Here is a 115,343-nt window from a genome sequence, read left to right on the forward strand (position 1 = left end):
GAAAATTCAGGAAGTAGCCGAAATGGTCGGTTACGGTACAGCGACAAATTTCACTCGCTCCTTCCGCAAGGCTCAGTCGATGACACCACAAGAATACCGATCATCATTCATGCTTAAGTAAACAGCTGATTCAAAGGTAAAGACATGAATATTGTTTCCCTCTCGCCGGACAACTACCATTAGAGATATAGGGGCCCTACTAAAAATAAACATTCCAGGGAGGTTCATATGAAAAATAGAAATAAAGTGAAATCGACAGCAATTGGTGTTATGGCTGCGATGATGATGCTCTCTGCTTGCAGCTCCGGTGGTTCGAATAATGAGAACAATGCAACTGACAAACCTGATAATAGCACAGCTACAGCAGCACCAAATTCCGCTGAACCGGCTGTTGATCCAATGGCGAAATATGATCCTCCTATTGATATTACAGCTTGGCGTTATACGGAATCCACGTATCAGTACGAGAATGGAGATACGATTGAGAATAACATTTACACGAAAGCTTATGAAAGTGATCTAGGGATTAAGCTGAAATACCAGTGGACGGTTCCGGTTGAACAATTTGATCAAAAGCTGAATGTGTCCATTGCATCTGGTGATCTGCCTGATATTATGTGGCTGAAGAACAAGCAGCTGACCGATCTTGCTGAGAACGATATGCTGTATGATTTGACAGATTTGTTCGAGAAGTATGCTTCTCCGATTACGAAGAAAATAATGCTGCAGGATGAAGCCAGCTTTAATACAGCGAAAATCGGCGGCAAATTGATGGCCATTCCAAGTACGGCATCAGCTGTGGATGGCTTGCCAATCCTTTATCTTCGGACCGATTGGTTGAACAAGCTTAATCTTCCGGAGCCAAAAACGATGGATGATGTGATTAAAATTGCGGAAGCGTTTACAAAGAATGACCCCGACGGCAACGGAAAACCGGATACGTTTGGTCTTGGTTTGACAAAGACCTTTATGACAGATGGCCAGTTTGGCGGCTCCGGCTTCTTCTCCGGTTACCACGCTGCTCCGGAAAAATGGGTGAAGGATGCCTCTGGCCAGCTTGCATACGGCAGTATTCAACCTGAAATGAAAGCTGCTTTGCAGCAGCTTCAAGATATGTATAAGCAAGGTCTGCTGGATAAAGAATTTGGTGTTAAGGACCGTGCGAAGGTAACGGAATCAATCGTTGGCGGCAAGCTTGGCATGTTCTACGGTACGATGTCAGCTCCACTCTCGGTTATCCAAGAGAATGTTAATAGCGATCCAAAAGCAGAATGGAAGTCCTTCCCTCTAGTATCGTTTGATGATCAGAAAGCTACACCGATTGGTAAAATGCCGATCCAACGATACTTTGCAGTCAGCAAAGACAGCAAGCATCCGGAAGCGATTATTAAGCTCTTGAACTTCAGCATGGAAGGTTTTGAAGAGGACGCGGTTGATAATGGATTTGGTTACAGCAAGAACAACATTCCGGTATACCTGTACAGCTTGATTAGTGCAGAGCCTGCCAAGAAAAACCTGAATGCCCATCTGAATGCGATAGCAGCGCTGGAATCTAAAGATCCATCCAAATTATCGACAGAAGAGAAAGGCTATTATGACAAAATCGTAGACTTCCGTGGCGGCAATCGTGAGAACTGGGGGACAGAGCGCGTATTTGGCTCCCCAAGCAGCTTCGACGTCATTAACCAATATGTGAATGACAACAACTATACGTTTGATGCCTTCTATGGCGCATTGACTCCTACTATGGTGGAAAAGCTTTCTTCTCTGCAAAAGATGGAGGAAGAAGTGATTACTAAGATTATTATGGGTCAATCTATCGACACATTTGATAAATTTGTAGAAGACTGGAAGAAGCTCGGCGGCGATCAAATTACGAAAGAAGCTAACGAGTGGGCAGCAAAAAATAAATAAGATGGTGAAGGAGAAGTGGGAAGAGGGGTTACATCCGCTTTCCACTTCTTTGTCCATATAACGGAGGTTTCACAGTATGCAATTAAAGAAAAAGCTCCAGGAATGGCCTCTGCATCTCATGTTGCTGCCCGGCATTCTATTGACACTATTATTCAGCTACGTGCCTATTATGGGCATTGTTATTGCTTTCCAGAAATTCTCACCAGCCAAAGGGATTTTTCATTCCAAGTGGATTGGCCTTGATAACTTCCGCTATATGCTGGAGCTGCCGAACTTCACGAGTATATTGTGGAATACCGTTTTTATTGCTGTGTTAAAAATTATTGCTGGTATGATCGTGCCAATCGTGTTCGCGCTTCTTCTTAACGAGATTGCGGGAGCCTTCTTCAAACGTACGATTCAAACGATAATTTATTTCCCTTACTTTTTGTCCTGGGTTATCCTAGGCGGCATTCTGATCGATATTTTATCCCCGTCCGGTGGTATTGTGAATCAAATGCTGGGGATATTCGGAATCGAACCAATCTTCTTCTTGGGTAATGAGAAGTGGTTCCCTTACACACTGGTGTTAACGGATACGTGGAAGCATTTCGGATATGGGACTATCGTCTATTTGGCGGCATTGACTGCTATTGATCAAAGCTTATATGAAGCTGCAACGATGGATGGCGCTAACCGATGGAAGCAGACGCTGCATGTGACCCTGCCTGGTATGATGCCAATCGTGGTCCTTATGGGCGTGCTGAGCCTCGGTAATGTACTGAATGCAGGCTTTGAGCAGGTCTTTAATCTTTATAGCCCTATGGTCTACAGCACGGGCGATATTCTGGACACCTTTGTTTACCGGATTGGTTTATTGGACGCACAGTATGGGGTAGCTACAGCCGTTGGTCTGTTTAAATCGGTTATTTCCTTTGTGCTTATCGTCATATCCAATAAGCTCGCCGGACGTTATGCCGGCTATCGGATCTTTTAAGGAGGGCACATCATGCATAAGCTTACACTCAGTAGAAAAAGCTTTCTCATCTTCAACTATATCTTGCTTGGTTTAACGGCCTTTGTATGTATATTGCCGCTGATCAACGTGCTCGCGATATCCTTTAGCTCCAGTACGGCAGCCGCTGCCGGTTTCGTCAAGCTTCTCCCGGTTGATTTTACTTTATCTTCGTATAAATACGCGCTCCAGAAGCATGAGTTTGTTGACGGATTTTTTGTATCGTTAAAAAGGGTTGGTTTAGGTTATGCGATCAACATGCTGCTGTCCATCTTAGTTGCCTATCCACTTTCCAAGGAAAAGAAAGCACTCTCTCTGCGTAACTTTTACGCATGGTTTTTTATAATAACCATGCTGTTCAGCGGTGGTCTGATTCCAACTTACATGACGATCAAGTCGGTTCATATGCTTGATACGATCTGGGCATTGGTGCTTCCAGGGGCAGTACCGGTATTTAATGTCATCTTGCTTATGAACTTTTTCCGTGGATTGCCAAAGGAAATTGAAGAAGCTGCTTATATAGACGGGGCAGGTCACTGGCGTGTGCTGTGGAAAATATATGTTCCGCTCTCGATGCCGGCGATCGCTACGATTACGCTGTTTACGATTGTAACCCATTGGAACTCCTGGTTTGACGGCTTGATTTATATGAATCAGCCCATCCATTATCCGCTTCAAAGCTATTTACAGACAATTATTATTACAACGGATCCAAGCTTAATGTCTTCGAATGAGCTGCTTAATACAGGTGATGTCAGTGACCGGACTTACAAAGCGGCGCAAGTGTTTCTCGCAGCTTTCCCGGTATTACTGGTCTATCCCTTCCTGCAGAAATATTTTATGAAAGGCCTTGTTATGGGCAGTGTGAAGGGCTAAACAACCAGCCCTCAGAAGGGGAGAGTTTTGACTTTCATTGGTTCCGATATAAGCCCGAAACTTACTAACTGACAAAAGAGGCGAATGACCTTGCTATTAGAAAAACTTCGTGCAATTGACCTCGAGAATAAAGTTGGACAGATAGCTAAAAAGTCTGATGAACAAATAATTGCTGACTGGCAGAGTACCGGGGTTAAGTTCGCTGCTTCTTCAGAGCGGCTTCAGAATGTATATTATGCGGGCATTCGTAAGCTTCTTGACTGCATTGTACCTAATCATGAGAATCATCCCGTGCTTCAGGAGGGAGGAGCGTACGCAGGCTGCTGGCTGGAGAGCACAGGTACCATTAACGCGGAGCTGCTGTCTCGTTTTCTCCCTCGTGTATCCCATTCCACTTATCTCTTATTTGCCGAGTTTCAGAGAGAGGACGGCTTGATTCCCTATAAAGTTACCGCTGCAGGACCCGCATACCGGCAAATTCAGATGGTGACGCCGCTTGCTAGAAGCATCTGGAATCATTATTTGATGAATGGTCGTGATTCTTCGTTCTTACGGAGAATGTACCAGGCGATGTCCCGGTTTGATGATTGGCTTGTCCGATACCGGAATACTCGGAGAACCGGCTGTGTGGAAGCCTTTTGTACTTTTGATACCGGACATGATTTGTCGCCGCGCTTCTGGCATGTTCCAGATACGGCTCATTTGAACGATGTGCGTTTATACAGCCCGGAATCGCCAATCCTGCCGTTTCTGGCCCCTGATTTAACCGCAAATGTATACTGTCAGCGCAAGTATTTGGCGCTTATCGCAACAGAGCTTGGCGAGCCAGATGCTGATCAAGTGCGTTGGAACGAGAAAACAGAACAAAGCTTAAATAGCCTCTATCAATATTGTTATGACGAGGCGGATGAATTGTTCTATGACCGGGATCGGAACGGGGAATTTGTCCGTGTGCAGTCCGATGTATTGCTGCGCGTATTGGCCTGCGAAGTAGGAGATCGAAGTCGATTTGATACTGCGTTGAAGCGTTATTTGCTGAATACGAGCAAGTTTTTCGCCAAGTATCCGCTCACTTCCGTTGCGATGGACGATCCACGTTTTGATCCCTCTTCGGCTTACAACAGCTGGGGAGGACCGGTTAACTTCCTGACGATTATCCGTACGGCACATGCGTTTGAATACCACGGACGCTATGTGGAGCTGACATGGATCATGTTCCCAATCATAAGCGCGATGGCAAGGATGACTCGTTTCTCGCAGACGTTAAACCCATGGACCGGTGAAGAAGGTTATACGGATACCTATTCTCCGGCTATATTAGGTGTGCTGGATTATATAGAACGTTTATGTGGCATCTTGCCTACTCCAGACGGGGAACTATGGTTTACTGGGCTTGTCCCTTATCCGATGGACCATGGCGAAGAGGTGGCGGAGGAGACCGCTTATTCCCGAAAGGTAGACGGGGTTGAATTTGAACTGGTTAATACACGCCAGCGTTCAACGGTATACCGTAATGGTGAGGTGTTCATGCGGCTTCCATATGGAGTTCGTGCGGTCACGAATCGCAAAGGGGAGTTTATCGCTATCATCGGAATGCTTGCAAGCGAGGTGGAAGGAACGATTCAGCTGCTAGGGAAAGACTACGAGATTACGATCAAAGGCAATGAGCGGAAAGTGCTTGTTGGGGAAAGCTTTGCAACGATGTCGGACATCGGGCTGGTTGCGCCAGCTTATAGATAGACAAAAGGGTTCAAAATAAGCACATGGCTTATTTGAACCCTTTTTTTAATAATGCGCTTAATGGATTGTTTTTACCAAGCGGCAGGGAAGGGATAGAAGGCGAAGAGGGAGCCGTTTTTTTCGCTGCTGCAGGTGCTGTAGCCGTTGCTTTACCTTTGCTTTTGCTAATACTGTTGCTATTGCCTTTGTTGCTGCCCTTACTTTTCCCATTCATGCCCTTGACGTTCTTACTGCCATTGCCGCTATTAGTGTTTTTACCGCCATTGCCATTAGCTTGCTCTTCGGTTTCTCTACCTGTTTGTTCCATATCCTGCTCTGATGTTGTCGAGCCATTACCTGATCCAACCGAGATAGATTCCGGGGCGATCTGTTTCACAAATCCAAAATGAATGATACCACTATTATTTACGACAACAACCTTACCGATCCAGCAAAACATGTAAGACTCGCATCCCCTCATAGCGGTGGCTTATCTCATAGTTTATGGACAAAATGCTGGACCCGAATGGGTGTTTCGATAGGGAATAGAGCCTTTTTAAGGTTCAAGCATAGTCAGGTTTCACTGAGGAGAACACCGATAGTTCATCTTCTAGTAGCTGTATACTTTGAATCCACATTTCTAGAAATGCCTTCCCATCAATTAAACGGACATTGACCTCATCTGCATATTTGATGGCAAGATCACTGTAAGAGCATGTCGCAATGATTGCTGCTTTTTGTACCTGTTGTTTAATCATTTGACTATGTAATATCGCGACAGGCTCAAAATTAAGCTTCACATTAGGCTCGTAGCATTTTACTTGAATAAGCTCAACGCCATCATTCGTGTCATGCAATATGTCTATCCCTCCATCATTGCTGGAGGGTGTCACTGTACATTTCCCCTTATATACAACTTCTAAGGTTCTTGCGACAAAACGTTCGAAGTCATAAGGTGTATCTTCTGTCTTTCCTTCTTCTTTTTTGAATCTTTGATACATTCCGGCTAATAGAATTTTATGTACATCTTCTTTTGATTTAAGGAATTCACTAAGTTTGTTTTGCTGTAATCGAATCTGGCTGTCTTTTAGAGAATAAAGGTGAAAAGCATAATAACCAAGAGCAAATAACGTTAATACTAGCAATGTTTCAGGAACCAAAACGAATCATCTCCTTTTATGCAATCTAGTATTAACAGAACAAGAGGTATTCATAATGGAGATAAATAAATGAAAGGGGCACATTGGAATGTGCCCCTTTCATTTATTTATTGAGCTGCAAAGCGAGTTGCTGTGAAGGGGATTCCGGTTCCTTAACTAACGGTTTTACTTCAAATTTATCCCATTGAATGAAATTCTCTAAAATAATGACTAGCAAGACACCAATAATGAGGCCGTTAGAGAGAATTGGCGTTAAGAGCGGAGGGAACTCCGCGAAGGCTGAAGCGGGAATGTTCATAATACTGATCCCCGTTAATACGGGAAGCGCAACACGATAGATCGTTTTGGCGTTAAACGTTGTTCCTTGGAAGGAGCGAATCGCAGTGCCAAACATCTGCAGATAAGCAACAAATAATACCGCGTTCCCGACGGATAAAGGCAGTTGTGCCAGCCATCCACCTAGTGCGGGGAAGATCCCGACGATAATAAACATGGCAGAGCCTGCAATGAGTGCGGCACGGCGTAATACCTTTGTATTTTCAAGAAAACCAATAGATGATGCAAATGTTCCAAATGGAATAAGACCAAGACAGCCAGCCAGGATGGAGAAGCTGTTTGTGAATAGAATCGATCGTACAAACTGCTTATCTGATGCTTCTCTTTTGAAGAGTCTGCCTGCAGCCGTTAAGCTGGTCAACGTATTCGTCATGTTCACAAGACCGGCTAGAAGACCAACCATCATAATTCCAGGTTCAAATCCAGGTGTTCCCCAGGGCAGCCAATGCCAAATGCCGTTGCTGCTTCCAGTTGCTGCACCCATTCTGCTTTCGCTTCCGAACAATAAGGCATAAGCAATCCATCCGACGATGATACCGCCAAGCAGCGAGAACTGTCCCCATTTGCCCTTGCCTTTCAAATGAATGAGCGCTACAACCACGATAATAAACAAGGACAAGCCAGCTAATTGCAAATCCCATTTGCCGCCTTGATCATAACCAATCATCCCTTTGAAGAATGTATTGGCGAGCTGGAATGTAAGAAGCAGCAGGAAGACACCCATTACCATTGGGGTAAAGATCCGCTTCAGTACTTTCAGAAAACCGCATAAGGCGAGTACAATAACGACTGCACTGGACAAAATAAATCCAGTACTTAGGCTGGCAGCAACCGTGCCGATATCCATGCCCATTGCAGGGGCAGAAGCGCAGATACTAAGCACAAGCCCCCACCATACGCCAGCCGGACCATCCATTAGTGCATATCGATGCCCCCAGATTGCCTGAACGATACAGAGCAGACCGGTCAATATAAAGGAGCGCTGCATGGAAGAAGCGATATCTTCCGGCGCTAGTCCCAGTGCATGTCCGATTGAGAGCGGCACCATCACCGTATTAGTAAATATAAAGAAAAGCCACTGCATGCCCGCAAGCAGTACAGTAAATGAATCTTTTGTTTTTAACATGTTATTTCCCAGCTTTCCACATAATATCCGTACGTTTCGAGCTTTGATTTTCTCCCGAATGCTCCGTATATGGTATCATGGGCATAACTATATTAAAAATATTAAATAAATTGCGAAAGCATATGAAAATCATATAGCTGGTTTGCAGATCGGATCGGAACTGAAGATGGACATCAAACAATTACGTTATTTTATTGCCTTGGCAGAAGAGCTTCAAGTAACTTCAGCTGCGTATCGCCTACATATGTCTCAGCCTCCGCTTAGTCAGCAGTTAAAGCTGATGGAGGAGGAGCTTGGCGTGTCGTTATTTATTCGAAGCGGACGTCATCTCGAATTAACCGCCCCAGGCAGAACGTTGTATGAGCATGCTCTTACCATTACACGGCTGTTGGAGGAAGCGAAGGAAGAAGTAAAAGAATCCGGGCTTGGAGTAAGAGGGAAGCTGTCCATTGGCATCAATACGTTGTCAGACGAGCGGCTTCCCGGCGTACTCAGCGCTTTCCGCATGTTATACCCGAAGGTTACTTTCAAAATCCAGCAGAATGAGACGATCACCTTAACCAGACTTATCAAGGATAAAGCACTGGATTTGGCAATTGTCCGCCTTCCGATTAACCTTGAGGAATTTGATCATGTCATTCTTGGTGCTGAGCCATTGTTTTTTGTAACGGGAAGGGGAAGCGAGAACGAGGAGCACGAAGCGATAACCTATGATTACATAGCTGAGCATCCGTTAGTCCTCCCGAGTACAGAAGGTCTTGGTCTTTATCATTTGATTCTGGATCAATTTCATTCACGAGGATTGTCGCCGTCCATTATTGGGGAGTGCTCCGATATCGGTATGCTTGTGGAGCTTGTAGCTTCCGGGTTTGGCGCTTCCATTCTGCCGCGGACCTCAGTTAACCGGTATCAGAATCACCGCATTCGCGTATTCCCGATTGAAGGACCAGATGTCACCTCAAGCTCGGCAATTATTTGGTTAAAGCAGCATTATTTAAGCAAAGCCGCGCAAAAGCTCATTGAATTGATAGCGGAGCGTCCGATTACTTAAGGGGCAGGCGGCTACTTTCTGCCAAAATGCCGTGTCCTATCTATTTGAGTCTGAATTTATTAATAGGAAGGGAAGGTAAATACAGACTCGAAGGAGGGGATGTCATGCAAGGAAGAACCAAAGGTAACGCCCAAGGCATTGACGTATCCCATTACCAAGGAGACATTGATTGGCAGAAAGTAGCGGGTGCTGGCATTTCGTTTGCTTTTGTCAAAGCAACGGAGGGTGAGACCTACAAGGATCCAACATTCATGCGTAATGCCTCCGAAGCGGCAGCAGCAGGGCTTCTGGTCGGTGCTTATCATTTTCTGCGGGCAACATCTGCGGCAGCTGCCAAAAGAGAAGCGCAGTATTTTTATCAAACCGCTTCACAAGCCAACAAGCTGCTGCTGCCTCCCGTGATGGATTACGAGACGAATTCGGGTAACCTTAGCGACGCAAGCATGAGTGCTGTAGCAAAAGCTTTTCTGGAGGAGACGGAACGGCTATTTGGGGCCAAGCCAATCTTTTATACCGGTAACGCTTTTGCGAACCATTTTGATACCTCACTTAGCAGCTACCCGCTATGGATCGCCAGATATAATGCTTCAACACCACCTGACGATGCAAAGGCATGGGGAAGATGGACCTTTTGGCAATACAGCGATGGAAGCTCTGGAGGTACATTGCCAAACGGAAGCCGGAAAGTAGCGGGTATTAGCGGGAATGTCGATTTGAACGAATATGCAGGCACGGAAGAGGACTTGCTGAAAGCATATGGGCCAGAGGAGGATCAGCCAATGACAGATGCAGAAAGACAACAAATGGAGGAGCTTTCAGAGCGGATCGCCGCTCTTGAGAAGCATGTTAATTTGTCGGGTGACCAAACGCCGCCGAGCTGGACGAAGACGTCGACTTCAGCTGCTATGAAGGCAGGTATTATCACCTCGGTAAACGATAAAGGGATGCCGGAGTTTATTACGATTCAAATGCTGTATAACGCAGGCTTATGTAATGCGGAATTAATCAAATTTTTCAAATTATTTAGTGCCAATACTCGCAAGGCGATCGAAGATCTGCTGAAGTAAGATGTAAAAAAATCCCCTCCGGTCTTGCCGTGAGGGGATTTACCTGTATTAACCTAAAGTTTTGATTAGCTCATTGCCATGAATATCAAAAAGAGAATAAGCTTTATCGACCATGGCTTTATCTTTCTCGAATAAATGAAGGGCTTTATCGCGGATTCCACTTGTTGTGGACACATGATTAAGCTGCTGCACCATAAATTCAGAGTTACATAAGGCAATGACCTTCTTGCTGTATATCGTTAGCTTTTGTTGAAACTCCACGGCTGCTTCTATTATTTCTGGAGAATAAACGACAACTTCACCATCTGCAGCCTTCATGTTGCGATGGTCGACTAATATATTTAACTCATCTCTGCCATATGCTGAGCAGATGCCTAATATGGTCGATGTTAAATAATCGACATCTTGCTTACCGCCAAACAAGCCATTAACCTGGAAGGCTAATATTTTCTTATCATGGTCCAGATGATAGCTGAATCTTTCTTTAAAAGGTACTGTAAAATCACTGGGTTGATAGGCAAGATTAGACGAGAATCTCTCACTTGAGAAAAGATATTGAATGGATACTCGAAGAGCGGCTGCGATCTTTTCAATATTAACCAAACTAAGATTGCGTTCTCCTCGTTCAACACCACTTATGTACGTTCTGTCGAGCCCGGAATGATAGGCCAGCATTTCTTGCGACATCCCGCTGCGGGCACGTAATTCCCTGACGATTTGTCCAAATTCGGAACGAATGTCCATGAAGATAGTCCTCCAGATCTGCGTTAGTAGCAATTGGAATACTTAATAGAAGAGAAAGCTTCGTTCATTCTATTGGAATAGGATGGAGGTGTCAATAACATGGAATGAAGTTTTCCCCTTAAAGCTGTTGTTGTTTTGCGGGGCATTCACGAAGTATAGTAAAAGTGGTGATCGCCCTTGAAGGATATTCCATTGTATAAACAAATTCAAGAAGCTATTAAAAATCAAATATCACTTGGAAACCTGCGGCCAGGTGACAGAATTCCATCAGAGATCGACTTGGCTGCCCAGTTTCATGTAAGCCTAATGACAACAAAAAATGCCTTGGCCGGCCTAGCAGAAGAGGGGATTGTTGTCCGCTCCAAGGGCAGGGGGACTTTTGTTGCCGGACAGGCTCCTTACAAGCTGTTTTTTTCGGAGGAGGAAAGCAGCGGGAAGAAGCTGCAGATGCCGATGAAGCATCAATTAATTGGCATGATTATTCCATCTATGCGTACGAAAGTCGAGCAGCGGCTGCTTGACGCTATTGAGAAGGCTGTTGACGGATTCGGCTATACGCTGGTGATTCGTGTGTCGAGAGGCAGTGCCGTGAAGGAACTGCAGTCGCTTGAAGATCTTGGTGCACTTGGTATCAGCGGACTCATCTTATTCTCGATTGGGGCTCAGAATGAGCGCCGGACGGTAGTGAGGGCAGAGGAACTAGAGTGCCCGGTTGTTCTGATTGACCGTTACTATACGGACATACCGCTAGTAAGCGTCAGTTCGAATAATCAAGCTGGAGCACGACAGGCTGTTTCTTATCTGGTAAGTAGAGGACATCATCGTATTGCGTTACTTACGCCGCCAATTGAACATAGTGTTATAGCGGATAGGCTTAGCGGATTCGACAATGCGGTAATCGAATACGGGATTGAGGAATCTTCTATTCTACGTTATACCGTTCCATATGAAGTATTTAATGTTTCGAGGAAAGAAGGGGCGGAGCGGATAGAGCATTGGATGCGGGAGCGGCATGCCGAATTTTCCGGACTAATAGCTACTGATGTAGAGCTAGCCAGGCTAGCTTATCATGCTTTAAAGCGGATGTATCTGATGTCTGGTAAACAACTGGTCACCTTCGATGATCCGGAAATCCAGGAGGTCGCTTATATTCGTCAGAATGAATCGGCAATCGGTGGGAGAGCGGTGACGCTGCTAATGAACCGTATCCTTCGCGGGGAGAAGCTGCAAGGCAGACATGTTGTTCCAACACGGCTCATATTCCCTTCATAAAAAAGAAGAAGGCGGACCTCGTCAGGGGTCTGCCTTCTTCGCACTTATGGATTGACCTTGAAGTTATCGAATCGTGTATGGTTGTTCATTGTACGCAATCCTACCTTACCGTGAGTAAATGGGTTGCTGCTGTTGTCCGTATAGGTGATCTTTGGTGTGGTCATATCGTTCACATATACTTTGATCGTTGTGCCGGAGGTTGTAACCTTCATATGATGCCAGGTCCCCGCTGCCAGCGAGATCGGCGAAGAGCCAACAGCCGCGTAATTATAATTCGTCTTGCCTAAGTAAACCCCGTTGGACTTGATAAAGGCATAATAACCTTGGAGATAATCTGGATTATTGACCAGCACAGTACCATTTGACGGATTATTCACTCGGACCAGCATGCCGGCATCGCCGGTAGTGTCCACAAGCTTAATATCTGACTCAACGGTATAGTCCGCCCAGCGCTCATTACCAATCGTCGTTTTGCCAAATACGCCTGCTCCTGCAGAATCCAGCTCACCCGAGTTAACAGACCAGTTGCCTTCAAACCTTGTCCATCCGTTGTCATTTCCGTCATTAAAGTCGTCAGTCAGGCTGGTGACAGCATCGCCGCGGGAGAAGGTCATCCCGGAGAAATCAAATTCCCCTTTAACAAACTCGAACCGGAGCTCGTGATAACCGGCTGTTAGATAAAGCCCTTTTTTACTCGCCGTTGTCCAGCTTTCCCAATCACCAGAGCTTGGTACATTTACAATGCCGGTCAGATCGGTTGACCCGTCCCATACGCGGAAGCTCGCATCCGTGTAGGTAGTAGCAAGACGAGTATCCAGATCGTAGTAGCCGGTCTCAGCAACATTTACTCGGTATTTCAGCCATTCACCGGTTTGATTCCAGCCTACGACATTTTTGCCCTCCGCTGCTGAGCTGCGGATATCTACCGAACCTGTACGGTAGGCTCCGCCAGTGTTGCCTGCGGTCAAGTCATAGTAGGCTGTTCCCTCAGCCCCATTCATATAATGAACAGCTTCAATTTTGCCTGGAAGAGGTTTGTACGCATTCCATGCGCTGCTTCCGTTCACTTTGTTGCTAAAAGCGGTGTAGCCAAAGTCGGCATGAGCATCCGTTGTGGTATACCCGATCTTGCCGCCTGCGATTCCACTTACGGTACGAGTCTGTTTTTTCATTCCATCCACATAAACAGTAAAGCTGGTACCTTCTTTCTCCACGCGGATCTGATGCCATTTGGTATAGTCGTATCCTGATGGAAGAGCTGCATATTGCCATCCTTGGCTAACGCCGCCAACAACATAATTCGTCTCTAGTCGGTTCAAGCTTCGGTTCAATACCGCTGTACCGTAGTTGTTCTCATCCGTGTAGGAAAATACAGCGCCATATACCGGGTTGCTAGTTGTACCCTGTTTGATCTGCTTCCCGTTGAACTCCGCTGTATAATCGCTTGCGGTGCTGGTACTGGTCACTTGGCGGTAAGTAGCTGCGCTGCCAATCGTGTCCTGCCACATCAGCTCCTGATTATAGATCCCCCATGTTCCGCCGCCGATATTCGTCCAGCCGGTTCCGATCGATGCCCGGTTGAAGCGATCTTCAAAATCCGCCAGCTCGGGATTTTGCTGGGAAGCCGTTGTTGGACCAAGCACAAGCATCTTGTCGCCGTTCCAGACAACGCGGTCCAAATTCATTTTACGGCCGGGATAGACCAAATTGCCTCCTGAAGCATGACTGTGATACACCATGAAGTCGGAATCAAGGTCAGGTCCTTTGATCATACTGTTATGTCCAAGACCGACATTCGATCCTTCCGTATCAATCAGAACGGGATTTTGGCTGTCTGCCGATGCGAAGCTGGTGGTAGGGCTTGTACTTGTTGCATAGTTAACTCGATATGCTGTGCTCCACACATGATTACCCGTATAGGTCATATAATATTTGCCGTTACGCTTGAAGGTAGTAGACCCTTCTGTCCAGCCAGCCATCGATAATCCAGTGCCAACAGCTGTACCAAAGGCTGTAGGGCTCGTCATTGAACGTGCATTAATCGTATTGGAGCCGGTCGAGTAGAAGTACCATTTGCCGTCATCATCGATAAAGACATTACCGTCAATGCCCATGCCGAGATTGCCTGTTGCTACGGTGAAAGGCCCGGTTGGACTGGTGCTTTGGAGTACATAATGTCCGCCGCCGCCCGGGGAAGTGTACATGTAGAACATGCCGTTCCAATAGACGACTTCAGGTGCATAAGCAGCCTTCGTGACCGCTTCTGTCGTGCACAATCCGCGGTAGGACCAATCTACGAGATTAGTAGAGGACCATACTTTGACGCCGCTCTGATCATCAACGGTGCTGACATAAAGGTAATAGGTGCCGTTAAATTTTAAAATATACGGATCGCCTTCACCATAGAAATCATTGTTTGCCCAATGCCAGGAATCTGAAATAGTAATCGGATTGCTGTACGCACTCACCTGGAGCGGCATCAGCATAACAGAAGCTGCGGCGCCAAGGAGCAGGGTTTTCCATTTCTTCATCAATGATCATCTCCTCAAATAGTGGAATAGACGCTTTAGTAAGCGTTTTCAAAACGTAGTATAACAGGCGACCGCCTTGAGGACTTATATCTAATTAGATATAAAAACAAGTACTTGGCGTGATTTTAAAGAAATATCCGGGCGACGAAATAGTCAGGCTTGAAAAGCCTTATTTATTATATTTGTAATAAATGATATATTTGTAGAAAGCGCTTACCTTATTAATTCATTAGGGAGGAACGACGATGAACAATCTTTATATGCGCAAAGAGGGTATCTCGAGAAGAAGCTCAAGCTGGGATCAAACCGGAGGAAATACGGACCACATTATAATAGGCCCGGGAGATACCAGCATTATTGCAGATCTAGCCGGTTCAGGTGTCATCCAGCATATTTGGATTACGATCGCTTCCTCTGACCGTCATTATTTCCGCAAAATCGTCATGCGTATGTACTGGGACGGCGAGCAAGAGCCAAGCGTGGAGGCACCTATCGGCGATTTCTTTGGCGTTGGTCACGGTGTGGCAAGCCATTACGTCTCTCTGCCGCTTAATATGATTACAACACAAGGGATGGTCGAGGATAAAGCGGCGATGAACTGCTTTTTCGAGATGCCTTTCGGCAATGGCGCGAGAATTGAAATCGAGAATGAATGCGAGAAGGAAATCGTCTTTTATTATTATGTAGACTATGTGGAGAAGCCGGTACCGGAGGACGCGTTCCGATTCCATGCCCAGTTCCGGCGGGAAATGCCAACGAAGGGTCTTATTCACCTTGAGGGATTGAAAGCGGAGCATGGCAAGTATGATCATCCTTTTTATGCGAATGACATTGTCAATGCTGTTAAAAATCTCGACGGGGCTGAAAATTATATATTGCTTGAGGCCGAAGGCGAAGGACATTATGTAGGCTGCAATTTGAGCATTGACCATATTGATCCGATTCCCGGAAACAGCTGGTTTGGTGAAGGCGATGATATGTTCTTCATCGATGGGGAGCCATGGCCTCCGCGTCTTCATGGGACGGGGACAGAGGATTATTTTTGCGCGGCCTGGTGTTATCCATCAGGAAAATATGACGGTCCTTATCACGGCATCTCGCTGGCTGCGCCAATACGTGCGAATGGTCATGCCTGGACGGAGAAAACACTCATTCCTACGGAGATGGATTACTCCGGCAAATGGACAACGTATCGGTTCCATATCGTAGATCCGATTATTTTCCGGAAGTCGATACGCTTTGGCATTGAGCATGGCCATGGCAATTGCCAATCCAATGATTACAGCTCGGTTGCATACTGGTACCAAAGGGAGCCTCATAAGGCATTTCCTCAAATTCTGCCAGTGGAGCAACGGCTTCCGCTGTCGGAGCGGGCAAGTATGAGCCATTTTCTGAAGAGCTTCTAGTCATCAACAGCATAGGGAGGAATTTCATGAATACGGTACTTCATCCTCTAAAGCAAACTCCCTTTGAGGAATTGCCACTAGGATCCATCCGGCCGATTGGCTGGCTCAAAGATCAACTTCAGATTCAAGCGGAAGGGATGACAGGGCATCTGGATGAGTTCTGGAGCCATGTCGGTCCAAACAGTGGATGGCTGGGCGGCACGGGAGAAAGCTGGGAAAGAGGACCTTATTATTTAGATGGACTTGTTCCACTGGCCTATCTTCTGGAAGATGAGAGATTAATAGCGAAGGTAAAGCCATGGATCGAATGGACGCTTGCAAGCGCTCGGGAAGACGGACAGTTCGGCCCATCCTCGAATGATGATTGGTGGAGCCGGATGGTTATGCTGAAGGTGCTCATTCAGCATGCTGAATATACCGGCGACGAACGGATCATTCCTTTTATGACCAACTACTTCAAATACCAGCTGAAGCATCTTCCGAATCGTCCGCTTGCCGAATGGGCGAAGGCGAGGGGCGGGGAAAACCTGATCAGCGTGTATTGGCTGTACAACCGTACCAGTGAGCCGTTTCTGCTGGAGCTGGCACAAATAATCAGTGAACAAACCGAGGACTGGAGGGGGTTATACGAGCAGTTCCCGTATTGGAACCGTCAAACCTCCTTCGATCACCGTGTTCATGTCGTTAATGTAGCAATGTCATTCAAGCAGTCAGCGCTCCGTTATTTGCAGACGGGGAATGATCTGGATAAAGCGGCTGTATATAAAGGCATTCGAAGTGTCATGACTTACCATGGCCAAGTAAATGGCATGTTCTCTGGTGATGAGTGGCTGGCCGGAACACATCCAAGTCAAGGGACGGAGTTATGTGCTGTTGTTGAATATATGTACTCCCTGGAGCATCTAATTCGGATAACCGGGGATGGTTATTTCGGGGATATTCTGGAGAAGATCGCGTATAACGCGCTGCCTGCTGCGATCAGCTCGGACTGGAAGGTTCACCAGTATGATCAGCAGGCGAATCAGATCATGTGTACACATGCCAAGCGGAATTGGACGGAAAATAATAATGAGGCCAATCTGTTTGGCATCGAACCGCATTTTGGCTGCTGCACGGCCAATATGCATCAAGGCTGGCCGAAATACTCGGCTAGGCTTTGGATGGCAGCTGAGAAAGGTGGACTTGCTGCCATCTCCTATGCACCTTGCCGGGTAACCGCGCAAGTTGGTGCGGAGAAGCGGACTTCGGCTGTTGTACAGGTTGAGACCTCGTATCCGTTCCGGGATACGGTCAACATAAAGGTTGAGCTAAGCTCGCCGGAGACATTTACCATGAAGCTCAGAATTCCGGAATGGTGCAAGGCGCCGGTACTGCTGATTAATGGCGAGCCTTATCCTTTGCAAGCTGTTCAAGGGTTCGCCTCGGTTCACCGATTATGGAGGGAGCAGGATGAGCTCTTGATTACGCTTCCCAAGCAGGCGAGGCTGGTTCCACGTGCAAATGGTGCAGTTGGCGTTCAATATGGTCCAATTATGCTGGCTATTCCAGTCAAGGAGCAATGGCAGAAGCATCGTACCTATCCCCCTTTTCATGATTGGGAGCTTTATCCGAGCTCCCCATGGAATTATGGTGTAGAGCTTAATGAGCAGTCTGTTTCGGATAAAGCTAGAATAATAGAGGATGAAGTCCAGAAGCAGCCATTTGCTGCAGAAAATTGTCCGATCCGTATGAGTGTTCAGGCACGCAGACTTCCTCAGTGGACAATGGAGATGAATTCCGCAGGCACACCACCGGTCAGTCCAGTTATTAGTAAGGAGCCGCTAGAAGAAATCGAGCTTGTTCCGTATGGCTGTGCGAGGCTGAGAGTTGCGGAGTTTCCGGTTCTTCGCGAGCTCTCATAATAGTTCTATCTTAAAGTCGGCCAAATGCCCTTCCTAGCGGGGGCTTTTGGCCATTTTTTTGTGCAAGCAGTCAGAGATTAGACTTTAAAGATTTGAATCCGTTTATATTCCTTCATGATCTCGTCATGCAGTGCATGCTCCTCTGGTATGCCCATATGTCTTCGAATGACATGATCTGCCCCTTTTTGGCCGATAGCAAGTTGCAGAATTTCGGCCTCCGGATCGGCATGGTAATCAAAATGCAGCGCTGAAGCAATAGAGGACGCCAGATTAGTTACGCCGTGACCCAGATTGTAAGCTTGAATGGCTGGCCTCACAAATCTCTCTGCTTCAGACAACTTACGCAGGGGAGAACGGCCGACACGGGTGATCGAATCGGTAAGCGCCGAATTGGAGAAACGACGCAGCGTTTGATCTACGTATTGCTGCTGCTCCTGTTCGTCGAAGCCGTGCTTATCAACGAGCAGCTTAGAGGTTTCCTCCAATGTCTGCTCTACCTGGCCTCGGATCTGATCATCCTGCATCGCTTCCTGGATCGTTGAGATTCCCTTCAAATAACCATGATAAGCGGCGCTGCTATGGCCCGTATTAACGGTGAACAGCTTGCGTTCAATATAGGGCTCAAGGGAATGGACATATTTGACGCCATGGATGCCTGGGAAACTATCTAGCAGCGCCTCTTGATGTATAACCCATTCACTGAAGGGTTCTACCACAACGCTAAGTGGATCTTTATTTTTCTGATGAGGAACGATACGGTCCACGGCTGTATTAGGGAAAGAAAGGAGACGGTTCGCTGCTTCATGAAGCTCGGCTGGAAGCAGCGCATATACCCATTTTTTTAATTGCGTGCTGGCTTTTAAGGCGTTCTCACAAGCCATGATGTGCAGCGGCTTGCTTTCGTTAAGAAGCCTAAGCTCGATTCCGGGTGCAATTTGCGCCGCCACATTTCTTAAGGAGGCTGCACCAACAGCCGTTGTTATTAGGTCAGCATCCGCGACTCGAGCTTTTACTTCTCGAAGTTCGTTTACATGAAGAGCCGTTACATGGTTTACCCGCCATTGTTCCTTTGTTTCGCCCGCCATCGTGACAACATACGACTGCTGCTGGCGTAATGCGGTGACCTGTTTATAGTTTCTCGTTACAAAACATATCTCGTAGCCGGATCTTGCAAGCATCAACCCGATAAAACCCCGTCCGATGTTACCTGCTCCAAAGTGTACGGCTTTCATGTCTATCACCTCTTTATTATTTGAATATTCAGATAATTAAGATGAGCTAAAGCCTGTGCCTCGTCTCAATGATAAGGCAAAGACTTAGGTAATTCATTAGACGGCTGGCTTTGCTAAAAAGCCGGATGGATCATTAATTAAATGCTCGAAGCTAATGTCGGCGAGTGATTGGCCATGCTGCGTAATATTGCCGAAATCTAGATGCTGCGTAATTTTATTAGGGAGAACGACACAATGGAGTCCTGCTGCAATGGCGGCTTTGGCGCCATTAGGAGAATCTTCGATCGCAATGGCATCTCCAGCTTGAATGCCAAGAATCGAAATCGTTTGAAGATAGAGGGAGGGATCAGGCTTTACCAGCTTGACATGATCAGCGGTTTGAATACATTCGAAATACGAGGTTAGCTCCAGCTTGTCGAGATAAGGTGTAATCCAGTCCAGCCTGGAACTAGAAGCAAGACCGATACGAAGGCCAGCAGCCTTTGCGGATTCCAGGAAGCTGATCACTCCAGGTCTCACCGTCTCCTGCTTCATCAGCTCAGCATGCTTCTCGTGTACTCTCGAACGGAATACATCCCGGTCGATGGCAATTCCACAATCGGTGATCAAATATTCATAAGGATTAAACAAATGAAGACTAGTTCCTATACATTGCGAATATTGCTCCAAGGTAAGCTCGACTTTATGCTCTGCATAGAGTGCTCGGAATGCCTCGTACCAGGGTGTCTCCGTATCTAGAATCGTTCCGTCGAAATCGAAAATTAACGCCTTTGCCAATTGCATCTCCTCCTTGCGCTTTCAGCGCTACGTAGTCGCTTTTGGGCGGTAAAAAGCAAAAAGACCCTGTGTACACAGGGCCTTGCTTGAGTAAGCAATAAATGATTGCAAGACCCTACCTGGTAAAGAATTACCAGCGATTAAGCGTAATTCAATCCTACTGGAAGGGGGTGGAAGTGTCAATGAATGCAATCGCTTACTCAGAAAATTGATTTATGATAAATTTTTAATGCACATTTTTCGGGCTAATTAGCTCTGCTGCGGTCTTTATAAAACACATGCACGACAATATCCTGCTTATAGTTGCCAAATTGCTTGCCAAACAAGCTGATACCACCGCAGTGGCGGGCTGTCTCCAGTGAGGCGAGCCTAAAGCGGAAGTCTTCCCCTAGTTTGATGCCCACATCATTCACAGTAACCTCAGATAGCTTGACACCATCCAGGTAAGTACCTGTTTCCTGAATCGTTAAGGTTTTGAGTAGACCGTTCTGCGTACCAAGCTGCCACCAGGCAGGTGTAAGAGCGCCGCGTTTGCTGCCGAAGTCGCCTGGACATGTCCAAACCCCAACTTCGATATCGTTAATAAAGAAGCTGATATCTGACGGCCAATTCTCGTCATAAGAAGGGGCCTCCGAGCAAAGCTCCAAGGAAATCTCAACTTGCTGAGCCGTTTGAGCAGCATGTAGATAATTGGGGATTCGGTATTCAACATAACCGCTGCCGAACCAAATATGCGCCGCATTCATCCGCTCCGGATCGGAGAAGTATCTCGGATCATCAACTAGACCTAATATCTTCGTGTCGGAAGCGAGTCCGCAGGTTGGTTTTACGGCATAATTCGAGTATTGCCCGATTGGAATTTCTATAGTGTATTTCGACTCTTTCTCTATTTCATTGTCCATAGAAGAAGTTCGAAGCTGCAGGGTAAGCGAATCAATGGCAAGGGAGCACATCTTTGGGCTTCCTCGAGTACCGGACAAGCTTTCTGTCTTAATCAGACCGCCGTCCTCCATCTTCTGAATATGTTTGGTCACGATAGCGGATGACAAGCCAAGTGTCTCTGCTAACTCTTTAATACTCATCGACCGGTCACTAAGGAGCTCGATCATTTTCACTCGCGTTTCAGATGAAAAGCATTCGAGCATTTCCATATATTTGGTACTAATTTGAATATGCACGTTATTTCCTCGCTTTCTTTCTACTCGGCTATTATATAACCATTAAGTTAATAAAACAACTTTTTAGTTGACGTTAATTCGGTCAGGAGATAAAATAAGCTCCAGAATCATATTTATTTGTTAATATAACAACTTATTGGTTAACTAACGGAGGCGTACAAGATGACAAACTTGCCAAGAGCAGAATATCCTAGACCCCAGTTCAATCGTGATGCATGGGTATGTTTGAATGGAGAATGGGAATTTGATTTTGATGATGCACGTGTTGGTAATGAAGAAGGCTGGCATAACGGGAATAAAGACTTTTCCAAGCGGATTGAGGTTCCATTCAGCTTCGAAAGTAAATTAAGCGGCATCGGCGATCCAACATTCCATGATGTGGTATGGTACCGCAGACAGCTTGAAATTCCGAAATCGTTCCAAGGAAAAAGAGTCGTGCTGCATTTTGGTGCAGTAGACTATGAGGCTTCGGTTTGGTTAAACGGACAGCTCGTTGCAACGCATGAAGGTGGACATACACCATTCCATGCCGACATAACAGACTCACTGCAGGCAAATGGCGACAACATGCTGGTTGTCAAAGCGGTTGATCATGGTACGGATGTATTCCTGCCTCGCGGTAAACAGTTCTGGGAAGAGAAATCCCGTGCGATCTGGTACACACGTACAACGGGGATCTGGCAGTCCGTATGGATGGAAGCGGTAGCACCGGTTCACCTTCTGAAGGTGAAATATGTAGCGGATATCGATATGAATGAAATTCAAATCCGCTCGTTTGTAGGCGGTTTTGTACAAGGGACGAAGAACGTAAGCCTTTCGGTCAAGATTTCTTTCGCAGGAGAGATTGTGTCGGAAGACACGTATCAAGTGCGAGCAGGCGAAGAGAGCCGAAAAATTAAGCTCAGCGGCTTAAACGATCATGGAATGGACCGGTACTGGTGGCCGGAGCGTCCAAATCTGTATGACGTGGAATACGTAGTGTCGGTTGACGGAGCAGAGGTTGACCGGGTGACAAGTTACTTCGGTATGCGGAAAATCTCGATCGAGAACGGCAAATTCAACCTGAATAACCGTCCTTACTTTATGAAGCTTGTACTTGATCAAGGCTACTTCCCTGACGGCAACCTGACTCCACCAACCGATGAAGCGATTAAGCTGGACGTAGAGCTGATGAAGGAAATGGGCTTTAACGGTGCGCGTAAGCATCAGAAGGTTGAAGATCCTCGCTTCCTGTATTGGTGCGACAAGCTGGGCCTTATCGTATGGGGCGAGATGGCGAATGCCTATGACTACTCCGAGGAGTATGTCCGCCGGATTACGAAGGAGTGGCAGGAAGCGATGGACCGTGACTTCAACCATCCTTGTATTGCCGTATGGGTTCCGCTAAATGAAAGCTGGGGTGTACCAAATATCCAGATCGACGAGCGTCAGCAGCAGCATGCGATGGCTATGTACCACCTGACCAAATCGCTTGACCCGACTCGTCCTGTCATCTCGAATGACGGCTGGGAAATGGTTGCTACTGATCTGTACAACATCCATGACTACGAGTGGAGACGCGAGGTGCTCGAGGATCGTTATGGCAGTGTGGACAAAGCAGTGTCGGCTATGCCAGCGAACCGCCGCCTTAGCGTAGGTGGTCACGAATATGATGGACAACCGATTCTGATTACTGAATTCGGCGGAATCGCCTACAAGAAAAGCGACTGGGAAGGCTGGGGTTACTCCGGTGCTTCGAACGATGAAGACTTCGTTGAACGTCTTCGTAATGTGATTCAACCGCTTATCTTCTCAGGCGTTGTTCAAGGCTACTGCTACACGCAGTTAACTGACGTCGAGCAGGAGATCAACGGACTTCTCACATACGACCGCAAGCCGAAAATACCGCTCGAGCTGATCAAAGCGATCAACGAAGGCAAGTAAGGAAGCGGAGATCACCACATTTCAGCGGAAATGGCTATTTTGATAGGCTTAACGATGCCGCACATCGTTAAGCGCATGAAAAAGTAGAGTTATGGCGTGCTTGACGATGCGACGCATCGTTAAGGTAACAGCCAGTATTTTAGGAGCAATAAATCAGCAGAAGCCCAGACAGCCGAGAATAAACTCCCCGCTGTCTGGGCTTCTGCTGGAAGCGAGCTTTCAAATGCATCTATAAATATGTCCATTCCTTCTAAAAAAGCGACATGGGCGTGCTATCCCCCGAAAGCTAGAATGAGAAACAGAAAGAGCAGCAAACACATTCTAGGGGGAAGCAAAATGAAAAAAACGACTAAGCTCTTAGGTACTTCGTTAATCGCACTTAGCCTGGTTGCAGCAGCGGGCTGCGGCAGCAATAATAACGGCGGGAATAATACCGATAGTAACAATCAAGGCAGCACGAATGCAGCAGCAGGCAACAGCACAAACGCTAAAGCCGAGAAAGCAGATATCCTGTTCTGGACGCCATTCTCCGGCGCTGACGGCGAGTTCATGAAGAAGATCGTTGAGAAGTATAACTCTTCCCAAGACACCTACAAAGTGAAACTCGTTATTCAGCCAAATGGTGAATATTATAAGCTGCTTGACGTGGCGATGAGTGCAGGCAAAGATCGTCCTGACCTGGCGATCATGCACGTAGACCAAATTCCTACCTATGTAAACAAAGGTCAGCTTCAGCCGATGGACGATCTGGCAGCAGCTTCTGCCATTAACAAAACAGATTATGTAGAAGCACCAGTAAATTACGAGACAATCGACAGCAAATGGTATGGTATTCCGCTCGATATTCACCCGCTCGTTATGTACTACAACAAAGACTTGTTCGAGCAAGCGGGAATTACAGCTCCACCAACAAACCGTGCGGAATTCGAAGCAGATGTCGAGAAGCTGACGAACAAAGATAAAGGCACATACGGCTATGTTGTTCCAACGCTTTGGCCGCAGCAGTTCATTTTCCCAACACTTGTATGGCAAAATGGCGGCGATCTCTGGAACGGAACAGACGTTGCTTACAACTCACCAGAAGCAGTAGAGATGGTGCAGTGGATGCGCAGCCTCGTAGACAAAGGTGTATCCCCGGGCAACGTACAGCAAGACGGCGAGAACACGTTGTTCCTGCAAGGTAAAAACGCGATCCAATTTAACGGTCCTTGGATGAAAGGACAGTTCGACGAAGCGGGTATCAATTACGGCGTAGCGCCAGTTCCACAAATTGGTAAAGCCAAGCAAGCGGTATATGCAGGCTCCCATAACTTCGTATTGCCTAAAGGTGTAACAGACGCAAATGTTGTAAAAGGCATCGGCGATTTCGTGAAATATGTATCGACCAACTCGATGGACTGGGCGGCTTCCGGCCAAGCGCTGGCATCCAAGCCAATGCTTGAAAGCGAAGAGTTCAAAGCTCTTGATATGCAAAGCAACGTAGCGAAAGCATTTGAATATGTTCAATTCGCGCCTAACGTACTGAACTGGGCAACGATCTCAGATCCGATCTGGGGCGAACTGAGCAATGCGCTGCTTGGCAAGAAGGACGCTCAAAAAGCGATGGATGATGCAGTAGCGAAGTCCAGACAAGCGATGAAAAAATAACCGTCACCTTTATACAATATGATCATTATGGGAGGACGAGGAGGCGAATAAAATCGCTTCTTCGTTCTCTACTTTTATCCTTAACCGGAAATGGAGGAGCTGCACTTGGTTAAGAGCACTTTGCAATCACGCTTAACGTCAACTTTGTTTGTACTGCCTTATTTGCTCAGCTTCTGCGCTTTTCTGCTGATCCCGATTTTGTACGGGCTGTATATTTCATTCCATGATTTCGAGCTTCTGTCGGATGATCATAAGTTTGTTGGCCTCGATAATTACATCAAAATATTTACACCTGGTTCCTATTTATTCGAGCAATTTACGACAGGTTTATGGAATACGGTCCAGTTCGTACTGTACTCCGTCCCGCTGCTTGTTGTTCTCGGTCTAGCGCTCGCCTTGCTGCTGAATCAGCTGCCGAAGCGAATTCGCGGGATGTTCCGCACTTTTTATTTCATGCCTTATGCGATTTCCGGTTCGGTAATGGCCGTTATTTGGCTAATGATGTTTGATACGAATGCGGGTTTCCTGAACGGACTCTTGGCTAAGCTTCATATTGATCCGGTGGCTTGGCTGACGGATATGCCGTGGGTCTGGGTATCTTTGGTCATGACTACGCTTTGGTGGACAATCGGCTTTAATATGATTATTTTCACCAATGCGCTGAATGAAGTGCCGGAGGATTATTATGAGGCGGCTTCGATTGACGGTGCGAATGCATGGAGGAAGTTCGTCAGCATTACACTTCCATCGATTCGTCCAGTTATGTTGTTTATCATCATTACTTCTACCATTGCTTCGTTTAACGTTTATGCGCAGCCGTTCCTGCTTACACGTGGAGGACCTGGCGACAGTACAAAGGTTCTGCTCATGAACGTGCTGGATGAAGCATTCAAAGGCAAGCAGGTTGGTTCAGCTTCCGCAATGGCAATTATGATGGCGATCATTATCATTATTGTCTCGGCTGTCCAATACCGGATTGCTTACGGAAGGAAGGAGTAGGCGGCATGAAAAAAACATTACTTGTTCTTGTTGCAGTCATAATCGCAGTTATTTTCCTGCTGCCACTTATTTGGATGATGTCCACTTCCTTCAAGAATGATTTTGAAGCGCTGGCAGGACAGTTGAGTCTTATTCCGAAGAAGCCAACATTCGAGAACTATCTTGACGGTTTAAAAGGAAACCTGATGAATGTTCCAATTACTCGCTGGATTACGAACTCCTTATTCGTAGGCGCTGCGGGTACAGCTATTGTGCTTCTATTCTCGTCGATGGCAGCGTTCGCGCTGGCTCGTCTGCAGGATTTGCCGCTTCGCAAGCTGATGTTCCCGATGTTCATTGGCTCAATGATGATTCCAGGCGTATTGACCTTCCTGCCGATGTACATGGAGTTTAACGCACTTGGCTGGATTAATACGTATGCAGCCCTCATTTTCCCTTATTCGAGCGGTGCATTTGGCGTATTTCTACTCTTTCAATTTTTCACGGCGTTTCCGAAGGAAATCGAAGAGGCTGCTAGGATTGATGGTGCAAACAAATGGCAGATCTACTCACGTATTCTGCTGCCAGCTTCGGTATCCATTATGGTGACGCTTGCGATCTTTACCTTTATGGGTATTTACAATGATTTCGTTTGGCCGCTTTATTCGACGACTTCGCCGGAGATGCGCACGATTACAGCCGGTATTGCGATGATGGCACAAGGCAGCTATACCCAAGCTTACGGCAAGCTGATGTCGATGACAGTTATTGCAACGCTTCCGGTGTTCATTATTTTTATCGTTGGCCAACGTTCATTCGTTAAAGCGATTACGCAAGCAGGAGTCAAATAGGCTTACGAAGTAAGAATCGCCACATATGGCTAGTTACTAGCCAAAGAGTGGCCATTCTTTTTAGGAGGTAGTCGAAAGTTGAACTCAAAACGATGGTCTGTTATAACAGCAGCTGTGCTGATACTTATAGCAGCTGGAATAGGGGTGTGGACAATGAAAGATCAAGGGCAGGAAGTACAGGAAAACACAGCCGTTTACAACGGACATGGCGGTACGTTCAAGAACACGCTCGCAGAGATCGATACGCCTGACCCAGCCGTTGTCTATAAGGATGGTTATTATTACATGACCTTCACCCACAACGGTGCCGATGTAATGGTCATGAAATCTAGAACAATCGACTTCAAGCAGGCAGAGCGGAAGACGGTCTGGTACCCGGATATGGGGACGAATTATTCGGCTGAGCTGTGGGCTCCCGAGATTCAATTTATTCAGGGGAAATGGTATATCTACTTCGCTGCTGACGACGGACTTAATGAGAATCACCGGATGTTCGTCTTAGAAGCTGATACGGATGATCCGATGGGAAGCTATACCTTCAAAGGCCAGGTAAAGGACGACTCTAACAAATGGGCTATTGATGGCCTTGCGATGGAGCTCGACAATAAGCTTTATTTCGTTTGGTCCGGCTGGGAAGGCGACATCAATGTACAGCAAAATACGTACATCGCGCCGATGAGTGATCCACTGACCATCAGTGGACCACGTGTCTTATTATCCGAGCCAGATCTCGAATGGGAGAAAGCCGGCGGCCCTCCTTATATTAATGAAGGGCATTCCATTCTCCATCATAACGGTCAAGTTCATATCGTCTATTCAGGCGCAGGCAGCTGGACGCCGTTCTATTCACTTGGCATGCTATCGCTGAAAGAAGGAACCGACCCACTTGTTGCCTCGAACTGGACCAAAGCAGAGCAGCCGATTCTCAAAATGGACGAAGAAGCAGGCGTATACGGTCCAGGACATAACTCCTTTGTTTCGTCGCCTGATGGCATAGAGCAATGGATTGTCTATCATGCGACAACAGCGTCGACGGATGGCTGGGGTAACCGCAAAGCACGTGCCCAGAAGCTGACTTGGGATGCGGAAGGCAATCTGCAAATCGGTAAGCCACTCTCGCTCGATACTGCTATTGAAGTTCCTTCGGGAATGGGAGTATTTAAGGCGGTACCGGCAGCAACGGATGTCACATTTAATCTGATTCCGTCCAACGTTCATACAACGGCTCCACTACTGATTCATTATCAGAATGAAACAGGTGAGATGCTTCTAGCTAAAGTAAGCGTGAACGGCGAGCAAGCATCAGAGGTTACACTTCCGAAGAGCAGCGGAGTGGGTTATGCCTATACCGATATCCCTCTTGCGGCAGGCATGAACAAAATCAGTATTGCAATTGATGGCGGGCAAGGAACAATTGAAGCGATTGAGCTTCCAAGATATGAAGCGGAATTTGCCTCGACAGGCCCGCAAGGAACGGCTGAAGAGAATCTGTTTGCCTCGGGTACAGGTAAAGTCGTTATTGCCGCAGGAGAAGGTGAAGCGGTACGTTTCGAGAACATTCTGGTTCCTGTTAGCGGCAAATATGAGATCCGCGTAGCCGCCGCGAATTCATCTGGTAATGATGCAGAGCTGCATATCCGAGTGGAGGATGGCAAAGGAAAAGGCGAAAGGGTTATTTTCCCATCCGGTAAGCGCAACAATTACCAGACACAATCTGTCACAATACAATTGAAGGCTGGCAAGAACGCCCTTATACTTGAGAATGCGACAGAAGAAGTACACGTCGATTATATCGACATCATGAGAAGTTCTACACTTACGAAGTAAGAATTGTTAGCAATTCTTCTGAGCTTATGCTTTCGAAGCAGGAATTGCTCCACAATTCTTTTTAGGAGGCGCTGGTCATGAGAGGCTTGTCCTTTCGAACAATCATTCTAACTGTAATTGGGGCAAGCCTTGCCTTGACTGGCTGCAGCCAAAAAGATAGTAAAGAGCCGGTATCCGCTGAAACTAAGGCGCCGGCTATTCAACTTAATTATTGGACCCCCTTCAGCGGGGGCGATAATTTATTTATGACCGAAATGGTAGATCAATTTAATCAAGAGCATGATGATATTCAGGTCGTCCAGATGAATTCACGTCTGGACGATTATTATTCACGGCTGAGAACAGCCATTTTATCGGGCAATGCCCCAGATGTTGCTATTATCCATGCGAGTTCGTTGCCCCAATTTGTGCAAAACGATTACGTTGAAGATTTATCTGAGCCTGCCGAAGAGGCGGGTCTTGATTGGAATGTATATAACAAATCGGTTATGAAAGCCGCTTTATTCCAGGGTAAACCTTATGCAGTGCCGCTGGATACCCATGTGCTTGTCATGTATTACAATAAAACCTTTCTAGAGCAGGCTGGCGTGCTTGATGATCAGGGTAAACCGGTGATCGAAGGCGGAGAAACAGGTTTTACGAAGTTTCTGACAACGATTAAGCAAGCTGTGCCAAGTGATATCGCACCACTCGCCCAGCCAAGCACACGAATTGATTCTGTCTGGCTGTGGTGGAGTTTGTACAACCAGATTCAAGGCGGAGGCAAGTTTTATAACGAAGACAGTACAAAAGCAGTGTTTAATAATCCGGCAGCGCTGAAAGCTTTAAGCTATGTGGAAGGGCTTTATAAAAGCAAGCTCATTCCGCCGAATATTCCTGATGCATTTAAGCTCTTTAATGAAGGGAAAGCAGCCGTTCTGATTAGTGGTGTATGGGCGACTGGTGCGCTTGAAAAAAATGATCAGTTGAACTTCGGCGTTGTTCCGCTGCCAACCATATACGATAAGCCGGCCGCATGGGCAGATTCGCATACATTAACGATTCCTGCTCAGCACGAGATGACACCTGAGAAGCGCGAAGCCGCGATGACCTTTATGAAATGGCTGGCCGAGCACGGTGCCAAATGGGCAGAGGCAGGCCATGTACCAAGCGTAAGTGCGATACTGGACACAGATGCTTTTCAAGCGCTTGACTACAGAAGTGATTATGCGGAAGCGGCGAACGCTGTAGCCTTCTGGCCGAAGCATACGAAGCAGCATAGCTTGATTGAAGTTATCATCCGACAGTTCGAGCGAATGATTTATGGTCAGCAGACACCAGAGCAGGCGCTTCAAGCAACTGAGGCGCAGATTAATCTCGAGTTGTCGAAGTGAGGGTGATAGGATGAATCTTCTTAAGCGTCCACAACAATGGTTCAAAAACCTGGCACTCGCACGCAAGCTCATCCTTATTAATGTACTGCTGATCGTTGTCCCGCTTGGGGTAATTGGAGCTTGGTCTTTCTCGATCTTCGCTTCCAAAATGGAAGAGCAGGTAGGTAAATATCAGCTTCAGATGCTGAAGCAAGTGACGCTGAATATTGATACCTATATGAATGAACTTAATCGGCTGTCGCTCATGCCGTATCAATACCAGGAGATTTTAGATTTTCTCGCTACCTCCCGAGATCCTGGGGAAGCGTTGACCTTGCAAGAGATCGATGAGCTGAACAACTTTGTCTCAAAAGTATTCCTGAACGGACGCGTCGATATTATGGGCATTTCGTTATTTGGTGAACATGGCGCCTCTTATGTCGTACTGCCGGAAAGCCAATATATGACGACCTATCAGCTTGGCGGTAATCCGGAATGGCTCGATAAAGCAAAGGGAAGATTCGGCCAGCCAACCTTCATCACGACACATGATGTGAAGTCGACAAGCGGAACGGTGTACAAGGTGTTCTCCATCGCCCGTGAGCTCCGCAGCTTTGACAGCGGAGATACACTTGGCTATATCGTTATCGATATTGATCCTGCGGCGGTCCGTAAACTGCTGTCACAGGTAAGCCTTGGAAGCAAGGAATCTCTGTACATGACTGACAGTGTGGGGGATCTGGTGCTGCGTAAGGAAAAAACAGCGATTTATCCTGTTATAGAAGGACTTACGCAGGAAGGGGTCTCGCATCATAAAGTAGATGGGAAAAGCCTGCTGGTTGCTCATGTCAATTCGGAAGTGACGGGCTGGACAACCGTTGGTGTCGTTCCTATATCAGAGCTTATGAAGGACAGTCTTGTTGTCCGCAACTCCATTTTACTCATTGGCGGAATCTGTATCAGCTTAGCTGTACTGTTGTCCGTCGTGATCGCCTTCCGGATTACGAGTCCACTTCGGATGCTGCGTACGTTGATGCGCAAGGTGGAGCGGGGCGATCTGAAGGTATCTTTCCCAGTTAAGCAATGGGATGAGGTTGGTCAGCTGGGCAACGCTTTTAACATGATGGTATCGCATTTGAGCGAGCTGGGTTACCGGTTGTATGAAACGGAGATTCGGGAAAAGGATGCCGAAATTGCAGCGCTGCAAAGCAAGATCAACCCGCATTTTCTATACAATACGCTTGGCTCAATCTCCATGTATGCCGAGGTGGAAGGCAACCAGGAGGTTGTTAAGATGACGAATAATTTAAGCCGTCTGCTCCGCTACTCGTTAAGCGGCCGCAAGGACACGGTGACACTGCGCGATGAGATGGATCATGTTCAAGGCTATATGACAATTCAAAAAATGCGCTACGAGGAACGAATTGATTTCCGTGTGGAGGTTGATGAAGCCCTGTACAGCTGCCCGGTTATTCCTCTTATGATTCAACCGATTGTGGAGAACGCCATTAATCATGGGCTGGACAAAGGGATCGGAGATGGCCTTATCCGGCTTTCCTGTTATCAGGAGCAAGGGGTATTGACCATCGTCATTGAGGATGATGGAATTGGCATGACCAGCGAGCAGCTGAGCACGATTCGTTATAGGCTGGAGAAAATTCATGATCTTGGCGGCACAACCGGAAACGGTCTCATGAACGTGCACCGCAGAATCAGGCTGCATTATGGGGAGCAATACGGACTTCAGCTGGAAAGTATGCCGTTCCAAGGTCTTAAAGTCATTATAAATATGCCTATCGCTTATTCCATGACAGGTTAGGGAGGACAAGCCAATGCCTACCATTCTTATAGTTGATGATGAGGCTATTTTTCGTAAGGGTCTTCGTAAAATCGTCGAGTCCTCTTCGGGCAGCTGGCAGGTTGCAGGGGAAGCAAGGGATGGGTATGAAGCACTTGAAATGGTAGAAAGCTTACAACCCGACGTACTTCTGACCGATATCCGCATGCCCCGGATGGATGGACTGCAATTGATTCAAATTACGAAGAAGCGGTTCCCCAATCTGCTCGTCATTGTGCTCAGCGGCTTTGATGAGTTTACGTACCTGCAGCAGTCGCTGCGCCATGGGGTTCGGGATTACTTGATGAAGCCGGTGGAGCGGGAAGAGCTGTTCAAGACGCTAGATCGACTCGAAAGTGAGCTGGCGAAGGTTCAGACGACATCAGAGGTTTATGCAGCGGAGCCTGCAGATGCACGGATGATCCGTCAGCATGTGAGCGAGCATCTGGTTGCCGGGCTTCTGAAGGGCTATGTGAATGAAGGGGATTTGGCGCTTCTAGCAAGAATCGGCCTAACCTTTACGGAGCCCAACTTTGCCTGCATGCTTATCAAGCTGGACAAGGATACCCTGGATCAAGAACGATATGATAAAGCAGATCCAAGCTTATTCCAGCTGTATATTCAACAGATCGTTCAGGAATTACTCGACCAGCGTGCCAAAGGTTTTTCGTTTATTTTATCGGAGACAGAAGTCGTTGCTCTTGTGAATGTGGCCAGTCAGCCTGAGGCAGGAAGTCCACTCTTTGAGCTGTCGGAGACTATTCGCAGGCGGATGATTTCGTTATCGAGATTGACGGTCACGATTGGCTTAGGTCGAACAGTTAGTGGGATCAAGGAGATCCCACGCTCGTTTCAGGAAGCGAAGATCGCGCAGCTGCATCGGTTAATTGTAGGTGGAGACCGTGTAATCAGTTATGAACGGATGAATGGAGCTAATGAAGAACTAGCGTGGAACTCAACAAGAGAGCATGCGCTCGAGCAGCTGGAGTCGTCCATTCACGAAGGGAAACCTGAGCAGACGATCCAGCATGTTGTCACCTTCATCACGAGTCTTTGTTCACAAGCGAAGAGTCCTGAGATCATTCATCAGCAGATCTGCAAGCTGCTTATTCATGGATACGAGGAAGCGGAGAAGCTTGGGCTTACAAAAAGCTGGCTCGGCGAACGAACCATTCAAGCTGTGCTGCTGGAGATTTGCTCGCTTAACTCACGCGCTGAGCTTATTGAATGCTGCCGTTCTTATCTTGGCAGACTGTCGGAGTGTATTGCGTACGGGCAGAGGCATTCCGATCATGATCCGATTGAAAAGGTCATTCGATTTGTCAATCAGCATTACCAGGAGCCGCTCTCACTGAAGCATGTGGCGGAGCATGTTTTCCTGAATCCTGCTTATTTGTCTACCTTATTCAAGCAGCGTACAGGAACATCTCTAGTGGAATATTGGACTGATCTGAGAGTGAACGATGCGAAGAAACGTCTTGTTACCTCGAATGAGAAAGTGACAGTTATTGCAGAGAGCACTGGCTTCGGGAATATCCGGCATTTCAACCGTGTGTTCAAAAGCGTCACAGGCTTTGCGCCTAACGATTATCGTGAGCAGGCTCGGTCAATTAAGGTATAAGTATTTTCGGTTAAAATCCAAACTACAGATAGCCATTCAGGTTTTATCACTGAACGGCTATTTTTTTATTTTAAGAATAGATGATTGAGAAACCTTCATTAATTGTTGACCACAGTTAATGGGCAGATTAATTTTAATAATGAGTCTAGCATCTTTCCTGAGATTAGGATATTATTGGAAGAATTACTTTGAGGAGAGATGCAGATGTCGGACATACAGGCAATTGTATTAGACCTGGATGGAACATTGCTCGGCAGCGACAAATCCATATCGCCAAGAAATTACGAGGCTGTTAAACGGTGTTATGATTCCGGAATCCATATTATCGTCGCCACGGCGCGACCACCCAGAGCGGCCAATCAATTTGTAAAGAATATTCCTTTTGTAGACTATTTTGTTTATTACAATGGTGCTCAAACAATATGCAGGTCTAAGCAAACTCTGCGGCACATTAGTATCCCTATGGAGATTAGCCACCAGATCAACAATTTCATTGAGTTACATGCACCTCAATCGATAATTAATTACGAGGTCAATGACTCATGCTACACGTGTACACCAGTTCCTGACGCGCAACTTAGTCATTTCGGTATCCGTTCAAATGATCCTAAACCCCTGGTTGTTGATAAGGGTTTTATTAGTTCACTATCCCCAACCAAAATATTGGTTCATGGTTACAGCACATGGCTGGATGTTATCGAGAATTTCGGTGATTATGTGAACGTAATTGCAACTGATGGAGGAGTATTGGTTCAAATCATGCAAAAATCAGCGTCAAAGGAAAAAGCAGTACGATGGGTACTGGACGAGATCGGGGTGAAGCCAGAAAATGCAATGGTGTTTGGGGATGATTTTAACGATTTGGGATTATTCCAATTGTGTGGATTCCCGATCGCCATGGGGAACGCGATTATTGAACTTAAAAATTGCGCAGCCCACGTAACCGATTCAAATGATAACGATGGTGTTGCTATTACTCTAGAGAGATTGGTGGGTGTAATCAGTTAGATCAACAATGCAACGGCAGTCTAATACTTTATTTTCTTTCAACAATAAGCACGTTTCTAACTTTTACTTTTATTAAGCTAAAGGGAAACTACAGTTGAATAGCCAAACAGATGAAGCTGCCGGCCACGATAGGCAGCTTTGTTGTGTTAAAGGGCAGATATCAAGGACAATCTCTTGTTCATCGATGCTTTCGGAAAATATTGACTAGGTGCTTACTTATGGTGTTCAGCGTAATGGGGCTATCAGCGATAATGCAAAAGCGTGAGTGACACGTATGCTATAAAAAAATTAACTTCAATTGTAACGAACTATTAATTTATTGGATATATAGTCGAAGGGAGTGAGGAAGTGGCGGAGGATATAGAAAAAATCTATAAAGATTATGCAAAAAGTGTCTACCGATATTTACTTAGCCTTACTCATGATGAAGATTTGGCTGAGGAATTAACAGAGGAAACATTTTACCGCGCTGTATACTCGATTCATACCTACAACGGCTCCTGCAAAATAAGTGTTTGGCTTTGCCAGATCGCTAAGCACGTGTGGTATCAGGAACTTGGGAAAAGAAAAAGGCATCTAAACCAAGAGTTACACGAAGAGATCCCTTCTCCGAATATGTCGCCGGAAGAAGTCACCTTGTTCCAAAGTAACAAAATGGACTTGTATCGAGCTATTCACAAATTGAGTGAACCTATGCGAGAAATTGTACATATGCGTATATCCGGTGAATTTTCCTTCGCAGAAATAGGTGAAATACTGGGCAAAAGTGAAAATTGGGCACGTGTCACTTTCTACCGAGCAAAACAAAAAATTATGGAGGTGTTATAAATGATCAAATGCCATATTGTCCAAGACCTTTTGCCAAGTTATATAGACGGCTTGCTCAGTGCGGAAACTGAACATGACATCCAGCAACACTTACAGGAATGCGAAGCATGCCGTGTGCTTCATGCTAAACTGTCCACTTCGATAGACAACGCCAATTTACATGTAAATAAGAAGGAAATTGATTTTCTAAAGAAGGTACGAAAAATAACAACGAAGAAAGTGGTAACGGGATTAGTAATACTCCTGTTGATTTTTGCCCTGTTAACTTACTTTTTCGCCATAGGCTCACCTGTCTCCAAGGCAGATCTCATCTATACAACCAACGTTGAGGGGGACATGTGGCAAATAAATATGAAGCTTACTAACGGCAAAGCCCTGCTTGTGAAAACAGAAACGATTTATGGCGAAAAAGACAGCAATGGTATCAAGCCTGTTATTGGTGTGCTTGTAAAACCTCGCGAATTGCTGCCTTCACCAATCCTGGAAAGCGACAATACCTCCTTTATGTTTGGCAGCACGACTGACAGCTTCAACAAGCTTGATTATAAAGTCATTCTCCGGCTAGGAGACGGTGACATTGTTTTTACATCAGATAACTATGACAAGTAACGGGACACGATAGCTTAATTAGGATAGCGCAGCAGCCGGTCAATAATGACCGACGCTGAAAATGATGAGATTTGTTATGTGTCTCTTATTGGCACGGATCCAGAGCCTGCTAATTGAATCGCATCAACTGGAATGACATAATTCCGGTAACTCAAGACTTTGTTGTTTATTCAGAATGGGAAGCGATTGATGTTGAAAGCGGAGACTTTGTTAAAAGTATACCTGATGAAAAAATACAGATTCTTCGTGAACAGGGTTTAGCCTAGCTATATCAAACTAATGAAGAACGCCAACACGACAGCAGCCAAAGTAATCGGCTGCTGTTTTGCTGAAGTAAGGGCAGGATTGCTAAATCACTGCACGAATACCTTAGATATGACTGATATTACTATGTTTGTAAAAAATAACTTTTGGAGTGATTAAATTGAAGCAAGGATTAATAGTTTTTCTAAATGGAACTTCAAGTTCCGGAAAGACATCCATATCGACAGAACTATTAAATCAAAATGAAATCTCATTTCATCATTTATCAATCGATGATTTTTTTCATGGATTGTTTCATGACTACATTGATTTTATTAACACTAAATGTTCAAAATCAGCCGATGGAGAAGATGTGGAAGTTTCAGTTCAAATAATTATTGATTCATTAGTTACTTTATTTTATTCAACAGTTAGTTTTATGTCGGCAAAGGGGATTAATGTAGTTGTAGATACAGTAAATGATAATGACGAGAGGTTTAATATATGTCTAGGTTCATTAATCGATCATCCTGTACTATTTGTAGGAGTAACTTGCTCCAAAGAGGAACTTATTAGAAGAGAAGAACTTAGGGGAGATAGAGAGGGTGGATTAGCAATCTCTCAATATGATAAAGTTTATTGCTTTAATGAGTATGACATTGAACTAAATACTGAAACCTTGAGACCAAATGAATGCGCAAATTTGATATTGAGTTTTATTAGATCAAATCGTGAATGCTCTGCTTTTAAGAAGTTAAATAAAAGAAGTGTTGGTGTTTCATAGAAGCCGTATCCTTCAGAGAACACCAAGTTCACGCTTCGGAAGCCTGACAATGGAGGGTACAACAATGTATTACAATGCGACGAGAAAGATTTTGTATGTAATGATTCTTGCAGGAATTTTTTTAATTATTCTTGGAATAACGTAATGATAGACATGTACTTTCTGCGCAAAATGAAGCCACCTAAGGATCGGGTGGCTTCATTTTTTGTTCCAACTTGCATTTAATATACGTATGCGATATATTGCATATATGAAAACGAAGAAGTAAGGATGATAACAATGCCAGTACCTAAAGGATTTATCTCGCCTGCACGGATGTCCGCTAAAGAAAGGGCCTTCTCCCAAATTCAACGCTGGATTATCGATGGCACGTTGCAACCTGGTGAAAAACTTATCGATGCTGAATTGGCTGAGTCGCTTGGCGTAAGCCGCACACCTATTCGGGAAGCATTTCAGCTACTTGAAGTACAGGGGCTCGTTTCCATGCATCCTGGAAAAGAAACCAAAGTAACGGAAATCGAGAAGGACGACATCTTTAAAATGTATTCTACGATGGCAGTTCTTCAGGCTTTAGCAGCAGAAACTGCCGCAAAAGTGGTAGTTCCTGAGCAGATCGAGCAACTGCGCGCGATTAATTTAGAATTTGCTAATGCTATTAAGAGTGGTCAAGCTTACCAAGCCATGGAGGTGGATGAACAGTTTCATAATTTCATTGTGGAGCTTTCCGATAATTCTTACGTTGCTTCATTCAGCGCATCGCTTCAGATTCATAAACGACGCTTTAAATACGTGTTCCTAAAACAGCCGGTTACTGCGACACAAGCTTCAGTTGACGAGCATGCTTTGATTATTACAGCTTTCGAAAAGAATGATAGTGACCTCGCTCAAGCCATTATGAAGCAAAATTTCATTCGTCCGATGCAGGAACTATACGGACTACTATAAACAGAAAGGGGCAAACAAAGATGGCGAACAAAAAAGATCTTCGTATTCGTAGCAAGGTAATCAGTGAGGGTGTCAATCGGGTACCAAATAGAGCGATGCTCCGAGCAGTTGGTTTTACTGATGAGGATTTCAAAAGGCCGATGATTGGCGTTGCTAGTACTTGGAGTGAGGTAACCCCATGTAATATGCACATAAATGAATTAGCGATTCAAGCCAAGCAAGGGGCGCGTGATCATGGTGGCGCTCCGCTGATTTTCAATACGATTACCGTTTCTGATGGCATATCAATGGGGCATGGAGGCATGCTGTTCTCGTTACCAAGTAGGGAAGCCATTGCGGATTCTATTGAGATTGTAACAGGAGCCGAACGCTTTGACGGTCTCGTGGCGATCGGTGGATGCGATAAAAACACGCCTGCCTGTTTGATGGCAATCGGGCGGATGAATATTCCTTCCGTTTACGTATACGGCGGAACGATTCAACCCGGCAATCTCGACGGTAAAAACGTTGATATCGTTACGGCTTTTGAAGCAGTTGGCCTATATCATGATGGAAAAATGTCAGATGAACAGCTCCATAAGGTGGAATGCAGCGTTTGTCCGGGTCCGGGCTCCTGTGGTGGCATGTATACCGCCAATACAATGGCCGCAGCGGCAGAAGCCTTGGGCATGTGCCTTCCCGGTTCCTCCTCTACGCCAGCGATCTCGCCTGACAAAGCGGCAGAATGTGCTGCGGCAGGCAGACAAGTCATATCGCTGCTGGAACGTGATATCTACCCCAAAGATATCATGACGAAAAAAGCGTTTGAGAATGCGATTACTGTGGTTATGGCTCTAGGCGGTTCAACAAATGCGTTTCTGCATCTGCTCGCCATTGCACATTCGGTAGGCGTTGATTTGACATTAGATGATTTTGAGCGAATCCGCCTGCGTGTTCCCCACCTGGCTGACCTGAAGCCAAGTGGCCGATATGCCATGCAGGATTTAAATGATGTTGGTGGCATACCGGGAGTAATGAAGTTGTTGCTCGCTGAGGGGCTTCTTCACGGTGATTGCTTGACGGTCACTGGTAAAACTTTAGCAGAGAATCTAGCCGAGGCTGCTCCACTACGAAACGACCAGGAGATTATTCGCCCAGTAGATAAGCCACTGAAACCGAATGGACCATTGGTTGTACTCAAAGGTAATCTAGCACCAGAAGGTGCCGTTGCCAAAATGTCAGGTATGAAAAAGCTGCGATTTGTCGGACCGGCAAAGGTGTATGACAGCGAGGACGAAGCAACGGAAGCCATTTTGAGAAATGAAATCCATAAAGGGGATGTATTGGTCATTCGCTATTGCGGCCCTAAAGGTGGGCCAGGAATGCCGGAGATGCTATCTGTTACGGCACTAATTGTAGGTAAAGGTCTTGGTGGAGAAGTAGCCCTTATTACGGATGGCAGGTTCTCTGGCGGCTCGCATGGATTTGTGGTTGGTCATGTATCGCCTGAAGCACAAGTAGGTGGACCAATCGCGTTGCTGAGAAACGGGGATACTATTACCATCGACAGTGAGACGCAGCAGATCACATTTGATGTCACTGACGAGGAGTTAGCTGATCGGGCGCAAGTATGGGTACAGCCTCCGCTTAAAGTAAATTCAGGTGTACTAGTAAAGTATGCAAGACTAGTGTCTTCTGCATCTAAAGGTGCAGTAACTGATATCTTAGAATAAGGTGTAAAATCGCTTTGTTCCTGTGATGGGTATGCTCCCTCGACGAGGAACGTTAGTTCCATAGGAATACCGTGGCAGCCGGCCAGATCGGCTGCTTTTTTGCGACTTGGATTAGTAGCAGCTAAAATTTTGTGAAGAGCTACTATTTCGAAAAGGTATCGAAAGCAAAGCCATCGAAGATAGTATTGACTATTTTAAAAGTATTTGTATGACAAGCCTCAAACTAGCATGCTAGGAGGAATAATCGTATTATGACCGATAAGAAGAACCATTTGGTGATTTCAGATGATGAGCTGGACAGGAGTATCATTGAACAATTTAAACAAGGTGTTAGCGGTAACGACCCGGAAGCTGTAGAGCGATTACTGCAACTTCATCCGTTGCTGGCTGTTCAAATTGATGAACCTTGGTTTGCTTTTGATACGCCTGCGATTGTAAGTGCCGCACATAGGGGAGACCGTAAGATGGTTGACGTACTGCTGGAGTACGGGGCGAATATCAATACCAAGAGCATCTGGTGGGTGGGAGGCTTCGGCGTTCTGCATCATGATCATTACGACTTATCCCGTTATCTTATCGAAAGGGGAGCCACCGTGGATCCGCATGCTGCGGCTGCACTGGGAATGCTGGATGCTCTTCGAAAAATGGTGGAAGAGGAGCCGGACATCGTCAATCTGCGTGGGCCGGATGGGCAGGTTCCTTTGCATTATGCTGGTTCCCAGGAGATCATCGATTTCCTGCTGAATCACGGTGCTGATATTGATAGGCGAGATTTAGACCACAATGGTACTCCTGCTCAATATGCTGTGAACAACCTGGAGCGGTGCAGGCATCTCGTGCAACGTGGTGCGCAAACGGATATTTTTATGGCTTGTAAGCTAGGGGACATCGAGCTTGTCCGCCGTATGTTGAAGGAAGATCCGAACTCGTTACAGGAACAGGTTGGAAAAGGGGACTTCACCGCTCCAGGAGGACATATTTATGAATACAATATTGGCGGAGCTATGAGACCACTCTTTTTCGCGGAGCGGCTAGGTCATGAAGAAATCACAGATCTTATGCTGTCGTATAGTTCAGTTGAGCAGAGATTGCTGCTTGCCTGTATGCGGGCAGATCGAAGAGCCGTCGATAGCCTATTAAAGGAATATCCGGGCATTGTTCAATCTCTTCAACCGGAAGAGCAGAGCATCATTGCGGATGCGGCATGGAATAATCAAACGGATGCCGTTCAACTCATGCTCGAAGTTGGTTTTCATGTCGATGCTCGCCGAAAAGAACGTTCTGCGACCGCCCTTCATCATGCCGCGGGACAAGGTAATGTTAAAATCGTCCAGCTGCTTATAGACCATGGTGCCTCTGTGGAGGTTTTAAATGAATTCGGGGGGACTCCATTGAACAGTTGTATCTGGGGATCGCTTCATACTCTAAATCCTGACGGGAATTATGCCGAGGTAGCGGAAAGCCTCGTTCAAGCAGGGGCTAAACTTCCAAATCAAGCAGCAGGTAGCGAGCATGTGAAACAGGTTCTTTTTCGGCATGGAGTATCGTATTAAAGCAAAGTAGTAAATATAGAATTGAAAAACAACCTTATCAGATTGGGAAGTTTATAGACAAAAATCTTAAGAGGCGGTCTGGGATATACTGAAACAAAATTGGCTGATTGTTCCATGATTTTAATTAGCAAATGAATTTATTTCAAGGAGGTATAACAGTGGATTTTAGATGGATTAATGAAAGCGCAATTACTGAAATAGATGGTAGAATAGAAATATATGCTACAGAGAAAAGTGACTTTTTCTGTAACCACGGAGCAGATTCAGATGAAGGAATTACACCGAAAACACTGTGTAATGCACCTTTTTACTATACCCAAGTATCCGGGGATTTCGTTATGCGAGTGAAAGTATCGCATGATTTTAAAGATACTTACGATTCTGCTTCCATCATGGTAATGAAGGATATGACCCATTGGGCAAAAGCTTGTTTTGAACTAACTGATTTTGATACTCATGCAGTAGTTAGTGTTGTTACGAAGGAAGAATCAGATGATGCAAACGGCTGCAATATTGATAATAATACGGTATGGCTCCAAATGTGCAGAAGTGGAGAATCATTTGCTTTCCACTATTCTACGGATGGAGAAAACTTTTATATGATGAGATATTTCACCTTACCTGTGGATGAGAATACTGTCAAAGTGGGGTTATTGGCACAGGCACCGCTAGGAAACGGCGGCAATAGAATTTATGAAAATCTGATTATTGAAAGAAAAACAGTCAAGAATATTCGTATGGGTAAATAATGATATCCTGTCGTGCTGAGCTTGCATAAGAGAGATAAGTAGAATAGAAGATTCTAATCAGTTATTCGAGAAATCATCCTAATTAAGTATCTATTAAGAAAAGCATACTAAGAATGTTCAGACTGTCGAGAATGTCTCGGCAGTCTTTGTTTTTGTCCAGTTTGTTTACCAAAGTCACCGTCGTCGTTATTGAAGTTTAATATATATATATATATATATATGCAACGACCGATGTTATCTCAAGGCATCTGACTGACTTGATAATCAGTTGCCTATTTTCATTGAAGTAAAGGGCAGGATACTTCCAATATCTGTAGAATATGACTTTAGTCTAAATCAAACTGAAATGTGGTGAATTGGGTTTAAACATTTTAAGTGAAGTGTTAGATGCATTGAGCGGAGGAGACTTGATAGATGGTCTTATTCATAAAATACTGGGAACAATAGGACTCGTACTTGTATGCCTTTTTGGATATAGAATAGTTAAATTAGTCATGCGAGAAAAATAATTGAATACTACAGTTAAGTAAGTTTTATTACGTTAACGAGGAACTTTAGTTCAGTGATCTAAGGGGCCGTTTATTTTCGAGGTGAAGAGACTACATGTGGGGGCGCATATAGAATAGCGATTGAAGATCAAAAGAGATTAAGAGAGAAATTGAGTCCTAAGAGTGATAGTAGACGAAAGACAGATTGAAGGTACTCAATGAAGGCGAGACCGTCCTATAACACCATATTCACGCTTCGGGCTGACGCCCTCGATCCGGCTGAGTGATTTCGGGGAAGCGTGGCAGCCGGACAACCCTGCGAGGCTAAGTCTGACGTCCCGTTCCCTACGGTCACTTAAGCCTCTCGGGCTCTGTGAATACCAGAACGTTAGCCGAAAGGAGTTCTTAATTTAGGAGGAGTCTATATGATATTAGAAAAAGTTATAAATACAATTGTAATACAAAGTGAATATAAGGAGTTTGTTGATAAGTATATAGATAATATACTTACTGAATTTAAAGGTAAGATTCATAGCATTTATATGTGTGGCTCGATTCCAAAAGGAACTGCTATACCTTTTAAGTCAGATGCAGACTTTACTATTGTATGTGTAAATCCCAAAGATATTGATTACGAAAGATTGACAAATATTAAAGATAGGCTTTTGGAAGAATATCCAGTAGTAACTAAGATTGATACGATAATTTGCTCGATTGACGAAGTATTAAGTAAACCAAATGAGTGGGGTTTTTGGGTTAAGATAATTTGTGTTTGCGTATATGGTCATGACGCTGGTGAAAAAGTACCACCCATAATTATTTCTCCAGAGTTCATTTTAGCCTTAAATACAGAGACCAAGGAGGAAGTAGATCGTATACAAAGTTTACTTTCTAATGCTAGTGATAACACAATGAAAACTAGATATATTAAAGGTTACTCTAAGAGATTAATTCGTGCATTATACTCTTTGGTTTTAGAAGATACAGGTGTATGGCAAGATGACATTATTAAGATGAAGAATGCCATATTAAACTATTGTGAGATTGACTCCGCTTTGGTTGATTATCTATATGCTTGTTACTTAGATAGTAATGTACTTGTTGAAGAGTTTCTGGGAATTGCAGATGAAGTATTTTGCTATTTTGAGAAGGCCTTAAATGCAATGGCTACTTCCAGAACTTCCTTCGGCTAACACCATATTGACGCTCAGGGTCACTCTGAGAAGCGAGTGACCACATCCAGCCCCTAAAGACAACTGATACACGAAACAATCGGATAAATCACGGTGAACCGTACCATAGATGACAGGTGAAGTCATTACGCTAACGGTGAACTTTAGTTCAATAATCCAGAAGCAGATTGCCGTCGCGGCAGCTGCTTCTTTTCATTTGACTAAAGGGCAGGATAGTGGAATAAAAAGGAAGGAATTGTCCGAACGCTATCGAATTTACCAATCAAGACTAGAACTAATAAGTAGGCGGTGGTTATATTGGATGAGTCTGTTTTAGATTTTTATGATGTGATGACCTAGCTGAAGATTACCATCTTATTTTCGTTGATTGGCAGCATGCCACTTCTTGGCAAGGTGAAGTTTTAAGCAAATTCATTCATTCAAAACTCCCTAGTCTTAGTAATGAGAAGGAAGATTCTCTTCAACGAGGAATAATGCATACAAGCTGCTTTGCCTCCTGAAGCGTCATAAAGTTAAATTTTTTTTACTTCTAATGTGTATGTATAGACGTTAATATTTATTAATAAAACAATTAACTTTTCATTTAAATGGAAAATTTTGGAGGTTGGAATGAAGAAAACAGTTTTAGTAGGTTTAATGAGTGCTGCTTTAATGGTTGGTCCATTGAGTTCTTATGCTGCAAATGATGATGTCGCTACTATAAGTCTAAAGGGTATCCTTTCCGAGGGGAGATTATATGCTCCTCTCCGTACAACAGGAGAGAACCTTGGCGCAAAATTAAGTTGGAATCGGGAAACTAAAACTGCTTCATTAACTAAAGATGGAAAAACTTTTACTGCTACTGTGGGTAATGGAGCATTGTTGATCAGTGGAAAGGTGCATGTTCAATTTAAAGCTTTGAATAACTTCTTCTATCCGAACGATCATATTGAATGGAATAAATCTACTATGACAGGAACTTCTGAGCACATTGAAGTTCGGGCTTATCCATTAACAGACGAACAAGCAATAAAGTTTGCTACAAATGCCCTGGACGAGATGCATGGGGACCAAAAGAGACAATGGAATAAATTTCTTATAAATCTACACGGTCTCATTGATAAAGAGATTCAGTGGAATAGAAGTTATACTCAATATACAGCGTCTTTTTATGATTCATGGGGTGGATATAGAAACGAAATTATAACTGAGATGACTAAGAAGGGGAATGAATGGACTATGACTTCATTCAAATCCTCAGTAAGATAGATATCTAAATAAGGAAACCTTCTCCTGACATTTTAGGTTATGGCGTTGAACGGGCTGCTAAATTTGTCCAACAATACCAATCGTTAAATCCTTTAATATTGGACTCAATTCAAGCTTATGCTGCTGATGTAAGAGATCAACGTTTTCCTGAAGAGAAACACTCTTTTACCATGAAACAAGAGGAATTAAAATGTTCTTTATGGAAGTAACAATAAATAGTGTAATCTTGAATTAAGCAAACGGGAGACTTTAGTTCAATAAACAGCGGCAGTTTTGGACTTAATATCTGAGTCCAAGGCTACCGCTGTTTCTATTTTTAAGCAGTCTAATCGATATTACTCGAGCATATCCCGCGACGATATGTTTCCTCAAACAGCGCATGTGGAGTGTGTGGTAAGGATATATAGGGATTGAAGAAAATGGAATATGATAATGATTAATAGAGCCGTTATTAACACTGGAAACTATGAAGTTGTATTTGAAGATGATCAATTAAAAGCAACTAATCTGAAAACGGGTGAAGAGTTTGGTCGCGTACCGGAGGACCTTTCGCTCGTTGGAATCGATGACAGCAGTCTCGCCGCGACGACCTACGAGGTTCCGCTGACTTCCGTCAAGTATCCAAGGCAAAAACTCGACAAAAAAGCCGCCGAGTTTTTGTTGAATATGATTCAAACCGATAGTCCGGAAAATGAGGGATTATTATACAGACTGTAATTGATAGCGCTTACATAGACAGCGGCACCAAGTGATAATGAAGCAGGTATAGACCAAAGCTCTATGTTACTGTCGTGTGTTTAGCAGCATCAGACCGGAGATTTTCTTTGTAAATAGAAGGAGACCCTTCCGGTTGGATATTGTCCAGCCGGAAGGGTCCGCATTTTTCTGTTTACGCTTTTACTTAGCCAAATATTCGACGAACCTTACAAAGATAGTGGCTACTTCGGCGCGGGTGCCGGTGGCTTTGGGGTCAAAGAGGTTGTCCGGCTTGCCTAATACAATGCCGATGCCCCGCAGCGACTGAACGGCCTCCAACGCCCATGAGCTGATCTCACTTTCGTCCGCGAAGGACTTAGATTGGCTTTCAAGTATCTTATAGCCCTTGTACTTCATATAGTTGTACAGTATCACCAGCATCTGCTCGCGCGTCATCGGTGAATTGGGGTCAAACAGGTCTGCGTTTATACCGTTGACTATGCCGCTTTCGGCCGCCCACTCGACTGCCGCCGTGTACCACTCCCCGTCCGTCACGTCACTAAAGCGGGAACTCGTGTAGCCGGAGCGGTTTACGTTCTCAAGATTGGCCAGTACCTGCACGAACATCGCGCGCGTCATTGAGGTGCCCGGTGAGAACGTCGTGGACGTCGTGCCGTTGAAAAGACCGTATGTGTAGGCGAAGTTTACGTAGCTGTAGAACCAGTCGTCCATGTTGACATCCCTGAAAGGATTGCCCGACTTCACGAGGAAGCCCAGCGGGGTGTCGTTATCGAACACAAGCTCCGTACCCTCATGGATGTTCAGCGACATGCCGTTGACTAAGCCGATACTCGCGCCGCCCGGTCCTACCACAACCGCGCCGCCGCTCTGTATCTTCGAGCCGCCGTGGATATCCACCTGGTTACCGTTCGGCAGGTTCACATGCGCGTCTCCGCCGCCCACTGTGACCGTACCGTCGCCCGCTATCGTCGAGCCGCCCGGAATGGTCACTGTGCTGTTGCTGCCGGGTAGTGCCACTTCGGCGCTCTTGCCCGCCGGAATGGTCACCTTATCGTTTGAGTCTATAGTTGTGCCTTCGGGTACCTTAATCTTCGTCCCACCCTTGGTCGCAATCTCGCCGCCGCCGGGTAGGGGGGTGTTGCCGTTTTTGTCTGTGACCGCGGGCTTATCCTTAGGTGTATTCACTGTGTAGTTCGACTTCGACAATCCAGCGTTTGTCCCGGTGCCCGTATTGCCGCTGTTGCTAGGAACGGGCACAACAGGAGTCGTCGTCGGCTTCGTCGGTGTAGCCGTTGCACTGATCTCCGCGCCTTCGCCCTTCGCATTTACCGCAACGATCTTGAAGGTGTAGGCTTGGTCGTTTGTCAGGCCAGTGAAGGTATATTTGGTCTCCGCCGCACCCAGTGTGACTAGCGTCACGCTGCCGTACCAGACCTTGTAACCCGATATCGCGCTGCCACCGTCGTCAGCCGGAGCAGTCCAGCTCAATGTGACCTGACCGTCGCCCGCCGTTGCCTTGAAGCCGCCCGGAGCACCGGGCCCGTCCGTTTTTCTCTGCGCGAACATCCAATCAAAGACGTTGGTGTAGTCATTGTTCCAAGCCGGCAATTTAGAGGACTGCGCCGTGGGAGCTATGCTCCAAGTCCCCATCGTTATCTGGTTGTAAAGAACCGCAGCTTCAACCTCGTGCGCTATATAATCAGGCAGGGCAGGTGTGTTGTCCGGATTCGGCCTCTGACTCGGCTGATCAAATTGATTGTAGGGCCATGTAAGAGCCTCATTGCTCTCAAAGCGGGAAGCTCTCGCGTTGGTCATTTTCGGCATATTGGTGTTTATGAAGGTAGCGAGGTTAGTCTGGTATATTCCAACGTTATTCGCATTGATAAACATCCAATAGGCCAGTTTGGCGTGAGCGTCGTTGGTGCTCGCGTTCGGTGATCCGTTTACCGGAGACATAGGTGCGGCGGCCGCGAAGAAGCCGGGGTAGTCGTTAACTAAGCTGTTCGTATACAGGCCGCCCCACGAGAAGCCCGCCACGTAAATACGGTTAGGGTCTACTGCGCCGCTGGCAACCAGGTCGTCTATAACCTTCTTAACATTGGCTGTAGAGGGAGTAGATGTGCCATTATAGGAAATATTCAGTATATGGCTGGCGTATTTCTCGGGATATTCCTCCATTTTTTTCATTAGAGCGACCGAGCCGTTGGCGGATTTCATGGCTGCTTTTTGGTCTGTTTCTGCGTTTGTGCCGCCGCGTGACCTGCCGTGAGTATAGACATACAGCGGCAATCGTTGCACCACTTTACCGTTTTCATCCTTGTGAAGGTAGAGCGCGCGATTGACCGAATCGCCCGTAGGTGTTGTAAACTTGTCAAGGATCGGATTCACAACTTTGTCCTGTTCAAAAACCACGTTGCGAAGCGAACTCCCATCTGTTAGTTGGATCTCGTCGTTCTGGACGATGTTGTAAACTTGCTTTGTCGAGTTACTGTTGCCGTCCAGTGTTATATTGCCGCCGCTCTCTGAATAAAACTCAAACTCAACTACGATGTAACGGCCGCTTGCCAGTCCTTCCTGATAATCCGGTGAATGGCTTACCGTCCCCAGATAGCCGCGTACCTTTGGTTCGTTGTTGGCGTATACCCTTGTGATCTTGCGCGTCCCTTCAAAGGTCACCGAGTCGCCATTCAGGGTCGTGTTCCTAGCCGAGACGGTAAACAAGCCCGGATTAAGCTCGGAGCCTAACGCCGCCTTCCCATCGCCTAAGTCAATGATGACAGCCGTCGTGTACTCACCACGGGCAAAGTTGTCATTCCATACGATAAAGGGAAGCTGCTTTGCGTCCGGATCGTTTTTGAATGTCACGTGAATTGTATGGTCAGCCGCAACATTTAGAAAGGTATAAGTGCCAGCAGCAGATAGAGTCACGGCCTTGCCGTCTACCGTTACGGTATCCACAATTTTGCCGTGATTGGGGGTAAACGTAAATTCTTTGCTTGAGCCCTTAGCTAATCTCAGAACATCGCCGGGTGGGTTCGGCGTTATTGTACCGCCCGATCCCGCCGTGGCGGTGATTGAGAATCTGGTGTCCACTTCATTGGCTGAAGAGAGCTGCAGGCTGTCTGTAAATGAAGCATCGCTGGAATAACCCGCGTCCGGAACTCCGAAAGAGGAAACGACTTCATAGCGATCACCGCCCTTGTCCGTCGAGTTATTGATATAGACCTCAAAGGTAAGCTTGCCTTCCTGTAAGGTCAAGGTTCCTTTGGGTATTCTCATCTCCACGATATATCCTGTATCCGTGATCTGGGTCCACGCAGCTCTGCCAGGAGCGGACTGCCCTGAAAACACGCCCGTCGCGCTGACACGCCATTGGTTTGAGCCTCCGGATCCGTTGCCGACATAAAACTCCAGGCTGTCGTACTGGTAATCTCCGCCGGCTCCCTTATATAGATTGCTGTCCTTCACAACTACGCGGGCATACAGGTAGTCGTGGTCCCACAGGATTCTGGCTGTGCCCGTGGCATGGGGTCTGGGGTCGCCGGGCACAGTGCTTTTGTTGATGAGATGCTCCATTGTCAAGGCCCACAGTGGGTCGTCTGACCCGAGTTCGGGAGTTCCGAAAATGGCGGTCGGCGTTTCATTCGCCTGCAAGCTTGTAAGAGTTGTAGAACTGAGGTCGCTATCAAGTGCTTCTGCGTACTCGATGTTGTCAGTGGCGGCGGCAAAGCTGGCAGGCATTAGCGACGCCACCATTACCAAGCAACAGAGGAACGCGAGCATTCTGCCAAATCGTTTTGACATAAATGAAAATCCTCCTTATTTTTCGATGTGGTGCGCCCACGGCTTACCCGCATCGTATTCGGACACATTGTCAATTTGACAAACGCCCAACTAATATGATGTTGTATATTTACCAGGTTTTCAACCTGTCAAAATATAGAATCTATGGAAACGCTTGCTCCGGGAAATCTTTAACAATAATCATGATTCAATTCAAATAAATGCTGATGTTAAAGTGGCTTATTTACCTCAGATTCAAGGCGAAATGCTAAAGGATTCTAATACAATACTTGAAGAATTCAACGATGCTGGGTTTAAAACTTATGAAGAGATTAGATCATATATTTCAAAGTATTGCTTTAAAGGTTGAAGAAGAAATTGTTAATCAAAAGATAGAATCTTTATCTTGCGGAAAAAAATATGCTTCAATTGGCTAAAGTTTCTGCCAGTAAAGCAAACGTATTGCTTCTTGACGAACCGACAAGTCATTTAGACACCTATACACAAATGTACATATGACGCAACGTGGGCAAATTTGCGTTCTAAAAACATGGGATTACTGGACCAATTGGATATTAAGCTAACTGGGAACGTTAGCCAATACAACAAAACGGCAACTGGCCTGATGATGGTCAGTTGCCGCTTTCATTCAAGTAACAAACAGGATATCGCAACTTTCAATCGCAACTTGCGTTTTAAATGGAAATATCTCAGGGAGGAAAAATAAAATACTAGGATTTATTATCTTGGGAATGATTATTGCTTACGTTTTAATTTTACCGGGTGAGATTGGTTTAGTATTGCTTGGAGGAGCTACTTTTGGGCTGCTTTTGTACATTGCAATTGCTATTACAAATTTGCATAAATCACAAACCTCTTCTACCAGTAGCGACAAGGAAATGTAAATGTTCCTCTACTACTTAATTTAGTTAAACTCCCTCGGTACGATAGCAGTTCTTGTTGTGGCTCCTTTTTGATTTATAGAAGTAAACGCGCAAGATAACGCAACAAAAAGCAGTGTATGAAGTGGAATTAAATGCAAGCTGACTAGATTGGCGTCATGTGCTACAATGACCATCGTCAATTTGATCAGAAAGGAAGTATACTTTGCCAAAGCACATAAAGATCTACGCCCTACTACTTATCATTATCATATTAATAGATGTTGCAGTGTACAGACATATGGAAAACCAGTCATCTGACAAGTACAACAGCCTCAATTCGCTTTATCGCCTGAAGAACGATTCGGGGTTTGCTTATTTAATAAAGCACGCATCGTCTACGATCCCTCTTGCTGACACACTGATGGAAATCAGCGAGTCGAAGGAAAACGAAGATCCTGCAAAGATTCAGAAATTGATTAATAGGGCTAAGATACAAGCGGATGAAATTAATGAACAGCTGTTAACACTCATTGAATTTAGTGATATCTACAGTAACAATGCTGCCCCTAAACTTTCAATTAATAATACGTCAATGACAACAGATGAGCAGCAGGACACGTTTATTCTTGCTTTTCAAGCGAATGTATGGCTTCCGTTATACAGTATAAGCTACTCGTATTGGAAGTCTAATCCTAAAACGATAGACACCAGGACCAGAGAAACTTTGCGCTCACTGGCGACGGAGCTTCGTGCATTAGACAATACTATTACGTCATTAAAAGAAACCGCAGATCAGGCAATTTACCATGAGAATTTGGAACCTGTAAAAGCGGATATGTTGCGGCAATTGAAACCACATCTTGAAAAATTGAAAAAGATCTATGGTGAATTTTCAGGACAGAAATAAACCTTGAGTCAAAAGGCTGCAGCAGATCGGAGGATCTGCTGCAGCCTTTGTTGAAGTAAAGGGAGTTTAGTTCCAATATGTGGTAGTATTATAGGTTTGCTCGGTATAAGTCCTCATATAATCAATAGAGTTGTAGAGGGAAATGTAACCAGTTGTTTTGGGCTCTACACTTTGTTTGTGTGGAATCATAGTTTAATCTCATCGCGAATATTTCAACAATAATATTTGTTAATAAAAGTTGGGGGATAACGAATGTATTCAAAAATATTTTTTTTAATAGGTACTTTATTTATTATTTGTAGTGGAATAATGTACTCGGTTGAAAGATTTGGTAGGCAAATAATGTTTGGTGAAATTCAGAATGGTTTTGCAACTCATGATGGTTCTATTGCTACAGATGTTGTAACCATAAAACTTGATGATAATGTAATGGTTGTTCCTTTTCTTATCGTAGGAATTGCTTTAATCCTAATTAGCTTTTCACTCATTATTATGTATCATTTTAAATACCAAAAAAAATAATCAGACTATAGAATACAGAATCATTCTTAACCAGGGCTACTTTAAAGTAACTAAAGTAAAATATTGATTAATATATGCGTTATGAATTGCGCTAAACTGGGAACGATAGCTTAAGTAAAAAACACACCTCCGTTAACTTTGAATCCGGCACTTACTCAATTAGGCAGGGTAGCTTCAGAAACTCTAAGAAAAAAAAATTACTTCAATCACTTCTTTGTCTTGAGGAAATATCGTAAGGATAATATTGGAAAGAGCAAGCTTAAAAGACCTCCGACAAAGAGGTCTTTTGTTTTATATTTTAGAGAAATATCGTTAGTCAGCTGTCATGGAGGCAAGAAGCTTGTAACGATTAGTAGTACCCTTTACCTGTGCCTACACCACCAACTTGTGGGCCGTAACCGCCGCCCCAGCCGCCAACAAAGCCACATCCGCAGACGATAATCACCAGCAAGATGAACAGTACAAGAATTCCGCCAACTTGATTTCCATGGCCAAACCCTGACATAATTCACAACACCTCCTCACGTCTGGATTATTCTTTATAATATGTATGGGGAAGTATGATGCTTGGGTATTTGCCTCAAAGGCATTTATCTAATTCCATTTGCCTCTCCGTTATGAAGGTCATGGAAGGTTGAATGTCCGGGGGAATGCAACCCTATGTTCCTAAGGATTAAACTAACTGGAAACAATAAATGAAAACAAGGAGCAGTTTGCCCGCCGGTATCTGCTCCTTTCTTTACTATAAAAGGGGTGTTAAGTGCAACATATGGAATTTTACAGCGTATAAACAACGATTCCATATTAAGGGTTATTAAAGGGGTGGAGATATCATTGAATATTTGCAAACATTGAAGAGGGCTATATTTGATAACGTAGAAAGAAGGGATTTAAAATATATGTTGGTTTTCAGCGTAGGGCTGCTTTTCATGTTTTTTGGTGTCACCATTGTTGAAAGTATCTTATAGCATGGACAAATCCTTAGAAGTAAACTGCACAAGGGGGCTTTATGAGAAGAATTTACGTTATGGTTATATGTCTAGCTGTTACATTTCTATTTGGTTTAGTGGGTTGCGGTAATTCTGTAAAGGAAGATTCAATTGATAAGACCTTGGGGTTAACTATCGAAGAAAAACTTGACAGTATTACTAATCCAAAGGATTTTAAAGTATCACTATCCTCTAGTCCATATACATATATTGAGGGAGCAGATAGTAACAAGGACTACAATTTCATTGTTTCACAAGGAGAACCTGCTTTAAAATATATGCTCAGTAAATTTGCTAATAGTGACAATGATGGATTGAAGGAATATATTATGGCACTCGCCTGTTCTGAAATTCTTAAAGAGAATCCAGCCTCTAAAAACTGGGCTTCTGGTAGGGAATGGTATAGACAATGGCAGGAAAACAAGACAGCAGGGCTAAATACAGAAGTGTCCATGAATAACTCGGTTGGTCAAGACAAAGATGCTGAAATAACTATGGAAAAAGCAATTCCAACACGTTTGGCTCCAGGAGCTATCTTAAAGTATGATGATCATAAAAAGCCAGCCATTACATATGATATCAAAGCTATAATAACATCACCTGATGCTGAACCAGTACCATCCGCTTCAGATGATAAACAGGAGAAACCTACACAATCAGAAGCTACAAAAGAAGATAATGAAGATAGAGCCAAAGAAGATGCATTTTTTGATTCTGTTAAAGAAGAAGCTAAGAGCTTACCCGTATTTAATCTAGGTTATGACCTTCCAGACCCAGAACCAGGGCTTGTGGTGATATATGGATCTGATGGATACATAAACAGATACTATAATGAAAATGATTATAAAGAAAATAGCTCTTCTTCAAAATAAAACTGCGGATAAATTGTTAGTAGAGGTTTATAAGTTTTTATAATGGTTAGACTATAAAAATAACTATCGATTGTGTTTAACTGATATTCATGACTAAACTGTGTAAGTCGGACCGTCTGAAGGTGCTGACAAAGGATATACATTAGATCAACGATAAATTAACCGCCAAGGCATTGTGCCCTGGCGGTTTTTCTTATTCAGCGGATTCTCCCCAAGAGATCCGCCACCATTAAAGTAAAGGGCGGTTTAACGCAACATCTCCGTTGTTATTTTTAAGAAATATATCCTTGCAGGGGGATCAGAAAAGATCTCAGATACTAACGGAAAGAATGTGAATAGATGGGTAAAAGGATTGCTTGTACTCATTGCTATCTGTATTTATTTCTTTGTTTTGGATACAACGGATTACAGCACAATTAAATGGTTTGGTTATATTCTAACCGACAATATCACTTAAAATAAGTAGATTCTAATCACTCTTAGTTTATTCTAATTGGCATAACGCGCTTGAATTGTCTATCATAGGTACATAACCTTTTTTTCTGCTCCTCTAAAGCTGCCGGGTAACCGCAGTTGAGGAGCTTTTTTTTGTATATGCACCCGTGTCGGACGACGACTAACCTAATCATTCAACTATCGGTGTACGTTTGACCTACTCCAGCAGAAGCTGTTCCATCTTGGAAACCGTTTGTGCATCAGCCGGCATATTAACCGTGACGGTATAGTGGGGAGCATCTGATACCAGAAAAGTAAGCTGGTTAAAAATCAGCAGCCCGGCTGTTGGATGGTAGTTAATCTTCATCCCTTCGGGTCCGTTCAGCACATCGTGCTGCGGCCACCATTCCCTAAATTCTTCACTAGCCAGATTAAGCTCGCTGATCATCTCCATCCACCAAGGATCTCCGGGGAATTTGCCGTAACCGGCACGGAATTGGGCAAGGCGGTGGCGAGCATGCTTTTCCCAGTTATGTTGGAGTACTTGACTAACATACGGCGACATGAAGGTACGCCATACTGAATTGCGCTCTCGATCCGACATTTCTTCATATCGGCCATAGACACAGCTAGCGGCTTTGTTCCAGGCAATGATATCTAATCGATCATTCGTTATAAAAGCAGGGCTTGTTCCTTGCCCGTTAAGGAAGCTCTGCAAATCATCGCTGACTATATTTTCTTCAGGGTTCAGCTCTGCCGGCAGCTGCTGGAGTGCCAGCAAGTACATATGCTTCCGTTCAGTAGCATCCAATTGGAGAGCATGCCCGATGTTATCCAGCACCTGTGACGATACTTGTATATTACGACCTTGCTCCAGCCACGTATACCAGTCGACGCTGACGCCTGACAGCTGTGCGACTTCTCCTCGTCTAAGCCCAGGTGTCCGGCGGCGTCCGCTGCTTGGCAATCCAGCCTGTTCGGGAGAAAGGCGTGCCCTTCGCGTCCGCAGAAACTGCGCAAGCTCACTTAATCTTACGGAATCATCCATGATCCGATACCTTCCTCTCCTTGTCTAATTCCTATCGTAGGAGAACGACTCCTAGGATAAACCCTCATCTTAATCTTGTATAGGGATCATTATACACTTTAAGAGAATTCGACAGGAATAGAATGAGAGGGGAATTACATTGAATAAACAAAGCTTCTCCAGCCGCAGCTTGTTGCTGCTGGGATTATCGCTTGGCTATTTTATGGTGCTGCTTGATATGACGGTTGTTAGTGTCGCACTTCCAGCCATCCATGCTGATTTAGGTGGAGGAATATCCGATCTTCAATGGGTCGTTAATGCCTATACGATTGTGTTTGCTGGATTACTGTTATCAATGGGCGTATTTGCTGACAAGCTGGGAGCAAAACGTTTATATATCGGGGGGCTGGTTCTGTTTCTTATCGCCTCGGCTGCTTCGGCAGTTGTCTCATCCATCAGCCTACTAATCGTGCTGCGTGCCGTCCTTGGAATAGGAGGAGCGGCTTTACTGCCAGCCTCACTGACGCTTATGGTTCATATGTATCCCGAACCTGCTGAACGCGCCAAAGCGCTGGGGATATGGACGGCGATTACCGGAGTGGCTATGGCGGCCGGGCCGGTAATCGGTGGAGTATTGGCTGATTCAACTGGATGGCGAAGTATATTCCTTCTTCAAGTTCCTGTTGCTGTGGTGAGCCTGCTGCTGACAGGTTTTCTTGTCAGAGAAACTCCTCGGTCGCAGCAGAAAAGCTTTGATATAGGGGGACAGGTGACCGCTATTGGGGCCATCGCCGCCTTATCTTTTAGTCTGATGGAAGGACAAAAATTTGGCTGGCAGTCTTTTCAGATAATAGGCTCGTTTGTTCTAGCATTGCTCTGTATCCTCTTGTTTGTCTATCTTGAAGCAAAAGGAAAAGCACCACTTTTCCCGCTGAAGCTATTCAGGAACAGAACCGTATCGGCAGGCCTGCTTGGCGGTTTGTCTATTAACTTAGGTCTGTCAGGGATTTTATTTGTTTTTCCTTTGTTTTTTCAGCAAGTTCAAGGTCTGTCAGCCCATTCAGCGGGGCTTTCACTTCTTCCGTTGATGCTTCCTCTGGCCTTTAATCCGATACTGACTGGACGGCTCGTCGGCAAGGTTGGCGCACGTATTCCAATGACAGCTGGGTTCTGTCTCGGGGCGGCTGGGTCATTTCTGCAAATATGGACGAATGAGAATACGAGTTATGTTTGGACGTTTATCGGATTGTTATTAATCGGTTTTGGGGTTTCTTTAACCATTCCTTCGCTTATGTCAGCAGTTATGTCCTCTGTTCTAAAAGAACAATCCGGTGCTGTTTCCGGTGCCTTGAATTCCAGCCGCCAGCTTGGATCGGTATTAGGGGTCGCGCTCATTGGCTCCATTCTCAGCGGCAGCCAATCATTTATGACTGGCATGCATGCCGCTTTTATCCTCATCACAGTTGTTCTGCTTGCAGGTATACTTCTCTCCCTCTCGATGGCAGGGAAGAAGAATTGAAGAAGCAGTCCATTTGTATGTAAGGAACTTAATATAACACCTAATATTCCCAATAATACACCTCGTCCTGTACCCCCTCACCCTCTAAGATGAGAGATGCAACTATCCTTGAACAAGACCGAGGGGGAGTACGGATGGCACGAAGTAAGGTGATGCTGTCTGCTTTGATGGCGCTGCTGCTGTTATTTACAGCGTTTCCGGTATATGCAGCAGATGATGAAGCGGCCAGTACGGTTAGCAGCGGATCAGACAGTTATGTACGGATTAAGAACAAATGGAAGAGCAATTATTTGTATGAAGGTTCTGATGGCGTAGTACGCTACGGATTTACTGCAATAGACAACGAGAATTCACATTGGCAAATAGAAGAGAGCAATGGCATAACTAGAATTAAAAACCGTGCAACCGGCCATTACATCACAATGGAAGAAACGAATCAGCGCCGTGATCCTTTATACAGCCGCAGTATTACGGAGAACACGGAGGATGATCAGTGGATTATAACCGACTCGAGCCGTGCTGGTTATGTCATCATTAAGAATGCCAGCGATCCTTCAGCGAATCTGGTCATCCATCAAGAGGATCAGCTCGGATTTGCAGAGGTAAGCGGTGATATTAATATTACTTTCGAAAGCCCACAATGGGCACTTGAACCGGTTGATCCTGCGGGTATTCCTGTTCGTATCGTGAACCAATACAAGGCAGGACAATATCTGTATGAAGATGAAGAAGGCTTCGTCAAATTTGGCGTTGCTGGCGGGATTACCGACCAGAGTACTCATTGGTATTTCGAGACGGTGGTAACGAAGGAAGACGGTACATCGGTCATTCGTTTGAAAAACCGTGCAACCGGCCATTACATCACCCAAGGTGCAGAAGGCTGGATGCAGCTTAAGGCAACAGCTCAGGATGAGACAAAAAGCGAATGGACGATGGGTCCAGCGGCTAGTGTGGGCTACCTTACTTTTACAAGTGTGTTTGCAACTGAAGGTGAAACACCTCTCAACTATGTGTTAAATACCCAGTTCCCGGATGATACCAATGTGCGGGCGAATGACTGGGCGCAGCCTTCTTGGGGAAGTGCCCAGTGGCGTCTTGATAGGGCAACGGATGTTCAACCAATTCGAATTGCAAGTTATTCCGATGACCCTGCAGGAGCTGCGTACTTATATGAAGACAACGGTGTTGTAAAATATGGCGTTCTAGACAACTCAAATGCAGGCGTGTATCAGTGGATTTTAGAGGATTATGATGGTAAGACACTAATCCGCAATCTGGGGACTGGTCATTATATTCATAACGGTGTTTCAGAGCCAACCGATCCTTTGACAGCGGAGGATGCCTCGGACATCGATTCTTCTTATCAATGGACCATCGTATCTTCGAATATTTATGACGATTACAAGACGATTAAGAATGACAGCGGAACGAATGTTTATCTGCATAACGCAGGTGCAATCGGAGCTGCACAAGCAGGTACCGTTGATCCTGATACAAACCCGGCACAATGGCTTTTCGCCGACCCGTCTGTATCAACTGATGGCACCCCGCAGTTTGTACGCATTATGAATGAGTGGCAGTCTATGTATTTATATGAAGATATGCAGGGCAATTTGAAATACGGCAATCTAAGAACCGATGATGAGCGGGATCAATGGGTGGTCGAACGCTTTCAAGGCCGCAAACGGATTAAAAACCGCGAAACGAATCATTATATCAATCTGCAAAATGTAACGGACGGCCATATTAAAGTAACTGACGTCGAGGACGATTGGCGAAGTGCGGTATGGGTAATTGAGGATATGGGCGGCGGATCACGGCTGATTCATAGCGTACTTGATGCGAATGATGAGGCAGGTGCCCAAAAGTATATTAACTTGCAAAACCTGACCAAATACGGTGAATACGGCATTATTAATCCAAACTGGGGAAGTCCGCGCTGGCGTTTCGTTAATGTTCCTGCAGAAGCGCCAAGCAACATCCGGATCAAGAGCAAGCTGACAGGTGGTTACTTGTATGAAGTAACAGATGCGAGCTCGGAAGATCTAGGTAAGGTTAAGTTTGAAGGCCTTGCGGAATCGGATACCTCGTCCGTCTGGTTCCCTGAAGATACGGGGGATGGTGTAGGGTCTGTCCGACTGAAAAACCTTGCAACCGGCCATTATTTGTCCATGGAAGGGGTAGGTGGTGCAGTTGAGCAGGATACGCCTGATTTCAAGCTGGCATCTGAACAAATCTATCCGCAATGGGGCAGCGCCAAATGGTATTTGCAAGATAGTGCAAGTACGGGCTATATCAACATCAAGAGCGCTTGGGCTGGCCACTATGTCTATGAGGCAGCCGGTGATAAAGCCGGGTACGCGCTTGTCAGCAAGCTTGTCGCTGGCAATGATGAAGGACAATTCGCGGTGGAAGAAGTTGAAGTGCCTGAAGCCCCTCTGCCAGCTGTTCCAGTCCGAATCAAAAATGCGGCAACCGGCCAATTCCTATATGAGAACCATGGAGGAGTCGTGCTGTATGGCAATGTGGACTTAGAGAACGGATATTCACATTGGCTGCTTAGCGGTGATAACGGATCTTATCGCGTTACGAACCGTGTAACTGGACATTACATCGCCGTAGATGACAACTATCGGTATATTATTAGCGGAGAAGGGGAGGCCGTTGCCACAAGAGCAAACTGGTCTATAGAGCCGCAAGGTTCGAGCTATCTAATCCGCAGCTTATACGACAGTTTTGATGATGAGTATATCAATGTGCAAAATAGTGCGGGTTACGCGGAACGCGGCTTATTCCCAGCCTCTTTCGGAACGTTACAGTGGAGCTTTGAGAACGCAACGGAGAGATTCACAACGCAAGTGTTGGGCGAAGAGCGTAACGAAGTGACTAGCACACCTATATTTGATGACACCAACTATGTCACGATTACATTAGACGGCAAGTCACTTGCAGCATCTAATGGTGCTGCGGTTGTTACGGCAAGTTCTGGTACGGGTAATCCAAGTGCCGAATGGCTGCTGCAGGATTACAATGGGCGCAAGCTAATTAAGAACCGGGCAACAGGGAAGCTTTTATCGCTCGATCTTTCACTCGTAGACAGAAGTGTAATAACGGATACTGAGCAGTGGGTCGTGGAAGAACATCTTGGACGCCTCGTGATTACGAATGCGGCTGAGAAGACCGGAGCGCTCTATTTGGAAGACGATCAGCTTCAATATGGTGAAGAAGGCCTTACAACATCTGCCGCATGGAACTTGACTCCAGTCAGCGGTAAAGTGATTTATGAAGCAGAGAATGCTTTCCATAGTCAAAGTTTATCGACAGCTTCTTTATCCAATGGTCATACAGGCACTGGCTATTTGGAAGGAATGACGAAGGAAGCTGATCTCATTCGTTTTGTTGTTAATGCGAAGGACGCAGGCTCTTATGGGGCTTCGGTCCGCTATCTAACAGGCCAGTCTGGTAAACTTAAGCTGACTGTAAACGGCAGTCCAATGGATTCAGTTACAGTCGAAGCAGCTGGAAGCTGGAGAAATGCAGCTGTAACGCTTGACCTCCGGGCAGGCATTAATACCGTAACGGTACAGAAGGATTCGGCGGGAAGCGGAAGCCTTTCCATCGACTCTTTCACGGTAGATAATGAGGTTAACCTTGACTATCGCGGTGCGACAGTACCATACGTTACTTATGAAGCTGAGCATGCGGCCACGAATGGTTCATTCATAGGGCCTTCGAGAGTGTATCGCGAGATGGCATCCGAGGCTTCCGGCAGACAGGCGGTTGAACTGGATGAGACAGGCGATTATGTCGAGTTTACTTTAGCGGAAGCGGCAAACTCTATTGTGTTACGTTACGCCATCCCAGACAGCGCCGATGGCAGCGGACTGCAAGAAAGCTTAGGCTTGTATATCAATGGTGAGTTCAAACAGAAATTACACTTAACTTCCAAATATGCATGGGAATACGGCAGCTACCCTTGGTCAAATGATCCAACGCAAGGCAGTGCGCACCGCTTTTTTGATGAAATTCATGCGATGATTGGCGATGTTCCTGCTGGTGCGACAATTAGGCTGGAGAAGGATGCAGACAGCGCGGCTGATTATTATGTCATCGATCTGGCCGACATGGAGCAGGTTGCAGATTCGTTTGTGATGCCAGACGGTTTCCTCTCGGTGGCGGACTATGGCGCGGCGGCAAATGATGGAGCGGACGATACGGCTGCTTTTAATGCCGCAATGACAGCAGCAAAGGCATCTGGCAAAGATGTCTGGTTCCCGGCAGGAACGTTCGAGCTTCGTGAAAGCTTGCTGCATGTAACTGATGTGACAATCCGTGGTGCTGGCATGTGGTATACGACTCTGCTTGGTGCACGGTTTATCGGGGATGGCGGCAACATTCAAGTATATGATCTTCTTGTCGATGGCGATTTGAACATCCGGGATGACGAAGCAAGCACACATGGCTTTGAAGGTGAGTTTGGTCCAGGCTCCGTTATTCAAAATGTATGGATCGAGCATTCCAAGACAGGCCTCTGGCTGACGCGCCTCAAAGGCAGTACAGGATTTACCGACAGCCTTCATATGATTGGCCTGCGGATGCGTAATTTGATGGCGGACGGCATTAACTTCTGTGTAGGAACGAGCAACAGTATGCTGGAGCAAAGCGATATCCGTTACCCAGGTGATGACGGTATTGCCATGTGGTCGGCAGAAGGTGTAGCCAGCGTTAACAATACGGCTCGCTTTAATACGGTATCTCTTCCTTGGCTGGCGGATAACATGGTTATTTTCGGCGGCAAGGACAACAAGATGACGGATAATATTGCAAAAGACACCATTACAAATGGTGCAGGCTTAGCGGTATCGACTCGGTTTAATCCGGTTCCGTTCAGCGGTACTACTGTGGTGGAACGTAATACGCTGATCCGCACTGGCAGCTTTGATTCCGGTTATGGAATCAATCTAGGTGCGATCTGGGTATTCGCAAGCGAAAAAGATTTGAACGGTACGGTCAACATCCGCAATAATACAGCCATTGACAGCACATATGCCGGATTGATTGTTCATGGCGAGTTCCAAGTAAATGGCGTAACGATCGAGAATACCGTTATTGATGGAGCGGGAACGAATGGTGTGGATGTCACGCCAAATGTAAAAGGCTCAGTCACAATTGATAATGTGATTGTCCGTGGAGAACGGATCTCCGTAGTCAATGATACGAATCCGAATTTTGCCTTCCAGGAGCAGAACGAAGGATTTGCTAATCTTCAACCATTCCAGTTCAGCTTAGGTGAACTGAGCAGAGGACCATTCGTTCTTGAGAAAGGCGCTGCTGAGAATGTACATGTATATAGCCGCAACGGGGAAGAGGTTACGAATGATGCGGTGATTACCGTAGATAACACCAATATCGCTAATCTGGAAAGCGGTGTATTGAAAGCAGTCCGGCCGGGTAATGTGAAATTAACGGTTGTTTACAATGGAAAAACCCGAGTATTTACCCTGCAGATTAATGGGAAGGAAGAAGGCAGCACAGGAACGAATCCAGGTTCGGGCAGCTCAGGCACTGAAGGATCGAAGGCAGTTGCTGCTTCAGCGAAGCCGGAAGATAACGACAAGGCTTTAAGGGATGAAGTGAAAGCTGGCCAGCATGTCATTACATTTGATATCAGTGGATCTGCAATCTCCGGAAAAGCGGCATTTACCGTAAAAACGCTGTTGGAGCTGGCTGCATCTAATTCGGATCTGACTGTGTTGATCCAGAATCAACAGGCAAGCTATACATTCCCGTTGAAGCTGCTAGCACAGGTTCTTCAAGCGAATGGCATTACGGATACAGCAAACGCGGTTTGGATGTTCTCTATTCAATCGCCTGCTGTTGATGCTTCATCAAAGCTGAACAATGATGCAGCCATTCAAGGCATCATGCCCGTTGGCAATGCCATTGATTTCAGCATATCGGTTCAATCCGGCAGCCAGACGATTGTCATTACAAACTTCGGCGGTTCGTACATCGAGCGGACAATAACGGTTGATGGAGCTCAAGATACCGGAAAATTAACAGTACTCGTTTATGATCCGGTCACAGGAACATTCAGCTCCGTACCCGCCGTCATTTCGGTGAAGGATGGCAAAACCGTAATTACGATTAAAAGTATGGGTAACAGCATCTACACAGCTGCCGAGATCACTCGCACTTTCTCGGATACAGCCAACCACTGGTCAAAAGTAGATATTGCATTGCTCGCAGGTAAGGGAATCCTTAATGGTACATCTGCTGGTAAGTTCGAGCCGGAACGCGCCGTAACACGTGCGGAATTTGCCGCCATGCTGGTTCGTGCGCTTGGTATTCGTGAAATGGGTGAACCACGTACCTTCAAAGATATCACAAGCGGCAGTTGGTATGCGGATGTCATAAAACTTGCTTCTGGCGCAGGTATCATTAACGGCTACGACGACGGTACCTTCCGTCCGAATAACCAGGTTACCCGTGAAGAGATGGCTGTTATGTCTGTAAAAGCTCTGGAACTAGCAACAGGCATCAAGCTGGTTGCAGTGGATTTGAGCTATAAGGATTCGGGCAGTATCTCAAATTGGGCATCTAATGCCGTTGGCAAAGCAACAGGCGCAGGTTTATTAAAAGGCAAACCAGACGGCTCCTTTGCACCTTCAGGCAGCGTGACTCGTGCCGAAGCAGCAACTCTATTAAAAAGACTTCTTGTTTCCTCTGAACTAATCAGTGAGTAAACGCCAAACAAAAGAGGTTGTCCCAAGCTATTGGGGCAGCCTCTTTTTCATGCTCTAGCCTCTGCTTGCACAACCTCTAACGAATCCTCATCATGCTATTCGTGCTATATGGATGGTCTAGAAAATGTAACGAATCCTCCTATCACTATTTCCCTCTCAAGTGCTCTGTTTTGCTTCCAACTAACCTAATAGCATTATCAGGATTCGTTAGAATCCTGGTGTTTCTATTTATCAACAAATAAGCATCTGACGCTTCGTTACACGAATTATTCTATCTTTTAGTTGAAGACACTCCTTTCTAATTAGGAGTGTCTTTTTTGTTAAAAATAGGTTAAATGCAAACGGAGCATTTCAAATGATTCTGGAGAAACGATAGTGTTCGCTTTTGTGAGGGGATTCCAATCCTATTGGAATAGTTCAAGGAATCCCCGAGCAATGGCGATCGGAAGAACATTTGAATGCGTAGTTTGATTTTACCTCAAAGGAAGAAGTCAATTCTAACAAGAAAAAAGTAAAAATAACGGTATAGGTTGCGCTCTAGCATTCCCTATAATAAACACAACCACTACTATTCTAAGAAATTCGAGGTGCTTAATATGGAGACTTCACCACAAGTAATGGGAAAGCTGGAGAAGCCGAAAAAAGTACGCTCGCTGCAAAGCGGAGAAACGCTTGCCGGTTTGCTGTTCGTGAGCCCGATGCTCATAGGCGTATTTGTTCTCGTCCTGCTCCCCATCATAGCAACAATTGTACTTAGCTTTGCGGATTGGAATTTTGTTCAAGGCTGGAAAGGGATTGACTGGGTAGGCTTCGGCAACTTCAAAAAGCTGTTCCATGATGATCAATTCTTGCGTTCCGTACGCAATAACTTTGTCTTCCTGCTGGCTGTACCGGTCTATATGCTAATCTCCATGGTGCTCGCCGTTCTCATCGACCGCCATGTCTATTTGAAAAGCTACTTCAAGGTTGCTTACTTCATGCCTTATATCTCGAGCATCGTTGCTGTTGCTGTCGTATGGCAAGTCTTGTTCCAACCATCTTATGGACCCATTAACCAGGTGCTGCACACCTTAGGCTTCAGCAACCCGCCGAAATGGATTGCCGATCCGCATTACGCGCTTATTTCTATCATGATGATCGTGGTTTGGACTTCCATCGGCTTCAATATGATTATCTACACGGCTGGGCTGCAGTCGATTCCGAAGGACCTTTATGAAGCGGCTGATATCGACGGAGCGAACGGGTGGGTCAAATTTGCAAGAATTACATTCCCGCTGCTGTCGCCAACATCGTTCTTCCTTCTTGTAACCGGTGTCATCGCAACCTTTAAAGTGTTTGATATTATTGCCGTAATGACGCAAGGTGGTCCGATTGGGTCTACCTCGCTGATGGTCTGGTATTTGTACGATACGGCATTCGTTAATCTTAAAGTTGGTTATGCCTCGTCAATTGCGGTCATGCTGTTCGTCTTCGTTCTTCTTATTACATTTGGACAATGGATCGCACAGAAGAAATGGGTTAATTATTAATCGCGGAAGGAGCGGTACTTCATGCCAACAACAAACACAGGCTTCAACTGGCGCAAAGGCGTTATTACAGTCATTATGTTCGCAATAAGCATCATTTTCCTGATGCCATTTATATGGATGCTGATTACCTCTTTTAAATTGGAAAAGGATGTATTCGTTTATCCCATTGAGTGGATTCCGAAACATTGGCATGCTATAGAGAACTATAAGGAAGTATGGGTGGGAGATTATCCCTTCTGGAAATACTATCTTAATTCGATTAAAGTAGGCGTTACGACTACGTTTATCTCGGCTCTGCTTTCATCGTTTGCTGCTTACGGTTTCTCCAAGATTAAGTTTAAAGGAAGCAACTTCTTGTTCCTGATTGTACTCGCTACGTACATGGTGCCAAGCCAAGCGATTCTGATCCCGCAATTTATTTTGTACCGTCAGATCGGCTTGTTCGACAGCTTGTGGGGTCTTATTCTTCTTAGCAGTTTCAGCGTACTCGGGACCTTTATGCTTCGCCAATTCTTTATGGGCGTCCATCAGGAATTTATTGAGTCAGCTAAAATTGATGGGGCGAATCATTTCCGGACTTTCTGGAGCATTGGCCTTCCGCTTGTGAAGCCTGCCGTTGCAACCTATGCGATTTTGCGCTTTATCTGGACATGGAATGACTATCAGAACCCGCTTATTTTCCTGCGAAGCGACAATCTGTTTACTATTCCACTGGCCATGCAAAAGTTCACCTCGCTCAGCGGCGAATTCTACTCGCTAATTATGGCGGCTGCGGTATCTGCGATCCTGCCGCTCCTGATTGTATTTATCATTGGTCAGAAGAGTGTTATCGAAGGTATTGCACTTGGCGGCGTAAAAGGGTAATGAAAGCGTTAGCAGAAAGTCGAATTTGTTGCATTTTAGGTAAAGATAGTTTCATCCTTACCTGACATCTGCTCACTATAATGAAAACTATCAACATCCTATTTAGCATTTCAGAGAGGGGCAAAAGAAATGAAAAAGAGATGGGCTTCAGGATTAGCGATTAGTTTACTGCTTACAGGAGTACTTGCAGGATGCGGAAATTCTAACAATGACACAAACAACAAGAATGCTAATGCATCGGCTAATGCGAATGCTACGGCAAGTGCAGACGCTGGTTCGAACAACACAGCAAGTGGAGATCCGGTAAAACTGCGCCTGTACACTTACGGCACAGAGCAGGCGTATAACTGGAAAGCAACACTTGATGCTTACCATGAGAAAAATCCGAATATAACGGTAGAGCTTGTACAGCTGAGTGAAAAAGGCGATACGCAGGAAGCGATGAAAAAGCTCGACCTCGGAGTTGCATCCGGTGAGCAAATTGACGTCTTGATGTTTAGTGATGCTGCCGGCTATGCACAACGTGTAGCACTTGGCATGGCTGCTCCACTTGATGACTTCCTGGCTAAAGACGGCTACAAGGTGGAAGAGGACTATAAAGTAGATACGCATCTGAACGGCAAAGTATATGCACTGCCAGGCAAATTCAACCCTTGGTACGTTCTTCTGAACAAGGACAATCTGGACGAAGCAGGACTTGCTGTTCCGACGGACTGGACTTGGGATGAGTACGCGGACTACGCGAAAAAGCTGACAAAAGGCGAAGGTGCTACCAAACGTTATGGCACCTATTTCCATGGTCCGCAAAACGGCGGCTGGATGGAATACTTGAAGCTGATGATGGAGAACCAGCCAACAGGCTCGGAGTTCTTGAAAGCAGACGGCACATCTAACCTGGATGATCCTAACTTCAAGAAAACACTTGAGCTTCGTGTGAAAATGGAAAAAGAGGACAAATCCTCCGTTCCTTATTCGGATATGATCTCGCAAAAGCTGGCTTATCGTAACCAATTCTTTAACCAATCCGCAAGCATGCTGACAATTGGTTCTTGGATGAACACGGAAATTGGCGGTACAGATACACTTCCGCTGACCTTCCATGTAGCAGTTGCTCCATTCCCGAAAAACGCGGCTGGTGACCAATCCGGCATCACACCTGTAACAACAGACTATGTAGCCGTATCGGAAAGCTCCAAAAACAAAGATGAAGCTTATAAATTCGTTCGCTGGTATACAACCGAAGGTCAAGTTGTTCAAGGAAAAAACATTCCAGCATGGAATGGTGTAAGCAACGATCAAGTGGCCGGTATTATCGATACAATCCTAAGCGGTACTAAAAACCCTGAGCTTGTCGATAAACAAAGCTTGGTAAATACACTTGTTAATTCGAAAGCAACTGAAATTATCGCACCAGCATCTTATCAAGCAGAAGTGTACAAAGCAATCAACGAAGAGTATGAAAAACTCATTCTTGGCAACCAGGATATCGACACAACCGTTGCGAACTCCAAGAAACGCGTTGACGAAATTATTGCAGCCAACAAAAAATAATAATCAGGTATAATAAGTTTCAAAGGGGACGGGTATTACGTCCCCCTTTTCTATCTAAGGGGGACATCATGGATGTACCGCATCAGATCCTACTTTCATTCCGTACGAGGGAAGCTTTCATTAGTCGCTGTGCTTTGTATTCTCATACCAGCCGTATTAACGATGCTCATCTATAATTCCCTAACGAGAGAGGCTGTTGAACAGCAAGCGAAAGAAAATGCAACCGATTCCATGCAGCTGGTCAATGGATCCGTAAAAAACGTGTTCCAAGGGATGCTGAATACGGCCAATTACTTTCAAGCAAATACGGATATGAAATCAAGCTTTATTAAAATGATAAATACGGATCAAATTGATCCCTACGATAAATTTATGGCCACGAACCGGATTATGCAGCAGCTTGAGACACTGACTTATATCGGGGAAAAGAGCTATATCACGATTATATTGACCAATGGTGAAACGTTTACGAACTATTCCAAGGATGAAATGGATCCGCTGCGCTTTCAGAAGGAACCTTGGTTCGAGAATTTGAAGCAGTTAACTGGATTGCAATCCTACTGGGTAAGTACAGCACCAACGATGTTTCCTTATGACAAGATCAGCAGTCCTTATCAAATTTCGGTAGCAAGGACGTTGAGGTTCGATAGTACCCGGATTTACGGGTACGTCATTGTGACGATGATGGAAAACAAGATCAGCCGTATCTTAGGCAGCTTGACGGGCAGCCAGGAAGTGCTTCTAGTGGACGGCGATGGACGGATTTTGTCTTCACCACGTCAGGAGCAGATTAATCAGACGTTCCAATACAGCAGGCAGATGCTGGAGAGTGACCCTCAGTCAGCGTCGTCCATTATTAAAGATGAGAATCAGAAGATTTTGCTGACAACTGCTGATCTTTCATTTATTGACTGGCATTTGGTGGCGACGGAACCCTATCAGGATGCAATCGTAAATATCAGCTCGATTTTTAACCGGGTATTTTTATTCCAGGTTATTTCTTTTATTATCTTTCTCGTTCTGCTGCTGGTGTTGATGAGACAACTGACGAAACCGCTAATCCGGCTAGGTAAGGTTGCCTCAAGTGTACAACGGGGTAATCTGGAAGTCCGCTCGAGTATTCGTGGAGCTGATGAGATCGGAAGATTAGGCTTTTTGTTCGACCAAATGCTTGACCGTATCAAAGAGATGCTTGCAGAGGTTTCGCTGACTCAAGCGCGGAAGCGTAAGGCAGAGCTTGCGATGCTGCAGGCTCAGATCAATCCGCATTTTCTGTTTAATGTACTCAATTCCATACGGATGAAAGTCATGCGTGGCGGTGATCAGGACAGTGCGAAGATGATTGCTTCCTTATCTAAGCTGCTGCGAATGACGATCAGCCGGGATGAGGACGCGATTATGCTGCATGAAGAGATTGAGCTGCTGACGCATTATGTGGAGTTAATGAACCTCAGGCAGAAGGAAGAGGCGCGGCTGGTTGTGGATGTTGAAGTGACATCCTTTGATATCAAGGTACCGCGGTTTATTTTGCAGCCACTGGTTGAGAATGCGCTTATTCATGGCCTTAATCAAAGTGCAGGAACGATCCGCATTACGGCAGTCAGAAATGATCATTTTCTGGAGCTGGCCATAGAGGATAACGGGAATGGAATAGATCCTGAGGCGCTGCAAAGTTTGAGGGAGCGCCTGACGACAGCAGCCATAGAGCCCGGCCAAGAGACAAGGCGTACGAAAACACCTGGCATGTCCGGAATTGGCGTGGCGAATGTAGCAGAGCGAATGCGGATTATGTTCGGCGATGCCTTTCATATAACCGTGGATAGTGGGAAAGGAACCCGTGTTATTATGCATATCCCTATTCGAGAGGAGGGTCGTCCTCATGTATAAAGTGATGCTCGTAGATGATGATTATCCGGTCATTGAGCTGTTGTCGGAAGTGGTAGATTGGGAAAAGCTTGGCCTCGTCTTGTGCGGAAAGCATGAGAACGGGCTTGCAGCATGGGAACATATGCAGGAGGAAATGCCGGATATATTGGTAACAGATATCGGGATGCCGAAGATGGATGGACTCGCACTGGTCACTAAAGTCAAGCAGATGAACCCTAAAGTTCGAATCGTCATCTTATCCTGTCATAGCGAATTCCAATATGCCCAGCAGGCGATGCGGCTTGATGTACAGGATTATTTGCTGAAGGATCAGCTTGATCCGGAGGATTTAGTAGGGCTGCTGCAGAAGTTTAAGGATGGTTTTGACGGCGAGAGCCAAAGGCTGAATGAACAAAACCAAATGCAGCGAATGGTCAGTGAGACGCAGGAACTGCGGAAAGAAAAGTTGTTCCGGGAGTTCGTTCAGCAGCCATTAATCTCTCCGAAGCAATGGCAGCGTGACTTTAGCTCCTACGGCTTATTCCAGAACGGAGAGTTATGTCTTCCTGTAGCCGGCTTTATTGAAAGCTACAATGTCATCAAGAACCGGTTTGATTCGGATCAAACCTTGCATTTTGCCATTAGCAATGTCATGGAGGAACTGCTCACGAATCTTCCGCTTCGAGTTGTGCATATCGGCTACAGCAGCAGGCAATCGTTATTGCTTTTTGCGTTTAAGCCAGGACTAAAGCAAAATGTGTTCGATCAAGTACAGACTAGTCTTCAAACGATCCAAAGAACGCTTGGTCAAGTGCTTAAGGTGAAAATGGCTTTTCTGATCGGAACGAGCTGTGACAGTCCGCAGCTGCTCAAGATGGCATTATGTAATCTGCTGAAGGCTGATGAACAGCGGTTCTATTTATCTCAAGCGGAAATCACCAAATGGCAGAAGGACTTGGAGCAGGCATCGGGTCTCCTTGCAAAGTACGATCAGGCTGGAGCTGAAATCCGTGAAGCACTGATGGCGAAAGATGGAGAGAAAATCAATTCCTTGGCGGGCAAATGGGAAGCGCATATTCGTGGAGAACGGTATTCTTCTGAAGAAGTCAGAGACTGGGTGCTTAAGCTGCTCATTGATATGCGGTTAAAGCTTCATGCTATGCTGTTTGCTTCGCCGGCTTTAACAGCCGAAAAGCTGCATAAGGAGATCGTTAATTTTGACTCGTTATGGGGCTTATTCCAATGGTTTAATACGCAGTTGTTATCCTACATTGCGGCTAGAGAAGATGCATTGCCAGTTAGCAAAAGGCGTGAGGTATCAGAAGCATACAAATATGTGTCGATGAATCTGGGCAAAAGGATTACACTGGAGGAAGTAGCTGCTCATTTGCATATGAATCCCAGCTATTTCAGTCGTTTCTTTAAGAAGGAGACGGGCCTTACCTTCATTGAATATGTAACGGATCAGAAGATTGATCGGGCCAAAGAGCTGCTCGACCAGACGAATTATTATGTGAGCGAGATTTGTGAAATGCTTGGCTACGATAATCAGAGCTATTTCATTAAGACCTTCAAAGCGCAGACAGGCTTAACACCAACCGAATATCGCGGTTAGTAGGAGGGAATATGCGAATCATCTATGAATGGGAACCAGAAACATTAGCACAATGGCTCGCTGATCAGCCTGAAGTGGAGGATAATATCTATTCTCTCACCGGGAACCGGATCAATTGGCAGGAAATGAACGATTCTTCTCTTTATGCAAGCATGATCAAGGAGATAAGAGAGGAAGGAGAACGCCTGCTTGAGCGTTCTATCCCAGTTCTGACCGAAGAGATTTACAAGTTGTTTGAGACTAATGGTAACCGGCTTATTTATGAAGGACTTTATTTCGAACGGCGCCGTCGTCTTACCTCATTTGCCTTTCTGCATTGTCTTTTTCCTGATGAGGACCGGTATCGTCAGGCTTTAATAGAGATCATAGAGGCGATTCTCGAAGAGAAAACCTGGTGTCTGCCTGCCCATATGAGAGGACAGCAGAGTAATCGCCATATTGATTTATTTGCTTCGGAGACTGGCTTTGCACTTGCTGAAATTATAACGATTACTGGGCAGTCCTTGCCTACGGCACTTCGTGAAGCAATGATGGAGAAAGTGGAGCGGAGATTGTTTACCCCTTATCTGGATGATCAATTCCCACCTTATCATTGGGAGAGTGCAGACCATAACTGGGCTGCCGTTTGTGCAGGCTCGATTGGATCGGCAGCTTTGCTGCTGGAACGTGATCCTGTTCGGAAATCCGCAATTATTCATCGGGCAATCGGGACAATGAACCATTATTTATCCGGCTTTGGTGATGATGGTGCTTGTGCGGAAGGTCCGGGTTATTGGAATTATGGCTTTGGTTACTTTGTTTATTTTGCTGATCTACTGAAGCGCGCGTCGAATGGGAACGCTGATTTATTCGTCTCAGAGCTGGTACAGACGATCGCTAGGTTCCAGCAAAAGGCTTACCTGGTGCAAAATCGTCCGGCCAACTTCTCAGACGCTTCCTCTCATGTAAGCGTAAACATCGGATTGTCCGATTATCTTGCTGCTCAGATCGAGGGAGTCGAGTATGCGCCGTTATCGATTAGAGCGGGCTTTACGGATGACCACTGCAGTCGTTTTGCACATGCGTTACGCAATCTGGTTTGGTTCCGTCCCGACGCTCCAAGGCATACAGATTGGGCAAGCGGAAGCTGGTACTTGCCTGATGCCCAGTGGTTCATTTCGCGAAGCACAGGGAAGACGGGCAGCTTTGGCTTTGCAGCCAAGGGGGGCCATAATAATGAGCCACATAATCATATCGACGTAGGTCATTTTATTTTGCTTGCGGATGATGATCCGGCGTTTGCCGTTGATCTTGGCAGCGGTGAATATACAGCGCAATACTTTGGCGATGGCCGTTATGAATATGATTGCACAGGAGCGCAGGGGCATTCTTTGCCGATTATCAAAGGACGTTATCAGGAGGTAGGCGCGAAGAGCGCAGCTAAAGTGTTGCAGCTTGAGCAAGGGGAAACCGAAGATCGGTTTACACTTGAGCTTGCAGCTTGTTACCAGGACAGCGGGCTTGATTTTTATACTAGACAGTTTGTTTGGCATAAAACCGACCTTCCGGAGCTCGTATTAACGGATACATTCCGGTTTGAGCAGCAAGGTGGAGCCATTACAGAAGTAATCGTTAGCAAATGCGCACCAGTTGTCCTTCACGATGGGCAAATTCAACTGAAGGGTAATCGACATACGGTACTTTTGGATTTTGAACCTCTTCATCTGGATGTCTCAATTGTTGAGCGCGTTTATTCGAATCATTCCGGTCAGGAAGAAAGCTATTATCGGATTTATCTCATATCCAAAGATGAGGTATCCCTTGAAAAGACGTTTAAACTTACATTCAAATTTCAAGAATAGGTGGAATCAGAGGATGAATACAATTTCTGAGGCGAATCGCATTGAAACGGCTCCATGGGTGAATGAAGCTTGGGAACAAACCATTAATAAAGTAAAACGGACAAGTGCACGTATTGGTGCCGAGTTCCCGCATGCAAGTCAAGGTGGTACTTATGTACTTGAATCTCCACACTGGTGGACAGCTGGTTTTTGGCCAGGACTGCTTTGGCTTCTTCATGAGGGGGAAGGTAGTAGGGATACAACGTTCCGTCCTATTGCGGAAGAGTGTGAACTTAGACTAGATGAAGTGCTCGACGGCTATGATCGATTGGATCATGACATCGGTTTTATGTGGACGTTAACGAGCGTGATTAACTATAAGCTATATGGAAGTGAATTATCCCGAAGAAGAGCGCTGAAGGCGGCTAACTATTTGATGGGCCGCTTTAATTTGAAGGGTAATTTCATCCGCGCATGGAACCCTTGGAGTGAAGGAGAAGACAACAGCGGGTGGGCGATTATTGATTGTGCGATGAACGTACCGCTGCTGCACTTTGCAACGCGTGAAACAGGAGATCTAAGATACAGTCATGTTGCCGAAGCGCATATGGGGACGGTTCTTAAACACTTCATTCGTAAGGATGGATCGGTCCGCCATATTGTTCGGTTTGACCCGCAGTCCGGCGAAGTAGCCGAATATATCGGCGGTCAAGGTTTTGGACCTGAGTCGGCGTGGTCCCGTGGAACGGCGTGGGCGGTATACGGTCTTGCACTTGCTGCCAAGCATACAGGTAGACAAGAATATATCGATGCGGCGAAGCATGTTTCTCACTTCTTCCTGTCGCAGCTGCCGGAAGACAGCGTACCAGTATGGGATTTCCGAGCACCGGAGGAAACCAAAGTACTTCGTGATTCATCAGCAGGAGCTTGTGCAGCCTGCGGGCTGCTGCTGCTCTCCGAGCTTGTGCCGGATTCGGAAGCTTCCAGCTACCGGAATGCAGGGGAACGTATTCTGAAGTCTCTGTACCAGAACTATGGTGCCTTTGATCAGGATGAAGAAGAAGGACTTATTTTACATGGTACAAGCCATTATCCGGAACGTAAAAACATGGATGTACCACTTATTTATGGCGACTACTTCTTCGTGGAAGGTCTTGCGCGGCTTAGAGGAGGCGCGACGATTCCATGGGAATAAAGCCAATTGCAGCTAATCCTCTGCAAAGTAAAAGGGATCTGGAGCAGGCATTCCGTGAGCTGGCGGAGCCGCTTCTTCCCTTTTATTCTACTGGTGGAGCACGTTTGGAGCTGGACGGTTCTGGTGCGGGCCAAACGGTCGACGTTGCCGGCATGGAGGGCTTCTCCCGTATTATCTGGGGCTTGGCTCCTCTTGCTGCAGGAGGCGGCACAATTGATGAAGATTTGCTGCAGGTTATACTTAAAGGAATAACGAACGGAACGAATCCCGAGCATGAAGAATATTGGGGAGCGGTGTCCGATTATGACCAGCGACTGGTTGAGATGGCATCTCTCGGATTAGCGTTAGCGATCGCACCTAATCGTCTTTGGGAACCTCTCAGCCAAGCAACAAAGCAGCATTTCTATAACTGGTTAAATCAAATCAATGAACGCAAGGTTCATGACTGCAACTGGCTATTTTTCCATGTACTCGTTAACGTCGGCTTCTATAAGCTAGGACTTCCGTATGCAAAGGATCAACTCGGAGCGAATCTTGACCGTCTTGAACAGTTCTATTTGGAAGAAGGCTGGTACGAAGACGGTACTTCGGGTCACTGTGATTATTATGTACCACTTGCGTTCCATTATTGCGGATTAATCTATTCCGCCCTTATGAAGGAAGAAGATCCGGAGAGGGCGAAGCGTTTCGAGGAACGAGCTATATTATTCGCTCAGCAATTTGTACATTGGTTCTCGGAGGATGGCCGCGCGATTCCATATGGCAGAAGCTTAACTTATCGGTTTGCGCAGGGCGCTTTATGGGGGGCCTTTGCTTTCGCAGACGTCCAGCCATTTGAGCTAGGTGTGATTAAAGGTCTGTATATGCGCCATTTGCGCTGGTGGTTCCAGCAGCCGATTATTGCTTCAAACGGAGTGTTAACAGTTGGCTACGGCTACCCGAATCTCATTATGGCGGAAAACTATAATGCTCCGGGTTCGGTCTATTGGGGACTGAAAGCCTTCTTGCCGCTGGCATTGCCAGATAACCATTGGTTCTGGCAGGTTGAGGAGCTGCCGCTTCCTGAACTTCCAGCTGTATCGGTTCAGCAAGCTCCTCATTTAGTCATCTGTCGAGATAGTGATCGAGATCATATTGCCGCCTTTAATACCGGTCATTTAACTTCTAATGAGCATACCCATACGTCTGCAAAATATGAGAAGTTCGTTTACTCCGCTTCCTTTGGCTTCAGTGTACCGCGGGCGGAATGGGGATTATCGCAAGGAGCCTTTGACTCTATGCTCGCCTTAAGTGAAGGCGATAATCTTTACCGGGTCCGTAGACGGAATGAACAAACATCCATCGACGGTGATCTGCTTACTTCGGTATGGAAGCCCTGGCGGGATGTTACAATCACGACCTATTTGACTGCAGGTTTACCGTGGCATTTACGAATTCATCGAATCGAGACGGCTAGGGAGCTGGATGCGGCAGAAGGCGGTTTTGCCTTGCCGCTGGATCTTTCACTTGTCGTATCGCAGCACAGTGTAAGTGTATCAGGCATGACCGGATTTGGCAGCAGCGGGATAACGGGCATCCACGGACATGAACGGGCAGAGCTTATTTATGCCCAGTCCAACACAAACCTGATGTTCCCAAGGACTGCGATTCCAACGCTGCGTACGAAGCTTGAGCCAGGTAATCATGTATTAATATCTGCTGTTTATGGGGAGCCAGGCAAGGATGATGCGGTTCAATCTGATGATTGGAAGAAGCTGTTCCAAGTTACTATCAAGGATGATCAAGTAAGAGTTGTCAGTCCTTTAGGTAAAGTCATAACGTTTACCCTTTAAATACGAACCGCCTTCGCCCAAGCTGCATATCCTAATGGCAGAAGCCTACTGGGGGAATGCCAATGAAAAGCATTGCAGCGCCAATTGGACGCGGGCCGTCTATTACGACCATTGTACTTGTGCTTTATGTGCTTCTTGTCGTTCTGCTGTTTTTTTGTTTCATCTGATAATAAAGTCTAATACAAAAAAGTCGGTATCGATCATTAAATCGGTACCGACTTTTTTTTGTGTTAAAAACCTAGATACTGAGGCTCTTCACTTTCAAGCTCTTTAACTCGGCCAGCTACTTGATCAACAATGGATTGCGTTTGCTGTGCCGCTTGCTCGAACATTTGCTTGGCCGATTTATTTTCAGTCGACAGAGCAAATTGCTCCAAGCTAGCCTGCGCGCTCTTCAAAGAGGCTACGCATGTTTTTACATCGGATGCTACGGTCATGTGAAACACCTCCTTATGAATGGGCAACAGAACTAATATGGCAGGCTTTTACACTTCACATTCATGGGAAAAACCTCCATGAACCTGAACCATTTTCCTTCTGTGGAAAATGGTTATTCGTGTTGCCGTCGGCCTTTTGACAAATAATTTAACCGTAGAAATAAGCGGACAGGGGGACTCGAATTGTGCAGGATTGGTTAGAGATAACTCTTCGCACTTTGCTCTCGATATTTGTTTTATTCTTGATGACGAAAATCGTGGGGAAGCGGCAAATATCCCAGCTTTCATTCTTTGAGTACATTACCGGTATTTCAATCGGCAACCTTGCTGCATACGTGTCGCTTGATCTTGAGGCCACCTGGTATTTGGGGCTGATTTCACTTGGCGTATGGGTTGCTGTCTCCGTCGGGATCGAGTTCTTGCAATTAAAGAGCAAGAAAGCCCGCGACTTGATTGACAGCAAGGCAACCGTTCTGATTAAAGGCGGTAAAGTACTTGAGGATAACTTGAAGAAAGAACGGTTAACGACCGACGAGCTGCTGGAGCAGCTGCGTAAAAAAAGTGCTTTCCGTGTGGCGGATGTCGAATTTGCCATTATGGAACCAAGCGGGGATATCAGTGTGCTGCTCACTAGAGAAAATCAGCCGATTACACCTGCTCATCTAGGCATAAAGGTAGCTCCAGAGCACGAACCTCAGGCAGTCATAATGGATGGCAAAATCTTGGATGAACCGCTGTCCACAGTTGGTCTAAATCGCAGATGGCTGACGACTGAGCTAGAAAAAATCGGAGTGACCTTGGACAATGTGTTTATCGGTCAGGTTGATGCGTACCGTCAACTGTACGTCGATTTGTACGATGATCATATTAAAGTACCCCAGCCTCAGCTTAAAGCGGAGCTATATGCTTTACTGAAAAAGATTGAAGCGGATTTGGAGCTGTTTGGTCTATCGACGAAGAACAAGGATGCGAAGCATATGTATGAGCGATGTGCACAAGAGATGCAAAATGTCATCATCAAGATGAAGCCGCTATTGCATCACTAAATAAGGAGGCAAGCTGATGTCGAGCAATGATAAGAAATTTACACCGGTGCAGCAGGAGTACCAAACACTTGCTAAAAAGCATGAGCCCAAACGCCCCGTACTAATAAACTGTTTAAAGGCTTTTCTGGTTGGGGGCTTGATCTGCATTATAGGCCAAGCGATCCAGGAAATGTTCGTGCATTGGGCTGGTTTTGATGAGAAAAAAGCCAGCAATCCGACTGTAGCGGTTCTGATTTTTCTATCCGTCGTCCTTACCAGCTTAGGAGTTTACGATAAAATCGCACAATGGGCGGGAGCAGGTTCGGCTGTTCCGGTAACCGGCTTTGCGAATACGATGTCTTCTGCAGCTATTGAGCATCGAAGTGAAGGACTAGTGCTTGGAGTAGGCGGGAAAATGTTCAAAATCGCTGGTCCAGTTATTGTATTTGGCGTAGTTGCTGCATTTGTTGTTGGTATTGTTCATCTTATCCTGAATCCGCATGAGCTTGGAGGAGGGTCTTAATGCTGAAAGGCCATCAAAGCTGGATTTTTGAAAATAATCCCGTTATCGCTGGGACTGCCGCTATCGTGGGCCCATTTGAAGGACAAGGTCCACTTGCGCATGATTTCGATATCGTGCACGGCGATCTCAGGCTTGGTCAGGACAGCTGGGAGAAGGCCGAACGGACATTATTAGAGGAAGCTGCAAATCTGGCGATCGAGAAGGCCGGCATCACGAAGGAATCGATTAATTTTCTAATCGGCGGCGATTTGATGAACCAGATTATCAGCTCCACCTTTGCAGCAAGGACACTCCAAATTCCTTACATTGGTGTGTTTGGCGCCTGCTCGACATCGATGGAAAGCCTCGCGCTTGCCGCTAACCTTGTGAACTCAGGCTCCGCCAAATATGTCATGTCCAGTGCCTGCAGCCATAACGCAACTGCGGAGAAGCAGTTCCGTTATCCGACAGAATACGGTTCGCAAAAACCGCCAACCGCTCAATATTCAGTGACCGGAGCGGGAGTGAGTGTATTGACCCAGCATGGTGAAGGTCCTTACGTAACCTCCGCCACAATGGGCCGAGTAGTCGACATGGGCATTACGGATCCATTTAACATGGGGGCCGCTATGGCTCCTGCAGCTGTCGATACCATTCAGGCACATTTCCGGGATTTGCAAATTGAACCTGGTTATTATGATCTTATCGTAACGGGGGATTTATCCAAGGTTGGTTATGCGATCGCTAATGAATTGTTCGACAAACATAAGTTTCCGATTCATCAGACGGTATATAAGGATTGCGGCATGATGATGTACGACTATGAGAAGCAGACCGTGCAAGCAGGAGGGAGCGGCTGCGGCTGTTCGGCAACTGTAACTTACGGTCATCTAATGCGCCGAATGCGGGAGAAGGAATTAAACCGTATTCTTGTGGTCGCAACTGGAGCACTGTTGTCTCCTATTTCCTATCAGCAAGGGGAGACCATTCCGTGTATCGCACATGCGGTTTCCATCGAGAACGAGGTGAGAAAGCTATGATTTTTTTATGGGCTTTTCTAGTTGGTGGAGGGATTTGTGTATTTGGGCAAATCTGCTTTGATGTGTTTAAGCTGACGCCTGCTCACACCATGACACTGCTTGTTGTACTTGGTGCCATCGGGGACGGTGTAGGAATATACGATCCCTTAATCAAATTTGCCGGTGCGGGTGCTTCCGTTCCGATCACAAGCTTCGGTAATGCTCTGGTCCATGGCGCCTTGGAGGAGATACAGAAGACGGGCTGGATCGGCGTTATTACAGGGATCTTTAAAGTCACTAGTGCAGGTATTTCGTCTGCGATTATTTTCTCCTTCCTTGCTTCGTTGTTTGTTAAGCCAAAGGGCTAATCTTCCAATGATAACGACCGTGCAGTTATAATCTGCACGGTCTCTTTTATTTTTTTACAACAAACGGAGCATTTCGAATGATTCTGGAGAAGCGTTAGCGTTCGCTTTTGCTCGGGGATTCCAACCTATATCTCTTGTTCAAAGGAATCCCCGAGCAATGGCGATCGGAAGAACATTCGAAATTCTCCGTTTGCTCCCACTGGTTCTTTTCACCGCTGATACATATCCTTTCTTCCATTGACAAATAATGTACCTAATATGGTGTACATAAAGGAGTGTAAGGTCATGGCAGTAAAAAGCGCAGGCGGCGGTAAATACCGCAAAATGTCGATGTCGCCAAAGGAGTACCAAGCCTTTGCTAAAACACGCGAGCCGTCGCGTTCCATATTCGGCAATTGTATTCGTGCATTTATTGTAGGTGGTGCCATCTGTGTGCTGGGGCAGGCCATCCAGCAGCTTTTTATTCATTTGGCTGGTATGAAGCCTGAGGATGCCAGCAATCCAACAGTTGCCGTGCTTATTATCATTTCCGTTATTTTAACGAGCATGGGAGTCTATGATAAAATCGCCCAGTTTGCGGGGGCAGGCTCAGCCGTTCCGGTGACTGGCTTCGCCAATTCAATGTGTTCTGCTGCACTGGAGCACCGGAGTGAAGGACTGGTGCTTGGCGTAGGGGGCAATATGTTCAAGCTGGCTGGCTCTGTTGTGGTATTTGGTACTGTGGCTGCTTTCTTCGTTGGTATCGCTCATCTTATATTTGGTACAGGCGGTGCACATTAGAATGCTGATGGGTAAGCAAACATGGAAATTTGAGAATCGCCCGGTCCTTATCGGGGCGGCAACGGTTGTTGGCCCCGATGAAGGCGACGGACCACTGGCCGCAGATTTTGATCTGGTCCACCCAGAGCTCGATATGCAGCAGAAAAGCTGGGAGAAAGCAGAGCGTTTGCTGATGGAGCAGGCATCGGAATTTGCGCTGAATAATGCCGGCATTGAAAAAGATCAGCTGCAGTTTTATGTCGGCGGCGATCTGATGAATCAAATCATCAGCAACAGCTTTGCCGCGAGAACACTTGGCGTACCCAATATTGGCGTGTTTGGAGCATGTTCAACCTCAATGGAGTCACTTGCGCTTGCTTCTCTGATGGTTAACTCGGGAGCCAGCCAATATGTACTTGCAGGAACCTGCAGCCATAACTGTACAGCAGAGAAGCAGTTCCGTTATCCGACAGAATACGGCGCGCAGAAGCCGCCAACAGCGCAATATACGGTGACCGGAGCGGGAGCGGTTGTAGTTGCAGCAACCGGAGAAGGTCCTGTTGTGGAATATGCAACAATCGGCAAAGTGATTGATCTGGGTATCAAGGACCCATTTAATATGGGCGCCGCTATGGCACCTGCTGCGGTAGATACGATTCAGGCTCATTTTAATGACACCGGACGAACACCAAAGGATTATGACTTAATCGTAACTGGAGATCTGGCCAGTGTGGGTCATCCGCTTGCGAAGGAGCTTCTGCTCAGGGATGGCGTACCGATGGATGATACGACGTTCAAAGACTGCGGACTGATGGTCTACGATGTAGACCGGCAGAAAGTACAGGCGGGGGGGAGCGGCTGCGGCTGCTCTGCCGTTGTGACTTATGGCCATCTGCTTAAGAAGGTCGCAAAAGGTGAGTTAAAGCGCATCTTAGTTGTGGCAACCGGGGCATTGCTGTCGCCCCTTTCCTTCCAGCAAGGTGAGAGCATTCCATGTATCGCACATGCCGTTGCGATCAGCGGCGGAAAGGAGTAACGAGTATGCAATTTCTATGGGCTTTTATCATAGGCGGCGCCATCTGTGTGGTGGGGCAGCTGTTGTTCGATGTAGTGAAGCTGACACCAGCGCATACAATGGCAACCCTTGTTGTTGTTGGCGCGATTGTCGACGGGGTAGGCTGGTACGAGCCACTGGTTGATTTTGCAGGTGCGGGTGCCACAGTACCGATTACGAGCTTTGGTAATGCACTTGTTCATGGTGCGCTGACCGAGCTGGAAAACTCGGGTTGGATCGGCGTTATCTCCGGTATCTTCAAGGTCACAAGCGCCGGGATTTCCGCGGCGATTATATTCTCCTTCCTGGCGGCGCTCGTTGTGCGCCCTAAGGGCTAGACTTACAAAAAAGCAGGTTTACCTTAATAAAGGGTAACCCTGCTTTTTCGTTTATTACTTGGTTATTCAATCACTTCTGCCGCGTGAGATCATTCTTGTCACCTGAATAATCAGCTTCAGGAAAAGGCTGTTCTGTGGGAAAGCCAGATAACGGGGCTCCCATTCTGGATCGAATTTATCTTTGAAGCGGCGTATGCCCTGGAATCCGTAGAAATGACTTCCTTTTAAGAACACCCATCTTGCAAGCTGTTCTCCGCGATAGGCATACATGGACTCTCCTACGCTGGCGAGTGGAGCCATTCCAAGATTGAAGACGTGATAGTCTTCCCCTTTAGCCCACTGCAGTATATGAACGAACAACACATCCATTACTCCGCTGAGACCATCTCGATGACGCATCAAGTCAATAGAAATGGATTTACCTTTATCATAAACCGGCATCATGCTGGCAAACGCAGCAAGACGATTCTCGCTATCCCGCAATACGGCAATAGGAGCAAGCTCAAGATATGATTCTTGAAAAGTGCCAAGCGAGAATCCTTTTTCTTTACTATCACCCAGCCATTCATCAGATACAGCTTTCAGTTCGGACCACAGCATGGGAGTGAAGGGCGGCTTGATGATTTCGAAAGTAAAGCCATTTCTCTCATAACGATTGCATGCCGCACGCAAATCCGCTTTACGCCGGCCAGATAATTGGAATTGATCCAGTTGGACGATGGCTTCTTCTCCAAGCTTGAAAAAACGATAGCCGAATTCATGATATAAAGGCAATTGTTCCGCTTTCACTTGATAAAAGACTGCTGTTGCTGCGTAACGGTCTGCGTAATCGCGGAATTGGCGAACAAGCAGTCGAACGGACACAGGATCACCAATCGGATCGCCAAGTGCAACTAAAGTTTTTCCAATACGTCCATATACGAGTACGGCTTTATGATCAGGCGTCCACATAAAGCTCTTATCACCCATGTACATCAAATGCGTCAAGAAATTGCCGGGGTGACGTTCAAGAAGCTGCTGCAGCTTCTCCCAATCCTGCGGACCGGGAGTAGGGGCAGGAGGAAGACTAGGGACAAATAGTCTTCTTACCGATAACAGAATCCAGCTGACAGCCAGTGCGAGCACCGCTTCCCGCAGCAGCTCGTCATCCTTTAGCGAATAACGGGCATACCATTTGGCATGGGCTAATACACCAGGTGGAATTTCATTCGTTGAGAGTCCTACAGATAAGTACAACACGATGACAAGCAGCGATATTCCAGCCCAAGTGAACGTTTTGCGTACTGTGAAGACGGACTCTTTTCGATTAAATCTGTCTTTGGACAGCCATAAAAGCAGGCAGACGAACAGAAGGAAGATCGCCTCTTCATATTCGAAGCCCTTCAGAATTAAGGCCAGCGTTCCGCCGACCAGCAGAATCAAGGCCATATAGTAAGCCCGTTTCACACGGAAACGGATACTTTCTGAGACCAGGATCATTAACAAACCGATCAGAACCGTAAGCTGATGTGAGCCTTTCATCGTAAAGGGAGTGACGAATTGCTCAAGCATATGCATACGATGCCAGTTGCCTGGAGTTGCAGCTGAGACAAGCAGCAGTACACCACTAATAAACACAAGTGCAGCGAGAGCCCAGGTACTAATATCACTTAGGACGGCTGTTTGGCTTGGCCAATTCCATATGGTATGCCATCGTTTGATGGCGGGTTTTAATACCTGCTGCTGGGTTTGTGCCCATTTTTCCTTACTAGGAATCCATTCCGTGGTAGCGAAGGCAAGTCCTAATGCCCAAGGAAGGAAGCAATAAAAAATCCGGTAAAGCACAATAACGGCGAGTCCTTGGTCCGGGGACAAGCCAAGATGTTGGAAGGCAAGCAGTACAATGGCGTCAAAAGAGCCTAATCCGCTTGGTACAAAGCTTGCCACCCCGGCAACAGCTGCGATGACATAGATGCTCATCGATTCACGTAGTCCAATAGGCAGACCCATCAGGTGTACAATTAACCAAAAAGATAGTCCTGCCATCATCCATTCTAGGAGGGAGGCTGCAATCATCTTTAATACCGGAGTTTTAACGATATTTGCCTCTTCTTGCTGCGCCGTTAGTCCTAGTATATTTCGCAGCTTCGGGAGTCTGCCAAGTGACGCGAACAACACGACATACAAGGCTACCAGGATTATAGCTATATACAACCATGGATGATGAACCAGCAGGCTGTGATCATTCCACACTCCTGCTAGCAGCAGAAGAGATAGAATAGACAGTCCTGTTAAGCCGGCTAACGATTGGTATATCAGAGACCGCAGCCAGTGCGGACCTTGCAAGCCCCATTTGCGGTAAAGCGTCAAGCGCAGCCCCGCACCGGTTAAACCAGCGAATCCGATGGCGTTATTAAATGAATTGGCGATCCAGCTTATTTTGAATAAAGCAGTATTAGGCAGCTTAGCGCGGTTCCATTTCATTAATATCACATCATAAGCTGACATGACCGCTACCGACAGAAAACAGAGAATACCAAGCTCGAGGTGATCGATCCAATGCAGATGCTTCAGCAAATGGAGAGCGGCGGCAGGGTGGATCTCTTTAATGAAGCCGCTGGTTTGCGTGTAAAGAAAGAGAAGGATAACAACGGGGAACAGGAATTTAAATACATTTTTGAACCGGTTTGTAAAGCTGGTTAGTTGAGTGAGCAACGATTGCACCTTCTTATGCGTATATAGGGATAAGAGTGTAGATATTGCCAATATATCATATGGAATTATCAATTCCTACTTTTCACAAATACGCCTTGTTTAGATGTTGGATTATGTGGAATCCTCCAATTTTTTTTGGCAGTTCGTTCATTTGTGCTAGCCAAAGGTACTGCTGTAAAATAGTACTAAATCCCCTTATTTTATACTCTTACTACTCTGCAGGAGGTATGTCTATGGAAACTCGTCTCGCCGATATGCAATTATGTTCTTCAATCCTTAGCAGCTTAAATGAATGTATCTTGGGAAAAGAAAATGAGATTGAACGACTAATGATAGCCGTCATCGGCGGCGGACATGTTCTGCTTGAAGATGTACCAGGCACAGGTAAAACTCAATTAGTGAAAGCGTTGGCTAAAACAATAGGTGGTCAATTCCGCCGTATTCAATGTAACCCTGACTTGCTCCCAACAGATATAACAGGCGTATCAATCTATCATCCTAAGCAGGAACAGTTTATTTTCCGTTCAGGACCAGTCATGACTAATGTACTGCTTGCCGATGAGATCAATCGGGCGACGACCAAGACACAAGCTGCCTTACTCGAAGCTATGGAGGAGGGGCATGTTACTGTCGACGGTGATACGTATATGCTTCCTAGTCCGTTTATTCTGCTGGCCACACAGAACCCAATTGACTTCGAGGGGACCTATTCCTTGCCGGAAGCACAGCTTGACCGGTTTATGATGAAGCTGTCGCTTGGTTATCCGAATGAAGCAGATGAACAGCGGATGGTGCTGTCAAGAGAAGGTGTTCATCCATCGGATCGGATGGAGCAATTATCCACTATCGAAGATATTGAACGGATTCAAGGACAGGTGCTTGCTGTTCATATGGATGATGCGGTCGGCAATTATTTAATTCAGCTCGTCCGGTCAACACGAACACATCCACAAGTTGTTCTTGGTGCAAGTCCTCGTGCGGCCATTGCTTTGTCCCGAGCGGCGAAAGCTAGCGCTTACCTGCAGCAGCGAACGTTTGTTACGCCGGATGATATTAAAAATCTTGCCCCATATGTGTTATCCCACAGAATGCTGCTTCATACAGATGCACGTATGAATGGGCTCAGGGCCGAGGACATCGTCGCCCAGCTGCTGGATATGGCCAAAGTTCCGGTTAGACTGGAGCGTTGATCCGATGAGCACGGTCGCGAAGACACGTAAACGATGGAAGCTTATCGCGTTTATTTATGGCGCTGCGTTATTTTATTTACTTTTTCAAGGTGGCAAGACTGCCTTGATGTTGTTTATGATTTTGAATGTTCTGCTGCTTTATCTTGCATTAGGCCGCTGGAGCGGGATTAGTCATGTATCTGGCAACCGGACCTATCGCCAGACAGGAGCGTCTGCCCATATCGAACAATCTTTGACGGCAGGCAGTACGCTTGATGTCCAGCTGTCGGTGAAAGTTCCTGGTGTATACCCAATTCCCTATGTACTGATTCGAGACAGGCTGCTCCGGCATAACGGACAGCGGCTGCATTTCGAGGCTTCCTTTGTTCCTAATTTCAAACGAGCCGGCGAGGTCTCGTACCAAACTCCGCCGCTGCAGCGCGGGGAATACCGCTTTGAGACAACAGAATGTATTTCTCATGATATATTCGGACTGTTCGAACATTCGGGCAGCTTCGGCTCGGAGACGGTATTCAGTGTTCTGCCTCAGATTATTCCGCTGCGTCAATGGCACAGCGTCCAAAGCGGCTTCCGTGGACCTTATTCCCATGCCGTCGCGCCTCGCGCAGCGAAAGAAACGACACAAATCAATGGTGTTCGTGAATATTTGTACGGCGACCGGTTATCGCGTATTCACTGGAACGCAACGGCGAAGACAGGAGATTGGAAGTCAAAAGCGTTCGAGAGAGAATCTCTTCCTCGTACCCTCCTAATTCTCGATCGGTATGCTGCTGATTATCCAGAACCTGCAGCAGAGCGGTTCGAGCTTGCTGTCTCTGCTGCAGCCTCTCTCATTGACAGCGGTTTGAAGGGAGATACGGCAATTGGCCTCATGTCTTCAGGCAAGAAGCTGACGATCCTGCCGCCAAAGGCTGGTGTGGAGCAGCGTGGCACGCTGCTGAAACATTTGACCTTTGTTGATGCTGATGCGGAGCAAAGTCTGTATAAAACTTTGCTTGCAGCAGATTCCCGGCTTGAGCCAGGTTCCTTCGCGGTCATTATAAGCGGTACTTCCGGGAAAGAAGCGATCCGCGCGATGGAATGGCTGTCCCGCAAAGGGTTGACGCCATGCCTTATGCATATTGGCGGAGTGAAGCGTCTTGAAGAGCAGTCGCGGCTGATGATTCGTAGCAAAGGCTGGACTTTATTTGAACTCAAACAGCTGCAGGAACTGCCCGCTGTTCTGGAAGGAGGCCGAGCATGAGCGTCTTTCCGCGGTTGTTTGCGTTTTGTCGATATGTAATGGTTAAGCTGACTCCGAATTGGTACTTGAAGCTGTCGCAATTGTTTATTGCACTTATGATTATGAATACCCTGCAAATATTTGAAGGCTTCTGGTGGGAGGAGACCTTTGCTGTCGCTACCTCTACGCTGCTGCTTGCCGTCGTCGTAGATTGGCTGCTGCCGCAGCGCATGAGAGTTATGCGCATTATCATTCAATCTCTGCTTGTATTGCTTGCCACCATACGTTTTGCTGAGCTTAAAAAGGTAACACCTGTACAGGAGCAAGACCAGGCGAACTGGACATTCTTCTTCGAGCGGTTATGGGGTTACGCTGAGCAGCTTCATCCTTTTATATGGATTAGTGGGGCTTTATTGCTGCTCTATATTTTGTTTGTACAATGGGTGACGACAAGACCTCGGTTATTTGGTTTTATAAGCGTAAATATCCTTGTCTTGACGATTGCGGATTCCTTTACTCCGATCTGGTTATGGGACGAGGTTGCTTTAATTGTATTCTTGAGCCTGATCTGGCTGGTAGCCAATCATTTGCATAGGCTTGAGCGCAATCATCCAAGCAGCTGGAAGGAATTAATTGAATATCCGCTGCAGCTGCTGCTGCCGATTGTTGTTGTACTGTCTGTCCTGATGACTGCAGGAATATTGATGCCAGGAATTTCGCCAATCATCCAGGATCCATACACGATGTGGAAAGAGTCCAAGGGTGAGACGGTTAATGTGTTCCTCGGTGATAAAAGTGTTGCATCCCCTGTTGATGTGAGCAGCAGCGAGTCAAGCTCCGGTTATGGAAGGGATGACTCCTCGCTAGGCGGAGGCTTTGATTTCGACTATTCACCGGTGATGAACATCACGACTTCGCATCGCAGTTATTGGCGCGGGGAGACAAAGACGGTGTATTCCGGAGCAGGCTGGTCGATCGACGACTCGGAGCTTAATCACATTACCACAGTGGGGAAAGACAAAGAGCTGCCACTAGTGCAAAGCCGTGAATTAGCAGAGACGATAAAGGTGGAACAGCAGGTTAGAATGGTCCGCAATGATATTTATCCTGTATTATTCTCTTCATATCCTGTTACATCGGTGCATTGGATAGATGATCCGGATGCGTCGGCTTTGCCGAAAAGCCTGCAATGGGCGGTTGATGAACAAGAGCTGATATGGTCTGACCGTCCGCTTAAAAGATTTCCGCAAAGCTATTCGGTTACTTCTGAAGTGACGGTATTAAATGAAGAAGGACTACGCAAGACGGAAGCGGCGTTTGCGGATGCAGCAGAAAATAAGAAATATTTGCAGCTGCCGTCTGATTTGCCCGGCCGTGTGAGAGCTCTTGCCGAGACCGTTACGGCGGAAGCAGTAGACGACTATGATAAAGCTAAGCTGATTGAGACGTATCTTCGTACGAACTTCCAGTATACGAATAAGCCAGATAAGTCGAAGCTGAGCGATGACAGTACGGATTTCGTTGACCAATTCCTGTTTGAATTGAAGGAAGGCTATTGCGATTACTTCTCGACAGCAATGGCAGTCTTGTCCCGCTCGGTTGGTCTGCCGGCACGCTGGGTGAAGGGCTTCTCCCCAGGAGTTCTCCCTGCATCCGAATATGTACCTTCAGCAGGTGGAGCCCCAAGTGAGGCGGAACTAAATCCAGATGGTGCAGGAACTTATACTGTTCGTAACTCTGATGCCCATTCCTGGGTCGAAATTTATTTTGATGGTTATGGCTGGATTCCATTTGAGCCAACGGCTGGATTCACTTTCCCGTACTCATTGCCTGAAGTGCAGGAGGAAGCATTGCCAACTCCAACGCTGGATGTGAGCACGGATACTGCGCCAGAGGAAGTGCCTGCAAGCAAGGATATTAATTTGTCGGCAATACTGTGGAGCACCGTTTCAGTCCTTGTTGTTCTTGTGATTGGATATGTCATGATCCGTTTCACACGGATACGCTTATGGCGACGTCCTTATTCTGGTAATGACAGGATTGTATGGGAGACAGAGAAGCTTCTTCGTCTCTGCAGACGCAAAGGTTATGAACGGCAGGAGCATGAGACGCTCCGAGAGGCAATTCAGCGATGGTCGCCAAGTCATAGGCGCTTGCAGAGCCTGCTCCGTGAAGTGCTTGATGAATTTGAACGTGCGAAGTATAGCACCGTACAAGCGACAAGTGTAGATACCGATCGATTTATTCTAAAAATTAAAGCGGTTAAAGAGGAATTGTAATTGTGCATGATATAGGTAAGAAATACCGCTCGCCTAATGGGAGCGGTATTTCTTTGCAACAAAATCCGAATATATGGTATAGTTTCGTAAGATAGCAGGAGAAGAGCGATAGAGCAGGGGGACTTTGGCAGAATGTTCGAGAGATTATTGCCGCATTTACGCGTAAATTCGGTGTATGAGATCCAGCTGGACGAGCTTTATAAGAAGGGTGTCCGCGGGATCATTACCGATCTAGATAATACGCTCGTAGGAGCACGTGAGCCGCTTGCAACGCCTCAGCTTACGAAATGGCTGGATGAAGTTCGAGACTTTGGCTTTAAAGTTGTGATCGTGTCGAATAATAATAAGACGAGAGTGTCGAAGTTCGCAGATCCGCTGGGCATTCCGTTTATTCATGCCGCACGCAAGCCGGCTAATAAATCGTTCAACAAAGCGCTTAGCGTATTAGGTCTGCCTGTGGAACAAACGGTTGTCTTAGGCGACCAGATGCTCACGGATGTGCTGGGAGGCAATCGTATGGGATTGTATACGATTCTGGTTACGCCTATAGCTCCTGCTGACGAAGGAATAATGACCCGGGTGAACAGGAGAATTGAGCGGTTTGTGCTTTCCCGTTTGCGTAAAAAAGGGACTTGGTATGAGGGGGAGACAAAGTGAGAGAAGAGCAGCAAAGTCAGTCGCATGCATGCGCAGGCTGCGGAGTGCAGCTCCAAACGGAGCGCCCGGAAGAATCGGGTTATTTGCCTGAATCGGCGATGGACCGGGAACCGGTCATCTGCCAAAGATGTTTCCGGATTCGTAATTATAATGAAGCTTCATCGATAACGGTCGATCAGGATGATTTCTTACGCCTGCTTGGCAGCATTGGGTCGACGGACAGCCTGGTTGTCCATATCGTCGACTTATTTGATTTTGAGGGCAGTTTAATTTCCGGCCTGCAGCGCTTTGTAGGCAATAATCCGATTGTGCTTGTGGTGAATAAAGTCGATCTGCTGCCGCGGTCGATGAATTTGAACCGCCTTCGCAATTGGGTGCAGCAGCAAGCCAAAGCAGAAGGGCTGCGGACCGTGGATATCGTCCTTTGCAGCGCTAAACGTAACATTGGCTTCGAGCATGTGATTGAAGCGTTAGAGCGCCATCGTAAGGGCCGGGATGTGTATGTCGTTGGCGCAACGAATGTCGGCAAATCCACGTTGATTAACCGTCTTATTCATGACTACAGCGATATGGAGCGCGAGCTGACAACTTCCCGCTATCCGGGAACAACGCTTGATGCAGTCCATATTCCGCTGGATGACGGCAAAGCCATTATCGATACACCGGGAATTGTGTATTCGACACGTATGACGGAAATTGTACCACGCGGCTTCCTGCAGTCTCTGCTGCCGGACAAACCGATTAAGCCACTTGTCTACCAATTAAATGATCAGCAATCGTTGTTCATCGGCAGCCTTGTGCGATTCGACTTTGTTGAGGGCGAGCGTCAATCGTTTACCTTCTATATCTCGAATGCGCTGAATGTACATCGGACGAAGCTGGAGCGGGCAGAAGAGCTGTATAAGGATCATCGCGGCGAGCTGCTTGGTGCACCATCTCGTGAAGAGCTTGATGAAATGCCGCCATGGACTCGTCACTCCATTCGTGTTCCACGCGGCGCGAAGAAGGATATTTTCTTGTCTGGTCTCGGCTGGATTCAAGTGAATGGTACTTCAGGTGCGATCGTTGACGTCTATGCGCCAAAAGGCATCAAGGTAGTGCTTCGCGATTCGCTTATATAGGAGAGGGGAACGGGAACATTGACGGGATCCGCGCTTGACACTGGAATTCCGGGTAACCGGATTGACAGCCATACCGTGCTGTATGGCGTTATCGGCGACCCTATTCGTCATTCGAAGTCGCCGATTATGATGAATCGCGCTTTTCGCGAGACAGGGATTAACGGAGCCTATATGGCCTTTCATATTACACCGGATAAGCTTGGGGAATTTGTAGCGGGCATTCGGGCAATGGGCATAAGAGGAGTTAATGTGACGATTCCTCATAAGCTGGATATTATGAATTATATGGACGAGATTGACGCTGGCGCCAGGACAATCGGCGCGGTCAATACGATCGTGAATGATAATGGTCGTTTAATCGGCTATAACACGGATGGTATTGGGTATGTTCGTTCCCTGAAGGAAGAAGCAGAACCAAATCTGGCAGGCAAACGGATTGTTGTTATCGGGGCTGGCGGCGCATCACGCGGGATTGTGTATGCGCTGGCCGGTGAACAGCCTGAGAGCATCACCATTGCCAACCGTTCAGTAGAACGGGCAGAGGAGCTTGCACAATCCTTCCGAACCCTGGCAGATATCCGCGCGACTGCGATGGATGAACTGCAGGGAGCTTGTCAGGAAGCGGATATTGTCATCAATACAACATCGGTAGGTATGCATCCTCATACGGATGCAAGTCCGATTGACGGATCATGGCTGAAGGCGGGCGCTGTCGCAAGCGATTTGATTTATAATCCGCTCCGTACAAAGTTTCTGCTGGATGCAGAGCAGCGCGGCTGTCGTGTACATGGCGGACTTGGCATGTTTATTTACCAAGGGGCGTATGCTTTCGAGTATTGGACAGGACAATCTGCACCTGTAGCAGCTATGCGTGAAACGGTATTACAATCCCTTGCCTTATAATAGGTACTAAGAATTATGACAACCCTATAGAGATGAAAGAAGGAAACAACAAATGTTAACTGGCAAACAAAAACGACACCTCAGATCGCTCGCTCATCATTTAACGCCGGTCTTCCAAGTAGGTAAAGGCGGCACGAACGAACAGCTGGTTCGTCATATTGAAGAAGCGATTGAAGTTCGTGAATTGATGAAGATATCTGTTCTGAACAATTGCTTGGATGACCCGAAAGAGATCGGAGCAGAAGTAGCGGAAGCTGCAGGTGCTGAACTGGTACAGGTTATCGGTAAAACGATTGTTCTCTACAAGCGAGCAACAGATGAGAAGAACCGTAAGATCGAGCTGCCAAAGGCTGCGAAATAACAGCCCCTTTATAGGAAGAGAAAGGTAGCGCGAATGAGAAGAATCGGTATTATGGGTGGAACATTCGACCCTATTCATATCGGCCACCTGATTGCGGCTGAAGCTGCACGTGATAGCCTCGGGCTCGACGAAGTTTGGTTTATCCCCACCTATCATCCTCCGCTTAAAGACAATCAGCCAGGCGTAAGCAGTGAATTAAGACTTCAAATGGTACAAGAGGCATTAGGAGGTAATCCGTGCTTCAAAGCGCTTGATATTGAGCTGCAGCGCGGAGGAATGAGCTATTCGATTGAAACAGTTCTTGAGCTGAAGAAGCGGCATCCTGATGACGCCTTTTCCTACATTATCGGTTCGGATCGGATCAATGATCTTCCGAAGTGGCATCGCATTGAAGAGCTGACCGAGCTTATTACTTTCATTGGGCTCGAGCGGGAAGGAACGCCGGTGCAGTTAGAACAGCTTCCGGATGATCTCCGCCAGCGTGTAACGATGTCTGCGATGCCGCCAATTGGGATATCATCGACCGATATCCGCAGCAGAGTACAGTCGGGACGTTCGATCGAATATTTGGTGCCGGACACCGTTCATCAGTTTATAAAGGGGAGAGGGCTTTATGAATCGTGAACAAATGATTGAGTCGGTCAGATCGCAAATGCCGGAGAAGCGCTGGAAGCATGTGGAAGGTGTTATGGCGACTTCTATTATTCTTGCAGAGCGGTTTGGGGAAGAACCGGTTAAAGCGGAGCTTGCAGCCATTTTGCATGATGTGGCGAAATTTTGGCCAATTGCCAAGATGGAACAGATAATCAGGGAGCAGCAGCTCGACCAAGGTCTGCTTACGCATGATAAAGCACTGTGGCATGCAGAAGTTGGCTACTGGGTAGCTGAGCATGAATATGGTGTCAAGGATCAGGATATCCTTGATGCGATTCGTTATCACACATCAGGCCGGGTCGGAATGACGAAGCTGGACAAAGTGGTATGTCTGGCGGATTATATAGAGCCTGGACGAGAGTTCCCAGGTGTAGAGCGAATTCGTGAACTAAGCGAGACTAACCTCGAACAGGCGTTGATAGCAGGTTTTGATTCCACGATCTCCTTTCTTGTGGAAAAAGGGAACCGGATTTATCCGCTTACAGTTGAGGCCCGTAATGATTTAATTGAACAGAAAAACTAGGAGGCTGAGCTATGACCGTACATTCAGATGAATTATTGCAAATAACGGTTGCAGCTGCGGATGATAAAAAAGCGCAGCGCATCGTGGCATTAAACTTGAAAGAGATTTCACTTGTGGCAGATTATTTTGTCATCTGTCATGGTAATTCAGATACACAGGTACAAGCGATTACGACGGAGATCCGCAAACAAGCTGAGATGCGCGGCGTACGTGTACGCGGCATTGAGGGTATGGATTCGGCACGTTGGGTACTGATTGACCTTGGCGATGTCATCGTTCATGTCTTCCATCGTGATGAGCGTGATTATTATAATATTGAGCGTTTATGGTCCGATGCGAAGGTAGTGGAGTTCGCATGAGTTTGGTAGCCGGTACAATTCTAACATTAAGGGTGGCACGTGAAGTGTCGCCCTACGGTTATTTTTTGACCGATGAAGAGTCGGAGGTGCTGCTGCACTATACCGAGCTTGTCGGCAAAAAACCAAAAATCAATGATCCCGTTGAAGTATTTATCTTCTTTGATTCCGAGGACCGGATTGCTGCAACGATGAAACGTCCTGCGCTTCTCCTTGGTGAGATGGCACGACTTAAGGTTGCTGATGTTCATCCGCGCCTCGGCTGCTTCTTGGAGTTTGGTCTGGGACGTCAGCTGCTATTGCCAATCTCTGAGCTGCCTGAGAAGTTTGAATTCCGTCCGCTACCCGGCGATGAAGTTCATGTCGTACTTGGCCATGATAAAGCCGGAAGATTGCTTGCAAGAACAGCCGGCGAGGATGAGCTGGGGCCATTAGTGTTCGAAGCTCCACAAGCATGGCGCAACCAATGGGTAGAAGGCTGGGTAACCAAGTCACTCCAGATGGGCTCATTCGTGCTAGTTGATGGAGGCGTTGTAGGATTTGGTGTATATGGACTTATCCCAGCACCAGAACGTGTACGTCCGCTTCGCTTGGGTGAGCGTGTATCTGCACGTGTCACATTCATTCGCGAGGATGGTCGTGTCAATCTATCGATGGCTAAGCTGAAGCAGGAAGGACGGCTTGAGGATGCTGACCGCATTCTCGCATTCCTGAAGGAGCGTCCAGGCGGCGGTATGCCTTATTCCGATGAATCGCCCGCAGATACAGTTAAGCAGCGGTTCGGAATCAGTAAATCAGCCTTTAAACGCGCGTTAGGCAAGCTGATGCGTGAAGGTTTGATTACGCAAAAGGGAAGCTGGACCTATCTGGCAGATTCGGCTGAAGCAGATTCTGCAGATTCCGAGGCAGGTACTCCGGCGCATCGTATGGAGGAATAGCAAAATGGATGCATACGGTCAATTCGCATCGGTCTATGACAAGCTGATGCAGGACATGCCTTATGAAGAGTGGCTGCAGTTTGCCCATGACAGCTGGGAGCGCTATGGTATGCCAAAGACCGTGGCGGATCTTGGCTGTGGAACGGGCAGTATAGCCATTCCACTCGCTCTATCCGGATTAGAAGTTTATGGTATCGATCTGTCGGCAGATATGCTGACCGTTGCCCGCAGCAAATGGGACGAGTCTTCTTCCCAGGTAGGACGTGCGCGTGGCACGGCGACGTGGCTGGAGCAGGATATGAGAGACTGGACGCTGGCGGAGCCCGTGGATACTGTCATCTCCTTCTGTGACTGCATCAATTATTTGACCGAGGAAGAGGATGTTGAAGCTGCTTTCCAGGCAGCATACGACAATTTACGTGAGGGTGGACTTTTTTTATTTGATGTTCATGCTCCTAAAGTGTTCCTTCGTTATTCGGAGGAGCAGCCTTTCGTGCTTGACGAAGATGAGGTCGCCTATATATGGACTTGCGAGCTGGACGAGTCCCGCACTCAGATCGAGCATCATTTGACGATCTTTGCGGAGGAGAGAAGCGGCAAGTTCGAGCGTTTTGAGGAAATGCACGCGCAGCGTGCATACGACCGCAGCTGGATGGAAGCTGCTTTGAAGAAAGCGGGTTTCCGCACGGTGGATTGTTATGCGGACTTCGAGCTTGAGCCAGCGGGGAATGATTCGGAACGTTTATTCTTTGCAGCGGTGAAATGATAAAGTGATATTAAAGTAAACAGGGTTGTCTTCCTTCACATCAAGTGAGGGAGACAACCCTGTTGTTGTTTTCGAATTTAAGGCGCCGTAATCGTATCTGTACGCTCGTCAGATTGTTCCTCCGTCACCTTGTGGGGAGGAACGAAGCAACGACGGCAGCGAGGCTCGTAGCTCTCCGTATCGCCGACCAAAAACACGGGGCCAAGTTTTGCCGGCTGCCCATTCACAATACGCTGCGTGAAAGTGGCTTCGGCATCGCCGCATACCGCGCAGAAGGACGTTAGTTTGACAATTTCGTCGGCAATGGCGAGCAAACCGCCGATATATCCGAACTCTTTTCCTCTGTAATCCATATTCAGGCCATCCACAATAATGTGTTTGCCCTGATAGGCTAGTTCTTCTACTAGAGCGATGATAGGTTTGCCGAAAAAGGATGCTTCATCAAACGCGACGACATCAGCGTCCTTGGTCTCGCGTAAGATCTGTTCGACGGAAGCAGGAGGAAGTTCCCCTGGCACGTTGGTTGCCGGAAGACGGTAGCCGATCCGGCTGACGATCTCCTCCGTGCTGAAGCGATTATCTTCAGCCGGCTTATAGGCCTGAACCTTCTTACGCCCGTATTTCATCAGCTTCTGACAGCGTCTAATGAGCTCCCCTGATTTCTCCGAAAACATAGGCCCGATAATGATCGTAATGAAACCTCTATCCATGACTTATCCCTTACCTTTACTGATTGGTTGTATCATTTTAGCAGAATAAGTCGTAAAAGCAACAGGGGTATTCGACATGTTTTTTCGAAAGTCGACACTAGATATTGATTTTGCTCTAAATCTTTCCGGTCGAAATACCGATCTAATTATTATTCTCTTAATGCATCCTTCAATCTGCTGTTCATGCTATCGAGGGAAGAGGATCCACGGGCAGCAGCTAGTCTCAAACGTTTCAACTCCTGCTTTAAGCGGTCATTCTCCTGCGTTAGTCCATCTATGTAAGGCAGCAGAGCGGGTACCTGGTAGCCCGCATCCTGGAACAGTTGAAGCACAGCTTCACGCATCTGTTCTGGCGTTACTTGCTTGTCCATTTGAACCTCCATATTAGCAATAAAATGTCACTATCCCATCATATCCGCATCTGTTAAAATAGTCGAGTGCCGAAAAAGGGCGAATAAATAATTTCTCCATATTTTTCATTGACGGAGCCTATATCTTGATGTAGAATCAAATTCAGCAACTAGATATTGAGTTATGTAGTCAGATTTCAACGGAATTGTCAACTAGCGCATTTGACATCTTTGCTGTCAGAAGCGCTTTTATATTGCTGAATTTCGGCAAAAACGCTGTTACAAGACGGATGCTTACGAAGTAAGAATTGCTTCGCAATTCTTTGAAGGAGAGAGAGACATGCTGGTAGTCTATGAATCAAGAACAGGCAATGTGAAACGCTTTATCAATAAATTGAATATGAGAGCGGTGCCCATTACTGAGCTTGATTTGGTGGACGAGCCTTACGTTCTGGTCACGTATACGACTGGATTTGGTCAAGTACCGGAACGTGTCATGTCCTTCTTGAACCGGAATGGTGAGAACCTTCGCGGGGTATCCGCAAGTGGGAATCGTAACTGGGGAGACGGGTTTGCGAAGAGTGCGGATACGATCTCGAGCCTGTTCGACGTGCCTGTAATATCGAAGTTTGAATTATCCGGTACCAATCAAGATATGGAATACTTTGTCGAAAGGGTGCGAAATATTGAAACATATCGAACTGAACAACGAATTGATGCAACGCGGAGCGGACGGCTTCTATCAATTGGATAAAGATAAAGAGGCGGTTGTCGCTTTTATGGAGGAAGTAGACGCAAAGAGCGTTAAATTCGCTTCCCTTCGTGAAAAGCTGGACCACCTTATAGAGAATGATTATTACGACAATGTATATGAGAAGTATACATATGAGCAGATTGAAGCGGTGTTCCTGCTTACAGAGAGCAGTGGCTTCCAATTCGAGTCTTATATGGCAATCTCGAAATTCTACAAAGACTATGCCATGAAGACTAACGATAAATCGAAATACTTGGAGCAATACCATGACCGCGTAGCAATTGTTGCGCTGAGCCTCGGCGAAGGCGATGCTGATAAAGCACTTCGTATAGCGGAAGCAATGATCGAGCAGCGCTTGCAGCCGGCTACTCCAACGTTCCTGAACGCTGGCAAGAGCCGCCGCGGCGAAATGGTGTCCTGTTTCCTGCTTGAAATGGACGATTCCCTGAACTCGATTAACTACGTGCTTGGTACTTGCATGCAGCTGTCGAAGATCGGCGGCGGTGTTGCGGTCAATCTGTCGAAGCTGCGTGGACGCGGCGAAGCGATTAAAGGTGTAGAGGGCGCTGCAAAAGGCGTTATGCCGGTACTGAAGCTGATGGAGGATGCCTTCTCCTATGCAGACCAAATGGGTCAGCGTAAAGGCTCAGGCGCAGGCTACTACAACATTTTCGGCTGGGACATTATTGAGTTCCTTGATTGTAAGAAAATTAATGCTGATGAGAAGACACGTATCAAAACGTTGTCGATCGGCCTGATCATTCCTAATAAATTCTATGAGCTGGCTGCTAAGAACGAAACTTTGCATGTATTTGGACCTCATTCCGTTCATAAAGCATACGGCAAACATCTTGATGACATGGATATGGACGTTATGTACGAAGAGCTGCTTGCTAACGAGCAAGTTGTGAAAAAAGCAGTAATGAACGCACGTGATATGATGACGAAGATTGCTTCGATTCAATTGGAATCCGGCTATCCTTACATTATGAACAAATCGAATGCTAACCGTGTCCATGCTTTGAAGGATATCGGTCAAATCAAGATGTCTAACCTCTGTACCGAAATTTTCCAAGTGCAAGAGACTTCGACAATCAATGATTACGGCATGGACGATGTAATTCGCCGCGACATCAGCTGTAACCTGGCTTCCCTGAACATTGTGAATGTCATGGAACGCAAGAAAATTAAAGAATCGGTTCACGTTGGTATCGAAGCATTGACGACTGTCAGCGACGTATCGGAAATCGACAATGCACCTGGTGTGCGTAAAGCGAACGAAGAGCTGCATTCCGTCGGCCTTGGCGCGATGAACCTGAATGGCTTCTTCGCTAAAAATAAAATTGCTTATGAGAGCGACGAAGCAAAAGAATTCGCGAGTGCGTTCTTCATGATGATGAATTATTATTCGATTGAGAAAAGTATGGAAATTGCAAAAGAGCGCGGCAGAACGTTCAAAGACTTTGATCGCTCGGAATATGCAAAAGGCACTTATTTCACTCGTTATATCGAGACGGACTTCCGTCCAGCATCGGATAAAGTACTAGCTCTGTTTGAGGGCATGGACATTCCAACGCCACAAGATTGGGCAGCTTTGCAAGAGAAAGTACAGAAGTACGGCTTGTACCATGCTTACCGTCTGGCGATCGCGCCAACACAAAGCATCTCGTACATCCAAAACTCTACTTCGAGCGTTATGCCGATCGTAGAACATATCGAGACACGTACGTATGCGAACTCGACGACGTATTATCCAATGCCTTACCTGGCTCAGGAAAACTACTTCTACTATAAATCGGCTTACAATATTGATCAGTTCAAGCTTATTGACCTGATTTGGGAAATTCAGCAGCACGTAGACCAAGGCATCTCGACGGTTCTGCATGTAAACAGCAACGTTACAACTCGTGAACTGGCTCGTTTCTATATTTACGCAGCTCAGAAGGGTCTGAAATCGCTCTACTATACGAGAACGAAGCGTCTTTCCGTTGAGGAATGCACAAGCTGCGCCGTATAATTCGAACTAACGATAAGGCTGCTGGATGATCCGTGTCGGAAAGCAGCCTTCTACCAAAGGAGCAGGATTTGATGAAAGCAGTAAACTGGAACCGTCCAGATGACGATTTTACTCTTACATTCTGGCAGCAGAACGTTATGCAGTTCTGGACAGATGAAGAAATTCCACTCTCCGATGATAAAATGGACTGGATGGAAATGAGCGACATCGAGCGCAGCGTATACAAAAACGTGCTTGGCGGCTTGACGCTTCTCGATACAATTCAAGGCGGCATTGGCATGCCTAAAATTTTGGAGCATGTAGAAGGCCTGCAGCGCAAAGCAGTATTGGCGTTTATGTCGATGATGGAGCAAATCCATGCGAAGTCGTACTCCAGTATCTTTACAACACTGGCATCTACAGAAGAGATCGATGCAATCTTCCAATGGGTAGAGACGAATGAGCACCTGCAGAAGAAAGCGAACCTTATCGCTTCCTGGTACGCTGGCATCGAGACTAATCAGCAGTTATACAAAGCGATGGCAGCTTCGGTATTCCTCGAAAGCTACCTATTCTACAGCGGCTTCTTCTATCCGCTATACTTGGCTGGCCAAGGCAAAATGACGAGCAGCGGCGAAATCATCGACTTGATCCTGCGCGACGAAAGTATCCATGGTCTATATGTAGGTGTGCTTGCACAAGAGCTGTTTAATGAGTTCAGCCCTGAAGAGCAGGCGCAATTGAAAGAAGAGGTATATGCACTTCTGAACACATTGTATGAGAATGAAGTCTTATACACAGACAGCCTGTACAGCCCGCTTGGTCTGGAGGAAGAAGTGAAGACTTACGTCCGTTACAATGCGAACAAAGCGCTTATGAACCTTGGCTTTGAACCTCATTTCCCTGAGGAGCCGGTTAATCCGATTGTCTTCAACGGAATCAGCACACATACAAAGCAGCATGACTTCTTCTCGAAAAAAGGTAATGGTTATGTACGTACCGTTCACATTGAGCAATTACGTGACGAGGATTTCGTGTTTAATATGTAAATCGATGTACAGTCGGCTCTCTGAGCCGGCTGTTTTTTTGCATGAGAGCAACCGGAAAAAACAATTATAACACTATCCTAAAAATGGCAGCCATGTTACACTATTGGCGAATAAATGCTCATCCCAGCTTCAATTCTTTGAGCAATTGCTTACGAAGTAAGTTTTGCTTCAATTCTTAGAGTTTATAAATTTCCTTATAAACTTGGCTTAGAATTCACCGGATTGAAACGTGCTCTGCCGCCTAAGGACGGCGTTGCCGTTTCACCTTGGCAAAACTTTTTAGGAGGAATTTGCTTGGACAACTGCTCCATTATTACGAAGCCTGCTATTCATTTGGCTGGAATTAGTTACTGTGGACCGTATTCTTCGTTTCCGGATGAAGCGATCCGGCTTCAGAGCGAATTTCAATCACGCAAACATGAGTTAAACACCGTATCCAAATCACCCGTATTATACAGCCCATACTTCGGGAACGAAGTATTCGCATCTTATTGGGCTTGTTATGAAGTTCATCATATGGAGGAGCTGCCACGCGGAATGGTGCAGTTCACCATCCCAGAGCATCGATATGCAATGGTTGCAACAACAAACAAACGGATCGGTGAAGCGTATGAGCAGTTATTCACCTGGATGAACGAACGAAAGCTGAACAAGCATGACAGCGCACTCGCCATTGAAGTCTTTTATATTGACGAACGGCATTTGGAAGAAGAGGAAGTGGAGCTTCTTATTCCTCTTCAGGATGAGTAATGATAAACAGGGTACCCATGGGTTCAATGTCATTAAGTTTAAGCTAACTTAATGACAATGACCTTGGGGTTGTCCCTGTTTTTTTCTTTCGTTTATACTGTACAAGAGAGAAGGAGGACGGAAGCGATGAAGCCGATATATATCGTTGATGCATTTGCAAGCGAGCCATTCCGTGGAAACCCGGCTGCGGTCTGCCTTTGCGAACAACCGGAGGATGAACGGTGGATGCAGCAGGTGGCGGCAGAAATGAATTTGTCCGAGACAGCATTTCTGGTTCCGATTGATGACGGCTATGACCTGCGTTGGTTCACGCCGGAGACGGAGGTTGATCTTTGCGGGCATGCAACGCTGGCTGCTGCCTATATGCTTTGGCATACAGGGAGATTGAGCTACAATCAGACAGCCCGGTTTGTCACCAAAAGCGGGGTTCTGACGGTTACCTATGATGCGGTCGACGGCTGGATGACGATGGATTTTCCGGAGGAGGCGCCTCAGCCTGTACATGCGCCGGAGGCGTTAATTCAAGGGCTGGGGCTTATTCCGAGATATACGGGCAAAAACCGCATGGATTATGTCGTTGAGATTGACAGCGAGCAGACGGTACGAAGTTTGAAGCCGGACCAGCAGCAGCTTATGGCGGCAGGAGGCAGAGGTGTCATTGTGACGTCGAAAGCGGCCGCAGGTTCGCCGTATGATTTTGTCTCCCGTGCGTTTTATCCAAGTGCAGGTATTATGGAGGACCCGGTAACAGGTTCGGCTCATTGTGCGCTGGCGCCTTATTGGGCAAGGAGACTCCGCAAGCAGGAGTTGACGGGCTATCAGGCATCGAAGCGCGGGGGAATCGTCAAGGTGGCATTAGCGGGAAATCGAGTCCTGCTGACGGGTCAAGCGAAGATGATTATGCAAGGTGCACTTGAACTATAGCTAATTACAACAAGCAGGGAGCACAGATTGTGATGAACTACGATGTTATTTTATTTGATGCTGACGATACGCTGTTCGACTATAGGAAGGCTGAGGACTTTGCGCTCACCAGTGTATTTGAGGAGTTTGGGATACAGTCACCCGATACCGATTTTGTAGCCCTTTATAGGACCATCAATCAGGAGCTATGGAATGACTTCGAGAAGGGCGCGATATCGCTTGCTGATCTCCGAGTAGAGCGGTTCAGTCGACTGTTCACAGGTACGGGCTTCACTATTGGCGCTGATGAGTTCAGCAGCAGGTATTTGGGTTACCTTGGGTCTGGCGCCTACTTACTTGATGGTGCAGTGGAGTTGGTGGAAGAGCTGAAGGAGAAACTCCGACTGGCTATTATTACGAACGGTATTCGTGAGGTGCAGCTGTCCCGGTTTGCTAAGGCGGATATGGCCAAATATTTCGAGCATATTATCGTATCCGAGGATACAGGATTTCAGAAGCCTCATCTTGGCATATTTGAATACACCTTTAATAAGCTAGGGATCACAGATCCAAGCAGAGTACTGATCGTTGGGGATTCGTTAACCTCTGATATTCAAGGCGGATTGAACAGCGGTATCGACACCTGCTGGTACAATCCGAATAACAAGCCGAATCATACCCTCATTAAGCCCAAATTTGAAATTAAAACATTATCCGAGGTGCTAACGCTGCTATGACGCATTACTATTCGCATATTTTATTTGATTTGGACGGGACACTAACCGATCCGAAGCTTGGTATTACAAGTGCTATCCAATACGCGCTTAGTAAATTTAGCATTGAAATTGATAATCTAGACGTTCTTGATCCTTTCATTGGACCACCACTTGCAGGCTCGTTCAAGGAGTTTTATGGGTTTACGGATGAACAGTGCTCTCAAGCAATTACGTATTACCGAGAATATTTCGCTGAAAGAGGTATGTACGAGAATGTGCGCTACGAGGGCATCAAGGAGTTGCTTGCTGCCTTGAAGGAACTAGGGGCTAACTTGTTTGTTGCTACCTCGAAGCCAACCTTTTTCGCTGAGAAAATTATTGCGCATTTCGAGATGAGCGAATACTTTGATTTTATTGGCGGGAGCAATTTGGATAATACCCGCGTTGATAAAGGGGAAGTAATCGAGCATGTTATGCAAACCTGCGGTATCGCACCAGAAGATGCCATTATGATCGGTGACCGCAAGCATGATATTATCGGGGCTAAGCGGCATGGCATGGACTCCATTGGAGTGGGCTATGGGTACGGCAGCGAAGAAGAATTGAGGCTTGCGGAACCGACATATTTGGCGGGAACGGTTGAAGAGCTAGGCAAGCTGCTTGCTGGATTGGTAAAAAATAATTGATTTCTTCAAGAACTTCAAGGCGATCGCTTGTCGGTCGCCTGAAGAATACTGGTTCTTATGACCCCTTTGATTCCCCCTGGACGCAACGCTAAGCAAATCCCCATTAAACCGATTCAGGTTAGTTTTCATTCTCTTTAACCTCCCCATGTACGAACACAACTTCCTTCCATACGACATTAGTCTGAGTCATGAGCCTCAGACTATGATCAGCACTTTGGACACGTCGAATAGCCCTGCTGTCCCCTCCACACCGTCCGCTAACGAACGCGGCTCGAGCGAAGATCTGAAGCAAGGCTCGCCAAACTTAAGACCAATGCGCATTCATGTCTGTCAGTGTTCCGGGGGGCCGAACCGCTTGATGGAGCGAATACGAGCGCGTTCGATTTCTACCTTACGATTGCGCTGCGGGCTGTTTGTCACCAATGTGGACAACAGCTTCTCCGCGGCTGCGGCCACCTCTTGAATGGCCTGCTGAAAAGCGACTTCATTAGCCTTGGATGGTTGATTGAAGCCCGACAGCTTCCGGACGAACTGCAAGGAAGCCGCCTGAATTTCGTCCGCCGTTGCGGGCGGATCGAAGTTGAATAACGTTTTAATATTTCTGCACATGACCGATCACCGTCCTCGTTATCTTTTGTTTGCCAAGACAGGAAATTCTAGTCTCTTGCCGCCATCATATCACCGTTTGACAAGATTGGGAAAGAAGGACCAAATCTTCGGTTACGGGATAAGCAGCAGGACCTTTGCGGAAAACTAACGGCCTGAAGTCCGATTGACATTAAAGATTGTTTTAGTCCATAATATTTCGCATGCGAACTAATTACGGAGGAAGATACAGTGGAAGAACAGCGGATCGTGGACATTTTTCAAGCTTATCGCGAAATTAATCAAGCCTTCTTCCAAATCTTGTCCAAGGCGGCGAGCAAGCATAACTTGACCGCTCTTCAGCTCTTGGTGCTGCGAATACTGCACGAAAATCCCGATATCCGTTTGTCCGAGCTTGCCGAGAAGCTGAATGTAGGTAACAGCACGATGAGCGGAACCGTGGATCGGATGGTAAAGGCAGGCATCTTGGAACGCGAACGAACGGAAGCGGATCGCAGGGCGATGACGATGAAGCTGACGGAGAAAGGCAAGGCACTCTGGCGCGAGACGGATGCAACGCGTTTGAATATGATGCGTCCGCTGTTGTCGCTTACCGAACAAGATCATCGCGAGCTCAGACGCCTCCAGAACGAAGTATTACGCTTATTAAAACAATCCAAGGAGGAAGCTTAAGCCATGACAACAATGGTGTCCAATCAATTGCGCAAAGGGCCGATAATGGCCTCCTTGCTCATCGCTGCGTTTGTGGCATTGCTGAGCCAAACCGTGCTTAACGTCGCGCTGCCAAAAATGATGGCAGATCTTGACGTCGGCGAAAGCACGATCCAATGGCTGTCCAACGGCTATATGCTAGTGAATGGCGTGCTTGTCCCGATCAGCGCTTATCTGATCAATCGGTTTACGACCCGGAAATTGTTCCTGGTCGCCTCGTCCTTATTTGCGATCGGTACGATCGTATGTGCCCTGTCGGGCGACTTCAGTTCCTTGTTAGCCGGCCGTCTCGTGCAGGCATGCGGCGCCGGCATTCTGATGCCGCTGATGACTATCGTCACCTTGACCATCTTCCCCGTCGAAGAGCGCGGCAAAGCGATGGGACTTATGGGCGTTGCGATGATTTTCGCACCAGCCGTCGGACCGACGCTCTCCGGCTGGGTCGTCGAGCACTACGATTGGCATGTGCTGTTCTATATCGTATTACCGCTCGCGATTCTAGCCGTTGTATTCGGCGCCTTCTCGATGAAGGATGTCATACAGACGTCCCGGCCGAATCTTGATATTCTGAGCGTGGTGCTGTCCACGCTCGGCTTCGGCGGTCTATTGTACGGCTTCAGCGAAGCCGGTACGGAAGGCTGGGACTCCACCGAAGTTATCACTTGCCTGGCTGTCGGCGCCGTTGCACTTATTCTGTTTATCGTCCGTTCGATAGTCATGAAGGCTCCTCTGCTTGAGATGCGCGTCTTCAAGTATTGGATGTTCTCGCTTACCGCGTTGATCAATGCCATTATCACAATGGCAATGTTCTCCGGCATGATCCTATTACCGATCTTCCTGCAGAATATCCGCGGCTTCACGCCGCTCGAATCCGGATTGCTGCTGCTGCCGGGCGCCATCCTGATGGGCATCATGTCGCCGATCACCGGTATGGTGTTCGATAAAATCGGCGCGCGCTGGCTGGCCGTCATCGGCCTTGCCATTACAGCCGTTACGACATACGAATTCAGCCATTTGGAAATCGATTCGTCGTACAATCACATGATGCTCTTCTATACGCTGCGGATGTTCGGCATGTCCATGCTGATGATGCCGATCCAGACCGCCGGACTTAACCAGCTGCCGCGCCGTCTGAATGCGCACGGTTCAGCCATGTCCCAGACGCTCCGGAACGTCTCCGGTGCGCTTGGCACCGCGATCCTCGTCACCATCATGACGAACAAAGCCGCGTCGCATGCGAAGGAGCTGATCATCGCCGGCAACATCGATCCGTCCGATAAAGCGGCAATGGGAGGAATCACCGTACAATCGACGATTTATGGCATTAACCAATCGTTCGTCGTCGCTACATGGTTAACAATCGCTGCACTCGTACTTGCTTTCTTCATCCGTAAGGTTAAGCCTGCTGAGGACGTAATTCAGGTGGTGGATAAAGCTGCAGTAGCGGAGATGGAGGCGGCACCTGCTGCGGAGCTGGCCGTCAAAGAGAAAGAGGATCGTTCCGATCGGCAAAGCGCAGACGGCGAATTCCGCAACGCTATTCGCGGGTTCCTCGCGCCTGAACCGGTGAAGGACAACGAACAATTTGACGATCAGGAATACCGGAAGGCGATTCTTCGTTTAAAGGGTACTCCCGCAAAGGAAGACCATCAGGAAGAAATGAATGATAAAGCGTACCGGGAGTCGCTTAAGAAGCTCAGCAGACCGCTAAAAGAAAAAGAGTGAGGAATCGCGCTTGATTTCAGAGCCAAGAGAGGAGATTAATCGATGAAAATTTACATTGTTTATGATAGCGAAGCAGGCCACACGGAACAACTTGCCCGCTCCATTGCCAAAGGTGCTGAACGCGTGGAAGGTGCAGAGGTCATCATAAATCACGTCAAAAAGGCGAGCGTCAAAGACCTCGAACAGATGGATGCGATCATCTGGGGTTGTCCCGGACACTTCGGTACGATCAGTTCCGGCATGAAAGAATGGATCGACAAACTCGGCTATTTATGGGCCAACGGGAAGCTGGTCGATAAAGTCGGAGCCGTCTTCTGCACGACGGCAACCATTCACGGCGGGATTGAAGCCACTTTGCTGAACCTGATTACTCCGATGCTGCACCAAGGGATGATGATCGTCGGTTTGCCGGCCAATATTCCCGAAAACGCGCTGTACGGCAGTTATTACGGAATAGGCGTCACATCACCCGTCGAGGATACCCATGATGCGCTGAGCCAATCGCTCTTCGCGAAGGGACTGCTTCTGGGCGAAGCCCTAGGAACGCGCGTAGCTCATGTGGCGGGTACCTATTCGTTGGGCAAGAAAACGCAGGGGACAGTTTAAGCAAGCAACGCGGGCCGCATAATGAGTTAGCGCAGGTCGCATGTATGGGAGCGAAAATGCCCCCGGAGATGGACGGAGATGCGCGGGTTCATTTTAAAGCGCAGGCATATGCAAGTAACTAAAAACAGGGTCTAGTCCCGGGCAGCATTCATGCTGCACCTCAGGCTAGACCCTGTTTGGCTTTAAGTAGACAGTGCTTTTTTCTTGCTGGACGGTAAGGAGCTGAATAGGGACACTTTGTTTTTGCCGGTTGTTTTGGAATGGTACATGGCTTCGTCCGCTTGTTTAATCAGTTGGACGACTTCATGACCATCCTTGGAAGTGCTGACGCCAACACTTACGGTGACGATCGTTTCCTTTTCGACGCGGCTTCGAATCGATTCGGCAACTCGATCGGGCTTAACCCGTTCCATCGATATGCAGGCTAGAAGCTCTTCACCGCCATAACGGCCGGCGGCACCAATACCTGCTGATTCTTCCTTCATAATCTCTGCAACTTGCTTCAGAACACCGTCTGCTTTATGATGACCCTGGGTATCGTTGAGTTTCTTGAAGTTGTCGATATCGCAGAAGATAACGGCTAATCCTTTTTGTCTTCGCATCAGCTGTTCGGCCTTCGTTGTAAAATGACGCCGGTTATAAAGACCTGTCAAACCATCTGTTATAGAAGATTGGTAGGTCATCATAAGCCGTTCGATCACCCACTCGAACAGCAAGAGGAATAGCTGCATGAAATAGACGATAGGCAGGAAGTAGCTGAGCAGCACCAGCCAGTCTACGGAGCCGTGGAACACATAACCGTCTGCTATTCTCGACAGATCAAGAACAAAATAGGTAATAAGGCTGGCGGAAAACTTGCCGTTCATTTCGGCCCCTTTTGTGCCAAGCAGAACGAGGAAGGTTACAATTAAAGAATAGAAATCGAGAGCAAGAAACCGGTATTGTCCACCAGGCAGCACGGTTTCTGAAGAAGGCTCGATGAATAGGGACTGCCCTAAGGCGATAACGAATGTCAGGCCAATCAAAATAAGGAACGGCATAACTTTAATCTGTGCTCCACGATGAGTATATAATTTCATGAACACAAAGTTTATAATGATAAAAGAAACAATCTGCAATACAGTCGAGACGATATGAAGCCATGGAGGAAGCTCCTGCTCTGGATAAGCCAGCATAGCGAGTATCGCGTTCTGAATCATAAACAGCGGGATCGTAAGCGTAAGCAGCCGGTAAATTCGTTTGTTCCGGTAGCTGGTGTATAAACGTGTCGACATAAAAAGCATGAGTACCAGGATAATAATGACACATGCAGAAGAAATAATTTGGCCATTCGGGCCGGTCAGCCAGGTTAGAATTGTCATAATTGAGTATCACCATATCCCGTCGAGTGTTGCTTTACAGAAACATATGTTCTAATATATCATGATTTACGAGATGGTAAAAGCATGATGCATAACGAATCTGCCTTTATAAAGCGTCATATCTAATAATTAATATCGGTTTTTGCCATGGTAAAATTAAAGATGATGTAGAAGTGTGTACTTATGAAGTGAGAAGTGCTTCACAATTAATGCTTACGAAGTAAAAATCATCACTACTGGCCAATAAAAGGCCAGAAGTGTGATAATTTTTTTTAGGAGGAAGGACATTGAATATACTACAGGCATTGTTTTTTCCGCCGGATCAACCGGGCGGCGTGTCCTCCATGGTGCCTTACATTCAAGAACGGTTTTTGAAACTGGGCTGGCAAATGGAATTATTCTCGCTTCCGAAGCGGGTTAGAGGCAAAGGACAAGAAGATTTTATATTTGAAACTTTTGATATAACACCGTTCCTCGGCGATCCAATCGTCGATAAATATTTGCAGACGATGCGGGACTATATTTGGTGGACGAAGCTTCGCCTTAAAAAGTCTTATGATATTATTCATGCTCATCATCCCATTGCAGCGCTTGTCATGAAACAGCTGTATCCAGATACACCTGTTATGATGACGATTCACTCCAGCTTCGAGCGGGAGCTTGTCCTGAATGGGAAAATTAAAGAGAACAGCACAGCACATCGTTTCCTGACCTCGATCTATGGGGAGCTGGAAGCGAAGCTCGATCGGCTGCTGACCGTATCAGAATCCTTCCGTACTTATCTGTCTCCATATATGAAGGATACTTCTGTCATTAAAGTTATTCCGAACGGCTTTGACGAGAAGCGGTTCAAGCCGATTGCCCATGAGAATGCCGTACCGCAGTTTATTACGGTATGTCGTCTTGTGCCGGCGAAAGGGCTGGATATTCTGCTTCACGCTTGCGCGGAATTAAAGCGGCGCGGCCATCCGTTTGTTCTTCATATTATCGGGGACGGCCCGATTCGGGAAGAGCTAGAGCAGCTTGCTGTACAGCTGGACCTATACGATGACATTATTTTTTACGGATATATGCTGCATCCTGAGGAGTTTATGCCGTTCTTTGACGTCTTTGTGCTGCCATCACGTGCGGAAGCCTTTGGTTCGGTATTCGCAGAAGCAGCTTTATGCTGGCTGGCATTGGTTGGTACAAATGTAGGCGGGATCGCCGAGCAAATCGACGACGGTGTGAACGGACTTCTAGTACCACCTGAAGATGCACCTGCACTGGCAGATGCGCTTGAGAAGCTTGTAACAGACCCAACTTACCGTTATAATCTTGCGCGTTCCGGCTGGGATAAAGCGAAGAAGGTCTATTCGCTCCAGCGTGTCATCTCGCAGATGAAGAAAGTTTATCTATCGTTGAAACCGGAGGAATAAGGGTGACGGTTCCTTTTCGATTTATACACGCAGCAGACCTGCATCTGGATAGTCCTTTTCGCGGGATGAGCAAGGTTCCAAATGAACTGAAGGAGAAGCTTATGGCTTCTACATTCGGGGCATTACACCGATTGACGGAGACGGCTATCCAGGAGCAGGTAGATTTTATCGTGCTTTCTGGCGATTTGTACGATGAGGCAGACCGCTCGCTTAAGGCGCAGCTGCTTCTTTTGAAGGAATGGGAACGTCTGCAGAAGCATGGAATAGCCGTGTTTGTTATACATGGTAATCATGACCCGCTTAATGGTGCAAGAGCGGATCTTAAACTTCCATCCAACGTAACGCAATTTGGTTCGGATCAAATGGAATATCGGCCGGCTTACTGCAGAAACGGTGAGCTGGCTGCTTTTGTTTACGGGATGTCCTATGCGCGGCGTCATGTAACTGAAAATTTGGCAACAGGTTATTTTCCACAGGCGGATGCTCCATTCCATATCGCAATGCTGCACGGCAATGTGAATGGAGATGAGGCTCATGATCCATATGCGCCTTGTTCCTTGGAGGAGCTGATTGGTAAAGGCTTCGATTATTGGGCGCTTGGCCATATACATACGAGGAAGGTACTCCATGAATACCCGCATGTTGTTTATCCCGGCAATATTCAGGGACGTAATCCAAGAGAAACGGGGCCAAAAGGCTGTTATATCGTTGAGGTATCAGCAGCTCGTGCCGTGAAAATGACGTTTGTGCCGCTTGATGAGGTCCGATGGCTTGAGGCTGAGCTTTCCATTGCCGGACTGGATTCTGAGCAGGATTTGTTGATCCGGCTCGAAGAAACGGCAGAACAGTTTTCCTTGGAAGGTAACGGACAAACGATTATGGCGCGTCTACAACTGAAGGGTCAGGGACCACTGCATCATAAACTGATTGAGCCGGTTATTATCCGCACTTTGCTTGAGCAGCTGCAGGATAGTCACTTCTCGCATGGAGTATGGATATATGCGATTGAAGCTGGAACAACGGCAAATATAGAACTATCTGTCCTTCAGGAGGAAGATAGCTTTACAGGTGAGCTGTATCGATTAACGAAGCGATTAGAGGCAGACCGGGAAGCGTGGAACAAGGAGGCGGCAGCGGCTGTTGCTCCGCTGGCTGGTCATGCGAAGCTGGGCAGACTGCTGCGTGAGCAGTGGGACGAGCTGCCTGAACGCTGGCTGGAGCAAGCTAGGGAGCTGATAGTTGGGCTGCTGGCGGCAGATGTCAGTGAAAGGAGGAAGGAAGAGTGAGGCTGCTTGAGGCTCGAATTGACGGCTTTGGCCAGCTGCAGGGCCTGAACTGCCGGTTGGATGCACCTTCTGTTGTGTTATATGGGATGAATGAAGCCGGCAAAAGCACGTTGTTTGGATTTATTCGGACGATCTTGTACGGTTTTGCAAGGCGAAATCAACCAGCAGAGCGGCAGGAACCTATTCATGGAGGCAATCATGGCGGGCAATTGGTGTTCCAGGATGACGACGGTTATAACTATATCGCTGAGCGGTATGCGAATGAGAATGCTGGCCGTCTGAAGCTTAGACGGATGAGCGACGATCAACTGACTGAAGAAAGCTGGCCAACACAAGAGGAATGGGAACGGCGTTTTTTAGGCGGAGCTAGTGAGAAAATGTTTCGTGAGCTGTACGCCATTACTTTAACCGAGCTGCAGGAAGTTGGGGCTTTGTCGCATGACGAGCTGGGACGATATTTGTATCATGCTGGCTGGGAGAATGGCAAAGCGATTATCGCTGCCGAGAAACGGCTGCAGCAGGAGATGGAACAGCTATTCAAACCGCGGGGTACGAATCAGCAGATGAATAAACAGCTGAAGACGCTGGAGCAAACGGAACAGGAGCTGCGAAAGCAAGCGGATGCGATTCAGCTTTACAATGAGTTAAGTGGTCAGCTTGAACAATTCGCGGTAGAACTTAGTCAGTTGGACGAGCAGCTGCCTCTTCAACAGTCGGCTGCACAGTTGGCAGGAAAAGCTCATGCCATTCGGCCAATCTGGCTGAAGAGTCTTGCGCTTAGCCGCGAACGGGAAGGGATTGCAGATGCGAAGCGGATCTCAGCAGAAGCAGATTTGGAGTGGAATGAGCTGCAGAAGGAGCGAAGCAGCCGGAGTTATGAGCTTGAGCAGCTTGAACAACAGAAGCAACTGACGCAGCAAAAGCGTGAGACTATTCAGGTAGATCATGAGCTTCTAGCCCGAACAGAAGAAGTAGAGTCAATGCTGCTGGAGAGCGAGAGAATGCAGCTGCTGCGGGAGGAGAGGATTAGTCTTCACGCAGAGCTAGAAGCAGATGAGGAAGCGCTGGTCCGATTATTGCGCCGAATAGCTCCAAATTGGGGAGAACAAGAGCTCTTAGATTTGCAGCTTACGGTCTCGGACCGGGAGTATGTACGAGGGACAAAACAGCTTGAAGCAGAAGCAGGCCGAGGTGCAGAGCGGTTAACTGCTGATCTGCACTCGGCAACGCAGCAGGAGCGCGAAGCCGCACAGCTGCTGGCTGAAGCAGAAACGGAGCTTGCACGTGCTGAAGCTGCAAGCGGTCGTGCAGCAATTGGCGGGGCAGCGTTCCTGCCGCAGACGAGCGAAGCGATGCGCGCGGCATGGAACAATTGCGATGCGGCGCTGCGCGAGTGGGAGATGGAGCGGCTGCAGGTATCAGCCGCGCCTGTTGAGACAGGCCGGGGCGAAGCCGGCCCGTTATGGATTGGCGCCGCGCTGGCAGGCGGCGCCGCAGTGGCTTTGGCCGCCGCCGAGCTAAGCGGCGGCGCTTTCCCTGGCGCAGCCGGCGCCGCTGCTGCGCTAGGCGCGCTTGCGCTCGCGCTGGCTGCGCTGGCGCGAGGCCGCGGCCGCCGCGCGGCTGCTGCGCGCAGGCCGCGGCGCACTCGCGGCCCGGCGCCCGCGGCAGCGGCAGCGCTGCAGCCGCGCGAGCAGCGCGTGCGCGCGGCACTCGCGGCGCTCGTCAGCGCGCCCGCGGAAGCTGCCGCGGCGCTGCTGGCGGAGCCGCCGCACGCTGCTGGCGCCCGCGAGCAGCTGCGCGCCGCAGCCGAGGCGCGCGCGTCCGCGCTGCAGCGCAGCGAGCAGCTTGGCGCTGGCCGCCACGAGCTGGCGCGCCGGCACGCGCGGCTTCGCGCTGCCGCCGGCGAGCGCCGCGAGGCAGCAGCCGCCGCGGCAGAAGAGCGTGCAGCCGCTGCCCGGCAATGGCGCGGCTGGCTGGATGCGCTGGCGCTGCCGGACATGTCGCCGGATGCAGCGCTCGAAGTATTCGAGCTCGCCGAGCAAGCTTTGCACCGGCTCCAGCAGCGGGACCGCCGCGCGGCGAAGAAAGCCGCCGCGGACACCCAGCTCGCCGCCTTCGAGGCGAGGGCGGCAGAGCTTTGCGCCGGTTTCCCTGACGCGGCGCTAAGACTGCCAGCCGAGCCGGCGCTTGGGCTGCGGCTCCTGCAGGCAGAGCTGCGCCGGCAAGCAGCGGCGCAGGAAGAAGCCGCCCAGCTGGATAATCGGCTTAAGACCATACATATCGCAATTGCTGCAGCACAAGACAAACAGCAGCAGCTCACTATTTCCATCCAGAAGCTCTACCAAGAGGCAGCATTTACGACTGAAACAGAATTTGCTGCTGTCTTAGCTTATCGGACGCGATTAGAAGCTGTCGATGCGGAGCTGGATAAGCTGCAAATCGAAATGACCGCCGGTTTGTCGAGGCAGCGGATTGAGGAGCTTGAACAGCTTCTCGATGCCCATGACGGAGAAGAGCTTGAAAAGCTTCATATGGAGCTTCAGCTTAAGGTACGGCAGATGGAGAAGAGCAAATCGGAATGGCTTGATCGACGGGGGAGAATGCGGCAGCAGCTCGAGGATTTACTTCAAGAGGACAAGCACCGGGAGCTGATTGCGGTGAAGGAAATGACCATCGCTCAGCTTTCGCAGGATGCGGAGCGTTATGCCGTGCTTGCTATCAGCGCCTCGCTTATCCGGGCTACAAAAAGGATCTATGAGGAAGAACGGCAGCCTGCGCTGCTGAAGCTGTCGAGCAGCTTTGTCCGTCAACTGACTGAAGGAAGATATATCCGGGTTGTAACAACACCTGATTTGCCATCTATACGTCTTGAAACCTCGGACAATAAGCTGGTGGATTCGGTTATGCTCAGCCGAGGTACAGCGGAATTAGTCTACTTAGCTATGCGTCTTGCGCTGGCTGTAGAAACAGCAACAGCAGCGAAGATGCCGCTGCTGTTAGATGATCTATTTGTTAACTTCGACTGTCAGCGCATGCATGCAGTTGCCGGTCTGTTAAGCGAACTATCGGAGAGTAGACAGCTCATCCTGTTCACCTGTCATGAACATATCCGGGATGCGCTGCAAAGTCATATGCCTCATGCTATGCTTGTTCAGTTGCCTGGCGCTCGCCGGCAGTTAGTGAGCCATCTTGCGCCTGATCACCAGGAATAACCAGCCTAAGCTGATCAGGCCAAAGATCGGATAAAGCGTTGAGAGCAGTGGACCAAAGCCGATTTGGCTGGCCACGAAGCAGAAGGCGAGCACAATCATCGTCAGCACGGAACGAGACCATTTCAGACGTTCCTGCAGCTGTAGGGTTAAGCCGTAAATATCAGCTATGAGTGTAGTGAAAATTTCAGCAAAGATCAAAAAGATATAAATATACTGCACAACAGAGCCAAGTTGTTTGGCGATCCCGCCCATTGGAATGGCATACTGCTGAATGCCGGGCATATGGACAGATAATGCGATATGTCCGGCAAGCAGCATAAAGCCGATGCCGATCCCGCCAACCCATGCGCCAAGTACAATCGTTTTGCGGTCTTTAATCTCTGCTCCTAGCGGGACAAGCACCGCTTGTGACATCGAAAGGTTAAAGGCGGTATACAGAAATGGCGCAGCCCATGCTGCCCATATCGAGTGATCTGTGACTATCGTTGTAAACCTGTCGGATTCCGGAGTTTGGAACGTGTCGATCATAATAATAGCCGTGAACAGCAGCATGATGGGGACAACGATCGCATTCACCGTCAAAATGGCCTTCATGCCCTTGCGCAATAGGAAGTAGCATGCAGCAATCGTGATAAGTAATCCGGATTGATACGAGATATTCCAATTCTCATAAAAGATCGTGCCTGCACCGGCGAGCATGACGGCCGTTACACCAAGCAGGACGACCAGCATGAAATGACTAATCCATTTGCCATATCTGTCACCAAACAATGCAATATTCAAGTCCTCATAGGATTTCGCCCCGATTTCGCTTGCAATAATCATCATTTTACCGCCAAGCCATATAAAGAGCGCCGTCGCGACGGCGATTGTAAGTGTACCCCAATAGCCGAAGCGGGTAAAAAACTGCAAGATCTCTTGTCCAGTCGCGAAACCGGCGCCCACAATTGTGCCCATATAAGTAGAAGCAATTTGCAGTACCTTACCTGTACGCTTTAACATGGCATGTCCTCCCGAAATAACCTTCTATAGTAAAGGTATGTCCGAAAGAGGACGAGCATGACAGCTTGTTAACAACTTAAGTCACAGCCAATAGTTTGATGGAGACGATCTTGTCATGATCCGGATCCAAATCAATCTTTAAAAGTGAGTCTTTTCCTTCATAAGTAATAATGAAGCTATTTTGCGATGACGGCTTTCCAAGCGCTTTAAGGACAGCATCCGAACGATCTTCTACATGAACGCCACTTAATCCGGTTACGATCGATTTATCATAAACCTCTATATATTGGATGGTATGCTTATCGTTAATACCGACGGCGAAACCTTTATATTCATGTACTTCAATGGATTCCGATTCATCCTCCAAGCTGTAAATATCATCTGCCTTGCCAAATCGTTCTGCAACCAGCTTATTAGAATCTCCGATGGATAGGCCAAGCATGATGGGGTGAGAGGCGTTCCAAGCAGAAGCTTGCTTTGTGCTGCTGCCCCCGGTTGAAGCTGCGCTTGTATCTCCGCCTTCATCAAGCGACATAGGTTCTGATCCAGTTTGTCCTTCTTCTTGCCCCTGAAGATACGTTTTCTGTGGAGTATCACCTGATAAATAAGTGCTTGATTGATCATGTGAAGGTTGTACATAGGACTTAGAATTAGGAACTAATTCATTGGAGCAGCCTGTTGCTGCTATGAGTGTGAGGGCAAGGACAGCTGCCCATTTTACTGCATCATATTTCCGCGTTCTCTTGTTCATGCTCTGCGCTCCTTTTGGGTCGCTATTCCATTTGTCTTATCAATATAAACGTCCATAACTGGGAAAAGTTTCTTCCTTAATATATCACTTCTATATAAAAGATTCCGCCTTATCTGTCCGCAAAAAATTGAAAAAGCCGGGTTGCGTTGTTTGCCCATCCTATGGTAAGTTATCGAAAAGAGATTTTGGTGGAGGGAAATAAAGATGGATATTTTAAAAGAACGAATTTTAG

97 protein-coding genes and 1 pseudogene (2 of these 98 cut by a window edge) are annotated in these 115,343 nt (G+C 46.8%); 79 read left to right on the top strand and 19 right to left on the bottom strand.

Annotation, left to right across the window (positions count from 1 at the left end; all coding sequences use genetic code 11):
• The 5 genes from AC0YNT_RS26500 to AC0YNT_RS26520 form a co-directional block, all read left to right on the top strand.
• Positions 1-121 carry the 3' end of a response regulator gene (locus AC0YNT_RS26500; protein ID WP_475807312.1) on the top strand. 1,532 nt of this gene lie to the left of the window's left edge, so the window shows 121 of its 1,653 coding nt (coding positions 1,533-1,653); the start codon falls outside the window, past its left edge; it ends in the stop codon at positions 119-121.
• Between the two features lie 107 nt (positions 122-228).
• Entirely contained in the window at positions 229-1,914 is a 1,686-nt protein-coding gene (locus AC0YNT_RS26505) for an extracellular solute-binding protein (protein ID WP_475807313.1), read from the top strand.
• A gap of 76 nt (positions 1,915-1,990) precedes the next feature.
• On the top strand, positions 1,991-2,890 hold the full coding sequence (locus AC0YNT_RS26510; protein WP_475807314.1) for an ABC transporter permease: 900 nt from the start codon (positions 1,991-1,993) through the stop codon (positions 2,888-2,890).
• A gap of 12 nt (positions 2,891-2,902) precedes the next feature.
• The gene (locus tag AC0YNT_RS26515; protein WP_475807315.1) at positions 2,903-3,784 is read left to right on the top strand and encodes a carbohydrate ABC transporter permease; all 882 of its coding nucleotides are present in this window, start codon (positions 2,903-2,905) and stop codon (positions 3,782-3,784) included.
• An 84-nt stretch (positions 3,785-3,868) separates the two neighbouring features.
• Positions 3,869-5,524, top strand: coding sequence for an MGH1-like glycoside hydrolase domain-containing protein (locus tag AC0YNT_RS26520; RefSeq protein WP_475807316.1), 1,656 nt, complete (start codon positions 3,869-3,871; stop codon positions 5,522-5,524).
• A gap of 28 nt (positions 5,525-5,552) precedes the next feature.
• Here AC0YNT_RS26520 and AC0YNT_RS26525 read toward each other — a convergent pair whose 3' ends face one another.
• The 3 genes from AC0YNT_RS26525 to AC0YNT_RS26535 form a co-directional block, all read right to left on the bottom strand.
• Positions 5,553-5,963 (bottom strand): hypothetical protein, encoded by a 411-nt coding sequence (locus AC0YNT_RS26525; RefSeq protein WP_475807317.1) that lies wholly within the window; start codon positions 5,961-5,963, stop codon positions 5,553-5,555.
• Positions 5,964-6,066: 103 nt separating this feature from the next.
• Positions 6,067-6,663 (bottom strand): restriction endonuclease, encoded by a 597-nt coding sequence (locus AC0YNT_RS26530; protein WP_475807318.1) that lies wholly within the window; start codon positions 6,661-6,663, stop codon positions 6,067-6,069.
• Positions 6,664-6,766: 103 nt separating this feature from the next.
• Positions 6,767-8,125, bottom strand: coding sequence for a uracil/xanthine transporter (locus AC0YNT_RS26535; protein WP_475807319.1), 1,359 nt, complete (start codon positions 8,123-8,125; stop codon positions 6,767-6,769).
• A 166-nt stretch (positions 8,126-8,291) separates the two neighbouring features.
• On the opposite strand from AC0YNT_RS26535, the gene AC0YNT_RS26540 reads away from it, so the two are divergent.
• Together AC0YNT_RS26540 and AC0YNT_RS26545 are read left to right on the top strand one after the other, a co-directional pair.
• Complete coding sequence (locus AC0YNT_RS26540; protein ID WP_475807320.1) at positions 8,292-9,176, top strand: LysR family transcriptional regulator; 885 nt, start codon at positions 8,292-8,294, stop codon at positions 9,174-9,176.
• 104 nt (positions 9,177-9,280) lie between these two features.
• A complete protein-coding gene (locus AC0YNT_RS26545; protein WP_475807321.1) occupies positions 9,281-10,243 on the top strand; it encodes a glycoside hydrolase family 25 protein in 963 nt (320 codons plus the stop codon).
• Between the two features lie 48 nt (positions 10,244-10,291).
• Here the strand turns inward: AC0YNT_RS26545 and AC0YNT_RS26550 are convergent, their stop codons facing one another.
• Positions 10,292-10,987 carry a helix-turn-helix domain-containing protein gene (locus AC0YNT_RS26550; protein ID WP_475807322.1) on the bottom strand — a complete coding sequence of 232 codons (696 nt, stop codon included), beginning with the start codon at positions 10,985-10,987 and terminating at the stop codon, positions 10,292-10,294.
• Between the two features lie 192 nt (positions 10,988-11,179).
• Between AC0YNT_RS26550 and AC0YNT_RS26555 the strand changes: the two genes are divergently transcribed.
• Positions 11,180-12,259, top strand: a complete 1,080-nt coding sequence (locus AC0YNT_RS26555) for a GntR family transcriptional regulator (protein WP_475807323.1) — start codon at positions 11,180-11,182, stop codon at positions 12,257-12,259.
• 44 nt (positions 12,260-12,303) lie between these two features.
• Here AC0YNT_RS26555 and AC0YNT_RS26560 read toward each other — a convergent pair whose 3' ends face one another.
• Entirely contained in the window at positions 12,304-14,790 is a 2,487-nt protein-coding gene (locus tag AC0YNT_RS26560; protein WP_475807324.1) for a family 43 glycosylhydrolase, read from the bottom strand.
• Positions 14,791-15,035: 245 nt separating this feature from the next.
• On the opposite strand from AC0YNT_RS26560, the gene AC0YNT_RS26565 reads away from it, so the two are divergent.
• Positions 15,036-16,196: a glycoside hydrolase family 172 protein gene (locus tag AC0YNT_RS26565; RefSeq protein WP_475807325.1), complete on the top strand. Its 1,161-nt coding sequence runs from the start codon at positions 15,036-15,038 to the stop codon at positions 16,194-16,196.
• A gap of 26 nt (positions 16,197-16,222) precedes the next feature.
• A complete protein-coding gene (locus AC0YNT_RS26570) occupies positions 16,223-18,097 on the top strand; it encodes a beta-L-arabinofuranosidase domain-containing protein (RefSeq protein WP_475807326.1) in 1,875 nt (624 codons plus the stop codon).
• 77 nt (positions 18,098-18,174) lie between these two features.
• Here AC0YNT_RS26570 and AC0YNT_RS26575 read toward each other — a convergent pair whose 3' ends face one another.
• From AC0YNT_RS26575 to AC0YNT_RS26585, 3 genes are all read right to left on the bottom strand, one after another.
• Entirely contained in the window at positions 18,175-19,329 is a 1,155-nt protein-coding gene (locus tag AC0YNT_RS26575) for a mannitol-1-phosphate 5-dehydrogenase (protein ID WP_475807327.1), read from the bottom strand.
• A 96-nt stretch (positions 19,330-19,425) separates the two neighbouring features.
• On the bottom strand, positions 19,426-20,112 hold the full coding sequence (locus AC0YNT_RS26580; protein WP_475807328.1) for an HAD family hydrolase: 687 nt from the start codon (positions 20,110-20,112) through the stop codon (positions 19,426-19,428).
• A gap of 239 nt (positions 20,113-20,351) precedes the next feature.
• Positions 20,352-21,284 carry an ArsR/SmtB family transcription factor gene (locus AC0YNT_RS26585; protein WP_475807329.1) on the bottom strand — a complete coding sequence of 311 codons (933 nt, stop codon included), beginning with the start codon at positions 21,282-21,284 and terminating at the stop codon, positions 20,352-20,354.
• A 162-nt stretch (positions 21,285-21,446) separates the two neighbouring features.
• Here AC0YNT_RS26585 and AC0YNT_RS26590 point away from each other — a divergent pair, with 162 nt between their 5' ends.
• The 21 genes from AC0YNT_RS26590 (at position 21,447) to AC0YNT_RS26690 (ending at position 45,397) form a co-directional block, all read left to right on the top strand.
• On the top strand, positions 21,447-23,207 hold the full coding sequence (locus tag AC0YNT_RS26590; RefSeq protein ID WP_475807330.1) for a glycoside hydrolase family 2 protein: 1,761 nt from the start codon (positions 21,447-21,449) through the stop codon (positions 23,205-23,207).
• Positions 23,208-23,543: 336 nt separating this feature from the next.
• Positions 23,544-24,854, top strand: coding sequence for an ABC transporter substrate-binding protein (locus AC0YNT_RS26595; protein ID WP_475807331.1), 1,311 nt, complete (start codon positions 23,544-23,546; stop codon positions 24,852-24,854).
• A gap of 105 nt (positions 24,855-24,959) precedes the next feature.
• The gene (locus AC0YNT_RS26600; protein ID WP_475807332.1) at positions 24,960-25,853 is read left to right on the top strand and encodes a carbohydrate ABC transporter permease; all 894 of its coding nucleotides are present in this window, start codon (positions 24,960-24,962) and stop codon (positions 25,851-25,853) included.
• A 5-nt stretch (positions 25,854-25,858) separates the two neighbouring features.
• Positions 25,859-26,683 (top strand): carbohydrate ABC transporter permease, encoded by an 825-nt coding sequence (locus tag AC0YNT_RS26605; RefSeq protein WP_475807333.1) that lies wholly within the window; start codon positions 25,859-25,861, stop codon positions 26,681-26,683.
• A gap of 78 nt (positions 26,684-26,761) precedes the next feature.
• Entirely contained in the window at positions 26,762-28,510 is a 1,749-nt protein-coding gene (locus tag AC0YNT_RS26610; protein ID WP_475807334.1) for a family 43 glycosylhydrolase, read from the top strand.
• Positions 28,511-28,587: 77 nt separating this feature from the next.
• Positions 28,588-29,883: an ABC transporter substrate-binding protein gene (locus tag AC0YNT_RS26615; protein WP_475807335.1), complete on the top strand. Its 1,296-nt coding sequence runs from the start codon at positions 28,588-28,590 to the stop codon at positions 29,881-29,883.
• Between the two features lie 10 nt (positions 29,884-29,893).
• A complete protein-coding gene (locus AC0YNT_RS26620; RefSeq protein WP_475807336.1) occupies positions 29,894-31,681 on the top strand; it encodes a cache domain-containing sensor histidine kinase in 1,788 nt (595 codons plus the stop codon).
• Positions 31,682-31,694: 13 nt separating this feature from the next.
• Positions 31,695-33,320 (top strand): response regulator, encoded by a 1,626-nt coding sequence (locus AC0YNT_RS26625; protein ID WP_475807337.1) that lies wholly within the window; start codon positions 31,695-31,697, stop codon positions 33,318-33,320.
• Between the two features lie 204 nt (positions 33,321-33,524).
• Positions 33,525-34,328 (top strand): HAD family hydrolase, encoded by an 804-nt coding sequence (locus AC0YNT_RS26630; protein ID WP_475807338.1) that lies wholly within the window; start codon positions 33,525-33,527, stop codon positions 34,326-34,328.
• A 348-nt stretch (positions 34,329-34,676) separates the two neighbouring features.
• Entirely contained in the window at positions 34,677-35,156 is a 480-nt protein-coding gene (locus AC0YNT_RS26635) for an RNA polymerase sigma factor (protein ID WP_475807339.1), read from the top strand.
• On the top strand, positions 35,157-35,765 hold the full coding sequence (locus AC0YNT_RS26640) for a zf-HC2 domain-containing protein (RefSeq protein WP_475807340.1): 609 nt from the start codon (positions 35,157-35,159) through the stop codon (positions 35,763-35,765).
• A 113-nt stretch (positions 35,766-35,878) separates the two neighbouring features.
• Positions 35,879-36,031: a hypothetical protein gene (locus AC0YNT_RS26645; protein ID WP_475807341.1), complete on the top strand. Its 153-nt coding sequence runs from the start codon at positions 35,879-35,881 to the stop codon at positions 36,029-36,031.
• Between the two features lie 158 nt (positions 36,032-36,189).
• Entirely contained in the window at positions 36,190-36,792 is a 603-nt protein-coding gene (locus AC0YNT_RS26650) for a chloramphenicol phosphotransferase CPT family protein (protein ID WP_475807342.1), read from the top strand.
• A 279-nt stretch (positions 36,793-37,071) separates the two neighbouring features.
• Complete coding sequence (locus AC0YNT_RS26655; protein WP_475807343.1) at positions 37,072-37,737, top strand: GntR family transcriptional regulator; 666 nt, start codon at positions 37,072-37,074, stop codon at positions 37,735-37,737.
• Between the two features lie 20 nt (positions 37,738-37,757).
• On the top strand, positions 37,758-39,449 hold the full coding sequence (ilvD, locus tag AC0YNT_RS26660) for a dihydroxy-acid dehydratase (protein ID WP_475807344.1): 1,692 nt from the start codon (positions 37,758-37,760) through the stop codon (positions 39,447-39,449).
• A 251-nt stretch (positions 39,450-39,700) separates the two neighbouring features.
• Positions 39,701-41,002, top strand: coding sequence for an ankyrin repeat domain-containing protein (locus AC0YNT_RS26665; protein ID WP_475807345.1), 1,302 nt, complete (start codon positions 39,701-39,703; stop codon positions 41,000-41,002).
• 158 nt (positions 41,003-41,160) lie between these two features.
• Positions 41,161-41,751 (top strand): DUF1349 domain-containing protein, encoded by a 591-nt coding sequence (locus tag AC0YNT_RS26670; RefSeq protein ID WP_475807346.1) that lies wholly within the window; start codon positions 41,161-41,163, stop codon positions 41,749-41,751.
• 913 nt (positions 41,752-42,664) lie between these two features.
• On the top strand, positions 42,665-43,432 hold the full coding sequence (locus AC0YNT_RS26675; protein ID WP_475807347.1) for a nucleotidyltransferase domain-containing protein: 768 nt from the start codon (positions 42,665-42,667) through the stop codon (positions 43,430-43,432).
• 609 nt (positions 43,433-44,041) lie between these two features.
• Complete coding sequence (locus tag AC0YNT_RS26680; RefSeq protein WP_475807348.1) at positions 44,042-44,680, top strand: stalk domain-containing protein; 639 nt, start codon at positions 44,042-44,044, stop codon at positions 44,678-44,680.
• Between the two features lie 29 nt (positions 44,681-44,709).
• Positions 44,710-44,889 carry a 3-methyl-2-oxobutanoate hydroxymethyltransferase gene (locus tag AC0YNT_RS26685; RefSeq protein WP_475807421.1) on the top strand — a complete coding sequence of 60 codons (180 nt, stop codon included), beginning with the start codon at positions 44,710-44,712 and terminating at the stop codon, positions 44,887-44,889.
• A 217-nt stretch (positions 44,890-45,106) separates the two neighbouring features.
• The gene (locus AC0YNT_RS26690; RefSeq protein WP_475807349.1) at positions 45,107-45,397 is read left to right on the top strand and encodes a substrate-binding domain-containing protein; all 291 of its coding nucleotides are present in this window, start codon (positions 45,107-45,109) and stop codon (positions 45,395-45,397) included.
• Positions 45,398-45,577: 180 nt separating this feature from the next.
• Here the strand turns inward: AC0YNT_RS26690 and AC0YNT_RS26695 are convergent, their stop codons facing one another.
• A complete protein-coding gene (locus AC0YNT_RS26695) occupies positions 45,578-49,201 on the bottom strand; it encodes an S-layer homology domain-containing protein (protein ID WP_475807350.1) in 3,624 nt (1,207 codons plus the stop codon).
• Positions 49,202-49,355: 154 nt separating this feature from the next.
• Here AC0YNT_RS26695 and AC0YNT_RS26700 point away from each other — a divergent pair.
• The 4 genes and pseudogenes from AC0YNT_RS26700 to AC0YNT_RS26715 all read left to right on the top strand — a co-directional run.
• Positions 49,356-49,690, top strand: a pseudogene (locus tag AC0YNT_RS26700) (ATP-binding cassette domain-containing protein); the annotation flags it as partial.
• 236 nt (positions 49,691-49,926) lie between these two features.
• Complete coding sequence (locus tag AC0YNT_RS26705) at positions 49,927-50,085, top strand: hypothetical protein (RefSeq protein WP_475807351.1); 159 nt, start codon at positions 49,927-49,929, stop codon at positions 50,083-50,085.
• Positions 50,086-50,362: 277 nt separating this feature from the next.
• Entirely contained in the window at positions 50,363-50,971 is a 609-nt protein-coding gene (locus AC0YNT_RS26710; RefSeq protein WP_475807352.1) for a hypothetical protein, read from the top strand.
• Positions 50,972-51,223: 252 nt separating this feature from the next.
• Positions 51,224-51,493 carry a hypothetical protein gene (locus AC0YNT_RS26715; protein WP_475807353.1) on the top strand — a complete coding sequence of 90 codons (270 nt, stop codon included), beginning with the start codon at positions 51,224-51,226 and terminating at the stop codon, positions 51,491-51,493.
• 349 nt (positions 51,494-51,842) lie between these two features.
• Here the strand turns inward: AC0YNT_RS26715 and AC0YNT_RS26720 are convergent, their stop codons facing one another.
• A complete protein-coding gene (locus AC0YNT_RS26720; RefSeq protein ID WP_015844449.1) occupies positions 51,843-51,998 on the bottom strand; it encodes a hypothetical protein in 156 nt (51 codons plus the stop codon).
• A gap of 504 nt (positions 51,999-52,502) precedes the next feature.
• Here AC0YNT_RS26720 and AC0YNT_RS26725 point away from each other — a divergent pair.
• Positions 52,503-53,354: a hypothetical protein gene (locus AC0YNT_RS26725; protein WP_475807354.1), complete on the top strand. Its 852-nt coding sequence runs from the start codon at positions 52,503-52,505 to the stop codon at positions 53,352-53,354.
• Positions 53,355-54,006: 652 nt separating this feature from the next.
• Here AC0YNT_RS26725 and AC0YNT_RS26730 read toward each other — a convergent pair.
• On the bottom strand, positions 54,007-54,837 hold the full coding sequence (locus AC0YNT_RS26730; RefSeq protein ID WP_475807355.1) for a helix-turn-helix transcriptional regulator: 831 nt from the start codon (positions 54,835-54,837) through the stop codon (positions 54,007-54,009).
• A gap of 139 nt (positions 54,838-54,976) precedes the next feature.
• On the opposite strand from AC0YNT_RS26730, the gene AC0YNT_RS26735 reads away from it, so the two are divergent.
• The 10 genes from AC0YNT_RS26735 (at position 54,977) to AC0YNT_RS26780 (ending at position 75,353) form a co-directional block, all read left to right on the top strand.
• The gene (locus AC0YNT_RS26735) at positions 54,977-56,335 is read left to right on the top strand and encodes an MFS transporter (RefSeq protein ID WP_475807356.1); all 1,359 of its coding nucleotides are present in this window, start codon (positions 54,977-54,979) and stop codon (positions 56,333-56,335) included.
• A gap of 134 nt (positions 56,336-56,469) precedes the next feature.
• Positions 56,470-63,081: an S-layer homology domain-containing protein gene (locus tag AC0YNT_RS26740; RefSeq protein WP_475807357.1), complete on the top strand. Its 6,612-nt coding sequence runs from the start codon at positions 56,470-56,472 to the stop codon at positions 63,079-63,081.
• Between the two features lie 596 nt (positions 63,082-63,677).
• A complete protein-coding gene (locus AC0YNT_RS26745) occupies positions 63,678-64,610 on the top strand; it encodes a carbohydrate ABC transporter permease (protein WP_475807358.1) in 933 nt (310 codons plus the stop codon).
• 21 nt (positions 64,611-64,631) lie between these two features.
• Positions 64,632-65,474, top strand: coding sequence for a carbohydrate ABC transporter permease (locus tag AC0YNT_RS26750; protein ID WP_167277345.1), 843 nt, complete (start codon positions 64,632-64,634; stop codon positions 65,472-65,474).
• 129 nt (positions 65,475-65,603) lie between these two features.
• A complete protein-coding gene (locus AC0YNT_RS26755) occupies positions 65,604-67,025 on the top strand; it encodes an ABC transporter substrate-binding protein (protein ID WP_475807359.1) in 1,422 nt (473 codons plus the stop codon).
• Positions 67,026-67,097: 72 nt separating this feature from the next.
• Positions 67,098-68,912, top strand: coding sequence for a sensor histidine kinase (locus tag AC0YNT_RS26760; protein WP_475807360.1), 1,815 nt, complete (start codon positions 67,098-67,100; stop codon positions 68,910-68,912).
• Positions 68,905-70,506, top strand: coding sequence for a helix-turn-helix domain-containing protein (locus tag AC0YNT_RS26765; protein WP_475807361.1), 1,602 nt, complete (start codon positions 68,905-68,907; stop codon positions 70,504-70,506). Before AC0YNT_RS26760 ends, AC0YNT_RS26765 begins: the two co-directional genes overlap by 8 nt.
• Before the next feature lie 11 nt (positions 70,507-70,517).
• On the top strand, positions 70,518-72,347 hold the full coding sequence (locus tag AC0YNT_RS26770) for a hypothetical protein (RefSeq protein WP_475807362.1): 1,830 nt from the start codon (positions 70,518-70,520) through the stop codon (positions 72,345-72,347).
• Positions 72,348-72,360: 13 nt separating this feature from the next.
• Positions 72,361-73,521: a glycoside hydrolase family protein gene (locus tag AC0YNT_RS26775; RefSeq protein WP_475807363.1), complete on the top strand. Its 1,161-nt coding sequence runs from the start codon at positions 72,361-72,363 to the stop codon at positions 73,519-73,521.
• On the top strand, positions 73,512-75,353 hold the full coding sequence (locus tag AC0YNT_RS26780) for a DUF2264 domain-containing protein (RefSeq protein ID WP_475807364.1): 1,842 nt from the start codon (positions 73,512-73,514) through the stop codon (positions 75,351-75,353). The genes AC0YNT_RS26775 and AC0YNT_RS26780 overlap by 10 nt, the downstream gene beginning before the upstream one ends.
• A gap of 230 nt (positions 75,354-75,583) precedes the next feature.
• Here AC0YNT_RS26780 and AC0YNT_RS26785 read toward each other — a convergent pair whose 3' ends face one another.
• Positions 75,584-75,790 (bottom strand): DUF1657 domain-containing protein, encoded by a 207-nt coding sequence (locus AC0YNT_RS26785; protein ID WP_167277359.1) that lies wholly within the window; start codon positions 75,788-75,790, stop codon positions 75,584-75,586.
• A 185-nt stretch (positions 75,791-75,975) separates the two neighbouring features.
• Here AC0YNT_RS26785 and AC0YNT_RS26790 point away from each other — a divergent pair, with 185 nt between their 5' ends.
• From AC0YNT_RS26790 to spoVAE (AC0YNT_RS26820), 7 genes are all read left to right on the top strand, one after another.
• Positions 75,976-76,836, top strand: coding sequence for a DUF421 domain-containing protein (locus tag AC0YNT_RS26790; protein ID WP_475807365.1), 861 nt, complete (start codon positions 75,976-75,978; stop codon positions 76,834-76,836).
• A 13-nt stretch (positions 76,837-76,849) separates the two neighbouring features.
• Positions 76,850-77,338 (top strand): stage V sporulation protein AC, encoded by a 489-nt coding sequence (spoVAC, locus tag AC0YNT_RS26795; protein ID WP_475807422.1) that lies wholly within the window; start codon positions 76,850-76,852, stop codon positions 77,336-77,338.
• Positions 77,338-78,357 carry a stage V sporulation protein AD gene (spoVAD, locus tag AC0YNT_RS26800; protein ID WP_475807366.1) on the top strand — a complete coding sequence of 340 codons (1,020 nt, stop codon included), beginning with the start codon at positions 77,338-77,340 and terminating at the stop codon, positions 78,355-78,357. The genes spoVAC (AC0YNT_RS26795) and spoVAD (AC0YNT_RS26800) overlap by 1 nt, the downstream gene beginning before the upstream one ends.
• Entirely contained in the window at positions 78,354-78,704 is a 351-nt protein-coding gene (gene spoVAE, locus AC0YNT_RS26805; protein WP_167277367.1) for a stage V sporulation protein AE, read from the top strand. The genes spoVAD (AC0YNT_RS26800) and spoVAE (AC0YNT_RS26805) overlap by 4 nt, the downstream gene beginning before the upstream one ends.
• A 285-nt stretch (positions 78,705-78,989) precedes the next feature.
• Entirely contained in the window at positions 78,990-79,484 is a 495-nt protein-coding gene (gene spoVAC / locus AC0YNT_RS26810) for a stage V sporulation protein AC (protein WP_167277369.1), read from the top strand.
• Between the two features lies 1 nt (position 79,485).
• Complete coding sequence (gene spoVAD / locus AC0YNT_RS26815; protein ID WP_475807367.1) at positions 79,486-80,499, top strand: stage V sporulation protein AD; 1,014 nt, start codon at positions 79,486-79,488, stop codon at positions 80,497-80,499.
• Between the two features lie 5 nt (positions 80,500-80,504).
• Positions 80,505-80,855, top strand: a complete 351-nt coding sequence (gene spoVAE, locus AC0YNT_RS26820) for a stage V sporulation protein AE (protein WP_167277373.1) — start codon at positions 80,505-80,507, stop codon at positions 80,853-80,855.
• Between the two features lie 66 nt (positions 80,856-80,921).
• Here spoVAE (AC0YNT_RS26820) and mprF read toward each other — a convergent pair whose 3' ends face one another.
• Positions 80,922-83,549: a bifunctional lysylphosphatidylglycerol flippase/synthetase MprF gene (gene mprF, locus AC0YNT_RS26825; RefSeq protein ID WP_475807368.1), complete on the bottom strand. Its 2,628-nt coding sequence runs from the start codon at positions 83,547-83,549 to the stop codon at positions 80,922-80,924.
• Positions 83,550-83,782: 233 nt separating this feature from the next.
• Here mprF and AC0YNT_RS26830 point away from each other — a divergent pair, with 233 nt between their 5' ends.
• From AC0YNT_RS26830 to AC0YNT_RS26885, 12 genes are all read left to right on the top strand, one after another.
• A complete protein-coding gene (locus AC0YNT_RS26830; RefSeq protein ID WP_475807369.1) occupies positions 83,783-84,739 on the top strand; it encodes an AAA family ATPase in 957 nt (318 codons plus the stop codon).
• A 4-nt stretch (positions 84,740-84,743) separates the two neighbouring features.
• On the top strand, positions 84,744-85,982 hold the full coding sequence (locus tag AC0YNT_RS26835) for a DUF58 domain-containing protein (RefSeq protein ID WP_475807370.1): 1,239 nt from the start codon (positions 84,744-84,746) through the stop codon (positions 85,980-85,982).
• Complete coding sequence (locus tag AC0YNT_RS26840) at positions 85,979-88,240, top strand: transglutaminase TgpA family protein (protein ID WP_475807371.1); 2,262 nt, start codon at positions 85,979-85,981, stop codon at positions 88,238-88,240. Before AC0YNT_RS26835 ends, AC0YNT_RS26840 begins: the two co-directional genes overlap by 4 nt.
• 132 nt (positions 88,241-88,372) lie before the next feature.
• Positions 88,373-88,897, top strand: coding sequence for a YqeG family HAD IIIA-type phosphatase (locus tag AC0YNT_RS26845; protein WP_167277383.1), 525 nt, complete (start codon positions 88,373-88,375; stop codon positions 88,895-88,897).
• The gene (yqeH, locus tag AC0YNT_RS26850) at positions 88,894-90,018 is read left to right on the top strand and encodes a ribosome biogenesis GTPase YqeH (RefSeq protein ID WP_441894612.1); all 1,125 of its coding nucleotides are present in this window, start codon (positions 88,894-88,896) and stop codon (positions 90,016-90,018) included. The genes AC0YNT_RS26845 and yqeH overlap by 4 nt, the downstream gene beginning before the upstream one ends.
• Before the next feature lie 18 nt (positions 90,019-90,036).
• The gene (gene aroE, locus AC0YNT_RS26855) at positions 90,037-90,921 is read left to right on the top strand and encodes a shikimate dehydrogenase (RefSeq protein WP_441894613.1); all 885 of its coding nucleotides are present in this window, start codon (positions 90,037-90,039) and stop codon (positions 90,919-90,921) included.
• Positions 90,922-90,973: 52 nt separating this feature from the next.
• Entirely contained in the window at positions 90,974-91,282 is a 309-nt protein-coding gene (yhbY, locus tag AC0YNT_RS26860) for a ribosome assembly RNA-binding protein YhbY (RefSeq protein ID WP_475807372.1), read from the top strand.
• A 33-nt stretch (positions 91,283-91,315) separates the two neighbouring features.
• Complete coding sequence (nadD, locus tag AC0YNT_RS26865) at positions 91,316-91,906, top strand: nicotinate-nucleotide adenylyltransferase (RefSeq protein WP_475807373.1); 591 nt, start codon at positions 91,316-91,318, stop codon at positions 91,904-91,906.
• On the top strand, positions 91,896-92,459 hold the full coding sequence (yqeK, locus tag AC0YNT_RS26870) for a bis(5'-nucleosyl)-tetraphosphatase (symmetrical) YqeK (RefSeq protein WP_475807374.1): 564 nt from the start codon (positions 91,896-91,898) through the stop codon (positions 92,457-92,459). The genes nadD and yqeK overlap by 11 nt, the downstream gene beginning before the upstream one ends.
• A gap of 11 nt (positions 92,460-92,470) precedes the next feature.
• Positions 92,471-92,818, top strand: a complete 348-nt coding sequence (gene rsfS / locus AC0YNT_RS26875; RefSeq protein WP_475807375.1) for a ribosome silencing factor — start codon at positions 92,471-92,473, stop codon at positions 92,816-92,818.
• A complete protein-coding gene (locus AC0YNT_RS26880; RefSeq protein WP_475807376.1) occupies positions 92,815-93,753 on the top strand; it encodes a CvfB family protein in 939 nt (312 codons plus the stop codon). The genes rsfS and AC0YNT_RS26880 overlap by 4 nt, the downstream gene beginning before the upstream one ends.
• Before the next feature lie 4 nt (positions 93,754-93,757).
• Positions 93,758-94,519, top strand: coding sequence for a class I SAM-dependent DNA methyltransferase (locus AC0YNT_RS26885; protein ID WP_475807377.1), 762 nt, complete (start codon positions 93,758-93,760; stop codon positions 94,517-94,519).
• A 77-nt stretch (positions 94,520-94,596) separates the two neighbouring features.
• Here the strand turns inward: AC0YNT_RS26885 and AC0YNT_RS26890 are convergent, their stop codons facing one another.
• Positions 94,597-95,229 carry a thymidine kinase gene (locus AC0YNT_RS26890; RefSeq protein WP_475807378.1) on the bottom strand — a complete coding sequence of 211 codons (633 nt, stop codon included), beginning with the start codon at positions 95,227-95,229 and terminating at the stop codon, positions 94,597-94,599.
• A gap of 149 nt (positions 95,230-95,378) precedes the next feature.
• Positions 95,379-95,600 carry a hypothetical protein gene (locus AC0YNT_RS26895; protein ID WP_441894620.1) on the bottom strand — a complete coding sequence of 74 codons (222 nt, stop codon included), beginning with the start codon at positions 95,598-95,600 and terminating at the stop codon, positions 95,379-95,381.
• A 319-nt stretch (positions 95,601-95,919) separates the two neighbouring features.
• Between AC0YNT_RS26895 and nrdI the strand changes: the two genes are divergently transcribed.
• The 7 genes from nrdI to AC0YNT_RS26930 all read left to right on the top strand — a co-directional run bounded on the left by nrdI (position 95,920) and on the right by AC0YNT_RS26930 (position 102,433).
• Positions 95,920-96,333 (top strand): class Ib ribonucleoside-diphosphate reductase assembly flavoprotein NrdI, encoded by a 414-nt coding sequence (nrdI, locus tag AC0YNT_RS26900; protein WP_475807379.1) that lies wholly within the window; start codon positions 95,920-95,922, stop codon positions 96,331-96,333.
• Positions 96,266-98,350, top strand: coding sequence for a class 1b ribonucleoside-diphosphate reductase subunit alpha (gene nrdE, locus AC0YNT_RS26905; protein ID WP_475807380.1), 2,085 nt, complete (start codon positions 96,266-96,268; stop codon positions 98,348-98,350). The genes nrdI and nrdE overlap by 68 nt, the downstream gene beginning before the upstream one ends.
• Positions 98,351-98,421: 71 nt before the next feature.
• On the top strand, positions 98,422-99,378 hold the full coding sequence (nrdF, locus tag AC0YNT_RS26910) for a class 1b ribonucleoside-diphosphate reductase subunit beta (protein ID WP_475807381.1): 957 nt from the start codon (positions 98,422-98,424) through the stop codon (positions 99,376-99,378).
• A gap of 294 nt (positions 99,379-99,672) precedes the next feature.
• Positions 99,673-100,128 (top strand): GyrI-like domain-containing protein, encoded by a 456-nt coding sequence (locus AC0YNT_RS26915; RefSeq protein WP_167277411.1) that lies wholly within the window; start codon positions 99,673-99,675, stop codon positions 100,126-100,128.
• Positions 100,129-100,254: 126 nt separating this feature from the next.
• A complete protein-coding gene (locus AC0YNT_RS26920; protein ID WP_475807382.1) occupies positions 100,255-101,052 on the top strand; it encodes a PhzF family phenazine biosynthesis protein in 798 nt (265 codons plus the stop codon).
• Between the two features lie 32 nt (positions 101,053-101,084).
• Positions 101,085-101,768, top strand: a complete 684-nt coding sequence (locus AC0YNT_RS26925) for a YjjG family noncanonical pyrimidine nucleotidase (protein WP_475807423.1) — start codon at positions 101,085-101,087, stop codon at positions 101,766-101,768.
• A complete protein-coding gene (locus AC0YNT_RS26930; protein WP_475807383.1) occupies positions 101,765-102,433 on the top strand; it encodes an HAD family hydrolase in 669 nt (222 codons plus the stop codon). The genes AC0YNT_RS26925 and AC0YNT_RS26930 overlap by 4 nt, the downstream gene beginning before the upstream one ends.
• A 330-nt stretch (positions 102,434-102,763) precedes the next feature.
• On the opposite strand, the gene AC0YNT_RS26935 is transcribed toward AC0YNT_RS26930, so the two are convergent.
• On the bottom strand, positions 102,764-103,042 hold the full coding sequence (locus AC0YNT_RS26935) for a DUF2277 domain-containing protein (protein ID WP_475807384.1): 279 nt from the start codon (positions 103,040-103,042) through the stop codon (positions 102,764-102,766).
• Between the two features lie 228 nt (positions 103,043-103,270).
• Here AC0YNT_RS26935 and AC0YNT_RS26940 point away from each other — a divergent pair, with 228 nt between their 5' ends.
• The 3 genes from AC0YNT_RS26940 to AC0YNT_RS26950 are packed head-to-tail and all read left to right on the top strand — an operon-like array spanning position 103,271 to position 106,081.
• Positions 103,271-103,711 (top strand): MarR family winged helix-turn-helix transcriptional regulator, encoded by a 441-nt coding sequence (locus AC0YNT_RS26940; protein WP_475807385.1) that lies wholly within the window; start codon positions 103,271-103,273, stop codon positions 103,709-103,711.
• Between the two features lie 3 nt (positions 103,712-103,714).
• Positions 103,715-105,475, top strand: coding sequence for a DHA2 family efflux MFS transporter permease subunit (locus tag AC0YNT_RS26945; protein ID WP_475807386.1), 1,761 nt, complete (start codon positions 103,715-103,717; stop codon positions 105,473-105,475).
• A 42-nt stretch (positions 105,476-105,517) separates the two neighbouring features.
• Positions 105,518-106,081, top strand: coding sequence for an NAD(P)H-dependent oxidoreductase (locus AC0YNT_RS26950; RefSeq protein WP_475807387.1), 564 nt, complete (start codon positions 105,518-105,520; stop codon positions 106,079-106,081).
• Between the two features lie 182 nt (positions 106,082-106,263).
• Here the strand turns inward: AC0YNT_RS26950 and AC0YNT_RS26955 are convergent, their stop codons facing one another.
• Positions 106,264-107,442: a GGDEF domain-containing protein gene (locus AC0YNT_RS26955; protein WP_475807388.1), complete on the bottom strand. Its 1,179-nt coding sequence runs from the start codon at positions 107,440-107,442 to the stop codon at positions 106,264-106,266.
• A 287-nt stretch (positions 107,443-107,729) separates the two neighbouring features.
• On the opposite strand from AC0YNT_RS26955, the gene AC0YNT_RS26960 reads away from it, so the two are divergent.
• From AC0YNT_RS26960 to AC0YNT_RS26970, 3 genes are read left to right on the top strand one after another with little or no spacing between them, the layout of a single operon-like run.
• Complete coding sequence (locus tag AC0YNT_RS26960; protein ID WP_475807389.1) at positions 107,730-108,860, top strand: glycosyltransferase family 4 protein; 1,131 nt, start codon at positions 107,730-107,732, stop codon at positions 108,858-108,860.
• Between the two features lie 2 nt (positions 108,861-108,862).
• Positions 108,863-110,146 (top strand): metallophosphoesterase family protein, encoded by a 1,284-nt coding sequence (locus AC0YNT_RS26965; RefSeq protein WP_475807390.1) that lies wholly within the window; start codon positions 108,863-108,865, stop codon positions 110,144-110,146.
• On the top strand, positions 110,143-113,358 hold the full coding sequence (locus tag AC0YNT_RS26970; protein ID WP_475807391.1) for an AAA family ATPase: 3,216 nt from the start codon (positions 110,143-110,145) through the stop codon (positions 113,356-113,358). The genes AC0YNT_RS26965 and AC0YNT_RS26970 overlap by 4 nt, the downstream gene beginning before the upstream one ends.
• Here AC0YNT_RS26970 and AC0YNT_RS26975 read toward each other — a convergent pair.
• Positions 113,323-114,360 (bottom strand): YkvI family membrane protein, encoded by a 1,038-nt coding sequence (locus tag AC0YNT_RS26975; protein ID WP_167277432.1) that lies wholly within the window; start codon positions 114,358-114,360, stop codon positions 113,323-113,325. The genes AC0YNT_RS26970 and AC0YNT_RS26975 overlap by 36 nt on opposite strands.
• Positions 114,361-114,436: 76 nt before the next feature.
• Positions 114,437-115,111, bottom strand: coding sequence for a hypothetical protein (locus tag AC0YNT_RS26980; protein WP_475807392.1), 675 nt, complete (start codon positions 115,109-115,111; stop codon positions 114,437-114,439).
• A gap of 204 nt (positions 115,112-115,315) precedes the next feature.
• Between AC0YNT_RS26980 and AC0YNT_RS26985 the strand changes: the two genes are divergently transcribed.
• Positions 115,316-115,343: the 5' portion of a xanthine phosphoribosyltransferase gene (locus AC0YNT_RS26985; RefSeq protein WP_167277436.1), read on the top strand. The gene runs 542 nt beyond the window's last position; 28 of the gene's 570 nt are visible here — the first part of the coding sequence; its start codon is at positions 115,316-115,318; its stop codon lies off the right edge, out of view.

This window comes from Paenibacillus sp. J22R56 (assembly GCF_056269375.1).

Bases quoted from the DNA above. Each gene is read 5' to 3' on its own strand.
- AC0YNT_RS26535 (WP_475807319.1), bottom strand. From the start codon at position 8,125: ATGTTAAAAACAAAAGATTCATTTACTGTACTGCTTGCGGGCATGCAG.
- nrdF (WP_475807381.1), top strand. From the start codon at position 98,422: ATGAAAGCAGTAAACTGGAACCGTCCAGATGACGATTTTACTCTTACA.
- AC0YNT_RS26750 (WP_167277345.1), top strand. From the start codon at position 64,632: ATGCCAACAACAAACACAGGCTTCAACTGGCGCAAAGGCGTTATTACA.
- AC0YNT_RS26920 (WP_475807382.1), top strand. From the start codon at position 100,255: ATGAAGCCGATATATATCGTTGATGCATTTGCAAGCGAGCCATTCCGT.
- AC0YNT_RS26520 (WP_475807316.1), top strand. From the start codon at position 3,869: ATGACCTTGCTATTAGAAAAACTTCGTGCAATTGACCTCGAGAATAAA.
- AC0YNT_RS26730 (WP_475807355.1), bottom strand. From the start codon at position 54,837: ATGGATGATTCCGTAAGATTAAGTGAGCTTGCGCAGTTTCTGCGGACG.
- AC0YNT_RS26590 (WP_475807330.1), top strand. From the start codon at position 21,447: ATGACAAACTTGCCAAGAGCAGAATATCCTAGACCCCAGTTCAATCGT.
- AC0YNT_RS26505 (WP_475807313.1), top strand. From the start codon at position 229: ATGAAAAATAGAAATAAAGTGAAATCGACAGCAATTGGTGTTATGGCT.
- AC0YNT_RS26525 (WP_475807317.1), bottom strand. From the start codon at position 5,963: ATGTTTTGCTGGATCGGTAAGGTTGTTGTCGTAAATAATAGTGGTATC.
- rsfS (WP_475807375.1), top strand. From the start codon at position 92,471: ATGACCGTACATTCAGATGAATTATTGCAAATAACGGTTGCAGCTGCG.
- AC0YNT_RS26890 (WP_475807378.1), bottom strand. From the start codon at position 95,229: ATGGATAGAGGTTTCATTACGATCATTATCGGGCCTATGTTTTCGGAG.
- AC0YNT_RS26765 (WP_475807361.1), top strand. From the start codon at position 68,905: ATGTATAAAGTGATGCTCGTAGATGATGATTATCCGGTCATTGAGCTG.
- AC0YNT_RS26630 (WP_475807338.1), top strand. From the start codon at position 33,525: ATGTCGGACATACAGGCAATTGTATTAGACCTGGATGGAACATTGCTC.
- AC0YNT_RS26580 (WP_475807328.1), bottom strand. From the start codon at position 20,112: ATGCAATTGGCAAAGGCGTTAATTTTCGATTTCGACGGAACGATTCTA.
- AC0YNT_RS26675 (WP_475807347.1), top strand. From the start codon at position 42,665: ATGATATTAGAAAAAGTTATAAATACAATTGTAATACAAAGTGAATAT.
- AC0YNT_RS26515 (WP_475807315.1), top strand. From the start codon at position 2,903: ATGCATAAGCTTACACTCAGTAGAAAAAGCTTTCTCATCTTCAACTAT.
- AC0YNT_RS26755 (WP_475807359.1), top strand. From the start codon at position 65,604: ATGAAAAAGAGATGGGCTTCAGGATTAGCGATTAGTTTACTGCTTACA.
- nadD (WP_475807373.1), top strand. From the start codon at position 91,316: ATGAGAAGAATCGGTATTATGGGTGGAACATTCGACCCTATTCATATC.
- nrdI (WP_475807379.1), top strand. From the start codon at position 95,920: ATGCTGGTAGTCTATGAATCAAGAACAGGCAATGTGAAACGCTTTATC.
- AC0YNT_RS26620 (WP_475807336.1), top strand. From the start codon at position 29,894: ATGAATCTTCTTAAGCGTCCACAACAATGGTTCAAAAACCTGGCACTC.
- AC0YNT_RS26740 (WP_475807357.1), top strand. From the start codon at position 56,470: ATGGCACGAAGTAAGGTGATGCTGTCTGCTTTGATGGCGCTGCTGCTG.
- AC0YNT_RS26725 (WP_475807354.1), top strand. From the start codon at position 52,503: ATGAGAAGAATTTACGTTATGGTTATATGTCTAGCTGTTACATTTCTA.
- AC0YNT_RS26595 (WP_475807331.1), top strand. From the start codon at position 23,544: ATGAAAAAAACGACTAAGCTCTTAGGTACTTCGTTAATCGCACTTAGC.
- AC0YNT_RS26775 (WP_475807363.1), top strand. From the start codon at position 72,361: ATGAATACAATTTCTGAGGCGAATCGCATTGAAACGGCTCCATGGGTG.
- AC0YNT_RS26925 (WP_475807423.1), top strand. From the start codon at position 101,085: ATGAACTACGATGTTATTTTATTTGATGCTGACGATACGCTGTTCGAC.
- AC0YNT_RS26785 (WP_167277359.1), bottom strand. From the start codon at position 75,790: ATGACCGTAGCATCCGATGTAAAAACATGCGTAGCCTCTTTGAAGAGC.
- AC0YNT_RS26745 (WP_475807358.1), top strand. From the start codon at position 63,678: ATGGAGACTTCACCACAAGTAATGGGAAAGCTGGAGAAGCCGAAAAAA.
- AC0YNT_RS26835 (WP_475807370.1), top strand. From the start codon at position 84,744: ATGAGCACGGTCGCGAAGACACGTAAACGATGGAAGCTTATCGCGTTT.
- AC0YNT_RS26840 (WP_475807371.1), top strand. From the start codon at position 85,979: ATGAGCGTCTTTCCGCGGTTGTTTGCGTTTTGTCGATATGTAATGGTT.
- AC0YNT_RS26510 (WP_475807314.1), top strand. From the start codon at position 1,991: ATGCAATTAAAGAAAAAGCTCCAGGAATGGCCTCTGCATCTCATGTTG.
- AC0YNT_RS26570 (WP_475807326.1), top strand. From the start codon at position 16,223: ATGAATACGGTACTTCATCCTCTAAAGCAAACTCCCTTTGAGGAATTG.
- AC0YNT_RS26710 (WP_475807352.1), top strand. From the start codon at position 50,363: ATGGAAAACCAGTCATCTGACAAGTACAACAGCCTCAATTCGCTTTAT.
- spoVAE (WP_167277367.1), top strand. From the start codon at position 78,354: ATGATTTTTTTATGGGCTTTTCTAGTTGGTGGAGGGATTTGTGTATTT.
- AC0YNT_RS26955 (WP_475807388.1), bottom strand. From the start codon at position 107,442: ATGACAATTCTAACCTGGCTGACCGGCCCGAATGGCCAAATTATTTCT.
- AC0YNT_RS26640 (WP_475807340.1), top strand. From the start codon at position 35,157: ATGATCAAATGCCATATTGTCCAAGACCTTTTGCCAAGTTATATAGAC.
- AC0YNT_RS26895 (WP_441894620.1), bottom strand. From the start codon at position 95,600: ATGGACAAGCAAGTAACGCCAGAACAGATGCGTGAAGCTGTGCTTCAA.
- AC0YNT_RS26690 (WP_475807349.1), top strand. From the start codon at position 45,107: ATGATAATGATTAATAGAGCCGTTATTAACACTGGAAACTATGAAGTT.
- AC0YNT_RS26540 (WP_475807320.1), top strand. From the start codon at position 8,292: ATGGACATCAAACAATTACGTTATTTTATTGCCTTGGCAGAAGAGCTT.
- AC0YNT_RS26950 (WP_475807387.1), top strand. From the start codon at position 105,518: ATGAAAATTTACATTGTTTATGATAGCGAAGCAGGCCACACGGAACAA.
- AC0YNT_RS26565 (WP_475807325.1), top strand. From the start codon at position 15,036: ATGAACAATCTTTATATGCGCAAAGAGGGTATCTCGAGAAGAAGCTCA.
- AC0YNT_RS26975 (WP_167277432.1), bottom strand. From the start codon at position 114,360: ATGTTAAAGCGTACAGGTAAGGTACTGCAAATTGCTTCTACTTATATG.
- spoVAD (WP_475807366.1), top strand. From the start codon at position 77,338: ATGCTGAAAGGCCATCAAAGCTGGATTTTTGAAAATAATCCCGTTATC.
- AC0YNT_RS26945 (WP_475807386.1), top strand. From the start codon at position 103,715: ATGACAACAATGGTGTCCAATCAATTGCGCAAAGGGCCGATAATGGCC.
- AC0YNT_RS26720 (WP_015844449.1), bottom strand. From the start codon at position 51,998: ATGTCAGGGTTTGGCCATGGAAATCAAGTTGGCGGAATTCTTGTACTG.
- AC0YNT_RS26715 (WP_475807353.1), top strand. From the start codon at position 51,224: ATGTATTCAAAAATATTTTTTTTAATAGGTACTTTATTTATTATTTGT.
- spoVAD (WP_475807367.1), top strand. From the start codon at position 79,486: ATGCTGATGGGTAAGCAAACATGGAAATTTGAGAATCGCCCGGTCCTT.
- AC0YNT_RS26780 (WP_475807364.1), top strand. From the start codon at position 73,512: ATGGGAATAAAGCCAATTGCAGCTAATCCTCTGCAAAGTAAAAGGGAT.
- AC0YNT_RS26880 (WP_475807376.1), top strand. From the start codon at position 92,815: ATGAGTTTGGTAGCCGGTACAATTCTAACATTAAGGGTGGCACGTGAA.
- AC0YNT_RS26575 (WP_475807327.1), bottom strand. From the start codon at position 19,329: ATGAAAGCCGTACACTTTGGAGCAGGTAACATCGGACGGGGTTTTATC.
- AC0YNT_RS26885 (WP_475807377.1), top strand. From the start codon at position 93,758: ATGGATGCATACGGTCAATTCGCATCGGTCTATGACAAGCTGATGCAG.
- ilvD (WP_475807344.1), top strand. From the start codon at position 37,758: ATGGCGAACAAAAAAGATCTTCGTATTCGTAGCAAGGTAATCAGTGAG.
- AC0YNT_RS26550 (WP_475807322.1), bottom strand. From the start codon at position 10,987: ATGGACATTCGTTCCGAATTTGGACAAATCGTCAGGGAATTACGTGCC.
- AC0YNT_RS26625 (WP_475807337.1), top strand. From the start codon at position 31,695: ATGCCTACCATTCTTATAGTTGATGATGAGGCTATTTTTCGTAAGGGT.
- AC0YNT_RS26760 (WP_475807360.1), top strand. From the start codon at position 67,098: ATGTACCGCATCAGATCCTACTTTCATTCCGTACGAGGGAAGCTTTCA.
- AC0YNT_RS26665 (WP_475807345.1), top strand. From the start codon at position 39,701: ATGACCGATAAGAAGAACCATTTGGTGATTTCAGATGATGAGCTGGAC.
- spoVAC (WP_167277369.1), top strand. From the start codon at position 78,990: ATGGCAGTAAAAAGCGCAGGCGGCGGTAAATACCGCAAAATGTCGATG.
- AC0YNT_RS26930 (WP_475807383.1), top strand. From the start codon at position 101,765: ATGACGCATTACTATTCGCATATTTTATTTGATTTGGACGGGACACTA.
- AC0YNT_RS26545 (WP_475807321.1), top strand. From the start codon at position 9,281: ATGCAAGGAAGAACCAAAGGTAACGCCCAAGGCATTGACGTATCCCAT.
- yhbY (WP_475807372.1), top strand. From the start codon at position 90,974: ATGTTAACTGGCAAACAAAAACGACACCTCAGATCGCTCGCTCATCAT.
- AC0YNT_RS26655 (WP_475807343.1), top strand. From the start codon at position 37,072: ATGCCAGTACCTAAAGGATTTATCTCGCCTGCACGGATGTCCGCTAAA.
- AC0YNT_RS26830 (WP_475807369.1), top strand. From the start codon at position 83,783: ATGGAAACTCGTCTCGCCGATATGCAATTATGTTCTTCAATCCTTAGC.
- AC0YNT_RS26935 (WP_475807384.1), bottom strand. From the start codon at position 103,042: ATGTGCAGAAATATTAAAACGTTATTCAACTTCGATCCGCCCGCAACG.
- AC0YNT_RS26605 (WP_475807333.1), top strand. From the start codon at position 25,859: ATGAAAAAAACATTACTTGTTCTTGTTGCAGTCATAATCGCAGTTATT.
- AC0YNT_RS26770 (WP_475807362.1), top strand. From the start codon at position 70,518: ATGCGAATCATCTATGAATGGGAACCAGAAACATTAGCACAATGGCTC.
- AC0YNT_RS26615 (WP_475807335.1), top strand. From the start codon at position 28,588: ATGAGAGGCTTGTCCTTTCGAACAATCATTCTAACTGTAATTGGGGCA.
- AC0YNT_RS26680 (WP_475807348.1), top strand. From the start codon at position 44,042: ATGAAGAAAACAGTTTTAGTAGGTTTAATGAGTGCTGCTTTAATGGTT.
- spoVAE (WP_167277373.1), top strand. From the start codon at position 80,505: ATGCAATTTCTATGGGCTTTTATCATAGGCGGCGCCATCTGTGTGGTG.
- yqeK (WP_475807374.1), top strand. From the start codon at position 91,896: ATGAATCGTGAACAAATGATTGAGTCGGTCAGATCGCAAATGCCGGAG.
- AC0YNT_RS26695 (WP_475807350.1), bottom strand. From the start codon at position 49,201: ATGTCAAAACGATTTGGCAGAATGCTCGCGTTCCTCTGTTGCTTGGTA.
- AC0YNT_RS26560 (WP_475807324.1), bottom strand. From the start codon at position 14,790: ATGAAGAAATGGAAAACCCTGCTCCTTGGCGCCGCAGCTTCTGTTATG.
- AC0YNT_RS26980 (WP_475807392.1), bottom strand. From the start codon at position 115,111: ATGAACAAGAGAACGCGGAAATATGATGCAGTAAAATGGGCAGCTGTC.
- AC0YNT_RS26845 (WP_167277383.1), top strand. From the start codon at position 88,373: ATGTTCGAGAGATTATTGCCGCATTTACGCGTAAATTCGGTGTATGAG.